This window comes from Chryseobacterium proteolyticum (assembly GCF_046591535.1).
Lineage (GTDB): Bacteria > Bacteroidota > Bacteroidia > Flavobacteriales > Weeksellaceae > Chryseobacterium > Chryseobacterium proteolyticum.
The window spans coordinates 115,344-230,686 of record NZ_JBJLWK010000004.1; the positions used below are offsets into that span (position 1 = coordinate 115,344).

Here is a 115,343-nt window from a genome sequence, read left to right on the forward strand (position 1 = left end):
ATGAAGATTACAAAACCGTTATCACAGCAGGAAAGCCTTACCTTCAGGAGAATAGAATCTCAAAAGAATATAAGGGATTCAGAAGCTTTATTTCTGAAAAGACAATTCGTACCAATGTTTCCAAAATTGAGGAAGCAAAAGCAGAAAGATTAAAAAACCAAAACAGGAACTGGGCTCAATTTCCAGGAGGGATCCGTTCTGCTTTCTATGTAGCCTGGGATCCTCAATCCCTCATGTCTCTGAAAAGGAATGTCAAGCACATCAATTTGGTCTTTCCGGAATGGTTTTTCCTTGATCCTAAAACAGGAGATCTTAAAACCAACATCGATCCCGAAGGATATAAGGTTATAAAAAGAACGGGAGTTGCAGCGATGCCGATTCTCAGTAATAACTCAGACAGAGAATTCCGTGCTGAGGGCTTGGCAAAAGTACTTAACGATCCGTTAAGAAGAACCAAACTGATCCGGAAGCTTGCGGAGGAATGCGTGAAGTTTCATTTCAAAGGAATCAATATTGACTTTGAGGACATGAATCTGGATTCTGATGAAAATCTTATCGCTTTTATGAAAGAGCTTTCAGATAATTTTAAACAGAATAAGCTACTGGTGACCATGGATATTATGACGGATAATGACGATTATAATATTCAGAAATTAAATCCTTACGTAGACTATTTTGTGTTGATGGCATACGATGAATATTCAGCTTCGGGGGATGCAGGACCTATCTCTTCTCAAAAATGGATTGAAGCGCAAACCGGGAAAATTTTAAAGAAAACAACGGCAAACAAGATTATTCTAGGTCTTGGGGCTTATGGATATGACTGGAGCTCAAATCCGGATGATAATATTTCGGTTTCCTATATGCAGGCTATTACTAAGGCCAGTGCAAGTAAATCGGTTATCAATTTTGATGACAATACTTTTAATCTCAACTATTCATACACAGATTTTAAGAATAATACCCATACGGTATTTTTTAATGATGCAGCATCGATTTTTAATACTATGCGCTTTTCTTCGGAATATCCTTTGGCGGGAACAGCACTTTGGAGATTGGGAAGCGAGGACAGCAGAATCTGGAATTTTTATGATAAAGATCTCACTTTTGCCGGCCTGCCTAAGCTTGATCTTAAAAAACTAGAGAATGTAAAAGGCCAGACCATGGTAGATTATATCGGGGATGGTGAAGTATTGGATGTCCTGAATATACCCCATGACGGGAAAATAGCTCTGGAAATAGATCCTAAAGAAAAAATTATTACGGATGAGAACTATATCACGTATCCAAGTTCTTATGAAGTGAAAAAATATGGTTGGGCACCACAGAAAGAACTGGTACTGACATTTGATGATGGTCCGGATGAAACGTATACTCCTCAGGTCCTTGATATCTTATCAAAATATCACGTTCCGGCTGCATTCTTTTTAATCGGCCTGAATGCTGAGAAAAATCTTCCTCTGGTAAAAAGAATCTACAGAGAGGGACATGAAATAGGAAACCATACTTTCACTCATGAAAATGTGGCCAAAGTAAGTCCGGAGAGGGCTTTATTAGAGATGAAACTGACGAGGCTCTTATTTGAATGCATAACCGGTCATAGCACGATCCTGTTCAGAGCACCTTATAATGCAGATTCCGAGCCTACAACCTCTGAAGAGATTATTCCCGTTGCCCTGGCCAGACAGCAGAATTATCTCGATATCGGTGAAAGTATAGATCCCGAAGACTGGCAACCTGGTATTAAAGCAGATGAGATCGTAAAACGTGTAATGCAGGGTATTAAGCAGGAGAGAGGAAATATTATTCTACTGCATGATGCTGGAGGAGACACAAGAGAAGAGACGATCAAAGCTCTGAAAATTTTAATTCCTACTTTGCAGAAGCAAGGTTATCATTTCACGAATCTGGCAAGCATTTTACATAAAAGTAAAAATGAGCTGATGCCTGCGGTTCCAAAAACCAAGTCGTATTACATTATGCAGCTGAATCTTGTATTAGCTACTGTAATTTATGGGATTAGTCATTTTCTGGTGGCTTTATTTACCATCTTCATTATTTTAGGAATTATCCGTTTGTTATTTATGGTGTACTGGGCAATTAAAGAAAAAGGAAAAGAGAAAAAGCTTTCAAATTTTCCCGTATTGGATACCTATCCTAAAGTATCTATTATTGTTCCTGCCTATAATGAGGAAGTTAATATTGTATCCTCTTTGCATAATTTATTAAAACAGTCCTATCCTAATTTTGATGTTATTCTTGTAGATGACGGAAGTAAAGATCTCACTTATACAAAGGCCAGGGAAGCATTTGCTGAACATCCAAAACTCAAGATTTTCACGAAAGCTAACGGAGGAAAGGCAACCGCTTTAAATTTTGGGATTTCACAAACTGATGCTGAATATGTTGTTTGTATCGATGCCGATACCAAACTGCAGCAAGATGCAGTAAAATATTTGATTGCAAGGTTTTTGAATGCCTCTGCTGAAGAGAAGATTGCAGCAGTTGCGGGAAATGTAAAAGTTGGAAATCAGGTCAACTGGCTTACAAAGTGGCAGGCGATAGAATATACAACCAGCCAGAATTTTGACAGGTTAGCTTATGCGAATATTAATGCAATTACAGTAATCCCGGGAGCAATCGGAGCATTTAGGAGATCCGTAATTGATGAGGTAGGTGGATATTCTTCAGATACACTGGCTGAAGATTGTGATATTACGGTAAAAATTCTTAGAGAAGGATATACTGTGGCTAATGAAAACAATGCTGTTGCCGTAACAGAAGCTCCGGAGACGGTAAAACAGTTTTTAAAACAACGTTTCCGATGGACCTATGGAATCATGCAGATGTTCTGGAAGCAAAAACAAACCTTCTTAAACCCTAAATATAAAGGACTGGGACTTTGGGCAATGCCAAATATTTTATTGTTTCAATATATTATTCCGTTCTTTTCACCTTTTGCAGATGTCATTATGTTTTTTGGGATCTTATTTGGAAACGGAGAAAAAATATTTATATACTATTTACTTTTTCTTTTGGTTGATGCTTCCCTTGCAATCATTGCATTTTTGATGCAAAAAGAAAAGCTGATCAATCTCGTGTATGTGATTCCGCAAAGATTCGGATACAGATGGCTGATGTATATTGTATTGTTCAGAAGCCTGAGAAGGGCCCTGAAAGGAGAAATGCAGTCCTGGGGATTCCTGAAAAGGACAGGGAATGTAAAGGAGATAACAACTTCTTAATATTTGTTTAAATTTGTTTTTGTAAACGTAACATATGTTACAATATAAAGACATATTATATAAATTGTTATTATAATGAAAAAACTAACGCTTTCTTTGTTTTTACTAGCGGGAATTTGCTCACAGAATACAGTGAATGCTCAGGCTAAAACAACTAAAACAGTAATGAGTACAACGGATAAAGGTTTAGACCTTAGTTTAATGGACAAATCTGTACGTCCACAGGATGATTTTTACAACTACGTGAGTGGAACGTGGATGAAAACGGCCAAAATTCCAGCTGATAAACCAACATGGGGAAGCTTCAATAAACTGGCAGATGATACTGACAATAATTCAATGACGATTTTGAATTCTCTTTTGAAGGATAAATTTGCAGAGGGAAGTGAAGGTAAAAAAATCCAGGATCTGTATGCTACTTATATGAACATGCAGAAGAGAAATGCTGATGGTATCAAACCTATCCAGGCTAACCTTAGTAAAATCGATGCTATTAAGAACCTTGCCGATCTGCAGAATTACCTGATCTCTGTAACTAAAGAAGGAGAGAATGTGTTATACGGATGGGGCGTAGATGCTGACCTTAAGGATTCTAAAATGAATGCGATCTATCTTGGCGATGCATCTCTTGGTTTAGGAAGAGATTATTATCAGAAAGTAAATGAAAAAAATACGGAAGCGATTGCTGAATACCAAAAGTATGTGGCTTCTATGTTAAAAGAATTAGGGTACAAAAATGCTGATGAAGCCGCAAAAGGAATTGTTGATTACGAAAAAAGCATTGCTAAAACTTATCTGACAAACGAGCAGATCCGTGATTCCAATCTTCAGTATAATCCGAAGACGATGTCTGAACTTTCTGCTTTAGTAAAAAATGTTGATCTACCGGCTTACCTTAAAAAAGTTGGAGTAAATTCAGATAAAGTAATCATCGGAGAACTGGGTTATTATAAAAACTTCGACCAATTGGTAAATGCTAATAATCTTCCGGTTATCAAGGATTATCTGAAATTCCACCTGATCAACGGAAGCGCATCTTATCTGAGTGAAAACCTTGGGAACATGAGATTTGCTTTCTATGGAAAATACCTTAGAGGTCAGCAGGAACAGAGAGCTTTAAACAAAAGAGGATATGAGCTGATCAACAGTTCTCTAGGCGAAGCTTTCGGTAAATTGTATGTTGAGAAATATTTCCCGGCTGAAGCTAAAGCTCAGATGGTTGAATTGATCGATTATTTAAAGAAAAGCTTTGTGGTTCACATCAACAATTTAACATGGATGTCTTCTACAACAAAAGAAAAAGCATTAAACAAGCTTAATAAATTCACTGTAAAAGTTGCTTATCCGGATAAATGGAAAGATTATTCCAAATTGGTTATCACTCCAGAATCAAAAGGAGGTACTTTATACCAAAACCTTCAGAATGTTTCAGAATGGCAGTATAATAAAGATTTAGCTAAAATTGGAAAACCGGTTGATAAAACTGAATGGGGAATGACTCCACAAACGGTAAATGCATATTATAATCCGGTAAATAACGAGATTGTATTCCCTGCAGCTATTCTTCAGCCGCCGTTCTTTAATCCTCAGGCTGATGCTGCTGTGAACTTCGGTGGAATCGGAGCTGTTATCGGTCATGAAATGAGCCACGGATTTGATGATTCAGGAGCTCAGTTTGATGCAGACGGAAACCTGGTAGACTGGTGGACGCCTGAAGATAAAACGAACTTTGAAAAAGCAACTAAAGCTCTTGCTGCCCAATATGATAAATATGAGCCGGTAAAAGGAACTTTCGTAAACGGAACCTTTACAAATGGTGAAAATATCGCAGATTTAGGAGGTGTAAATATCGCTTATGATGCATTACAAATGTATTTGAAAGATAAAGGAAATCCTGGAGTGATCAGCGGATACACACAGGATCAAAGATTCTTCTTAAGCTGGGCAACGGTGTGGAGAACATTATCAAGTGAAAAGTACATGATCAATCAGGTGAAAACAGACCCGCATTCTCCTGGATATTTCAGAAGCTTCGGTCCGTTAACGAACGTTGACGCATTCTATAAAGCATTTGATGTAAAACAGGGAGACAAACTGTATAAAGCTCCTCAGGACAGAATCAAAATCTGGTAATAATAAATGAAGCCGCTCAGAAATGAGCGGCTTTTATTTACTTGCTGAGCAAATCATGTACAGTAGTTGGTAAATCTCAATCGGAAGAAATGGTTCTATACTTTTATTTCTATAATCGGTATTTTTTCTCTAATTTCAAATCCTGAAGCTTATACTCTCTTAACCCGATTGCCATATTCCTCAACTTTTAACAATTTCTCAATACTACCATCTTACATAATGAAAATTCGTATATTTGGTAAGTTTGTGTAAAATCAAAAAACGATCTTTAATGAAAAAGCTAAATATTGGGATACTTGCCTTTTCGGGTATGGTATTTTTAAATTCTTGCGGGACAACAAAAACTGCAGAAAAAACTACTAAAACAGAAACTCCGGTGGCAACTACACAACCCGTAAAAGAAGAGGTGAAAGAAGAAGGGATTACCCTTTCTTATATGGATAAAAGTGTTCGTCCTCAGGATGATTTCTTTAATTACGTGAACGGAAATTGGGTGAAAAATACACAGATTCCGTCTGATAAAGCAAGCTGGGGTTCCTTCAATGCATTGAGGGAAAATGTGGATGATGCTTCCCTTGATATTTTGAATAAAATCTTATCTGAAAAATATTCTGATGGTTCGGAAGGGCAAAAAATACAGAATTTGTATGCATCTTTTATGGATGTAAATAAAAGAAATGCTGATGGATTAGCTCCTATAAAAGGTGATCTGGCTAAAATTGATGCCATTAAAAACCTTAATGATCTTCAGAAATACCTTTTGGATGCGACAAGATTAGGTGACAATTCGTTCTATGGATGGAGAGTAGGTGCAGATATGAAGAATTCTAAAATGAATGCTGTTTATCTTGGTGGACCGGATCTCGGATTAGGAAGAGATTATTATCAAAAAGTAAATGAGGCCAATACCAAAACTTTGGGTGAGTATACTACTTATGTAGGAAAGCTATTCGGAGTATTAGGATATAAAAACTCTACCCAGGCTGCAGAAAATGTGGTTGCCTTTGAAAAACAATTGGCAAACTACCTTTTAACCCTGGAGCAGAACAGGGATGCCAATTTAAGATATAATCCTAAAAATGTTTCTGAGCTATCAGGATTGGTTAAAAATGTAAACCTAGCTAAATATCTTGCAGATGCCGGAGTAAAAACAGATAAAGTTATTGTAGGTGAATTGAAATATTATCAGAATATGGATCAGTTCATCACACAGAAGAATCTTCCATTATTGAAAGACTATTTAAAATATCATGTCATTAATGGTAATGCAAGCAACCTCGATGATGGTCTGGAGCAAATCCGTTTTGATTTCTACTCCAAATATCTTCAGGGACAAAAAGAACAACGTCCGATGAACAAAAGGGGGCTAAGCCTGGTGAATGGTGTTCTTGGTGAAGCTTTTGGAAAATTATATGTTGAGAAATACTTTACTCCTGAAGCAAAAGAGCAGATGGAAACTTATATTGATTACATTCTGAAATCGTTCAAGACCCATATCAATGAAATGGATTGGATGTCTCCGGAAACAAAAGTTAAAGCGCAGGAAAAACTTTCTAAGTTCACCGTAAAAATTGCTTATCCGGATAAGTGGAAAGATTATTCTGCATTGAAAGTAGAAGCACCATCTAAGGGAGCAACGTTATATTCTAACTTACAGAATGTTGCCGCTTGGCAATACCAGAGAAGTCTGGAAAAAGTAGGCAAGCCTGTTGATAAAACTGAGTGGGGAATGACTCCACAAACGGTAAATGCGTATTATAGCGGTTCAAATAATGAGATTGTATTCCCTGCTGCTATTCTTCAGCCTCCTTTCTATAACCCTAAAGCGGATGCTGCCGTTAACTTTGGTGGAATAGGAGCTGTTATCGGCCACGAAATTTCTCATGGTTTTGATGATAGTGGTTCCCGATTCGATGGAGATGGAAATCTGAATAACTGGTGGACAGATGCCGACCGTAAAAACTTTGATGCAAAAGTAGGACAGCTTGCAGCTCAGTATAACGGATATGAGCCTGTAAAGGGAAGTTTTGTGAACGGTAAGTTTACAAGCGGTGAAAACATTGGCGATCTTGGTGGAGTGGCGGTAGCATATGATGCATTGCAGATGTACCTTAAAGATCATGGAAATCCGGGATTAATCAGTGGATTTACTCAAGATCAGAGATTCTTCATGAGCTGGGCAACAGTTTGGAGAACTAAGTCTACGGATCAGTATATGGTAAATCAGGTGAAGACCGATCCGCATTCCCCTGGATATTTCAGAGCCTTTGGCCCATTGGTGAATCAGGATGCATTTATCAAAGCATTCGACATAAAACCTGGAGATAAGCTGTACAAAGCACCTCAGGATCGTATAAAAATTTGGTAATTCAACCGAAAATTGTTAGAAAAGAAAAAATCCGTCTCTCACATTAGTGGGGACGGATTTTCTTTTAATATGCATTTTTATAATTCCGGATCACAAACTTTATTCCGGTTTCTATAATGTCTCCCATGGTTTTACAATATTTGAAATTTACATCGTAAGTGAGTTTTTGCAAAGCTGTCTTTAGTTCTGTAACATTGGCTTCCGGTGCGAGATCTTCTTTTTTCATAATAGAAATGAGTTCATCAAATCTGTTTTTACTGCTCGTTACCCTTTTTACAATTTGTGAACGTACTTCTTTACGGTACTGTTCTATGGAACTGGGTTTCAGTTTTTCCAGTACCATATTGACCATTTGACTGTTTTCTTTAAAATATTGGGGGAGGTATACCTTCAGATTTCCTTCATAAGTTTGTTGGTCAAAGTCAATGGGGCGGATTCTGTAAATAACCTGGTCAAAATCATGTATTGGAATAATGACATAGTTATAAGAGCGCATGTCACCAAGGAGTCCTATAAGACAGCGTTCATTGAATTTTACAAATTCCTTGGAGATCTGAGCTTTTTCGGGCTCCGTACAATTGGGTAAGTGCTTCTTAATAAAAACATCACCGGGAATTCCTAAAATATGCTCTTCTATTAAAGTGTTTTTGTAAATCAGAAAGTTAATTCGATTAGGAGAAAGCAGATCCTCAAGCTCCAGTCCATAAATACGGGAAGCATCTGCCTGCTTAATATAAAAGTTAGTGTAATTGTCGTTCAGAATATTTCTCACCCGGATTCGAAAAGGTTTAGAATTTCCGAAGGTGCAAAAGTCGATTGTATCCACTTTCAGGTAGGGTAAAGTAGCCTCATCTCCGTCAGAATGAAGAAGAGTATAGATCTTGTTTAGATTAGCTTCTATTTCTTTAAACTCATGTTCAGAATACAATACCCCAAGCCACAAAGTATCTTTACCATCATTATCCAGAATACTTACGCTGTCACTAAATCTCAGGAGGTCTTCATACAGAAAATGAATCTTGGTTATTCTGTTGTGTTTTTTCAGATATTGCTGTAATGCTTCTGAAACAGGAAATATTGGTTTTCTAAACGCTATCTTTACATCTTTCATAATTCTGTTTCTTTGTTTAAATATAAAGAATATTTTTTCAGTATTTTTTTCAGATATAAGAAGAATTTTTATTTTGTCCGGGATTTAACATCTTTGCATAAGGGCAAAGTACACCAGGATTTTATTTTACCTCTTTATAGCTTATTTTTATTTATTTTTCATAGTTTAGTGAGGTGAAAATGACATATTTAAGTGTCACAGACCAAATAGGATTAAATAATGTAAGAAAAATCTTAACAAAATTTTGTATGTTGGAGTTTTTTTTTTAAATTTAAACATTGGATTGGCGACTTATTCGATTCGTCGGGTAAAGCCGGTTCTAACCAAAATCAAAAATCTCAAAATAATAATAATATGGCAATGTTTAATTATGGTGTTGGCGGAAACGAGATAAAAGTAGACGCTAATGAAGCTATTCAGGAAATCCAAGAGAATAAGTCATTAATTGTAAGCCAGCTTACTACCGATGAATCTTATACCCCTGAAATTGTAACAGGATTAAAGACTGTGGATGACGTCTTCAAACATTTTCAACCTTCGATAAGTGTACAACATGAAACGGAAGATGGTAGTGTAATCAATGAAGAATTCCGTTTTCAAAATCTGGGAGACTTCACTCCTAAAAGCCTTACGCAAAAATCAGATTATTTACAGCAACTTAGTATGGAACAGGAACAATATAATAAAATTGTCCGCCAGCTAAAAACCAATAAGGTTCTGCGCAGTATGCTGGAAAATGAGCAGACAAGAGCTGCATTTGTGGAAGTGTTGAAAGAAGTGGCACAAGAACTTGAAAAATAACCTAAAGACTTTACATTAAATCATGGATAGTAAATTACAGGCAGCTGAAAGCCAACAACAAGGCCAGCAGCAACATTCGGGACAACCGAAAGGTAATCCCCTTTCCGAACTCAATAAAATTGGTGGTTTCGGTTTTGTAGAATCTGTTGTTGACGGCATCGCCAACATGAATCCTACCAGAAAAGCAAGAAAAGAAATATTCCTCACCGATAATAATAAAGGAGATGAAAGAAAAGAATTGCTACAGAAGATTAATCTTTGGGTAAGCCTTCTGGAAGGGAACGAATCTGCAGATAAAATGGCAGAAGTGTGCAAAAATAAAGCACAACAGGCAGAAAATAGTTTAAAAACAAATTTAAAGAACACTCTGGATACGGTTCGTCAGTTAGAAACCTCTTATCGTACAGTAGCCCAGTTCTATAAAAATACCGAACTTGATAAGGTTGATAATGTAAGTATTGTGAATGCAAGCTTAGATCAACTATCGGATCTTGATAATCCGCTTTTCATCGATGCTATTGCTGAAGAATTCAAGAGTTATTATGATCGTCTGGATCTTAGAGACAATTATTCCCTTTTAGCCATTCCTGGTTATTTAGGATCAAATAAAGTAGTCGAAAAATGGGCAAAGATCTGTAATGAGAACAAAGTAATGTTGGTTACCGATTTTGCTAATCTTGACAAACCGGATGACGTGGTGGATTTATTTCATTCTGCGAACCTTACCGGTGGAGAACTTCACAGAAGTAATGTAATCATGACCTGCAACTGGCTTGTAGGACGTGGAAGAGCTGAAGAAGTGGGTGAAGAAGAAAATGTGGAACTTCCACCTTCTACTTCATTGGCCGGTAAAATACACAAAACATTAATGTCTCAGGTAGCGGCCGGTAAGAAACATGGTAATATCAACGAAGTAGATGCCGTAAAATTCGAATTGAAGAAAAGTGAAATTTCTCAGTTGGAAAAAATGGGATTGGTCCCAATGGTTAATGAATATGGCAAGATCATGGCCTTCTCTGCAAAAACGTTGTTTACAGGAGATAATATCGGTCTTCAGACCTATTCCGTAGTTCGTGTATTCGATTACGTAACCAAAGTTTTGCTGGATTTCCTTAACAGAAGAGCATTTGAAAACTGGACCGCTAAAAATGAAGATGATCTGAGAAGACAGATTGTAACCTTCCTTGATGGTATCAAAGGTCCGGATAAACTGATTGAAAAATTCAAGATCGTTCGTTTCGAACAGGATAAAGTAAATAAAGACAGGGTATGGCTTGATATCCGTTTAACGCCTTATTTCCCAACAAAGAGTTTCGTTATTAAATTGGACGGACATAAAGGGGATGATGGTAACGAATGGGAGTCTCAATATACTCAGGACTAATATATCCTTACCAAATAATAAAAACCGATGCAATTTTACATCGGTTTTTTTCTACCAAATTTATATGAAAATTAATATGTTTACATCCAGGTTTGCCTATTGCATACCCGTTTTCCTGATGCTTTTTATAGGTTGTGAGAAGAAATATCAAAGCCCGAATTACTATAAAAAAGATCTTTTTGAAGATGAGAGACAGGAAGGGAAAGCTTATATTATGAATAAAGAAGAATGTATCGACGGCAGTGATATGGTTCTTGTCAGTTCAGATATAAAGCTCGTAGACAGCTCATCCGGTCGCGGGAGACCTATTTTTATTTACAGACTTACTTCCGGTGAAATAGAAAAAACGACAAGGGACTCTGTGGTCACCTATCCGTTCCAGTTTCTATCCAACCAGAGGCTAAAGCTTAAAAAAGATTCCATGTATGTTTTTCTGAAAAAACTTAACGGATACCGTTTTATTGCAGAAGAGAAAAAGCTTAAGTATCAATGGCTGAAATCCGCTCCGGTATATACCGTAGGTACAGAAAGTAAATAGTTCTATCTTTGCAATTGCTTTGATTGATTTCCTATCCTATTTGTGAAATGATGTAAAAGGCAGGTTGAATTATTTAAACAGAGTCACTTTTTGGAAAAGAATTTTAAGGGTTCGGACTTTCTTCACGTCGGAAACAAGCTGTTGGGATGGTACAAGGAAAATGCCAGAGATTTACCGTTCAGAAAAACAAAAGATCCATATAAAATATGGATCTGCGAAATTGTTTTTCAGCAAACCAGAATTGCTCAGGGGCTTAACCATTATAATAATTTTATAAGGCGATTTCCGGATGTGAAATCCCTGGCGTCAGCAGAAGAAGATGAGGTCTTGCTTCACTGGAAAGGCTTGGGGTATTATTCCAGAGCAATCAATATCCATAAGGCAGCTCAACAGATCATGACAGATTTTGATGGTGTTTTTCCTGCCCGGTATGAGGATATATTACAGCTAAAAGGAGTGGGGAAGTATACTGCAGCCGCAGTTTCGAGCATTTGTTTTAACGGACGCATGCCTGCCGTTGATGGGAATTTCTACAGGGTATTAAGTCGTGTTTTCGCAGATGATTTTGATATTTCCGGTTCAAAGGCCTTTGCTTATTTTTCTCAGTTGGCAACATTAGTTATGCCGGAGAATGTCGGAGATTTTAATCAGGCAATGATGGATCTGGGATCTGAAATCTGTAAGCCCAAAAATCCTCTGTGCGAAAAATGTCCGTTAAAAGATGATTGCCTGGCTTTTGCTGTGAACAAGGTTTCAGAGTTTCCGGTTAAAACAAAAAAAGTAAAAACAGAAGACCTTCATCTGCAGTATTATTTTATTCATTACAAAGGCCAATTTGTGATCCAACAAAGAAAAGATGATTTTATCTGGAAGAAACTTTTTGAATTTCCGTCCTCTCTTCCTGAGGATTTCAAGATATTTATAAAAACCCTTAAAACAGTTCAACATAAGCTCACCCATAAGAATCTTACCATAGATATTTATAATGTTGAAATCCCTTCAAAAGCTATCTGGGAGGATTTTACAGTAAATAATCAATATATGATAACGGACTACCGGGGATCACAGAATAAATCTTTTCCCAAGCCTCTGGAAAGCTATATCCAAAACTCGTTGAAAGACTGAAATTTGTCTTCCTAAATCTGAAATCTAATTTGTACTTTTGCAAAATGATTAAAAAAGTCATTTTTATATTTGCTTCATTGCTTTTAATTTCATGTGGAAAAGATCCAATCCCAAAACCATACGGAGAATTGCGTTTGGAATATCCCACACCAAAATATCAAAAATTTGATCCTAACTGTGCTTATAGTTTTGAATACTCGGATTTTGCAATGATCACAAATGCTAAAAGGCCTTGCTGGTACTATCTGAATTATCCTAAAATGAAGGCTAAGGTTTTTGTTACCTATTATCCGATTCAGAATGATTTTGCCGATCATATCAAAGAAGCTGAAAAGATGGTGTATGAGCACACCATTAAGGCCAGTGCCATTGACACTAAGTCTTTTGAATATCCCGAAAAGAAAGTCTACGGGAATTTTTACGAATTAAAGGGGCAGAGTGCTTCCAATCTTCAATTTTACATTACAGACAGTACAAAACACTTTGTAACTGCTTACCTATACTTTAATACAAGACCGAAACCGGATTCATTGGCTCCTGCAGTAAATTATATCAAAAATGATATGAAGCATCTGCTGGATACTTTCGAATGGAAAAAATAAATCAGTTTAAAATACATTGAAAAATATATGAAACTTTTAGTTGTTGGAAGTGTTGCATTTGATGCAATTGAAACACCGTTTGGTAAGACAGATAAAATTTTGGGAGGTGCCGCTACTTATATCGGGATCACTTCATCTATCTTAGGCGTAAAATCAGGGATTGTTTCTGTTGTTGGAGGGGATTTTCCACAAGAGCATCTTGATATGTTTACCGACAGGGATGTAAATATCGAAGGAATTGAGATCGTGAAAGAAGGAAAAACATTTTTCTGGTCAGGAAAGTATCATAATGATTTAAATACAAGAGATACCTTAGCTACAGAAGTAAATGTTCTGGAAAATTTTGATCCGAAAATTCCGGATTCTATGCAGGATGCAGAGATTTTGTTGTTAGGAAACCTTCATCCGGGGGTACAGCTGTCCGTTCTGGAAAAAATGAATGAACGTCCAAAGCTTGTTGTCCTGGATACCATGAATTTCTGGATGGATACTGCGATGGATATTTTAATGGATATGATCGCCAAAACAGATGTGATTACCATCAATGACGAAGAAGCCAGACAGCTTTCAGGAGAATACTCTTTAGTAAAAGCGGCAAAAAAGATCCTTAAAATGGGACCTAAATATGTGATCATTAAGAAAGGGGAACACGGAGCATTACTGTTCAATGAAACTCAGGTGTTCGCTATTCCGGCCCTTCCGTTAGAAGATGTTTTTGATCCGACCGGAGCGGGAGATACTTTTGCAGGTGGTTTTGCTGCATATTTAGCCAAGAAACAGAAGATCGATTTTGAAACGATGAAATCAGCATTGATCGTTGGTTCAGCAATGGCCTCATTTACTGTAGAGAAGTTCGGGACCGAAAGAATTGAAGAAGTAAGTGAATCGGATATGTTCAGCAGACTGAGACAATTCAAAGAATTAACAACATTTGACGTTGAACTACAATAAATAGATGTTTTTAAGAAATATTTATAATAAAAAATTTAGTGTAATTCGTTAAGAATTCTAAATTTGCAACTTGTTTAAAATACTAAAATGATAAATAAACTAAAGATCACTTTTCTTTTTGGAGTTTTTGTGATGCTGTTTGCTACTAACATGAAGGCCCAGTTAAAACAAGGGGACCTGGTGGATGGTATTGCTGCTGTAATCGGAGATGAAATTGTGTTAGAGTCTGACGTTAATGAACAGATGAATTATGCAAAACAGCAGGGCGCTTCCAACACAGATAAGTGTGAGTTTTTGGAGAATCTGATCAACAATAAACTTCTTGTATTCGAAGCAAAAAAGGATACCTTGATTGAAAACAGATCGGCTGCTATTAAAACTCAGGCTAATGCAAAGTACAGCCAGTTACTTTCCCAATTTCCTGATGAAAAAGCAATGTTAGCTGCCTACAAGTTCAGAACTGCTTACGAAATGAAGAATGCTATCGAAAAGATAGACACGGATACCTATTACGGGCAGGCAAAATATCAGAGAGTTACTGATAAGGCCGATGTTACGCCAAATGAAGTAACCGATTTTTATAATATGTATAAAGCTCAGTTACCTGAAATCAAAGATGAAGTAACTTTAGCGCAGATCATGATGTATCCTAAACTTACGGAAGCCCATAAAGATGAGCTGATCAATAAGTTAAAAAAAGATTAAACAGGATATTGCAGGTGGAGAATCATTTGAAAGTCAGGCGAGAATCTATTCTGAGGATCCGGGTTCTGCATCTACTGGAGGTTTAATGAAAAATATCTCTAAAGGACAGATGGTAAAACCATTCGAGGCGGCTGCACTAAACCTTCAGGAAGGGGAAATTTCAGACCCTGTAGAATCAGAATTTGGGTACCATATCATTCAATTGGTGAAAAAATCAGGAAAGATATATGATGCAAGACATATCCTTTTGATGGCTACTCCTACTGAAGACGAAATTAAAACAGCTAAAAAGAAATTAGACAGTATTAAAACCCTGATTACAGAAGGGAAAATTACATTTAAAGATGCTGCCTTTAAATATTCAGATGATAAAAGAACAAAATTCAATGGTGGGGTAATTTCCGGATCTGATGGTTCTAATAAGATCGAAAGAGAAACTATTCCGGGAACTATCAGCTATGAATTGGCAGGTCTTAATAAGGATGATATTACCAGTGCTTTTGATGATGAAGACGAGAGAAAAAGAAAAGTAGTGAAAATTGTGAAGATCGAAGATGTGATTCCTTCTCACCAGATCACTCTGGAAACCGATTATGACAGAATAAAGCAAATGGCACTTAATAAGAAGCGAAATGAAATGGTTGAAAAATTTGTGAATTCCAAATTACCAACAACATTTATATCGATAGACAGCCGTTATGATTCCTGCAAGTTTAAAGGAAACTGGAAAAAAGAGGCTTTAAAGAAATAATAGAAAAACCTTCAGATCATCTGAAGGTTTTTTTTTATAGATGGCATCCGGGATAATTAAAATTAAAAAGAAAATTTATCTGAATATTCTTCAAATAGAAAGGGATGAAATTTTTGTTTTTTAGTATTTTTACAGCATGAGTAATTTTATAGATTTTAGTGCGGCTAAAAAAATTTATGGGATGGAATCAGAACAAAACAGGATTACCAGACTTTTTGATATAAAATATCCGATCATTCAGGCAGGAATGATATGGCATTCCGGATGGAGACTTGCTTCAGCAGTTTCCAATTGCGGAGGGCTGGGATTAATCGGTGCAGGAAGTATGTACCCCGATATTTTAAGAGAGAATATTCAGAAATGCAAAGCAGCTACAGACAAGCCTTTTGGCGTAAATGTACCTATGCTTTATCCTAATATCGAGGAAATTATTCAAATCATTTTGGAAGAGGGAGTGAAGATTGTTTTTACCTCAGCAGGAAATCCTAAAACCTATACAGAAACTTTACAGAAAGAAGGTATTAAGGTGGCTCATGTTGTTTCGTCTACAAAATTTGCCATTAAATGTGAAGATGCGGGAGTAGATGCTGTGGTAGCGGAAGGCTTTGAAGCAGGAGGACATAACGGGAGGGATGAAACTACGACCTTCTGCCTTATCCCTAATGTAAAGCAACACATTTCTAAGCCCTTAATTGCAGCTGGAGGAATTGCTTTAGGTTCTCAGATAAAAGCGGCTATGATTTTGGGAGCAGATGGTGTACAAATAGGGTCCCGGTTTGCGGCAACCCATGAAGCCAGTGCCCACGAAAACTGGAAAAAGAAAATTACAGAGCTGAATGAAGGAGATACTCATCTTACCTTAAAAGAACTGGCTCCGGTAAGGATGGTTAAAAATAAATTCTTCAATGAGCTAGAAAATATTTATCAGTCCGGGAGAGATGCGGAAGCTTTAGCGGCGTCTTTGGGTAGGGCAAGAGCAAAAAAGGGGATGTTCGAAGGAGATCTGGAAGATGGAGAACTGGAAATAGGACAAGTGTCTGCATTGATCAATGACATCCTACCTGTTGAAACTGTTTTTGCTAACCTTCTGAACGAATTTGAAGAGGTAAAAATGCCTAAATTTTAATGAAGCAATAACTTGAATGTCGGTTAATTTAGCAAAACCCCAAATAAAAAATCTTTATATAGAATACGATAATTCACGGGGCAACAGGCCTACATTGGTTTTTCTTCACGACTCCCTTGGATGTACCCAATTATGGAGGGATTTTCCTCAAAAACTTTCCGAAGCTTCCCAATGTAATGTTCTGGTTTATGATCGTTTAGGATATGGTAAATCAGGTCCGATGCTTACATACGAAAGACCCGATAATTATATGGAGCTGGAAGCAGATCTTCTGAATGAGTTGTTGCAGGAGCTTAACATCAAAGATGCTATTTTATTCGGGCACAGTGACGGAGGAACCATAGCTCTGATCACTGCCGGTAAATATCCCGAAAGAATAAAAGCCGTTATTTGTGAAGCAGGACATATTTTCGTTGAAGATGTTACGCTGAAAGGAGTGTACGATGCATGGGAAGCTTATAAAACTACGAATCTTCCTGAGCGCCTGCAAAAATACCATGGAGATAAAGTAGAAATGCTTTTCAAGGCCTGGACAGAAACCTGGACTCGGGAGGGATACAGAAATTGGAACATCGAGTATATATTGAAAGATATTATATGTCCATTACTATTTATTCAGGGAGATGCTGATGAATATGGAACTTTAGATCAGGTAGAAAAAACAGTAGGACAGGTGAGCGGATTCTCAGAGAAATACATTATACAAGGAGTAGGACATACACCACACAAAGAAGTACCTGATATTATATTGGAGAAGGCGAAAGAGTTCATAGAGAAACACATTTAATAAGGTTGGTCTATAAATTTGTTAATTCATACTCTATATTTTTTCTGGCCTGATGTTCATATTTATTCTTAAAATAGTCAGTTTTAAAAATATAATCCGACTCCAGAAAATGCAGAAGTACTTTTCTTCTGCCAGGTTTATATAGAAAGTCAGGATAGATAGAGTATTCTCTTCTGATCATTTTAGTATATTCCAGATAGGTTTGAGGGTCTTGTCCTAAAATCGATAAGTCAGCGTCTAAAAGATAGTTGGTGTCATTATCTGGGGATTTTTGATGCAGTTGAGTCGCCAGAATCTGATGAAAGATATTATCTATGGACCTTTTATCTACCTTAATTTCACTAAGCCTTATTTTCGCCAATTCAGCACTTTTTTTCTCATTAGCTTTTGAGGAAGCATCATAAATAATATCGTGATAAAATACTGCAAAACTTATCACCTGAAAATCTGAAATATCACTTTTTACCTTTTCCAGCTCCGAAAATAAAGCAGTCAGATGTTCCAGATTGTGATAAAATCTTCCTTTTTGGGAGTATTGGATCTCTATTTCCTGCCACAATTTATTAATGAGATACTGGTCCTGTGTGTAAGGAAGGAGATTCTGAGCTAATCTTTCTTTCAGATTCATATTATTAAAAGGGATAAAAAAAGGAACTTAAAAAGTTCCTTGATTTGCTTCGATTGTTGCTTTCAGGTCTGCCCAGCCACCGCCGTTATAACCGTCCTTTAATCCCTGGGAATTTAAATATTCCAACGCTTTTCCGCTTCTGTTTCCACTTCTGCAGAAAATTACAACTGGTTTTTCTATCGATAGAATTTCTTCTTTTCTATCTTCAACTTCACCTAATGGAATATTTTGAGCTCCTTCTATATTACCATCCATTTCCAGTTCCATTGGTTCGCGAACATCTATTAATTGATAATTTCCGGATTTTAATACATCTGCTAATGACATAATTGTAAATATTTAGTGTTAAAAGTATAAAATGGCTGTCTGAAATATTTCACACACCCAAACTCCAACAAATTTATAAAATAATCTTAGTTTTGCAATGGGAAATCATGAATTCAACTGCTGAAAAATATTCTGAACTGATAAAGTCCAAGGCACAACGTTTTGGATTTCAGAATTGTGGTATCTCCAAAGCCGATTTCCTCGAAGAAGATGCCCGTCATCTGGAGAAATGGTTAAAGAATAACTTCCATGGGGAAATGAAATACATGGAAAACCATTTTGATAAAAGATTAGATCCCCGATTACTGGTAGAAGGCTCGAAGTCAGTGATTTCATTATCCTATAACTATTTCCCTGAAGAGAAGCTTTCCACGCTGGAAAACTACAAGATCTCAAAGTATGCATACGCCGAAGATTATCACGAGGTAATTAAGGAAATTCTTCGTGAAATGGTGACTGAGCTGCAGGAGGAGATCGGGGAATTCGGATTCAGGGTTTTTGTAGATTCTGCTCCCGTACTTGAAAGAAGCTGGGCTAGGAAATCCGGAATTGGATGGGTAGGGAAAAATGCCAATCTGATCACGAAACAAAACGGCTCCTTTTATTTTTTAGCGGAGATCATTTGCGATCTTGAGCTGATTGCAGATCACGAAACCACCAACCATTGCGGTACCTGCAGAAAATGTATCGATGCTTGTCCTACAGATGCTATCATCTCGGATAAAATCGTTGATGGAAGCAAATGTATTTCATATGCTACCATTGAATTGAAAAGTGAGATTCCCGATTATTTCAGGGATAAAATGCAGGATTGGATGTTTGGCTGTGATATCTGTCAGGATGTTTGCCCTTGGAACCGGTTTTCAGCTCCGAACATGCAGAGCAAATTCAAGCCTAACGATAGCCTGAAAAATTTTAAAAAAGGTGAATGGAAAGAGCTTACGCAGGAATTATTCTCTGAAATCTTCAGGAAATCGCCTGTAAAAAGAACAAAATATGCAGGCCTGAAAAGAAATATTGAGTTTTTGGAAAACGGTAGTGATCCTGAATCTTAAAAAAGAAGCCTACCTTTCGGTAAGCTTCCCTAAGAAAAAATTAAATTGGTATATATTATTTTTTAATAATATCGGGGGGTGCAACAGGATTCTGATCCCATCCGCCACCAAGTGCCCTGTAAATGGCAACACTTGCTTTTAACTGATTCATTTTCTTTTCAACAAGTTCAAACTTGGATTCAAGAGCATCCCGTTGGGTTAGGAGAACTTCCATATAATCTGCACGGGCATATTTAAAAAGATCATTGGAAATATCAATGGACTTTGTTAAGGCATTTACTTCCTGATTTTTAATATCAAAACTATTTTCCAGATTATGAATCTTTGATAATTGGTTGGCTACCTCAATATAAGCACCCAGTATAGTTTGCTCATAATGGTAAACAGCCTGCACCTGTTTTGCATTGGCATTATAATAAGCTGCCTTTATTGCATTTCTATTGATCAGTGGGGCAGTAAGCTCTCCTGCAAGAGAATACAGAAAGGACTGAGGCTTGACAATGTACAGAGGGTTAAAAGCCTGAAATCCTACTCCCGCAGCAATATCAAGAGAAGGATAAAACCTTGCTTTTGCTGATTTTATATCCAGCTTTGATGCAGCAAGCTCATATTCAGCCTGTTTAATGTCAGGTCTGTTTTCCAGTAGCTCTGAAGGAATCCCCGTATATACCGGTTGTGGAACGAGGGTATCAAAAGTATTGCGGGTTCTTTCCACAGGCTGTGGAAATCTTCCGACAAGGTAGTTGATCCTATTCTCTGTTTCCACAATTTTCTGCCTGATATCGTACTGCATTCCCTGGGTTTTTAAAACCTGAGCCTGAAAACGTTGTACGGCAAGTTCATTGGAACGGGCAAATTTTTTGAGATCTCTTACAACCTCTAAAGCATCATTCTGAATCTTTATATTCTGCTGTAGGATATCCAGTTCATTATCCAGAGCCAGCAGTTCATAGTAAGAATCAGCAATTTCAGCAATAAGATTCGTAGTCATAAAATTCTTTCCCTCTACACCGGCAAGGTACCTCTGTACCTGAGCTCTTGTGGCATTGTGCAGTTTCCCCCAGATATCGGTTTCCCATTTGGCCTGGGCTCCTACTGCAAAATCAAATAAAGGATCCGGCATTTCTCTGCCCGGTTCAATTTCAGTATTCGCTTCCATTGCTCCGATATTAGTGTATCTGCTTACTTTATCCATACCGGCTCCGGCTTTCAAACCTACTGATGGCAAATACTCTCCCTTACGGGCCTTGATCTCATTTTTGGAAATTTCTATTTCCTGGAGAACAATATTCAGCTCCTGGTTATTCTTAAGAGCTTCATTGATCAGTGCCTGGAGATTTGGATCACTGAAATATTCATTCCATTTGATCTTTCCTGTATTGGAAGAACTATTATCATCAGTCCCGTATTGTTCAGGAACTGTTTTATTTTCGGCACGCTGTTCTATTTCTATAGGTTTGCAGGCAGCAAGGCTTAATAGGACCAGTGCGATCCCTGCATATTGATATATTTTATTCTTATTCATAGTGTATCATATCTTCGCTTAGCGGTGATTCATCTTCGTCTTTGATCATTTTTTTGCCATCAGACCATTTGGCAAAAATGTAATAGAGGCCAGGAATAATGATGACTCCTAAAATAGTTCCCACGAGCATTCCTCCCAATGCAGAAGCTCCAATGGTGTGATTTCCGATCGCTCCGGCACCTCCTGCAAAAATTAAAGGAACAAGACCTGCAATAAATGCAAAAGAAGTCATCAGGATCGGACGGAACCTGATCCTTGCACCTTCCACGGCTGCTTCAAATATGGAATCCCCTGACTGTCGCCGCTGTACGGCAAACTCAACGATTAATACTGCATTTTTACCCAGAAGACCTATTACCATGATCAGTCCTACCTGAGCATAGATGTCATTTTCCAGACCCATTGCCTTAAGGAGAAGGAAAGATCCGAATACCCCCACAGGAAGCGAAAATAAGACAGCGAATGGAATGACAAAGCTTTCATACTGCGCCGCAAGTACGAGGTATACGAATACAAGAACAACCAGGAATACATAAATGGCTTCATTTCCGCGTTGTGCTTCATCATATGATAATCCTTCCCAGGCTACTTTGTATCCGTGAGGTAAAGTTTTAATTGCTGTTTCATTAATCGCATTAATTGCATCCGCAGTTGTGTACCCTGCAGCTGGTAACCCTCGGATCGCAGCAGAATTATACATGTTGTAGCGGGTAATTTCATTAGGCCCCTGTGTTTTTTTCAGCGTCATAAATGCTGAATAAGGAACCATTTCATCACGGTCATTCTTTACATAGAGCTTCATGATATCCGAAGGAAGTCTTCTGAATTCAGGAGAAGATTGTACATATACTTTAAAGAACTGCCCGAATCTGATAAATCCTTGCTCATAGGTACTTCCGATCAGGATATTCAGGTTGTCCATCGCCTTACCGATAGAAACTCCTTTCTGCATGGCGGCATTATTATCAAAAACAAGCTCATATTGCGGATAATTGGCTGCAAAAAAGGTGAATACTCCTGTTAATTCCTTGCGCTTTTTAAGGTTGGCAATAAATTCCTTGTTTACCTTATCGAAATCCTGATAATCTGTGGTTCTGTTCAGATCCAGCAGTCTCATGGAAAATCCTCCTGAAGATCCAAATCCGGGAACAGCCGGCGGTTCAAAAAACTCAATGGTTGCTCCGAGATCTTTTGATTTTTCTTCAAGTTCTTTCATGATTTCTTTTACAGAATGGTCACGGGCACTCCAGGTTTTAAGGTTAATCAGACAAGTTCCGGCGTTAGAACCACGCCCTTCCGTCATAATTTCGTAACCCGCCAGTGAGGATACGGATTCTACACCGTCCACACCCTGACAGATCTTCTGTAATGCTCTGGAAACCTTATTGGTCTGTTCCAATGTAGAACCCGGAGGTGTCTGAATAATGGCATAAATCGTCCCCTGGTCTTCATTGGGGATGAAGCCTCCCGGAAGTGTTTTGTTGATGATAAAAATTCCGGCTGAAAATAAAATCAGGATTCCCCAGGTTACCACTTTTCTGTTAACGATTTTTCTCAGAAGCAATGCATACTTACCGGTTACTTTATCAAAACCTTTATTAAATGCATCCAGTGATTTTGTAAAGAGATTGGCTTTTTTAGGTTTTCCATGATTGTTTTTCAGCAGCATTGCCGCTAAAACAGGCGTTAATGTAAGGGCAACTACAGCAGAAATCACGATGGAACTCGCCATGGTAATTGAAAACTGACGATAAAAGGTTCCTACCGGCCCTGTCATAAATGAAATAGGGACAAATACTGCAACCATTACAGCAGTAATTGCGATAATAGCGCCTGCAATTTCAGCCATTACTTCTTTCACAGCTTTATAAGGTGAAATGTTGCTTTCTTCCATCTTGGCGTGTACAGCCTCAATAACCACAATCGCATTATCCACAACGATACCGATAGCTAGAACAAGGGCAAATAAGGTTACCAGATTTATGGATAGGCCAAAAAGCTGAATAACAAAGAACGTTCCTACTAAAGAGACGGGAACGGCAATGATTGGGATCAATGTTGACCTCCAGTCTCCAAGGAAGATGAAAACTACAATGGCTACAAGAATAAAGGCATCCCTCAATGTGTGGACCACCTGTTCGATGGAAGCATCCAGAAACTGGGATACGTCATAGCTGATCTTGTAATCTACTCCTGGTGGGAAGCTACCTTTCATTTCCTCAAGCTTTGCTTTCACATCTTTTATTACGTCATTCGCGTTACTTCCATAATTCTGCTTCAGGACTATAGAAGCAGAAGGATGTCCGTCGAGATTGGAATAAATATCAAAGAATTCGCTTCCCAGTTCTACCTTAGCTACGTCTTTAAGCTTAATATTTTCCCCCTCAGCATTGGAACGGACAATGATGTTCTCATACTCTTCAGGTTTGTTATATTGTCCTTTATAGGTAAGAACATATTCAAGGGACTGCGCTGCAATTCCTGAGCTCTGACCGATTCTTCCGGGACGCCCGATGATGCTTTGCTCACCAATAGCCTTCATTACCTCATCCACAGAAATAGAATAAGCACGCATACGATCGGGATTCAGCCAGATTCGCATTGCATATCTTCGGCTTCCCAGGATCTGTGATTTTGCAATACCGTGAATACGGTTGATTTCAGGAATGATGTTTACGGTTGCATAGTTGTAAAGGAATTTTTCATCCATGCTCTTGTTGGTGCTGTATAAATTGACATACATCAACATACTGGGCTGAATGGGATTTACTACAACCCCCTCTTTCTGTACGAGTTCAGGTAAAAGGGGCATCACCTGGTCTACTCTCGTTTTTACAAGAACAACGGCAGCATTGGGATCTGTTCCGGGATCAAAAACAACGTTTACCGTAGCTTCTCCGGCACTGGTCGCATCGGTGGTGATGTAACGCATTCCCTGTACTCCATTGATGGCATTTTCAATGGTAATCAATGAGGATTTCACCAGTACATCGGCACTCGCACCCGGATAAGCAATGGATACGGCAACCGTAGTAGGTGCGATTTTTGGAAATTGTTCGGTAGGAAGCTGTTTAATGGCCAATCCACCGACAAAGAGGATGATGACCGATATTACGATTGCGAATACCGGCCGGTGTATTACTTTTTTAAACATAATTCTGCTTTTTAATTACTCAGCATAGAGATCCAGGTTCGACATCACTTTTTCAGGCTTCTGATAGCGGGTGGAAATTTTTTGATTTTCCTGTACCATTCGAAGCCCGTCCAAAAGAATTCTTTCATCTTTTCCAAGTCCTGACGCCACTACATAAATATGTGGTAATTCAGCAGCAATTTTTATTTCCCGTGCTTTTACTTTGTTGTCTTTGTTGATTACATATACATATTTCTTTTCCAGCTCTTCAAAAGTTGCTTTCTGAGGAATCAGCATAGCGTTGGCATAGGGAGCTGTAATCTGTATATTTCCGGTTTCCCCATATCTGAGAAGACCCTTAGGGTTAGAAAAAGTTGCTCTATATGCAATATTTCCTGTTTCATTATCAAAATCAGACTCGATGGTTTCCACAATACCATCCTGGCTGAATGTTTTTCCATTGGCCATTTTTAAACGGACATGCATAGGATCATTGTCCTTTCTGTCACTCATCTGATTCAGGTATTCAGCCTCCGGAACATTGAAGTATACCCACATCTTGCTGTTATCCGAAAGTTCTGTGATCAGCTCGCCTTCGTCTACCAGACTTCCTTTCCGTACATGCAGACGGCCTACAATTCCGTTAAAAGGAGCCCTGATCTCGGTAAATTTCAGGTGTGTATTCATTGACGAAAGCTCAGCCTGGGCTTTTTCATATTTCGCCTTAGCCATTGCCATTTCCTGTGGAGCTACAATATCTTTATCTGAAAGATTTTTAGTGTTCTGGTATTCTATCTGAGCATATTTTGCTTCTGCCTTTGCCCTGTTAACATCAGATTCATAAAGGTTGGGCATAATTTTAAATAGCAGTTGTCCCTTTTTTACATATTGACCTTCATCTACATATAAGGTCTGGATATAACCTTTTTCCTGAGCACGGAGTTCTATATGGTTAATGGATCGGATTTGCGCTACATAATCTTTATCGATTAAAGTATCTTTCACTAGCGGGCTTGTTACATTGAAAACCGCAGCTTCTGCTTTTTCTTTTTTCTCTGATTGACAGCTTATGCATAGCAAAATAATGCACAGGTTTATATACATGAGACTTTTCTTGACCATGATAATCATTTTATAGTAAATTTTTTTAATTGAAAAAATAAGGTTGCAGGCTCTCAGCATGAGAACCTATAAATTTTCCGTAAAAATATACTAAGATCACAGCCGGATGACCCTGTACTGGATGTACAGGTCATCATTGAAATATTTTAGATGTTCTGAATTAGCAAGTGAAAGAGCACTCTGTCTGTTATGGAATATCGTAACGAAATCAGATTTCAGATGTCCGATGTCTGTCCCTAAACAGATTGGAGGTCCCGTAAAACCGGATGTCTCTACATTATCATCGTTTTCATTATCGCTTTCGGAAAGGTTTGCTCTAAGCTTATGATAGGGCAGGTGTGAAACAACATATTGATCATGAAGTTCATGGTCTCTTAGAAAAGCATAAGAATGTTTTATATTGTTTTCCGAAGAATCATCACTTACGGATTTTGAATTGAAGTTGACATCAAAATCGGGATACTCCGGTATCTGACCAGAGTACAAACCTAAAACAGTGAGTAGTGCAAATAAAAAGGTAAACAAATATTGATGAAATCTTCCCCGCATCCAATGACAAAGGTAACTAAACTTGAAAATTGAAACAAAACGTGGGGATTAAAAATGTGTTAAAAAAATGATAAAAATGTAAAATATAATTACAATAAATGCCTGATTGCAAGTTCTTGATGAGAATGTATCCAAAAAAAAGGGAAGATTGAAGGGGATATGGTGGTGAGAAACTGAAAAATTGAGTTTCGTATGAGGAGTTAAGCGTTAAATTTTTGGTGATAAACCCTCGTTTGGAATTTCTGCTGTTCCAAATTAAAGAGGGTAGTCGACCATTCCTTAAATTTAGCGGTTTAAGGAGGCAAAGATTTTGTGAATAAAAATTCTCTGAAAAGCCTTTCCTAAAAAGAAAAATTGACTTTCAAAAAGATAAAATCTTTTAGAAAATCAACGTTTTTTTTGTATTCTTTTCGGAGCTGTTTTTACTCTTATTTTAAATCTTTTTTGGGATTTAGTGTTTTTACGCATATTTGTGACTATTTCATACTTAAATGTACTGATTTTTCCGATTAAAACAAATATTTTTGTTATAAATTAAAAATTAATTTTACGTAACCTTATAAGACATATCTGTGAAAAAAATACTTATTATCGTTTTAAAAGCTTTAGGAATCATCCTCGGGATCGTTGCTCTTTATGTTGTTCTTGCCCTGTTAGTCCCGTTTATCGGGGTTTCAGCGAAGGATGACGGTGAAAAGAAAGAGATTCCAATTTATATTTATACCAATGGAGTACACACGGATATTGTAATGCAGGTAAAAAACGATCTGCAGGACTGGAGTACAAAAGTTCCTTTCTCCAATACCACTTCAAAGAGAACTGATTATCAATATATAGGAATCGGATGGGGAGATAAAGGTTTCTACCTGGACACTCCGACATGGGCTGATTTAAAATTTTCAACAGCTTTCAAAGCTGCTTTCTGGTTAAGTGAATCTGCAATGCACTGTACTTATTATAGTACGATGAAAGAAGGAGAAGACTGTAAAATGATTATGATCAGCAGGTCCCAGTATAAAAAATTAGTTGAATTCGTAGAAGCCAAATTCGATAGAGATAAGAATGGTAATTTTATTCTCATCCCGACAAATGCTGTATATGCTGATAATGATGCCTTTTATGATGCTAAGGGAAGCTACAATTTCACGTATACCTGTAACACCTGGACAAATGATGCCCTAAAAGCTGCGGGACAAAAAGCAGCCCTGTGGACGGCTACAGATTTTGGAATATTCAGGCATTATAAATAATTAGAGTTATGTGTTTGATTGATCGGATTTTATCCAGAAATTGATGTTTAAGATTTTCTTGAAGACATTAATTTTTTGTTGTTAATGAAAAATATAATTTCTGAAATGCTGGAATTTTTACGAAAACATTACCTACTAATAATAATCCTTTTTTTAGGAGGGATTCTTTTTTATGATAATCATTTAAGAAAGGAATTTAAAAATACTTATAAAGAAAAAGGGATTTATACTATTGGAAAAATTAATGATATTAAGGGATATGGAAGAGGAACGGGCTTTAATTTTATTTATATTTTTAATGTTAGTGGCAAAAAATATAAATCATACTGTGATATTTATCCCCTAAAATATGGAGAAGCTGAAAAGAAATTACATAAAAGTTACTTAGTAATATATCTTAATGATAATGTATATAATAATAGGTTATATTCTAATATTTTGGTTAATGACAGTATGACTAGCAGCCAATTACAGAAATGGATTAATAGCAATCCAGAGATTAAATCTAAATTAGATACAATACCGCATCCCAGTTTCTTTTTTGAAAATTATTTTTAGCTTTTTTAGGCCTCAATAAAATAAAAATAATTTGAAAATTTACCTACACTAAATATTTATATTGGAGTTATTTCAGAACAGATAATAAAATTATATTCCAAAACAATGAATTTGAAGGGTTATGAAATAATGATATATTTTCTTTAATTAATTACATTTTTGTATGGAATAGCTTTTCAGATGCCTCATTGAACATTTTTCCACCATTCGTTAAACTTCTGATCTGTTTTGTCTAAATGAACTAATTCACCAATCATAGGGGTTGCTAATCGATAAGATTGGTTCTTTGAAAGAGCAGTGATTTTTTCCAAAGGTTCTTTCCAGGGGTGGTTGGCCAGGGTGAATTTAGAATTATGCACGGGTAATAAATTCTGGGCACCCAGCTCTTTTGTTCCCAAAGCAACTTCTTCCGGAAGCTCATGTACCGATTGCCATGCTTTATTATATTGCCCGCATTCCATAATGGCCCAATCAATTTTTCCGTATTTTGAGCCTATGGATTTGAATCTATCATCACGCCCTCCGTCTCCGCTGTAGTACACTTGCATAGAAGGTGTCTGAATCAGGAAAGAAAGCCATAATGCCTGTCCGCTTCTGAATCCTCTTCCGGAATCATGATGTGTAGATTCCGTAAATATGGTAAATCCTGGCTTTACGTTTACGGATTCGTACCAGTCTTTTTCTATAATCTGATCGGGTGTATATCCCCAGCGTTCAAAATGAGCTCCGTTCCCTAAACCACAGACTACATGTTTTGTCTTTTTTTGCAATTCTTTTATGGTTTCGTAATCCAGATGATCATAATGATCATGCGATAAAAGTAGATAGTCGATTTCAGGCAGGTCTGCTACCGTATAAATATCACTTCCTTTATAAGCCGTAACACTTCCAGGGATAGGGGAGGCTTTTCCACTGAATACAGGATCAACAAGGATCTTTACGCCATCGAGCTGAAGAAAAAATGAAGAATGCCCAAACCATACATACGCGTTATCATGAATATTCAGTGCTTTTAAATTAGTCTTTATGGATGGTAGCGAATCTACCGGGCTACGGTGAGGAAATTTTGTAAACAGGGTTTCGTATAATACACCCGGCATCGAATAGCCTTTAGTAAGCGTTGGCCTCTCCACAATATTCCTGAATCTGCCATCTTTATAATGGGAAGAAGCTTTTATCAGTTCAAGACGTTTACCCTCCGGCAGGGCTCCGAATTCCTCCCGCCTCATATAGAAAAAGGTAACGATACCAAGAACAGTGATAATGAGGAGCAGCAGGATCAATATTTTCCGGAATACTTTTACAATTCTTTTCAATGTGATTGATTTTTTACTTCAAAATGTTTTTAGATGTCCAGATCACCCGGAACATCAGTGATGTGTTTTTATTACATAAAGATAATACTTCCCAATAAAGTAATGATGGGTTTATTATTTATAGGACGATCGACTTTGGATTATACTTTATCTGGATTTATTTGAAATAAAAAAAGACCCCAAATGGGGTCTTCTGTGTGATTTGATATTATCTTATCGGAAAATATCTGGAAAACTATGCAAGTTTTACGTTTACTGCGTTTAATCCTTTTTCACTTTTTTGTACTTCAAAAGTTACTTTATCGTTTTCACGAATAATTCTTGTGCTTAACCCTGAAGCGTGTACAAAGATATCCTGTCCTCCGTCTGCTGGAGAAATAAATCCGAAACCTTTTGTTTCGTTAAAAAATTTTACTGTGCCTTCTTGCATTGTAATTGTTATTAAAAATTGTTGTTATTTATTATTTGATCAGTTGAATATCAATAGCAGAAAATCCTTTCGGAGATCTCTCTTTTTCAAATGATACTTTATTTCCTTTCTTTACGGGTTCCGCACAGTTGTTGGAATGGAAAAATACATTTTCCTTTGTTTTATCTTCTGTAATAAAACCATAACCTTTTTCACTGAAAAAAGTAATAATTCCTGATTTACGGATTTCCTCTTCAGGAATAGGAGCAGCTCCCAGCTGAATATCATCAAGGTTAATTTCTTGCGTCTCTTCAGGTGGAGTAGAAGTAAGTCTTCCGTATGAATCCACATACGTTAGCATTTCATCAAGTCCCTTTCCTTTATTGTTATTAGTTTTTCGTTCTTCACGGCGTAAAGCCTTTTCTTTTTGTTTTTGAATTTTTTTTCTTGAAATTTTCTTTTTTTAGAGAAAGAATCTGCCATAAATTAATTTTATTATTTAGTTATTATATTAAAGTACTGGAGCGGATCGGCGTTATAAAGCCTGTCCGTTTTTTCTTTTTTTCCTACGGGTATCACTGTATGATCTGCATTTTTTTCTATAGGTGTAGGTTTAATCTCCACCGGGTTGCTTAGCAATGGATCAGCAAATCTTTTAACCTTGTCTGATATGACCGAAGAAAAAAGTAAGGTTTGTCTTTTATGAGGAAGAAGTTTAATAACTTTCTTCACATCATTCACAAAATTCGTATCGAGCATTTTATCTGCTTCATCTAAAACCAGGATTTCAATCCTGGAAAGACTGATAGGTCTCTGATTGATTAATTCAAGTAAAGCAGCAGGGGTTGTTATAAGAACGTCCACTCTTACTCTTAAAGCGGCAAGCTGATTTCCTTGTGATGTTCCATCATGAATGGTCAACTGGGATAAAGGAAGATATTTACTGTAAATTCTGAAATCTTCTTCAATCTCCACCGCTATTTCTTGTGTCGGTGTTAATACCAGTGTCCGTATTTCTTTATGTTCCGGTGCGCTTTTCTTCAACAGCTGAATAACAGGCATGGTAAATGCTGCTGTTTTTCCAGGTTCCTTAGGTCCAAACCCCAAAATATCTCTACCCATCAAAATCTGCGGAATAACATCCGCCTGTATTTCTGTCGGTTTAGAATATCCTGTCTCTGTAGCGGCGCGGATAATGGGATTAATTAAATTTAAATTTTTGAAATTCATTGATAAGGTTTGCCGAATCTTCGACCTTTGACCAATTCTTTATCAGGAATTGAATATTTATTTTATTGTTGGTGTATCGGAAAAAAATAATTTTTCCCGTTGTTTCATTTGCTTTGTTCACCAATAATCTGAATAAATAAAGATCGTTGCTGAGTTTGCAATAGCGTGGCATGCCTCACATTAAATGAGCACCTCTATACGCCCGTAAACCCTGGAGCCTGCGTAATGGTCTTCTTTTGTAATTTCTACTGAGAGTAAATCTCCTAAAGGAGTAAAAGGATCTTCAAATTGTTTTTCTATTCTTTGTTTTTTAAAGTTGCCTGTATATATATTCATTCAAGAAATAAATAAGGGTTAATTTTTGGCAGCTGAAAAAGCAAAAACTGAAAGAAAAAAATAAGTATTCTAAACTGTAACAGATAGCAAAGGCAGAGGCCTGGTTATTTATTAAGTGCAAAGATACGAAAAAATAAGGGATAATCGATGTTTTAATTAATTGATTTTCAAAAAATTGTTTAAAAACAGCTTTTAGCCATAAAGAATCGGGCTTCTGTTTGTAAATATAAGGTCAAAATCTTTTGTAATGGGTTGTTTTTTTAATTAATGTATTACATGATCCTGTCAGCAACATTATATTTGCTAACAGGATCTGTTTGTTGAGGTTGCTTTTCCTCCTCTAAGCTAAGAAAATTAAAATATTGTCCACATCTGTTCCAAAAAATAACAATGTAAATATGAGAAAGGAATAGTCTTATTTACTTCAGCTTCAGTTCGTATATTTTTGCGGGGAGTGAAAATGCTTTCAGGGTGGTCGTTTTTATAAATTCAAATCCAACCGAATTGAAGAATGAGAGCATGGGATCATCTTCAGTTATGCTGATCCAGATACGATCTGTAAAAGTAATAGCTGATCTGCTTTTGTTCCATAATGATTGTCTTATTTCAGGCTGATCATATTCAGGAAGGATAGAAAAATCAATTATTTCCGTCATTCTCTCCCCTTCGGTTGCTTCCGGATATAATGATCCGCTTTTAAAAAGGCAATAACCGACGGGTTCATGATCTGCAAATACCATAATGAGCTGGGTGGATAAGTCATTCAGGATATTGATCATTTTCCTGTATTCTACATTTTCGGCAAGGTATTCTTCAATTTTTTTCCGATGAAACTTTTCCAGAATAGGTATTTCTGATATAAGGTCTCATGACAGCAAAAAGGTGATCGATTCCCTGGTCTGATCCTACGGTAAATTTGGATATAATTTCCATTATGATTCTTTTTTTACCCAAAGCTAATGGATTATTAAACTGTTGTATGAGTACAGTTGAGTACAATTGAATCAGTACAGTTGGTTTTTAATCATTTGTGCAAACACATTTGTACATTTGCTATGAAAAAGATGAAACGCCATGAAGACGTACAGATATGAGATTTTTACCACTGCTATTGAAGATAAAATAAAGACTGGAATGTTAAAGCCCGGCACCCGTCTACCGTCTGTGAGAGAGATTAAAGAAAATTATCATCTGAGTACAAGTTCGGTTCAAAGTGGTTATGATCATCTGGTGATGAAAGGATGGGTGAAAAATATTCCCCGTTCCGGTTATTTTGTAGCAGCTGATATTCCACAAATAAACAGTGAAATCTTACCACTTTACCCAGTCTCAAAAAATGAAGTTTTCAATAAAAACGTTGCTCTGATTTCATCAAGAAATAAGCCCTCCGAATATACCTCATTTAATTCGGCAGCACCTACGGATCTTTTGATTCCGCAAAAGCTCATTTTAAAAAAAAATGCAGGAAGTGATCCGCGAAAAAGGGACTTCACTTCTTCGCTACTATCCTGCTAACGGGTCATTAGAACTAAGAGATCTTATCGCTAAACGTGCTTCTCAATATGGATACACATTGCATCCTGAAAAATTAATCATTACAGATGGAGCATTGCAGGCACTTTACATTGCCCTGGCATCTGTGACAAATGCCGGTGATCTCATTGCTGTTGAAAGTCCGTGCGTTTTTTCTGTTTTGGAAGTAATTGCCAATCTGAAACTTAAAGCCATAGAAATTCCTGTCCGGGATAGAGATGGTTTTGATACGGGATATTTAAAAAAGATATGCGCGGATCATAATATCAGATCTCTTGTAGTTACACCTAATTTTCACAATCCTACCGGAATTCTGATGTCGGATATTGTAAAAAAAGAACTGCTTTCCATTGCGGAAGAATATGAGTTTCCGATTATCGAAAATGATATTTACGGAGACCTTTATTTTGGCAATGAGAGACCTTCGGGGATTGGGAGTTTTGATACCGGTGGCTGGGTAATAACTTTTTCTTCTTTTTCTAAAACATTGGCTCCCGGTATTCGCCTGGGATGGATGCATTCGGGAAAATTCCATGCGGAAGCAGAGAGAACCAGGTTTGCCTTAGGAAGATCTGTTGCTCCGGTATATCAGGAAATGGTCATTAAACTGCTTGAAGACCATAGCTATGATAAACATTTGCGTTCATTTCGTAAACAGCTATATAAGCAGGCTAAAGATGTGCTAGAGGTATTAAAAAGCCATTTTCCGGATGGGTCTTATTTTGAAGATCCTCAGGGTGGATACAGCATTTGGGGAAGTTTGCCTGAAGGAGTGGATATGGAGAAATTTTACGCTTATTGCGAACAGCAAAGAATATTATTTACTCCAGGAGAAATTTTTAGTCTTACCGATCAGTTCAGGTACCATTTCAGGATTATTTTTGCAGAACGTATCACATCCCATAGCCTGTTGGCTTTGCAAAATATAGGTGAGAATTTGAAACAGATATTGTGAGTGTTTTTCCGGCTTTTATCTGTTAATTCAGAATCATATTTTCATATTGAGAGCATATGCTTTTCTCAATAATCGTGTTTGTCGGATTTTTTTTGCAAGTGGCTTTTACATAATCAAGATCATTTTGATTATGATTTTGAAAATTGAAAATATATTTATAATGCCTATTTTCAAAGAATTACGAATTCCTAACTGTTGTTCGTAAATAATTATTTTCGTGTTTCAATAAAATACCTATATTTACCACCAAGGAGTTCATTTATACTTCTTTATCAACCGGAATTGGTTACACTTAGCTGTGAATTAAAAGGGAATCGTGTGTGAATCACGAACTGTCGCGCAACTGTAAGTAACACTCAAAAGGTTTTTATCAATCAGGGTTCACTGTTCTTTTTTTGAATGGGAAGGACGATAAAAATTGTTACAAGTCAGGAGACCTGCCTATTTCGAATTGACGATGCTTTCGCGATCTGAAGCTTATAGTCAGGTATGATACGATGTGATAACAGTGCCCGATATCTTTTTGTGTACATTATCATTTTTAAGAAATGGTTTACAGGTTTTGCTTTTCAGGGCTGTATCATTTCTACAGCTTGCTCGTATTAGTCCCTTTCCATAATTTTCTCTTTTACAAAGTATTGTGAAGTTTTATCAGCACCTTTTATATTGATTTATAAGCATTACAGGCTGATGGCAGCAATCTTTGACCGGATTGTTATTACATGAAAATGTAATGAGGCTGTTCAACCATTCATTAAGGTTTATAGGTCGTTTAATTATTTTAATCATTTAAAGAATAATCTTTCTTTAAATTGTTGGAAGAATGTGAGTTAAAATACATCAAAACGAACAATAATATTAAAGATGAGTAAAAATGTAAGTCTAGAGTCTGCCGGATTACGTTTCCGGGAGACGATGCAAAAAGAAAACCCTCTTCAGATTGTCGGGGCTATCAATGCCAATCATGCATTGCTGGCGCAACAGGCAGGATTCAATGCTATTTATCTTTCCGGAGGAGGAGTTGCTGCAGGATCGTTGGGAATTCCGGATCTGGGAATTACGACCCTTGAGGATGTTCTGATCGATATTCAACGAATAACCAATGTATGTGATTTACCTCTATTGGTGGATGTAGATACGGGGTTTGGTCCTTCGGCATTCAACGTAGCAAGAACTGTAAAATCATTAATTAAAGCCGGAGCAGGTGCTTTGCATATTGAAGACCAGGTGGGAGCGAAACGTTGTGGGCACCGTCCAGGTAAAGAAGTGGTAAGCAAAGAGGAAATGGTAGACCGTTTGAAGGCTGCTGTTGATGCTCGGACGGATGAAAATTTTGTGATCGGGGCACGTACTGATGCTTTTGCCAATGAAGGGCTTGAAAAAACATTGGAAAGGGCTGTTGCCTATAAAGAAGCCGGAGCAGATTTCATCTTTGCGGAGGCTGTTCCTGATTTAAGCTATTATCAAAAGTTTGTAGACGCTACAGGTATTCCTGTACTGGCCAATATTACAGAATTCGGAATGATTAAAATGTATACTGCTGATGAACTGAAAGATGCGGGAGTCGGTTTGATTTTATATCCCCTTTCTGCTTTCCGGGCGGCAAATAAGGCAGCACTGAATGTTTACGAGCATATCCGGAAAGATGGAACCCAGGCTCATGTAATTGATACCATGCAGACCCGGGAAGAGCTTTACAAAAGCATTGGATACCATGATTACGAACAAAAATTAGATAACCTATTTAAACAGAACAAGAATGTCAATGAATAACGAACCAACATTTAAGCCTAAGAAAAGTGTAGCGCTTTCCGGGGTTGCCGCAGGTAATACTGCACTTTGCAGTGTAGGAAAAAGTGGAAATGATCTCCATTACAGAGGTTATGACATTTTGGACCTCGCAGAAAAAGCAGAATTTGAGGAGGTAGCCTATCTTCTTATTTACGGACAGCTACCAACAGGAGCCCAGCTAAAAAACTATAAAGCCAAATTGAAATCACTGAGAGGATTACCACATTCTGTAAGAAATATCCTGAAAAGTATTCCTGCAGCTGCCCATCCGATGGATGTAATGCGCTCCATGGTTTCAGCAATTGGAAGTATTCAGCCTGAAAAAGACGATCATAATGTGGCGGGAGCAAGGGATATTGCAGACAAATTACTGGCATCATTCAGTTCCGGACTTTTGTATTGGTATCATTATACGCATAACGGAAAAGAGATTGATGTAGAAACTGATGATGATACTATTGGGGGCCATTTTCTTCACCTGTTGCATGGTAAAAAAGCACCTGATTCCTGGGTGAAGGCAATGGAAATCTCTCTTAATCTGTATGCAGAGCATGAATTTAACGCTTCTACTTTTACTGCGCGTGTTATTGCGGGAACCTCTTCAGATTTTTATTCCTGTATAACGGGAGCTATCGGTGCTTTAAGAGGTCCTAAACATGGTGGGGCGAATGAAGTGGCTTTCGAAATTCAGAGTCGTTATAATTCCCCGGATGAAGCGGAAGAGGATATCAGAAGGCGTATTGGTAACAAAGAAGTAATTATTGGATTTGGACATCCGGTGTACACCATATCGGATCCGCGAAACGTAGTGATAAAAAAAGTAGCGAAAGAACTTTCCGAAGAGGCCGGAGATATGTTGCTTTATCATATTGCTGAAAGGCTGGAAACCATAATGTGGGAAGAAAAGAAAATGTTCCCTAACCTGGATTGGTTCTCAGCGGTTTCGTATCATCTGATGGGAGTGCCAACCCTTATGTTCACTCCGTTATTTGTTATTTCAAGAGTCACCGGATGGAGTGCCCACATCATTGAACAAAGGCAGGATGGCAAAATTATCCGTCCAAGTGCCAATTACACCGGGCCTGAAAATAAAGAATTTGTTCCTATCACAAGCAGATAATACAATCGATTTAAAATATAAACTAATTAAACTTAAAACAAAAAGATGTCATCACACATTTCAAATGAAAGACCACAACCAGATCAGGTATTAACAGATATTGCAGATTACGTATTGAACTTCGAAATTAAAAACGACCTGGCCTGGAAAACGGCCCAATACTGCCTTTTAGATACTATTGGATGTGGATTGGAAGCTTTAACTTATCCTGCCTGTACGAAATTATTGGGACCTATTGTAAAAGGAACTGTTGTTCCGAATGGAGCAAAAGTGCCGGGAACTCAGTTTCAATTGGATCCGGTTCAGGCGGCTTTCAATATCGGAGCTATTATTCGTTGGCTGGATTTTAATGATACATGGCTAGCTGCAGAATGGGGACATCCTTCTGATAACTTAGGAGGAATTTTAGCAACCGCTGACTGGTTGTCCAGAACCCATATTGCAGAAGGAAAAGCTCCTTTGAAAATGAAGCAGGTGCTGGAAGCCATGATCATGGCGCATGAGATTCAGGGTGTAATTGCTCTTGAAAATTCATTCAACAGAGTAGGTTTAGATCACGTTTTATTAGTGAAGTTGGCTTCTACGGCCGTTGTAGGGAAATTAATTGGATTGACCCGTGATGAGCTGATCAATGCGATCTCATTGGCCTTTGTGGACGGACAATCTTTAAGAACATACCGTCATGCTCCTAACACAGGAAGTCGTAAGTCATGGGCAGCCGGAGATGCCACTTCCAGAGCTGTCCGTTTAGCATTAATTGCCAAAACCGGCGAAATGGGTTATCCTTCGGTACTTACGGCTAAAACATGGGGATTCTATGATGTTTCATTTAAAGGAAATGAATTCAAATTTCAGCGTGAATACGGTTCTTATGTAATGGAGAATGTATTGTTTAAGATCTCTTTCCCTGCTGAATTCCATTCACAAACAGCCGTGGAAGCAGCTATGACATTGCACCATCAATTAAAAGGGATGGGCAAAACAACTGACGATATTAAAAAAAATTACTATTCGTACGCATGAAGCGGCTATCAGGATTATCGATAAAAAAGGTCCCCTGAATAATCCTGCAGACAGAGATCATGCGATTCAATATATGGTAGCGGTACCTCTTATCTTCGGAAGGCTGACTGCTGCCGACTATGAAGATAATATTGCTTCAGATGCAAGGATTGATATTCTTCGTGATAAAATTGAATGTATCGAGGAGGTTCAGTTTACCACTGATTACCATGATCCTGAAAAACGTTCCATTGCCAATGCATTAACAGTAGAGTTAAATGACGGAACTGTTTTGGAAGAAGTAAAAGTAGAGTATCCTATAGGACATAAACGAAGAAGGGATGAAGGAATTCCTGAACTGATTAAAAAGTATAAAGTGAATCTCGCCCGTATATTCCCGGAAAAGCAGCAAAGACTTGTATTGGAAAATTCTCTGGAGTATGATAAGCTGGTTAACCTCAATGTTAATGAGTTTGTGGATCTTTTGGTTATTTAATTATCTGAAATTCAATAAATAATTTCAGAAAAATAAAATAAATACTGACTTACCAAACACCTTAAAACAGATATTTGATTTTTTTTTCAAAGCCTGAACAATCGTGAAGTTCAGGCTTTGATATGTAATAACTTTTTATTGAAAATAAAATTGAAATTGTATCGAAGAATACCTACGTTTTGATGACTCCTATCAAGCCTGCAAGGATAGCCATTCCGAATAAAAGATAGAACACTTTCGTTGGAACATTTTTCCCACTGTATATTCCGCAAAAAGTTGAAACTCCTAAAAACAAAAATGATTTTGGGATGATCTTATACAAATTGATGTGAGGGTATTTCAGGACGACAAGGAGAATTCCTGTTAATAAAATGGTAACTCCAATAAGAATGTTTTTTTTATGAAGAACCTTATTCTGTTGAGGAAATAATATGGCAAGCTGAATAATAAATACTAAGAATGCGATGAAATGTAAAATCAGAACGATATTAAATAAAATCATGATAGTATTAGTTTATGGTTTTGTAAATAATAAAATCCACACGACAGACAAATGATAACGGCGATCAGGTGGGAAACTAAATGACCGGCTGTGGAGCCAGGATGTGATAGTACGACGAAGAAGTCTGTAGCTGGAATGATAGTTCCTAAAACCAGGATAACACCTAATGCGAAGAACTGTTTTTTCCCTAAAAGAAGGATAATGATCAATCCAAAGAAAAAATCACGGATTCCTTTGATATACTGAAAAGAAAAATCCCCATTGGTAACAGTATGGATACCATAATCTATTTCAGCACCAACAGGATTAATAAAAAAGCGGATTCCAATGTAAAGTAAACCAATACCTGAAATGAGGCTAAGCCAGAATGATGTTTTTTGTTGTAAACGTTTCATAAGAACTTTATTTTGTTGATACAAAATTCTTCAACGTTTAATAGAAATTGATGCACCCAGGTTAATAAATCATAAAAGTGATATTCTTTTTCTGATTCTGCTCAATGATTGTGGCTTTACTCCCACATAGGAAGCAATATAATATTGAGATATCCTTTGTTGCAGATCAAAATGCTCCTTAATAAATTTTTCGTAGCGGGATTTTGGAGAATCCGTATAAAATGAATTCCTGTCTTTTAATGTTTTGATAAGAACATACTCAATAGATAGCCGTCCAAATCGCTCTCCATTTTTTACCTGTTCATACAGCTTCTGAAGATTTTCATAGCTGATGGTCCAGATCCGGGTATTTTCTAAAGCCTGAATGAGTTGCTTGGATGGTGTCTGCGGGCCAAAGCTTTCAAAATTACAGGTAAATTCATTTTCTTTTGAGAAGCCATAAGTTCTTTCTTCCCCATCATCATTGATGTAATAACGGACAAGACCATTTTCAATAAAGCCGACATATTTGCAGATTTCACCTTCCTTAAGGAAAAAATCTCCTTTTTTATATTCTTTCAATCTGAATAAGTTCTGAATTATTTTTTCTTCATCATAACTTATTTCTACTATCTTTTTTATAGCCACAAGTAAAGCATTATCCATTCTAAAACAATTTAGTTAGCGGTAAAACTTATATCAACAGTATAATTTTGATAATATGGAAAGTTACGGCTTTCAATTAAAGAATAATAAACTTTGCGCTCAGTATTTTATTGAGCAGATTACTGATATTGGTATTCGATATTACTCCACAAAACAACATCACCGGATTCGGTCATTTCTGCTGGTTTATTAAAAGCACTTTTACCGAAAATAGTTTCATATTGTGTAACACCAAAAGTGTTCGTTTGTGAAATAAACATGGGTCCGAAATCAGTTCTTGGTACTTTTTTTACATACCGGAGTGATCTCTTTAACGTAAATGAAGATTTTTCTCTGTTAAAATTACCGATATAGGTCAATTCGTTATGATCATTGATAAATACAGAATCCTTGTCCATTGTAATGGTATATTTTATGCCGGCTGATGTTTCGGAAATCAGCTGTAAAGAGCTGTTTTTTATGTCAAGACTTATTTTCCCCCATATTGGTTCCTGATAAGTTCCCCAATAAGCAGTCAGATAAGATTCGCCGGGATCAGATTCCTGGGCAATCGGTCCTTTATAAAGAGTAACATTTTTTACAAGATAATTTTTATATTCCAGGTTATATAATGTTTTTTCCGTTGGTTTTGGTTTTTCAGAAATATCATCATTTCCCGCACATGAAATGAGTAATGTCGAAACTAAAAGAATATTGAGAATAGGTTTCATTGCAATTTAAAATTGTATCGTCAGGATAGTTTTTACGTATGTTTAATTCACGGTAAAGATACTTATTATTGTATTAAATCTCCTCAAATACTTTATATATGGGCTTTTAATAATTGTTAAATTTGCAATGAGCTAGTTTTTAGTAATTTAATTTTTGACAGTATCCATTAAATTGCGTCAAAAATGTGATGACGGCAAAAAATACTTTCTTCAATTCTTATAGGGTTAATTTAATAAGCCCTTGCAATATTGATTTCTTCATAAGTGTCCCATATATCAGTAGTGATTTTCGTTACCGTTAGTTCATTGCCATTTATTGAAGCTTTGTAATTGACAAAATTAAGGGTCATATTTGAAGAGGAACTGTTATAATATCCCTTTTGTATTTCATATTTTTCGCAGTTTATGTACGATACAAAAGTTGCAGGAGTAGTATCGATAAGCTGATCGATCTGGTAGTATGATTTTGCAGCACAGGTACCATCATGCGATACGGTAAAGGTTACCACCCCATTTTTTTTTCTTAAACGACTGGTACAAATAGTATCTGGTAGATTTTTCAGATGGGGCAGGAGAAGTATAATCCGAATCACTTATGCAGGAAGTAAGAAAAAGAATTGATAAGACCAGCAGGAACACTTTCATAATTTGATGTTTTTGCAAAGATATACTTTGAGATTATATAATGCTATTACTTTCATTGATGGATATCTTAACATAGCTTTTGATATATACATTATAGAAAAAAGTGAAAATTTAAATATACAAGTCTGTCTATTTAATTTATATCTTTGTACCATGAAACAAAGAGGACAAGTTGTAACCGACAGGATATTGGATACCGCCGAACGTTTATTTTATACACAGGGTTATAGTAATACCGGTATCAATCAGATCATTGAAGAGGCTGATATTGCCAAGGCATCTTTGTATAAACATTTTGAAACAAAGACGGACCTGTTGATCGCTTATATTCGCCGTACGCATGAGCTATGGTTCAGCAGGCTGGAAAGCAGTGTCAACAAAGTTAAAGATCCTAAACAGAAACTACTGGCACTTTTTGATCATCACACCGAACGTCAGAAATTCAGGCAGTTCGGAGGCTGTCCGTTCATTAAAGCAAATGATGAAGCAGGGACAAGTGATCCGGAAGTTTTAGCCGAAATACAATCAGCTAAAGTGCACAGTAAAGAATTTATAAAAAACCTTGTTGAAAATTCCGGACATAAGAACATATTGTCTGATGAAGAGCTGGCAGAAACAATCTACGTTATGCTGGAAGGCGCTATTGTTACCGCTTCCGTCTTTAAAAAACCTGACGAAATCCAGTCTGCCAAAAAAATCATTGAAAAACTGATCTAGAATGAAAGATATAAAAAATAAGTGGCTGGAGCTGATCATTGTATTGGCCGCACCTTTACTTTCTGTAATTGATGTATTCATCATCAACGTGGCGATACCTACCATTAAAAAAGGAGTTCATGCGACTGATGGCGAAATGCAGTTCGTTATTGCGGGGTACCTGCTTGGTTATGCTGCTTTTCTTATTACCGGAGGTAGAGCGGGAGACCATTTTGGAAGAAAGAAAGTTTTCTTTTGGGGAATGTTTGCCTTTACAGTTGCTTCATGCTTATGTGGTCTTTCGCAATCTGCTTTTCAGCTGAATGCAACCAGGATACTCCAGGGGCTCAGTGCATCATTTATGGTTCCGCAAACCATAGCGTTTATACAAGTTCTTTTTACTGATACTAAAGAGCGGGCAAAAGCATTTGGCCTGTATGGTATAACACTTGGAACTGCTGCAGCCATCGGTCAAATGCTGGGAGGATACCTATCGGATACCCATTGGTTCATAGAAGGCTGGAGACTCGTGTTTTTTATCAATCTTCCTATCGGGATCGTTACACTTTGGGCAACTCATAAATACCTCACGGAAACCCCGAAACATGAGTCTACAAAATTCGACTATACAGGAATATTGATTTTAACGCTGGCATTATTTTCCCTTATTTACCCCCTGATCCAGGGTCGTGAAGCAGGGTGGCCGCTGTGGAGTTTTGCATTGCTTATTTTATCAGCCATTTTGTTTACATTTTTTATTTATAATCAGAAAATTAAACTTTCCAGAAATGGAAACCCTTTGATTGATGTAAGATTGTTTAGAATAAAAGATTTCAATATCGGTCTGGTTGCGGTATTATTTCATTTTATGCTGCATACGGCATATCTTTTACTCAGTGCAGTTTATTTACAAAATGGATTGGGTATCTCAGCAATGGATAGCGGATTGTACTTTGTTGTTCCCGGGATTTTATTTATCATATCATCTCTTATGGCGTCGAGGCTGATTGTTATATTTGGAAAAAGAGTATTACAAGTGGGAGTGGTTATTCTGTTTATCGCATTTTATCTCCAGATGACACTTTGGAAACCCGGGATCAGTACCTCGCTGATTATCGGTCTAATGGGAATGTGGGGACTCGGAAACGGATTGGTCCTTCCTTCATTATTAAATGTTGCTCTGAAAAATGTACCTTCACAGTATGCAGGTGCAGCTGCTGGAATCTATTCAACTTTTCAGCAAACAGCGTCGGCACTGGGAGTAAGTATCATTGGAGGTGTGTTCTTTTATTTTTCAAAAGACGGCTGGCAGGAGGCTTACCATTTCGGGGTTATCTGCCTGTTGATTTGCGTTGTAATCGTAGGGCTGATGTTACAGTTACTTCCCGGAGCAAAATCGGTAAACGAAACTAATGGAAAAGTACTTAAAACATGAATCATGGATGATAAAAGGCTAGTATACAAAGATGTTTCTTCTCCTGTCGGATTAATCAGGGTAATCGCTTCAGATGTGGGGCTTGTGGCTATAATCTGGGAAGGGGAAGGTTATAAAAGAACCCAACTTTCTATTCCGGAAAGGAAGAATCAGCACCCTATACTTTTACAGACGGAAAAAGAGTTAAAAGAATATTTTGAAAACAGCAGAAAAGTCTTTGATGTTCCTTTGGATCTGGAAGGAACGGAATTTCAGGTTAAAGTCTGGAAAGCTTTACTGAAAATTCCTTATGGTATGACAAAAACCTACGGGGAAATGGCGAAGATTCTGGGAGATACAAAAGCAGTACGTGCAGTAGGCGGTGCTCTAAATAAGAACCCCATCTCCATTATTGTCCCTTGTCATAGGGTAGTAGGAGTATCAGGAAAATTGGTAGGCTTTGCCGGAGGGTTGGAAAACAAATCAATTTTACTTGATCTCGAGAAAAGCTTCAGAATGCCGTCTTTATTTTAAATTTAATATAAAAAAAAACAGATTGTATGGAATCAACATCGGAGACCAGAGTTTTTAACCTTGAAAATTTCCATCAGCTATGTGAGCATTTAGCAGCTCATGATCAGGATTTAAAAGAAGTTTTAGAAAACCACGGTTACCCGCCGATGTGGACCCGTGAAAACACTTTTGAAACATTAGTCCATATTATTCTGGAACAACAGGTTTCATTGGCTTCTGCTTTAGCTGCCCTCAATAAACTAAAAGAAAAAATGCAGGAGATTACTCCTGAGCATATTCTCAAACTTACGGATGAAGAGTTAAGGAAATGCTATGTAAGCTGCCAGAAGATTGTATATATCAGAGGTCTTGCAGAAGCCATCATAAAAGGTGAAATAGATCTTGAAAAGCTATCGGAAATGTCGGATGACGAAGCACGTAAAACATTAGTAAGCCTAAAAGGAATAGGTAACTGGACAGTTGATGTTTATCTGATGTTTACCCTTCAGCGGGCAGATATATTCCCGATTGGGGACCTGGCTGCGGTCAATGCTTTAAAACGTTTGAAACAACTTCCGTCCAAAGTTGCCAGAGAAGAAATACTTGAAATCTGTGAACAGTGGAAACCCTTCAGGTCTGTCGCTTCTATGATGCTCTGGCACTATTATTTGTCTAATGCGAAAAAGAGGACCGGATGAAAACCGTTATTGAATCGTAGTTTTACGTAAAGATAATCTCAAAATTATTCTTCTTTCAGCTCTTCAAAATAAAGCATTACTTTTTTTTCAGTTTCATCTTGTAAGATTATGTTGTTGCCGAAGAGGACGTTCCTTAATTGCCGGTATAATAAAACTGAATGGCGGAGACATTCCAATAATGAGTGCCGATTGTATTGTGGCAGGGTAAGTTTTAAATCTTCAAGATCCTTAATCTCCAGATCTATTTCCACTTTTCTTACTCCTCTGGGTAAATTCTTGTTTTTGATATGGAGGAGTGGTCCAAAGACACTCATCCTCAAAAAACCTAAAAAGTCAAAGGCTTCAAAATACTCACCTCGACCTACCTTCAGTAAAGCGTAATGTATCCATATCCAAAACCGGTCTTCAATCCACTGATAGTCCGGATACGGAAAACTGGAGACGGAATGGTCGATAACTTTCTGAAGTCTGCCATTTTTGTCAAGAAGAATGGTAGGTGTTTCAACTCTTTCATGAAATTCCTCCAAAGTGACAAATTTTAGATCTACATGCAAAAGAGGGTTGTCATATAAACAAATTAAAAGCCTTGGTTCCCCAACATGCTCACCTGTAAATGCTGAAAGGAAATTACCCAAACGTTTTGCATAATCAATCATCACATTTTTATCTCCGGTAACTTTTTGTTCGGTTACAATAATCAAATCCAGATCAGAAAATTCATCCATCTGATCTGATATCCATGAGCCTCCGACAGCCAAACCGATGATGGTCTCATCAGTTTGCAGAATCTCTTTAGCCTTGTTTGCAAATTCAACCTGTATCATTTCGACGTTTTAATAACGGTATTGTTTTTATATGTCAAGAGGCCTAAATTATAAAAAATAACAAATAGGTGAGCTAATATATTTTAAAGCCATTACGTCTTCGAACCATTCAAGATATGGTAAGTAGGAGCTAAATGTTTCTTTGACTGTTAACCAGGAATCTTAAGAACTGGTGTTTGAGACCAGCATGTCTACCAATTCCGCCACCCGGGCTTGCAATTGGTGTGCATAAAACGGGTTAAAGAATTTGAATATTAAAAATTTTTGATTTTGTTAGTAAATTATACCAAAAATAAAAACCTCCGAAAATACTTTCAGAGGTTTTTTGTACCCAGGACCGGGATCGAACCGGTACTCCTAAGAACTGGTGTTTGAGACCAGCGCGTCTACCAATTCCGCCACCTGGGCTTGCTTTAAATTGGTGTGCAAATATAGAAACTTTTCTTACAATCTGAAAACTTTTTATCAACTTTTCTTTAAAAATTTAATTCGAGGCCATCGTAAGCCAGGTGCATTCCGGGCGGAAGTAATTTATCTTCAACATCATGCAATCCTAAATGATGACTGATATGGGTAAGGAATAATTGTTTGGGTTGAAGCTCTTCAAACAGTTTTATCGTGTCCGGAACTATAAAATGGGCAGGGTGGGGATCAAATTTTCTGATCGCATTTAAGATTAAAATATCAAGATCTTTCAGCTTTTCCTTTTCTACATCGGAAATAAAGCTTGCATCTGTGATATAGGCAAGCTTCTTGAATTTATATCCAAAAATAGCAATCTGATGATGCATGACTTCAATGGGAGTAATCAACGTATCAAGAATGGTAAAAGGCTGGTTTTTTATTTCGTGCAGATCAAAGGCCGGAGCTCCCGGATATCTTACATCCGCAAAGGCATAAGGAAAACGGTTTTTAATTTCGTTTCCCACTCTTTCATTGCAGTATATGGGCATATTCTGCCCGCTTTTGAAGATAAGGGGCCGCATATCATCAAGGCCGATGATATGGTCATTATGTTCGTGCGTAATTAAAGCGATATCTACCGTCGTTTCGTGGTTCACCAGCATCTGCTGCCTGAAATCCGGGCCGCAGTCGATGAGTATTTTTCGGTTTTCTTCTGTAGTGATCATTACGGAAGATCGTAAGCGGCTGTCTTTGGGATTATCCGAAGTGCAGACCTCACATGTGCAGCCAATAACGGGTACACCCTGGGAAGTACCTGTTCCTAAAAATTTCAACTTCATTTTGTTTTGAGGTTGGTATTAATTTTGGTAAATTTACAAAAAATTTAATGTCCTAATGTATCAGAAACTAACTCCTAAACAAAAAGCATTAACAATTAATCTAGATCCTACTATTTATGGTACTTTCGCGGAAATTGGAGCAGGGCAGGAGACTGTTCGGCATTTTTTTTAGAGCAGGAGGCGCTTCGGGTACAATCGCTAAGGCGATGTCCGCTTATGACAAAGATTTTAGTGATGCGATCTATGGAAAAGAAGCTAAAAACAGGTATGTTACTCAAAACAGACTTCGTAAAATGCTTCGCTATGAAGTTGCCTTGATCGAAGAAAGAATTTCAAGAGAAAACAGCCCGAACAGAAAATTCTTTTCCTATGCCAATACGGTAACAACCATCAATTTTGATAAAACGCTTAAAGGCCACGGTTGGGTAGGAATCCGTTTTCAGGTAAAAGAAAACGAAGGTTATAACGAAATCGTTATCCACGTAAAGTTTAAAGAGAATGATGCTACATTGCAGCAGGAGACTCTTGGAAATTTAGGGGTAAATCTGATCTTTGGAGCTTTTACATATTATGATAATCCACGAACCTTAATCGAGTCATTATATGACGACATAGCGACCGACAATCTGGAAATTGATATGATAGATTTCAGCGGACCGGCATTTGATTATGTGGATAACAGGTTGATGTCTTTACAGCTGGTGAAAAACAATATGACGGATGCCGTTATTTTTAATAGCCAGGGTAATAATATGCTTCCTGCAGATATTTTATACAAGAAGAATATCTTTGCGGTAAGAGGAAGTTTCAGGCCGGTGACCAAAGTGAATATCGATATGTTGCAAAACGGTATTGATCTATTTATGAAGGATGCTGCCTGTACAGAAGAACAAACGGAAATCCTGATTGAAATTACCATTTCCAACCTTCGTGCTGATGGTGATATCGATGAAAGAGACTTTATGGACAGGGTGGATATCCTCGGTAAATTAGGATATACCGTAATTGTATCGAACTTCTCCGAATATTACCGATTGATCGATTATTTTGCCTCATATACAAGCGGAAATATAGGAGTTGCGATGGGGGTAAATAATCTGTTAATGGTGTTTGACGAGAAATACTATAAGAATCTCTCTGGAGGAATCCTGGAAGCTTTTGGTAAATTTTTCCGTAACGGAATGAGGGTTTACCTATATCCGTATAAGGATCCTGAAACTCATGAGTTGTTAGATTCATCAACGCTAAAAGTAGAGGAAAACTTAAAAGAGCTCTATAAATATTTCAAACTCAATAACCGTATCGTAGATATTGAAAACTATAATCCGGAATTCCTGGAAATATACTCCAGAGAAATATTGAGAAAAATTGCCTGCAATATCAAAGGCTGGGAAACTCAGGTTCCGGAAGGAGTTGCAGAAATGATCAAAGAGCGTGGAATGTTCGGTTATAAAGAAGAACTTTCCTTCAAACAATTTTCTTAAAACAATAATATAATGTCAGAATTAAAGAAAAGACTTTCTTCTATTCTTGAAAGTCCAAAACATAATACAGAAGAAAAACTTCAGAAAGTTTGCCATCTGTTGGATCAGGAGATTACCTATTTCAACTGGACAGGTTTCTATTTTAAAAATGGAGACAAAGAAGAATTGATATTGGGTCCTTATGTAGGAGCAGAGACAGATCACACCATCATCCCTTATGGGAAAGGAATTTGCGGACAGGTTGCTGTTTCCAATGAAACGTTTGTGGTTCCTGACGTTCATCAGGAATCTAATTATTTAAGCTGTTCGATAGATACAAAGGCAGAAATTGTAGTTCCTATCTTTAAAAATGGTGAAAATGTAGGGCAGATCGATATCGATTCCCACACAATAGATCCGTTTACCAGTGAAGACCGCGAATTATTGGAATGGCTTTGTAATGAAGTTTCAAAGATCCTTTAATCGATCACATCTATAAAAATATAACTCCGGAATTCAAGCCGGAGTTTTTTATTTTATGTCTGAAATCATGGTTTAGGATAACTGTACTCTATGGCATTTTATAAATCAATTTCAGCTACCAGTTCCTTAAAGTAATTTCCACATTTTGCAATATGGGTCCCATACCAGGAGAAAGCTTCTCCATCTACGATGATTATTTTTTTATCAGGGTAATATTCCTTTAATTCTGCAATATGTTTTTCTTTAAAAGGGAAAGGTTCTGATGAAAGCATGATCAGGTCTGTATCCGCCAGGTCGTGAATGGTTACTTCCGGATAGCGGGTTTTATCTTTAAAACTGTTTTCAATACCTATTTCCGTCAAGATCCTGTGAATAAAAGTATCCGCACCCACTGTCATATAAGGGTTTTTCCAGATGAGATAGGCAGCCTTGATCTTAGAGCTGATTTTAGTCTGATTTAAAACCTCGTAGATCTTTAGATTATAGGCTTTAGCCCTTTCTTCTTTTTGAAAGATATTACCCAGAGTTTTCAGTAGATAATAATTGTCTTCAATAGTTTCAACGTTGGTTACAACCACTTTGAAATCTTCCATCAAAGCCTCTACCTGTTCTTTAATGTTTTCTTCTTTATTGGCAAGGATAAGGTCCGGTTGCAGGCCTTTAATCTTTTCGATATTCAGATTTTTTGTTCCACCGATAACGGGAACGTCTTTGATTTTATCTTTGGGATGAATACAGAATTTTGTTCTTCCGATAATCTCATTTTCAGTTAAACCCAAATCAAATAAAGCCTCCGTAATAGAGGGTACCAGAGAAATAACTTTCATTTTTAGACTTTGCCTAAAATTACAAAAGTTTACCGGTTAAGAAAAGTCCGGCTACGGAAAAGTAAATAATTAATCCTGTAACATCCACTAAGGTAGCTACAAAAGGAGCAGATGATGTTGCAGGGTCGAGTTTTAATTTCTTTAGAATAAAAGGAACCATCGAACCGGAAAGTGTTCCCCAAAGCACAATCAATACCAGGGAAACGGCTACGCTTAAACCTACATATACCCAGTGAGCACCATAGCTGAAGAACCCGGCTTCATGCCAGATCATGATCCTTAAAAATCCGATAAGGCCAAGTATTCCTCCGAGGAACAACCCGGTAAAGATTTCTTTCCTCATTACATACCACCAGTCTTTTAATCCGATTTCCTGAAGTGCCATCGCCCGGATGATAAGCGTTGCAGCCTGTGAGCCGGAGTTTCCACCACTGGAGATAATTAATGGGACAAATAATGCCAGTACAACGGCTTTTTGAATTTCATCCTCGAAATATCCCATTGCCGAGGCAGTAAGCATTTCGGAAAAGAATAATATGATCAGCCACATTCCTCTTTTTTTAACCATTTCGATGAGAGAAGTCTGGGTGTATGGTAAATCAAGGGCTTCAAGACCCCCGAATTTCTGGATATCTTCGGTGTTCTGCTGTTCGATCTGGTCAAGGATATCATCGATGGTTACAATCCCTACAAGGACTCCTGATTCCGTAATAATGGGAAGTGCGGTGCGGTCATATTTTTCGAAATAGGTAACTGCATCCTCTTTTGAGGTCATTGTGGTAATGGCAACAAAGTGGTTATCCGTTAATTCCGAAACAAGAGTATCTTCTTCTGCCAGTAATAGACTACCAAGCGCTAAATCGTCAATGAGGCGGTTTCTTTCATCTACTACATACAGATGGTTCATTGTTTCCACCCTTTTTCCTACTTTCTTGATCTGCTGTAAACATTTCTTCACAGTCCATTCCTTACGGATCTGGATGTAATACGGAGTCATCAGACGTGCAATGGAGTCGGAATGGTATCCTAAAAGCTTTAATGCAATCCTCCTTTCCTGTGGGTTAAGATGATTGATTGAATACTTAATAAGCTCATCAGGAAAATCTTCAAACAGGGCAGTCCTGTCATCCGGAGTCATCGCATTCAGGATCTCTGAAACTTCATCACTACCGATACTTCTGATCGTTTCCTCCTGGAAATCAGGATCAAGATGGGAGAAAACCTCTGCTTTGTATTCTTTAGGAACCTTTAAAAACGCCAGGAGCCTCTCATCAGCAGGAAGGTTGCTAAGAGTTTCGGCAATATCGGCAGGATTTAAGATAAGTTCGTCAGTATAATTCAAAGCGTGAGATTTTAGGATATGCAAAAATAATTCAATTTTTTAAAATTGACCAATGATGTGACAAAATTAAGGATTTATTAAAGTTTTACACCTGTATTGAATGGCTATGAAATTTTATCAATAAAAAAACATCCGCTTATTGCGGATGTCCGGTGAAATTTAAATTTCATACTCTGTATTTTATTCTATAGGTTCACAGTTCGGTATATCGGAAGCAATACACATTCCGCCGGAGCAGCACTCCCCGAAGCCACACTGTGATGAGTTCTTACATTTCGTTATCGGACCAGCGCCTTTTATTTCCTTTTGTTGATTCCGGTTTAGTTTTTTTAAGATTTTTCATAGCAGTTTTAATTTTAGTTTTGTTTCAGTTAAGCCTCAATGCATGCAGTTGGTACGCATATGTTATTGCAACACCATGCTCCAAAACATTGGGAATGGTCTGTACATCTTTTAAGAGCTCCTCCGTTAATTGCTTTTTGTTCCTGTCTGTTGAGTTTTTTAAGATTTTTCATGGTAAATAGTGTTTAAATTATACATTCTGTGGTTAATGATATTAAAATTCTAAGCATGCATCGATAACACATGTGCCATTGCAACACCATCCTCCAAAGCATTGCGAATGATCGCTGCATCTTATAAGGCCTCCACCTTTAATTGCCTTTTGTTCCTGTCGGTCTAATTTTTTTTAAATTTTTCATAGTATGTAGGTTTTAGTGAATGACTAATTTAATAAAAATTATTTATTATTCACATTATTGTAGAGTTATTTTTCTGTTGAATATTTTTTTTTATCTATTGAGGCAGAGTTTGTTAACGATAAAAAAACACCTGCGAATATCGCAGGTGTAATAATGAATTTAAAAAATGAAGAGATTTATTTTCTATAATTAAAATTTTATAAGATTAACAAGATGAAATGCTCGATAGATGAATAAGGCAATGTATTAAAACATATTTGCCCTCTTTATGTAGATTTATTGAAGTATTTCATGGTGTGTTAATTTTTAGTTTATGACTAAATTAACAAAAATATTTGAATTATTCACAAATAATTTTAAAAATTTTTATCAAAATTTATTAAAATTGTGATATGTAATGAATTATGAAAAAAAATAGAATTGTTAGAATCCTGCTTCTGAGGAAGGTTTTATTTTTCTTAGTTTCTTAAGAATCGCTTTTATAGCTCCGTTTGTTCCGATTTTTATAGAATTCTCTGCAGAACCCAGGAGACGCATATTTTTCCGGTAGGTATCATAGTCGGATTCTGTAATAAGGTTGCCGGTTGCGTCAAAAAGTTTCATACTCACAACAACCTGGTTGGAGAACACATACTTTCCAATTCCCACTTTAAAGTATTTAACTTTCGGAACGACGGCAAAATCAGCATCATTGTTGATGCAATAATCAGCAATCGTCTGTGCATCCACGCTGTCAAAGGGAATCTGGATTTCGGTACGCAGCATTTTATTCTTTTTATAGCCGCTTAAATTATCTGAAACAGCACTGAAAAATGCATGATTGGTAGGTTCTTTTATTTCATCAATATCAGGCTCTACCTCGGGATTGAAGTATAAAACCTTTTTTATCCTATCCTCAGAAGAAGCACCCTTTTGTGCTTTCACTGAAATACTGATCAATAAAAAAATGGAAACCGTGGTAAAAAGTAAAGTTTTTCTCATTTGTCTTCGTTTGCAAAATTACTCTCTTTTAATGGGATGGCATACATTTTATTAAGAAATTTTTAACATTTTTTTCTATCATTTTTGATATATGAAATCAATAATGTTTTGCCGGATTAAAAATTAGTCGTACTTTTGCACCCGTTACATAATAATCATTAAACAATATTGGAATGTACTTAACAACAGAAAAAAAGCAGGAAATTTTCTCAAAACACGGGAAATCTGCACAGGACACAGGAAGTGCTGAAGGGCAAGTAGCTCTTTTCACTTACAGAATCAATCACTTATCTCAACACTTAAAGGCGAACCGTCACGATTTTGCAACGGAAAGATCTTTGGTGAAATTAGTAGGTAAAAGAAAAAGTTTACTAGATTACCTTAAAAATAAAGATATCGAAAGATACAGAGCAATTATTGCTGAACTAGGTTTAAGAAAATAGTCTACAAGATTTTCAAAAAAATAAAAAAGCAACTTCTCACGAGGTTGCTTTTTTATTTTAACAATAAATTTAAATTTAGTTAATAATATTATTAATTTATACCAAATGAATACTTAGATTTGCCAATCTTAAACTAAACTGATGTTTTTAAGGCATTTCTACCTGATTGTATCCGGCCTTATTTCTGCTTGCTGCTATTCGCAGGAAAATGAAATACCAAGACCATCTTCATTCGTTCTGTCTGGCGGATTTGAATATGGTAATATTCTACGGACTAACGAACCGTTAAAAGGATACAAGAATACTAATTATACCGGCTATTCTGTTCAGATCCTTAAACAAACCGCAGGTAATAAACATTGGGAAAAACAATATAATTATCCCCAATATGGTATTGGATTCTTTGCTTTCGATTTTCTTGATAATAAAGAGATGGGATCACCATTTGGAATATATGGTGTCTACAATGCGAAACTCGGACAATGTGGAAAACTGAAGTGGTATCACCATGTAGATTTTGGAATTGCTTTTAATTCAAATCCATTCGATGAGGATCATGGATATTACAACACGTCTTTAGGATCCAGAACAAATATGTTCATCAGTTTGGGTACGGGAATGTATTATGAACTCGGTCGTCATTTTGACATCGGACTGAATCTGAAATTCAATCATCTTTCGAACGGATCATTAAAGTTTCCGAACAAAGGATTGAATACTTTTGCTCCACAGATCAGCCTTGTCTATTATCCCGAAAGAGCAGTTCCGCGAACCAATGATTCAATTTCATTTAACACAAAGAAATATAACACCCTTGAAGTTTCGGCTTTCGGAGGGCGGAAAAATATTTTTTACAGGGGCGGGCAACGCGAGGAATTGAAAAAACTTTATGAAGGTTTTAATTATTCCGTTTATGGGGTAGAAGCTTTTTATATGCGTCAATATTCTTCTAAGTCGGCGTATGGACTTGGAGTGGGCATTACTCATGACGAACAGTACAACCACACCATGTATGTGGCTGATAGTACACTTTACCAGCAAAAACGTTTTTCACATGATCAGTTATTGTTTAGTGTAATTCCTTCTTACAGGTTGATCATCGGTAAATTGAATGTGAATGTAGGAGCGGGTTATTATCTGTTTAAGAAAGAACGTAAATACGACAGCCCCGCTTTTTTTCAAAAAATAGGATTACAGTACCAGATCACAGATCGCCTCTTTGCTTCTTTTGGGATCAACGCGTATGACCTGCACATTGCAGACTATCTTGAATGGAGGATCGGATATACTTTTTCCAGAAGGGAAAGAAGATAGGGATCTGTATATATGCTCACAAAAAAAGCTTCATTTAAAATATTCCTTTACTGTGAAATGGATCATTTTAAATGAAGCCGTATTATTTTATTCTGTATTTTAATTAATGCCCTGACTTTGCTTCCGTGCTTTTCACATGTCCCAGATACCGGGTGCAGTAAGCTCCGAAAATAAGGATAACCAGATAACAGAATACAGGAATGATAAAGGAATGTTGTACTCCGAACTGATCAGCAAGGTATCCCTGGAAAATAGGAACAATAGCACCTCCCAGAATTGCCATAACTACTAAAGATGATCCCTGGCTTGTGTATTTTCCCAGCCCGGAAATAGCAAGCGTGTAAATATTGGAGAACATGATTGAATTGAAAATTCCTATTCCTAAAATACTGTACATCGCCAGTTCACCATGATTGACCATTGCTGAGATGAGCAATGCGACATTTACAGCGGCAAAAATAGATAGTGTCCTTGCAGGAGCAGCTTTGCCTACAAAGAATGCAACGAAGTTAAGTACAATAAATACAAGGAAAAAGCTGATCTGCGAAAATGTAAGATTAACGATACTGAAGATCACCAGGAAAACCAAGCTTGCGGCACCTGCCATATAAATGGCTTTTCTTCCCTGACTGATAGACTGGTTCAATGAAATAGCACCAAGAAAACGGCCGATCATAGCACCTCCCCAATACAGGGAAAGGTAATTCTTACTGATGATTTCATTAAAACCCATTACCTGGGGCTGTTCCAGGAAGCTGATGATAAAGCTGCCCACAGCAACTTCTCCTCCTACATAGCAGAACATTGCAAAAACGCCAAATTTAAGATGGCTGAATTCCAATGCTCCCCAACCTTTTACGATTTCTTCTTCTGCCGTCTGGAAAGAAGGTAGTTTTACTCTTGAAATCAGTAAGGCAACCAGTAACAGGATAGCTGCAAAAATAAGATAAGGAATCCTGGTGGCTACGGCACTGAATGATCCGTCCGGAGCCGAGAAGAATTCGAAAATAAGATGTCCGCCCAGCACCGGGGCTATGGTGGTTCCGAATGCGTTGAATGCCTGGGTCATGTTCAAACGGCTTGAGGCAGATTCTTCGCTTCCCAATAAAGAAACATATGCATTGGCCGTGATCTGTAATACGGTAAACCCTAATCCTAAAATAAACAAAGCTCCAAGAAATAAAGGATAATAAGAAAAAGTAGCCGCAGGATAAAATAAAATACATCCGAAAGCTGCCAGGAAAATACCGAAGATGATTCCTTTTTTATAGCCTACTTTATTAATGGGGTCTCCTTTGGAGATAGAAATAAAGAAGTAGATTAATGAGCCGATGAAATAGGCGCCGAAGAAGCAAAACTGAACGAGCATAGACTCAAAGAAAGTGAGGCTGAAAAGCTGTTTCAGATAAGGAATCAGGATATCATTCATACAGGTAATAAACCCCCACATAAAAAATAACAAGGTAATGGTGATCAAAGGAACCGTATAATTCCTGTTTTGCGACTTTACTTCTTTATTAATCATAAACATTTATTTAAAAGAAAGAGATGATAATACGCTCCTTCATTGGGTTATAAAAAGATGAATTTTTTAATATGTTTTTCCCGGAAGAAAATAGATTTAAAAAACAGGGCAAATATAGGGGAACAACTTTTTTTTCTGCAACTTTTAAGAGGCTTTTTATGTTAATTTTATCGTTAAATACAATTATTATCTCTAATTGAGACAAAAACAAGACTAAAATAAACTGATGTTGAAAAATAAAAGGCTGAAAAGTAGAGTTATAGGAGTAATAGATTCGTTGAGGAACATCCTTAAATTCTTTGTCGCTTTTTCTGATCAGGCAATTTTTTAGACGCTCAAATAAGTGATTGAAGGATAGTTGATTACTTCCCATGCCTCTTTTCTTTTTTATAGTGCCAGTTACCGGGAAAATAGTTTATCTTTGCAAACAAAATTTAGACGAATTTATATCAATCACACTCAATACGGAGTGTTTAAACAAAATTATTTATGAGTATACCTCAAGCGTTTACAGAAACGATTACTCTTGCAGACGGCAGAGAAATCACTATTGAAACAGGTAAATTAGCAAAACAGGCTGATGGTTCTGTAGTAGTAAAAATGGGTGGAACAATGCTTTTAGCAACTGTTGTAGCCAATAAAGAAGCTAATCCTGGTGTAGATTTCTTACCATTAACAGTAGATTACAGAGAAAAATTCTATGCAGGAGGAAAAATTCCTGGAAATTTTTTCCGTAGAGAAGCAAGACCTTCAGATCAGGAAATTTTAACCATGCGTTTGGTGGACAGAGTTCTTCGTCCGCTTTTCCCTGAAGATTTCCATGCGGAAGTTCAGGTAATGATTTCCCTGATTTCTTACGACGGACAATCTATTCCTGATGATTTGGCAGGTTTGGCGGCTTCTGCTGCAATTGCTATTACCGATATCCCTTTCAACGGACCGATGTCTGAAGTGAGAGTGGTAAGATTTGACGGAAAATTAGCGATCAATCCACGATATGAAGATCTTAAAGATTCTGAGCTGGATATTATGGTTGGAGCTACCAAAGACTCGATCGTAATGGTAGAAGGAGAGATGAAAGAAATTTCTGAGCAGGAAATGCTGGAAGCGATCATCTTTGCACATGCCGAAATTAAAAAGCAAATTGAAGCTCAGGAAAGACTTGCTGAAAAAGTAGGTAAAGCTTTCCCGAAAAGAGAATACAACCACGAAATTCATGACGAAGATATTCGTGAGAAAGTGTGGAAAGAAACATATGATAAAGTATACGAAGTTGCCAAGCAACCTTCAGGTAAAGAAGAAAGAGGAGAGAAATTCAAAGCTGTTCTTGAGGAGTTTTTAGCACAATATGTTGATAATCCTGAAGAACTGGAAAGAGTATCACCTTTCGCAAAAGTATATTATCATGATGTAGAAAAAGAGGCTATGCGTCAGATGATCCTTGAAGACAACATCCGTCTTGACGGTCGTGATCCTAAAACGATCCGTCCGATCTGGTCGGAAATTGATTATCTTCCTGGAGCGCACGGTTCCGCAATTTTCACAAGAGGAGAAACACAATCATTAACAGCTGTAACTTTAGGATCTGTAAAAGATGCGAATATGGTAGACAGCGTGATGGCGAATTATGACGAGAAATTCTTCCTTCATTATAACTTCCCTCCGTTCTCAACAGGTGAAGCCAGACCTTTAAGAGGAACTTCAAGAAGAGAAGTAGGACACGGAAATCTTGCTCAGAGAGCTTTACAGGCTGTAATTCCTGAAGAAAATCCATACACGATCAGAATTGTTTCCGATATCCTGGAATCTAACGGTTCTTCTTCTATGGCAACTGTTTGCGCAGGAACATTAGCATTAATGGATGCCGGAGTACAGATTACAAAACCGGTTTCCGGAATTGCGATGGGACTTATTACCGATACTAAATCCGGGAAATTCACGGTACTTTCCGATATCCTTGGGGATGAAGATCACCTGGGAGATATGGACTTTAAAGTAACGGGTACTGCAGAAGGAATCACGGCTTGTCAGATGGACATTAAAATCCAGGGGCTTTCTATGGATATCATGGAGCAGGCTTTAATGCAGGCTAAAGACGGAAGATTACATATCCTTAATAAAATTACGGAAACAATTGCTGAGCCTAGAGCTGATGTTAAGCCTCATGCACCGAAAATGGTGGTTATGGAGATTGCAAAAGACTTTATTGGTGCAGTGATCGGGCCTGGTGGAAAAATCATTCAACAATTACAAAAAGATACGGATACTGTTATTGCTATTGAAGAAATAGGCGAGATCGGACGTATTGAAATTGCAGGAACAGACAGAGAGAAAATCAATGCAGCTGTTGCGAAGATCAATGAAATTACTTTCGTACCGGTAGTTGGGGAAGTATACAAAGGGAAAGTAGTGAAAGTAATGGATTTCGGAGCTTTTGTAGCGATTGCAAAAGGTACGGAAGGTCTTCTTCACATTTCTGAGATCGAATGGTCACGTCTTGATAAAGTTCCTTACGCTGAAGGAGATGAAGTAGAAGTGAAGTTTATGGGTTACGATGACCGTAAGAAAATGAAATTATCCCGTAAAGTTTTATTACCAAGACCTCCAAAGCCGGAGCAAAAACCGAGACAGGAAAGACCTGAAGGTGGTAAACCTGCAGCGCAAGCGCCAAAGGAAAATGAAAAGCCTTCAACTGAAGCATAAGATATAGCTTTTAATAGCATAAAAAATCCCTCCACAAGAGGGATTTTTCTTTTGGGATAATCCTGATTCATTATATAGTTTTAAATAACCGGTCAACTTCTTTTTGAGAAAATGCATCGGGGCATACTTTGTAAAACTCTTTAAGAAGATCCGTACTTGCAGGCTTTTTAGGGTATTGATTATGTAAAAGAAAATTCTTGAGTGCCTGATTTACCCTTTCTTCACCAAGCAGCTCACTTAGTTGCACCATCGCTACTGCACCTTTGGAATAGGCGATATGAGGTTCCTCTCCGGTTGCTTTGTAAATGGGCTTGTTTTCTGATAATCCTTTTTCGTTATCATAGATCTGCTGATGCATTTCTATTCTGTCGAGCATTTTTTGTTTTCCATGCATCTTCTTATACAGCATCATTTCAGTATACATGGCTAAGGTTTCCGTAAGCATTACAGAACCTTCCCTGTCATCGGGATCAATCTGGCTGTTGCCCCACCATAAATGGGAAAGTTCATGTCCTGCCAGTTCATTAATTACATCCTGTTTTTTATCTGCATGAATATTCGCATGAAAGATCATGTCTTCAGGCATAAAGATCGCTGATGGATAGGCTGTGGCTGCAAAACCTTTTGTATAAGAAGAAATTTCAGCGAAGTTGACTGATTGGAACGGATATTTTCCAAAATTGCCTATACAATAATCTAAAGTCAGTTTCGCATTATTAATTAAATGAAAGACATTTTCACTATGATTTGCATGATAAAAGACATTGATCAAAATACCTCTATACCTGACACTTTTACGATTATAATCAGCAGAGGAAACGGCAAAACGAAATGGAATGCCTTTGGCTGCATATTGAAAATGTTTTCTTTTACCCTGTGTCCATTCTTTAATTAAATCTCCGGTTCCGACTGCTGTCTGATCCTTTTCAGTTGAGACGGTCATCGTAAGATTAATAAAATCATTCAGGAATATTTCGGGAGCTTCCGGTTTCTTAAGGCCAGTTGTTTTACCCAATTTATAATCCATTCTTTGTTTCTCATCCTGAAGTTCATAACTTTTTTGATAGCCAATACTTGGATAGTATCTGCTTATCCGCATAAACGAACCGTTTTTAATAACAGCATTGAATGAATCGTGTCCGTTTACTGCATACCATTGATAGGAGAGTGTGAAATTTAAGGTTGCAGTCTCATTGGGCTGTAATGGCCGGTTTAAATGTATTGCTGCAGTTCCTGTACGGATCTTTACAGACTCGGAAGAAGTAGTAAGAACAGCAGATTGGATTTTTAGATTCGGATGGAAGTTAAATAAAATTTTATCAATAGCTTTGGTTGTGGTGTTGGTAATAGTATATTTCCCTTCAATTATATAAGAAGATTCGGACGGGAAAAGCTTGATTTCTGTGCTGACATCTGTTATTACAGGCTGAGGGAGTTGTTCAAAGATCTTGAATTTTTTTTTCGTACAGAACAGCCTTAGTAATTGATTCTTCTTTATTCTGAGGAATGTATCCTTTCATAAAATGATATCCGCTAAAAATACCGGCTGCTAAAAGAATAGCGATACCCAACCATCGATTTTTATTCCATTTTTTTGTAGCAACAGATCTGTTAAGGATCCATAGAAACGCAACCAAACCTATTCCAAAGAAGAGTCTTTCAGCAAATGCTGTTGTATAGATTCCATAACCGTTAAAGTCGCTGTAAACCCCTTTAAAATCTGAAAATATCCTCAGCAAAGGGTATGGAATAATCTTTTTCGAAGCCGGGCCTGCAAAAATAAAAACGACAAGAACGGAAATTCCTAATGCTATAAACCTGTTTTTACTAAAGTCATTAATCAGCAATATAAAACCGGAAAATAACAGCAATGGTAACGTATTGAAAAGGATTGTGCCTGAATAGGCAATCCAGTCAATATGGAAATAATGGTAGCCAAGCTGGAAGGTCAGGCCTTCTATGATAAGGATACCTGTAAAAAAGAAAATGAGAATACTAGCGGAGAGAAGATGTCCGGATAATTTATTTTTTGAAAAGTGGGTGCTTTTTTCGATCAGGATAAATCCTGATGACTGACTTCTCCAATACAGGTCGTTAATGAAGTACGTCATGATCAACAATCCGAGTAGATGGAAATTTTCTGAAATGGTTGTTGCCATGAGACCTGAGCTTGCATACTTTTGTGGTAAACGGATTCCTTTTTCAATTTCAGCATACATTTCCATACCGACTGCAAACAATAGCAATATAGAAACCGCAATAATGCTAACACTTTTAAAAAGGTAAATCAGATCGATTTTGGCAAAGGAAAGAACAGATCTGAAGGAGGCCCTGAATCCAAAATCTGATTCGGCAGTAATATAATCCGACAACACAATATAAGGAGCGGAAAAAAGATCATTTTTCTTTCCTGATCCTTTATCTGAAGAGGTTGTAAAAGAAAATAAACGATAAGATAAAAATAAGAACAGTCCTGAAAATACAATAAAAATCAGCCTGTTCGTCAATAGATATCCTGAAAGAGGAGTGATAGAATGGTTCTTTTGGGCCACCGAAAATACCTTTGCCTCAAGGAAATAGGCAGATAATCCAAAGGGATCAGATAGTGCAGAGAGCTGCTGAGTCTCTATTGATTGAGGTAAGCTTCCCGCCATGAAAGGTGAATTGGAAAATAATAATACAACCATATACAGAACGTATAACAGCAGGCCGCCGGTTACTACCAGGAGCTTTCTTTTGGTACTGTAGGCAATGAAAAATAAAAAACTACAGACTAAGAGACAGTTGATGAATCCTAAAATCACTACCGGATATAGATAATACCAGAGATTGAAATAGGGCTGCATCTCACTTCCTGTCCTTGTATTTTGCCCGAGAATAAAGCCAATAATCAAAAACAGGAAGCTCAGGAAGGTTTGCAGGAAATAGTTCAGAAACTTTCCTTGCAGATATGTTCTTTTTGAAAGAGGTAAAGAAAACAGGATCATATCAAATTTCGAATCCCAATCCTTAAATAGCTGCTGACTTGCGTAGATAATCGCAAAAAATATAATAGAAAGGCTCAACATACCCACCATAAACCCGATGGAATAAGGTGAGTTCAGATAAATACCTTCTCCGACAGTCAGGTTGAACTGGCTTCCGCAAAATGTACCCAGAACGACTAAAGTGAAGGCAATAATATAACTGAGCCAGTGCTTTATGTTGCGTCTGGCTTCAAATAAAAGTAATGAGTTCATGATTATGGTTTTTGAGTGAGGCTATGAAAGTATACATGTTCCAAAAGAGGAGGAACAGCATTGAAATCTTTTGGTTGATGGGCTGCGAAAGTCGTGATATACAGTTCCCTTTCGATCAGCTGTTGGCTGATGATCTCATGAGTTGCCTGATAATCCTCCCATTCATTTCTGTTGATCCGTTTTGACCAGATTTTATGTTCTAATTCTGAAATAAGGTCACCGGGTTTCCCTTTTCGGATAAGCTTTCCTTTATTGATAATAGCCATCTCAGAACATAAATTCCGGACATCTTCTACAAGATGAGTAGAAAGGATCACAATAACATCCTTGCTGATATCATTGAGTAAAGAATTAAAACGGTTGCGTTCTTCGGGATCCAGTCCTGCCGTAGGTTCGTCCACAATAATGATTTTAGGGTTTCCTAATAAAGCCTGGGCAACTCCAAAACGCTGTTTCATTCCGCCTGAAAAAGTATGGACTTCTTTGTTCCGGAAATCTGACAGGTTTACTTTTTCCAGCAATCCGGAAATCTGTCTTTTTCGAAAGGCGTTGTCTTTTATTCCCTTTAAGATAGCAATGTGATGCAATAAGTCGTAAGCTGAAACTTTAGGATAAACTCCAAAATCCTGTGGTAAGAACCCGAGGTTTTGTCTTATAAAATCAGGCTCCCTGGAAATATCAATACCATTGAAAATAATATTTCCCGAACTCGGTTTCTGGAGGCCAACGATGGTTTTCATTAAAGAGGACTTTCCGGCTCCGTTCGGACCCAGTAAACCGAACATGCCATTTCCTATTTCCAGTGAAATGTCTTTAATTGCCTGGAAGCCATTTTTATAGGTAAGGCTCAGGTGGCTAATGGATAATGTATTCATGATTTTGAATTTGGATAATACAATAGCTGGCAACGTTTCCGTTGCTTTTTTTATGATGTTGAAAAATAAGTTGTTGTATCTAATTACTAATGAAAATGAGCTGACAGTTAAAGGGTGTGAGTTGATAGGTGAAAACTAAAGGCTAAGGTCATGGACAATTTCGCTTTCTTACCGATATCATGCATCTTTTATCTCGTTTCCACCACTATTCTCTATACTCTAAAATATCTCCCGGCTGGCATTCCAGAATTTTGCAGATAGCTTCGAGGGTATCAAAACGAACCCCTTTTGCCTTTCCCGTTTTCAGAATGGATAAATTGACAGGCGTGATTCCTAATTTTTCTGCCAATTCCTTACTCTGCATTTTTCGCTTGGCAAGCATGACATCTAAGTTGACTATAATTGGCATTTTATATAAATAGATCTTGTTCGTTTTGCAAATGTAGCCCTTGCCTGAAGATATTAGCAAGAAACAGGCAGAAAATTCCTAGCATGAAATGGATAAAAACCAATCCCCATATAATACTTTCGACCTCTGTAAAGAAACTTGCGATGATCACAAGCGGTAGTGGAAGGAAAATATTGTACAAGTAAAATCTCTTCAATTGTAAAATGTTAACCTCCGTAAATAGTTGCGGTTGAAAGAACACTTTAAAAACTTTTGCTGAAAACCAGAAAAAAATACCATATGTCACTAAAACGGCCATGAAAGAGAATATAATGTAAGGATAATTGTTTTCAATGTTGAGAAATGGCTGTTCAGTAAAAGGATAATTGATATGTAAATATTGATCCTCTTTATAAGGAGTTACCGCAAAACCTGTAGTCATACAGAAAAAGGAATAAAGTGCTGTAATAAGATATCCTCCTGATAATACCAGGCAGATATAGTATAAAATTTTTGCAATAGTTTTAGTTTGATTCATAGCATGATCATTAATTGATAATGCAAATGTATAATTAATTATCGTAAAACAATAATTAATTAAAAAAAAATATTTAAAAATAAAAAAGTCCTGATATATCAGGACTTGGAGTAATGTAATGTTAATGGGCCATTTTTACGAATGATCTCGATTAACATGTATTGAACCCAAAGTAAATAAAAACAGCATATGTGCTAAACAACTATTTTCTGAGCAGTTACTTTGGGTATAATAATTAAATAATCGTAACCCGCCAATAGTTTTTTTAGGGTGCCGGATTTTACGGAAGTCTTTTGTTTTTTTATTTCAGCATTGATCTTGGTAAGGTCAAAGAGGAGCCATTCATTTTCCTTATGAACCAGGCGATAGAAGGGTCTCAGAAAAAGAATGTATTCTGCATCATTATTTTCAGCAAAGAAAGATCCTGTTTTTCCATTTTTTTGAATAATGGCAATATGTAAGGACTTTTCGTGGTCTTTTTCGGCAAGATTAAATGCAACATTTCCTATATCAGGGCTATTTTGCAGTAGACTCTGATCTTTACCGGCATGACTGGCTCCAAACTTGAAAAGATTTCTTTTTCCTATTATTTTGTTCTGGTTTTCAAGAAGATTTTCCTTCATCGAAGCTATTTTCAGGAACTGAGATTCGTCTCCCTTTTGATTATTTTCCAAAGCATATATTGTATTGCTTTGTAGCAGCTTGTTTAAAGCCTTATGCTCATATTCAGACAAATCTAATTTTTGAATATCTGCAATACGGGTCCTGAAATCGTTGCAAAACAAATAGGGCTGGTTTTTGCTGTCATCAATAGTCCGATAACCCTGTCCGGATTTGAACGTGTTCCATCTCTCATTCGATTCTTTCAGTAAAGATTCATATTTTGCTTTTGCTATTTTATTGGATGTCCTTGCAATAAGCTCTCTGAAGATCACTGCATCAGAATTGTAATAAATCTGATCAAGGCCTATGACGTTTTTCTTATTTTGGAAAAAATAATCCAGAAGGTCATGGTCTTTGTTAAATGAGAAAAACGAAAATCTACCGTTAGAGCTGGAAACAATTGATTGGTATTCTTTATTTTTCTCGAAGTCTTTTTTAAGGATATCAATGGTAAGCTGATCTGCTTCCGTAATATAGTTGTCGAAGTTGATATTGTGAGTAAGATAAGAAGTAAAATCCAGGACCTCATTATTAAGATGGTCTTCACCGATCAGAACATATTTGTGTTTAGCAATCGTTTCAGTCAGGTTACGAATTCCTTCACCGGAAAAATGATTATTCTCGAAATTTATGATTTGATAATGTTGTGAAGCAATTTTAGTAACTAATGAATCTTGAGCCTGAATGGTACAGCCTAACAAGAAAACCGTTAAAAAATAGATTACTTTCATTATTTTTTTCACAAATTTAAATTTCTGTTTTACTCAAAAATTGTAAAAATGTAAAGGACCCGAAATGAATAGATAATCTCTTTAAATAAAGTTGCCTTAGAAAAAGGCAACCTTATTTTCTTTTTGGTGGTTTATGAGTCTATACAACTCCCGGATCTTTATTTTGAATGATATAGCTTTTTCCTGATTTCGATGAGGTTCTGAGTTGTCCTTTCCAGATCCGGTGTGTCTGGTAGGTTAGAACTGGGATAATAATGCTCTATAGAAAGGACCAGGTTTTCAGCTTTTTCCATTACGTGATCATAAGATCTTTTTCCTGCTTTTGTATCAAGTAACTCATCACGGTTCTCTACGCGGATCTGCATCGAACCTGTTTTTAGAATATGCTCGCAGGATTGCAGTAATCGGATGGTGTGCATCATGTTTTTGCTGTCATAGTTCTGCCCATGAATCTGGTTGACATTGTAACGGTCCTCATTGCGCTCAGCTACCCATTTCCAATATTCCCTATAGTCTTTACAGTAAACAGAGTAGGCATCCAGATTGCAGAACAGATAAGCAGTTGGTTTTTCATCCTTAGGAACAGATGATACAGAAACCTGATTTGCATCTTCATTCTGAATAATCCCCTTATATCCCAATGTTCCCGATTCATCGTAAAATAAAGCAAACATACCCTTAGTATGATCAATGCTTACCAATCCGCATTGTTCCTGTGAGAGACTATTCTGTCCTTCCGATATAGAAAACTCATGCAACCATTTTTTCAATGAAACGGAACCCTGTCCTGCAAGGATAAAACAGAAATCCAGGATGGATTTCTTTCTTTATCAATCGGATTTACAATCTTTTTATTAAGACCTTTTGCCTTTTTAATCTGTGAAACCGCGTAACCTGCAAAGGTATCTTTACAGAGTTTTGACAGGAAATCCTCCGTTTTCAGCAGATCCATCAACGGATGTTTGTACAGGATACAGTCTTCCGGACTTGCCAGAATTTCCAGGATATTGGGATTGTTCTTTTGCAGCAATTCTACAAATCTCCCGATTTCATAATAGGTAATATCATTGGTCTCATTGGAAATCTGGGGGATGTAGTTCAATCCAAAGAAATCCTCCTTGGGAAGGTAATAAACTCCTTTTATATCCGTGTCGGAACTCTCCGTTGCCAGCCCGATATCGGTAGTAAATTTGGGAATGAGGGAGTAGATTGAATTTATCAGATGGTTTCCAATAATGCATTGATGCAATTAGGAAAGTTAGAAATGAAAATAGTCTATTATTTAGAAAAGTTTCTTAGAAAGTTTATTTTCCAAAATAAAGAGAAAATTAAAAAGGAAGCAAGGCTAAAAAATAAAGTAATCTCAATTCTTGATTTTGTTATTGAACGTGGATCAATACATGGATATTTGCTTAGAGAAAGTATATTATAAACGTATATTTTCTTATATAATGTATTGTACTACAAAACAATAAATTAATGTATTAAATATACATATTTATTAAAGATGCTATAAAAGTACATTGGGATTAAAACTTTAATGATGTTCTAGTCCTTTTGTTCTTTTGAATCAAAGTTTGTAGCTTTTAGAATTATAGATTGGAGGTAACAGTAAAAAATCATGTTTCTTTTAGCGACAATTGCTTAATTGCTCTAATAGCTGCTTGTCCATAAACTTGATCTTCTGTTAGTTTTTTTAATACATCTAGATCAACAATACTTCCAATTCTTTCAATTATGTAAATGGCTTCAGTCTTAACATCTTTGCCAAGAAGGGTAACACTTTTTTGTTCATGAAGATCACTTAAGGCACTTCTACAAATATTAATTAAAGAATCAGGATACCAATTTTCTATGGTATTATCATAAATATTATCAAGATAGGAAACAATATTATCAAGATAGGAAACACAAGGTCGTTGAAAAAGATTATCTCTACTTTCGAATACAGAGCTAATGGCGTAGATGTTTTCTGAATCAAATAAGGCTTCTGCCGCATTTTTAGCATTTTGATTAATAGCCTCAATTGTTAAATCGGAACGATTGAACCAGTAATATATTTCTGCCACGGCAAAAAGAGATTTTGTTGGTGGATCTGCTTCTTTGGCAAACCTACTAATAATTGGATAATTGTATTTTGCTAAAATAATATGAGATAAGAGAAAAATCTGTAAAGAGTCTTGTGGCATAGATACTTGTGATATTGGAATCTCGGTCCATCTTACTATAAGAGGACATATTTTTGAACCTATGAATTTTGTAGCTTGAATTATCAAATATGAGCCAAGGAATACATCTGTCATTCCTCTGACTGCCATTTCATGAAAAATTTGTGATTTATTGTTATCTAAATTAGATATTGCTACGTTATATGCATAACTATAAGGATGATCATAACTGCAATTATATAATCCAAAAATAGTTTTACAATTCTCATCTAAATTCGGTTCACTTAAAAGTTCATTAATTTGATCAGTAACAAATGGAATATGTTCTTCGGCATCTGCTTCCAAAGCCCCTAATGCCTTAAGCGCATCAAAAACACTTGATGATAGCCAAACGTTATTAGTTTGTTGATGTATACAATGTAGAATATCAATTAATTTATCCTTTTCAAAATCATTCTTAGGAAAATATACTATTTGTAAAAGAATCTCTAATTTGAGATGGTAGGGTAAGCTCTTCCAGCTATTTTCTATTAAATTGCAGGTATATTCAAAAAAGTACTGAAGCTTTTCATTCCATCGCAATAGTACTAATATGAAATAAAACTGCCCATGGCTTAATGATCCCTTTGATATAAGTTCAGTAATTAAATCCTTAGAAATGGTTGTTTTTTTGTAAAATGTTAAAATGCCGGAATCTATACCTGAAATAACCTTTGTTATAGCACTTGTAACATTTGAAAACCCATTATAAACAGTAGCGAACATACTACTTCTTAACTTTGAATTATTTTCCTCTAACCTTTTATTTTCCAATCCAATTTTGGCATCCATTTTACCAATTAGCTCAAAAAACCTTATCAAGATTTTTTCATTGCTCAGCTGATAATAAATGAGATTAATAAAGCCCAATTGCTGTGGAGACCATTCTGTCAAACTAGATTTATCAATACCTAATCCCCATAGTTCATTTTCTGTCATTACAAAACGAAGACATTCAATCTCTTTTTCAATTTCATTTAATATCTCTGTAAGTTTTCTGTTACACCACTTTTGACTATAGCTTCCAGCCTCTCCTAATATTATAGACAATAATAAATTAACATCCTGTATATCCGACAAAACTATATCAAGTATATTAATATCATTGATAGCACCAACAATCAATAACTTTTTATCATAATTCTTAGGCGAATTAATTTCTTTAATAATAGACTCAGCGTTTTCCGAAAACCTTATTACACTTTCAGCTACAAAAAAATTAAAAAACATTTCATGACTAAAACTGACCTGACCTAAATTAATATCCAAAATTTTGGTTTGGAAACATTTATGATATGAACTTTGCGGAATTCTGTTTACTCTTATTATTTCTTCTATTTCCCTTTCTGATAAACTGAATGACAATTTTTTTGATAACAGTTCTGCTACTTTAGCCATAAGAAAAAAGCCATCACTCTTTTCAAGATCTAGCTTTTGTTTTATAAATGTTTCGAATAATGTAAATCTGCTAATACTATCAATATTTAAATTAGCAATTTCGCCGACCATTTTTGCTTCCAACGAAGTAGAAACGGCGTTTACAATTGACTCTAATCCGTTGTTGAGATCTTTATTATTATAGTTAGATGCAATTTCAATTTTAGTCTTTTCTGAAGGAAAAGTAATTTTAGTTTTAAGAAGTTTTAAAGTATATAAAAGCTCTTCATCCTCTTGGGTACTAACAATAATTTTAACCGACCAATCAGCTATCAATTTTTCTAATTCTGTTAATAATTTAGCTTTTTTAGTATTGTCACATTCATTATAGCCATCTACAATTAATAAAACTGAAAGTCCTAATTGTGATGATAATTCAAAAAATTCTAAATTATTTTTAAAACCTAAATTTGAGATTTTTTGCTCAAACAAAGTGGTCAAATCTGTTTCATAATATTTACATTCAAGAATTACACTAATTCCCTGCGCGAAAAAATCAAAAGCAATATTTATTGATAACATAGATTTTCCACATCCAGATGGGCCGACGAGTAAAAGTCCTGTATGATTATTTAATAAACCCACTAAGTTCTTAGTAGATCTTTGATCTCCATTAATTTCACAAGAAAAATGTACCAACTTATGATTAATATCTACATAGCTTCTGAAAAAAACTTTCTTATAGAAAGATATTTTTTCATCTGAAGATTCAAATGATATTAAATTTTTAATCTTTACCTCTGGCTGATTAGCACCAAATTCTTTCTGTAAAAGGATTTTAATTTGATTGAATCTCTCTCCATCTTGATAATAAAAATTCTTAATAAGGTGTATCAAATCTTCTGGATAAAGAATATCCGCTTTAGGATTAAATATATCCTTAAATTCTTCAAATGCCTTTATACTTCGTTTACTTTTCTTTTTATTATTAATTATTAAAAACCTAATTCCGTTAGGAAAGACTTCTATAAAGTTTTCTTTTCTAAAAGTTTTAAGACTGGATATTATTTTTGAACTGCTTGTCTGTGATGTTATCTGAAAAGCTACTTTAGAATTTTCGCTATCACCCAAATCAATTCCAGGATAATTCACCTTTTCCAAATTAAGATCAATTAAACTATGATTAAATATTAGGTTAAGTAATCTCAAAGAAAAACCTTCCGAAATTCGATTAATATCAAAATATCCTGAAGCATTTGATAAAACTACTTCTGTAACCCAATTTGAGAGATATCTTCTCACATGTAAAAAATCTTCTTCAGAGTTTGGCATAATTGAATTTATCAGTTTAAATTACTTGACAGTAAAATATATAAATATAAAATTATGAAAATACTATATATTGATGGACTAAACCTTTGTAAAAGTTGGATTTTCCTACTTTTTATTACTTACGATTTTCCATTCTCATTTAGTTTAAAAACTATCGCAGATATTCAATACGCTTAAAATTTAAAGTTCGAGAGGTATTATAAATGTCACAAAAATCTAAGCTGTGATATAATTTCTATTGACATTATGATGACAATTATTAGTTCTTCAAAAGAAAAATCATATCCAGAGTCACTCTGAGATTAAAATAGCATGGAAATGGCTGCTTTTTTATATTTTTGGGCTATACTTTTTCGGCAATTTGGAAATAGCTTTTCGGCTTTTTGGAATTGTTGATTGTACTTTTCCATTGCTGTTATTTTTTGATGATACAAAATAATAAAGTTTTTGCGCAGTCTTTTTGCGTAGCATTTTAGATGAGTATTTTTACTTACAATGGTAAAAAGTAAGATTAGTTTCTTTTAAAAAAAGATATCTCCTGCTTTTTTAAAAGCAGGAGATATTAGTTGATCAATACTCAATCAGAATTAAGCCTTATGCTTTTCTAAATTTTCTTTTCTTTTCCATGGTGCATTTTTCCCGACATCACCAGCCATGATACACCCGTAAGGCATCACTTCATCCAATACTTCACATAATCCGTATTCTTCAATCTGTGCTCTTACGTTTTTAGCACTCTTATATGCGGTCGGTAGTTCGGAAATATCAATTTCATTGGAAAAGAAGCGGATATCCAATCCTTCGGTTTCTTCGGCAAAAACTTCTTCAATGGTTTTATAGGCCAATGATCTCTTATGCTGACTTCTGCTGAAATTCCTTCCTGCTCCGTGAGGCGCAAAACCCAGGTTTCTTTCATTGGTATTTCCCTGGACAATTAACACCGGCTCCGCCATATTTAATGGAATCAGTCTTGGTCCTGTAATATCAGGCATGAATTTATCATCCAGTGGGGTTGCTCCTTTCGCATGGTAAAACAGATCTCCGTCTTTGAAGACAAAGTTGTGCTCATTCCAATACCTGTTCTCTTTTTCAATTTCCATTTTGTGTAAAACGGCATCATGGATGGAAGTATGGTTTTCTTTCGTCCATGTTCTGATCAGCTGCAGAGCTTCCCAGTAAGATTTTCCCTCTTCTGTATCATATGGGATCCAGGCATTCTCTTTCAGCGTTTCCGGTGAAATATCCTGTCTGAAACGATTGGCAACTTTCATCCCTTTATCGTAAAGAGCAGCTCCCGGAGCTCTTGAACCATGATGAGTAACCAACATTGTATTTCCTGTATTTTTAGAAATACCTACGAATAAGAAATGGTTCCCATCGCCCTGTGTTCCCATATGAGAGCGGGCAATGCTGATCAGCTTTTCATCATTAAGGAAATAATTTTCTCTGAACGCATCCATCAGTTCCTGAGACATCGGCATTTGTTCTCCTCGTGCTCTTCCTCCATATCCGAAATGAGTTACCGAATGAGCAGTATCCAAAACGGCTTTAGGATCAGCTTTTCCAAAATCAGTCAACATCACGGAACAGCAGATATCTGCGCTATGAAACCCAGGATGGATTGCATTTTTAGCAATAACCACACCACCCACCGGGATATGACCTTCTGGTCCTGTCGGACAGGCATCAGGCATTAAAGCTCCTCCAACCAATGTTGGGGTTTTCATTAAAACCTGCATGGTTTTGATTACCTTTTCCACGTTATCATTTTCACTTTCGTGCTCAGCTCTGATGTTGATGATGAAATCTTTTGGGGTTTCATGCAAAGGAATCTGGTCCGGTTGTTTATATTGCTCCAGATACGTTTTGATCTGAGCTTCATCCAGATTATTTTCGTTGATATATTCTATGGCTTCTTTAAACCATTTTGCGGGTCTGAACCCTAATTCAATTAGGTGATTTCCATTAAATTCCATGTGTTCTTTCAATTTGATGATGCAAAGTAAATATACAAGTATGCAATCTTTTTGCGTAGATGAATTTTTTTTTGATTATTTTTACAAAAGCGAAAAAGCAAAATAACGGAATTGCCACAAAGTCAATTGAAGCTATATTTTAATGATTTAGCCATTTTGTCAATTCGCTCTTTCGCCTAAAAAAAAATAAATATGCTATTAGAACAAGTAAAAAATTCTCCGGAAACCATTCAGTTTAAAGATGTCATTGCCTACATTGATGAAAATTATCATTTTACACCTACCAGATTCGCGAATGGGAATACAGTGAACGAAGCGGATCAGAATAACGGATCATGTAAGGTATTCAGTTTTGGAAAGCAGAATAATTTGTCAAAGGATGAGGTATTAAGTCTTTTCGGAGATTTTTACAGAGAAGATGTACTGAAAAATCCCGATGGAACAGATCATCAGAATATCAGGAATTTTATGGAGTTCGGATGGGATGGGGTTTCTTTTGATGGAGAGGCTTTGGCGAAGAAATGATTTTGATTATGATGTATTAATGTATTAATGTATTAATTTTTCAAATAAGTTATTAAGTCGTTGATTAGAGTTGAACGAGAAAGACTATCTGTGGTTTTTGATTTATTTACATTCAATTAGAATGGAAATAAGGAAAAGAAAAAATTCTGGCTGAAAAATCATGTTGCGGAATAAAAGACATTTCAATAAAATACAATTATGTCATCGAACAAAAATGCCCTGATCCGATATAAAACATTGGATAAATGCCTGAAAAACAAGTATAGAAAATATACGCTGGAGGATCTTATCGATGAGTGTTCGGAAGCCCTGTTTGAGTTTGAAGGCAAAGAATCATTTGTCAGCAAACGTACGGTCCAGCTTGACCTGCAGAATATGCGGAGTGAAAAATTTGGCTATGAGGCACCTATTGAAGTCTACGACAGAAAATACTACCGATATAGTGATCCGGATTATAGTATTCATAATATATCAGTAAATGAAAGTGACCTGAAGGCAATGAATAATGCCGTTCAGATCCTGAAGCAGTTCAAGGACTTTTCCATGTTTAAGGATATGAACGGAGTGATCCAGAAGCTGGAAGACTCCATCCATTCTACAAACCAGAAGTCGATTATCCACCTCGATAAGAATGAACAGCTGAAAGGGCTCGAACACATCGATATACTATATGAAAGCATTTTAAACAGGAAAGTACTGAAGATCCTTTATAAAAGCTTTAAAGCAAGAGAATCGGATTATTACACCGTACATCCGCAGCTCCTGAAGGAATACAATAACCGTTGGTTCCTTATATGCTGGTTTAAGAATAAAATGTATAATCTGGCCTTGGACCGGATGGAGGAGATTTCTGTTGATGAAAAGGTAAGCTATATTGATAAAGAATTTGATTCGGACCGTTACTTCGGGGAAGTGATCGGGGTTACGGTTTCGGATGGGCAACGTCCGCAGAATGTTATCTTTAAAATTAACCCAAAACATGCCCCCTATGTAAGAACCAAACCTTTTCACCATTCCCAGGAGATTATAAAAGAAGATAAAACCGGAACCACATTTAAAATATGTGTTCAGCTGAACTTTGAATTGGAGAGAATGATATTGGGACTCGGTGAATTTATAACGGTTTTAAGGCCTGAGAGGCTCAAAAAAAGAATTCAGGCCAGTTTGGAAGAAGCATGCCGGAATTACCAGCTTTTGAATACCAATGAATAAAGCGGATTAATAAATGGCTTAAAAATTGTAATGATAAACCAAAATTACTACATATGAAATCAAGAATTCTTAAGGCGGTTATTGCCATAGTTGCACCACTTGTTATAGAATATATCGTAAAAAAAGTGAGTGAAAAATTAGATAAAAAGGAAGAAGGAAAAAAACAGATTCCAGCATAAGTACAACGTAATCTGGAATGATAAAAAAAGACTGCCCTGAAAAGGCAGTCTTTTTTTAGGTAATAGCGGTTGGATAAAATCCATTGACAATCGCTCCTGAAAGCACTGAACTTAATATTTTAAACATTTTTCACTTTTTGGCTATTGCTTTTTCGAGACTTAATTAAACATTTATTTAAATTTTAACAAAAATTAACTGTTTAATTTTCAATGATTTGAGTCGTTTGCGGGTGTTAAAGGAGTGAAAAACGACCTGCTTGGCATGATTTTTACAGCATTCTGAATAGTAAAATTTAAAGATCAGAAATTATGAAAATGTTTAAACAAGCAGTTTTACTAGCTGGAATTTTAACAGCAGGTGTAGCAAGTGCACAGAGCGTACAGATGAACAATATGCTTAAAGTAGGAGCGAATGTAGGATTGGCTGTTCCTTCTGATAATCTTTCTGCTGCTGTGGGTGTGGATGTGGCTTACCAGAATCTGATTACTCCGGGAGTTGGATTAGGTATCGCAACTGGTTATTCCCATTATTTCGGAAAAGAAAACAACGGATATAAAAATAATGATGTAGGGGTAATTCCTGTAGCAGCATTATTGAGAATTTATCCAAAGCAAACAGGTTTCTATTTTGGGACTGACTTGGGTTATGGATTCCTTGTAGGGGATGATAAAGTAGCTTCCAATACTTCGGTTGACAGACCAAGCGGAGGTTTTTATATCAAACCTGAAATCGGGTACCATAATCAGGACTGGAATTTCTTCGTACAATATCAGAAGGTATTTACAGGAAGTAAAGGTGATTTAGTAAATCAGGACTACAATGTGGGTAACATTGGTGTCGGATTTTCTTACAATATTCCATTAGGAAAGTAGTTAGATTTATATATAAACAATTATTAGCCAAAACCTTTTCATCTTTTTGAAAAGGTTTTTTATTACCGTACACGATTTCCGAAAACTATTATTATATTTGATAAAATTTGTGATTATGAACTTAAATCCAAAATTTCCCCTTTATTTACCGGGTGTAAAAGACAGCAATAATAATGATGTTTCCATCATTGGAGCCAACTTACGTGAGGATGTTACCACTTTAGGATACTATGTGTCTGGTAATGGAGGGCTTGATATAAAATTACAGACAAGCTATCCGACAAAAGAACATGCTTCTTTTTCGGAAATCCTGAAAAAATTTATTCAGGAAAATCAGCTGAGCAATGTGAAGCGTTTAGGAATAGCGGTTCCGGGACCGGTTCTTAACGGGAAGAGTAACCCTGCCAGATTAGGCTGGAGTTTTGACGTAGACGAATTTAAAAATGAATTCGGATTCGAAAAAGTGGATATGCTTAATGATCTTGAGGCATCTGCTTATGGAATGGGACTTCTTGAGGACAGCGACCTGGAAGCTATCTACACAAGCGGACACCTTGAAAAAGGAAATGTTGCGATCCTGGCACCTGGAAATGGTCTTGGGGAAGCGGGGTATTTCTTTGATGGAAAATACTTAAGACCTTTTGCTACAGAAGGCGGACATTCCGAGTTTTCACCAAGAACCAATGTTGAAGTGGAATTTTATCAGTTCCTGAACAACATCTATGGGATTGTTAGCTGGGAGAATGTTCTTTCCAAAACAGGGCTTTTTAATATCTACCGGTTTTTAAGAGACGTGAAAAGACATCCTGAGCCTGAATGGCTGGCGGATCGACTTGCCAACGGTAATTTTTCACAGGAGATATACAAGGCAGCCGTTGAAGATGATGTGTTGATTTGTAAAATTGCATTAGATACCTTCCTGGAATTTCTTGCGAGAGAGGCTAATAACCTTACCTTAAAGCTTAAGGCTACCGGAGGATTGCTGATTTCCGGCGATATTCCGCAGATGCTGAATGAGTATATGGATAAGGCAAAATTCTATGAGAAATTTAAAATAAGCGATAAAATGGAAGACATGTTGAGGAATATTCCGATCTATCTGATCAGGAATAATCTCACGGGTTTACATGGTGTCGCACTGTATACAGCGTATTACGAATAACAAATAAGAAAATAAGAACTCCGGAAACTCCGGAGTTTTTTATGCCTGATATTATTCATGAAAATAATTGGTTTTATTGATGTACATCAATAAAATCTATCAAATAAGATAGCTACATTTGTATCGTTAAATAACAATTAAATAAATTTATTCAATGAAAAAAATATTATTATTAGCGGTTTTAGCTAGTGGATTGGTTTTCGGGCAATCAAAAAAAAGTGGTAGCATCTGATGTTCACTGGTGGGGTTATAAAGTAGCAAAATCTGAGGCAAGTTCTCATGACGGTACAGTAAAAGTGAAGTCAGGAAACCTTGTTATGAAAGGAAATGATGTTGTAGGTGGATCTTTCGTTTTAGATATGACTTCTATTACGTCTACAGACCTTTCCGGAGAATACCAGACTAAGCTGAACGGACATTTAAAGAACGGAGATTTCTTTGAAGTTGAAAAATATCCTACAGCTGCTTTTAAGATTACTTCCGTAAAGAAAAACAATGATAAAATATACAACTCTTTAGTAACAGGAGATCTTACAGTAAAAGGAAAAACAAACAGTATTTCTTTCCCTGCGAAGATTGCTTACAGCAAAGGAGTAGCAAGTCTTGTATCAGATAAATTTTCTTTCGACAGACAAAAATTCGACGTTGCGTACAAATCAACAATGCAGGATGTTTTTGTGAAAGATGATATCGATATGCTTGTAAAAGTAACTGCTAAATAATTTAATCAAAAAAAGATTGTTAAAAGTGTAGAAGTTCTACACTTTTTTTTATTTTTGTTGAATTGTAAATAAAAAAGAATGAAAAGACTACTATTGTTTGCTATGATGTGCGTAGGTATATCATTTGTTTCTGCTCAGAGAAAATTTGATAAGGTTTCGAAGGTGACCTCTTCTGAGATCAGATGGTGGGGATATAAGGTTGTAAAAACTGTACCTACATCGCATTCCGGAACAGTAAAACTGAAAAGCGGAAAATTCAATTTTGATAAAACGGTTTTGGTAGACGGTGAATTTATAATTGATATGAGAAGTCTGATGGCGGGGGACGTTTCTGATGAAGATCAGATCAAGCTGACCAACGACCTTAAAAGTACCAATTTCTTTGAAGTTAAAAAGTTTCCGATTGCGAAATTCCACTTAACTAAAATTATTCCTCTGGCAAACAGTGAGTACAATTCAACGGTGTATGGGGATGTTACGATAAAAGGAGTGAGAAAGACCATTACTTTCCCTGCTAACGTATATGTTACCCAGTTTACCGTAGTGGTTGAGTCTGCTAAATTCTCATTGAACAGAAGGGATTTCAAAGTATTCTATCAGTCTTCTTTAAAAGATTATTTCATTAAGGATGAAATGGATATCCAATTCAAAGTTTCTACAGAAAAGCTGGATAATGATAACAGGGTTCCTGTAAAGAAAAAATAAAAGGTTTTACTTTAACAATAAATTAAATATGGGTAGCTTTCAATAGTTACCCATATTTTTTATTTTAGCAGTATGAAAATCTATGTAATAAGCGGACTTGGTGCAGATTTTAAAGTGCTGGAAAAATTGCAGTTTCCTGCGCATCTGGAAGTGGTGTTTATAGACTGGCTCATTCCGGGGCTGAACGAAAGTTTTCCTCAATACGTTGAGAGAATGGCGTCAAAGATTGATGATTCGGAACCATTTTATCTGTTGGGGTATTCTTTTGGAGGAATTATGGTGCAGGAGATCAATAAAATAAAACCGGCTGAAAAAGTAGTGATTTTAGGAAGTATTAAATCTGATAAAGAAAAATCGAGGTTAATAAGAGCCGGACAGATTACCAGGATCCCTAAAATTTTACCTACCCGTTTTTTTAACGAAAAAAATACAGCGGCATATTCTGTGCTCAGGAAGTTCTTTGATCCAAGAAATCCTAAGGTTTTACAGTATTTCAGGGTGAAAGATCCTTATTATCTGAAATGGTCCATAGAAAAGATTTCAGATTGGAGGTTTGATGAAAACCCTGAAGTGATCCAGATATTAGGAGACAGGGATATTGTATTTCCTGTGAAAAATTCAAAACCGAACTATATTATACGGGGTGGAACCCATCTTTTTCCCGCTACTAAATCAAAAGAAGTATCTAAAATTTTAAATGAAATATTTCCTGTGAAATAGATTTTAAATTATTACATGTTAAAATTTAAGGGTTGTTTTGTTTTTAAATGTGTTTTTATGAAATTTATCCCTATTTTTGATAGGGTTAAAATAGAATTTTATGAAAATTGGTTTGAAATGGATCGTATCCTTTGCGGTGATATCAATGGTTGCTATCGGTGGTTTGTTTTGGTCACCGGTAACGGACCTGCCGGATTCAGGTGAGTTTTTAAGCGAAGATAAGATCGTAGGGGCTGATGTGGCGTGGATTTTAGCAGCAGCAGGACTGGTATTGCTGATGACACCGGGGTTATCCTTCTTTTATGGAGGAATGGTGGGTAAAAAGAATGTGATCTCCACCATGTTGCAAAGTTTTATTGCTTTAGGAGTCATTTCTATTCTGTGGGTTGTAGTTGGATTTTCTTTGTCATTCGGTGATTCTATAGGGTTTGAAATGAACGGAGAGCACTATGGACTGATCGGTAATCCCTTGAGTTACCCGTTTTTTAACCATGTAGGTGTCTTGCCGCACAAGGCGATGGCTTCTACCATTCCGTTTATTTTATTCGCTCTTTTTCAGATGAAGTTTGCGGTGATAACTCCCGCACTGATCACCGGTTCTTTTGCCGAACGGGTGCGCTTTATTTCCTATCTGCTGTTCATGGTTCTTTTCAGTATATTCATTTATACGCCCCTTTGCCATATGGTATGGCATCCGGACGGTTTGTTGAATAAATATTTTGGTGTCAAAGATTTTGCAGGCGGAACCGTAGTGCATATGAGCGCAGGATTTGCTGCTTTGGCAGGAGCAATGGTTGTAGGAAACAGGAAAAACCCTCACCATGAACCTTCGAATATCCCGTTTGTACTTTTGGGAACAGGAATGCTTTGGTTCGGCTGGTTTGGTTTCAATGCCGGATCTGCACTAGGAGCTAATGCAACTGCTGCCACAGCTTTCGGAACCACAACTATAGCTTCGGCATCAGCGATGATGACATGGATCCTTTTTGACAGGATCAACGGAAGGAGTGTTTCTGCATTAGGAGCATGCATCGGTGCTGTAGTAGGTCTTGTTGCCATTACCCCGGGATGTGGCTTTGTATCTGTTCCGGAAAGCTTATTTATCGGATTTATTTCAGCTATTGTTTCCAATCTGATGATGAACTGGAAGAAACTCAAAAAAATAGACGATACCCTGGATGTTTTTGCATGCCATGGAGTAGGGGGAATCATGGGAATGATCCTGACCGCTATTTTTGCGCATGGTGAAAATGCAAGCCTTCTGCATGGAGGGATTGAAGTATTTGCCCACCATATGATGGCGCTGGTTCTGGTTTCTGTGTTTGCATTTTTCGGCTCTCTGATTTTATACCGGCTGACAAACAGAATGATTACCCTTCGGGTATCCGAAGAGTCGGAAAATATGGGGCTGGACATGTCTCAGCATGAAGAAAGCCTCAAATGGTAGCGGGCACTTAAATAATTATTTTAATCCTTGTGTGAAGGGAAGCATAATAACGATTTATCATGTATCTTTGTGATGAGGAAAAATGATGAATCTTTTATGGAATCAATATCAGTATTTGAGATTATTAAAGTTGGTATAGGCCCGTCCAGTTCGCATACGATGGGACCATGGAATGCAGCTTCTGCATTTATCAGAATTATAAAAAGAGAAAGATCGATCGCAGAGGTGAAAGAGGTCTTTCTTGAATTTTTCGGTTCTTTAGCAAAAACCGGGATAGGACATGGTACAGATATCGCGGGAATGCTGGGATTAAATGGTGAGGATTACAAGACTATCAATACTTCAAAAATTGATGAGAAAATTGAGAAAATAAAAAGAGATGAGATCATCAATCTGGGTGGAGAAAAAGAAATTCCTTTTGTCTACGGCTATCATCTGGTTCTCAATATGCAAAAATCCCTCGATTTCCATCCGAACGGGATGATTTTCAGAGCCGTTTTCGAAGATGGAACCGAACTGGTTCAGGACTTCTATTCCGTAGGAGGAGGATTCATTGCAAGCCAGGAAAAAAAATTCGATCCAAAAGCATTGTGTCCGCACATTATACCCTTGTCATCACGGTTCAGATGTTATAAAATATTGTGATAAGTTAGGGCTTGAGAAGTTTTCAGACCTGATCATGATCAATGAAGAAAGCTGGAGAACCCAGGAAGAAACCAGACAGGAAGCATTGAATATCTGGACACAGATCAAAGAATGCATCTACAAAGGAGTCAACAAAGAAGGAATTTTGCCTGGTGGGTTAAATGTAACCAGAAGGGCAGCCGGAATCAACAGAAAACTTTTAGGGGATAAAATATATAAGAATATTGACGAATGGTTTCAGCTGGTAGTAGATGCCGAAGAAAATTTCACCAATATCAATAAATGGATTGCCTGCTTCGCTTTGGCTGTCAATGAAGAGAATGCAAGCTTCGGAAGGATCATCACAGCACCTACAAACGGGGCGAGTGGCGTTATTCCTGCCGTTTTAATGTACGCTCAGGCTTTCACTCCATTTACGAGTGAGGATGATATTGTAAGATTCTTACTGGTTGCCGGAGAAATCGGAACCCTGTTTAAAAAGAATGCGACGATCTCCGCGGCTATGGGAGGATGTCAGGCTGAGGTTGGAGTATCTTCTGCTATGGCGGCAGCGGGACTTACTGAAATTTTAGGCGGAAGTGTAGGACAGGTGCTGATGGCGGCTGAAATAGCTATGGAACATCATTTAGGTCTTACCTGTGATCCGATCAAAGGATTGGTTCAGATTCCGTGTATTGAAAGAAATACGATGGGAGCGATGAAAGCGATCACCGCAGCAAATATCGCTCTTGAAAGCGATCCTGCAAAAGCCAGGGTAACTTTGGATGAAGTTATTCAGACGATGTGGGAAACAGCCCAATCGATGAGTGACCGTTTTAAAGAAACTTCGGAAGGAGGGTTGGCTATTGCAGTCAATGTTCCGGAGTGCTAGAAATATTTGTCACAAAAGTAATTTTTCTTTTAAACAGGCAGTTTTAAAGCTCTATAAGTTAAAAAGATGTACTTTTCATTAGTGACCTAGGAAACGTAGGCGTTAAGAAAATGAATGCTGTGAACGTTAAAAAAATTCTACTGTCTGAGTGCGGAGAGAAAAAGTTAATAATAAACATACTTCAAATCCGCACGAGTTATAGAATTTTTAGAGAACAGGATTCATTTTTAGCCGCAGTTTCCAGTCTTGAATTTTTGTTTCTTTTGTTTCAAGACAAAAGAAAAGATACAGTCAATTACTAAAGTTACGATGGATGATTCTCCTTCATCGAAATAATAAAGAAAAATATTCAAAGAGGATTACTTATCCAGTATTCCTCTTATTTTATTAGCATTGGAGATCAGCTCCGTTAAATATTCGTAATTCTCTTTTTCCAGAGCTGCTTTAAACTTGCGTAGCTGCGAAATATGTTCATTAAGGACATCCAGAACATTTTCTTTATTTTGTTTAAAGATCGGAACCCACATTTCCGGATGGGATTTGGCTAGTCTTACCGTACTCGAGAAACCCGAACTTGCCAGCTGAAAGATGGTGTCTTCCTCTTTTTCTTTTTCCAATACAGTGTTGGCTAAGGCGTAGGATGTAATGTGAGAGATATGAGAGATGTACGCGGTATGGACATCGTGGTCTTCAGCATTCATATAAATGAGGTGCATATCCAGGCCTTCTACAATTTTCTGAACAAGGGCAAGAGCGTCTTCTGCGGATTCTTCTTTGTTGCATATCACCCCGGCTTTTCCTGAGAAGCTCTCTGCAACGGCTGATTTCGGTCCGCTGTTTTCCGTACCCCACATCGGGTGGAAAGCTACAAACCTCGACCTGTTCGGGTGATCTTTTACGCCGTTTACAATTCCTGCTTTGGTGGATCCTGCATCCATTACCGTTTGGGTGCATGATACCAGATCTAAAACTGTAGGTAAAAGCTTTCTCGCGGAATCAACCGGAATAGCAATAATCACAAGATCGGAATTCCTGATTCCATATTCCAGGTCTACCTTGGCATCGATGATATGTAAGCTTAATGCTTCATCAAGGTGCCTGCTGCTGTTGTCTATTCCGTAGATAAAATCGGCAATTCCTTTTTCTCTCAACTTTAAAGCGATAGAGCCTCCAATGAGACCTACACCGACAATACTTATTTTCATGTTCTTTTCATTTTAAAATAAAAAACCCCGTCCTAGGACGAGGTTGTATATCATATATAAGAATCTCTATCCCAGATCTGAGTTAAATATTCTGTAGTAATATGTTCCGTTATTTGTAATCACGAAGCGAAGGTATAAAATATTTTTGAAATGATAAATATGATTTCGATAGAAAGTTTTGCTAGTGGGGAAAGACTTTTGGTTTTATAATGCGACGAGTTTTATTACTATTGCAAATCACGACATTTTATATCTTTAGAATAAGAAGGTTATAGATCAAAAAATTACCTGGAACTTTTGGATAAGATTGTAGTTTTATGATGTTTAATCACGCGAAATGACCTGTGCGGTGGCAAGGAATATAAAGAAGAGTTTGAAAAACAAATATTTTTCTGCAAATTCATTACTTTAGAGACTTAAAAATTACTAATGAAAATACTGTATGGCCTTGTTGTTTTACTATTCTTGACGGGAAACCTTTATTCACAGGAAATAATCAATCAATTCAAAAATAGGATAGACTTCAATATGTTAGATAATATTGTCAAATTGACTTCTGATGACAGCATTTTTGTGAGTAACTCCAAACACTATGATATTAACAACTATACTGATACTAAAGATTTTTATTTCTATGACAGTAAAACAAAAAATAAAATGTTTTCCAATGGATACCAGGTTGCTTATCCTTTTGTTGGAAAAACGGCAGTAGTAAAATATAAGGGACATTGGGGCTTGATTGACAGAGCCGGAAAATTTATCCATTATACTGATTTTGAAGGGGAGGTTAAGCTTTCATCTTATGAGAAATATGTAATGTTTGGAGACGCAATGTATGACATGCGTAATGGAATCTCACATGAAAATTTTATTTATTGTGCTGAACCTGAAACGCCGCATTATTTTATAGCCAAAACAAAAAATGGAACTTATATTCTTACTAAGAAAGCAGGAGACCAATCAATTTTTAAAGCTGAAATGGATTCTATAATTCCCCAAAATCATTTGATATATAGAGGGAATACGATATGTAATTTATTGATTTTAAAAAAGAAAAATAAATACGGTTTATATTTACCGGATGGAACCGAGATTCTTAAAGTACAGTATGAAAAAGCTAAATTTTTAGGAGATTATTTTATGCTATATCATAATAAACGTTGGAATTATTATACGTATACAGATAATAAATTGAACTTAATTACTTCAACAACATTTGAATGTAATACGGCTGCTTATCAAAAGAATATTATTGGAGTATTTAAAAAAGATAATAAGTATAATCTCTTACATATTAATGGAGAGATATTGCCTTCAGGTTTTGATTATATTAGTGATAATGCAACCTACGGAGTAGACAGGAATTCAATTGTTATATTCGATATAAATGGACGATACCATAAGTACATAGATGCAAATTAACTCTGTTAATTGTATTAGTTTTTTAGGATATATTCCAGATTCGGCTAACATACTGATAGAAAGAATAGGTTTAAAAATTTATTTAATTATAAAAATAAGAACAAAAAAGACCGGCTCTACAGCCGGTCTTTTTTATGGGTACGAACCATACAAGTGCTAACCGAACCTGTTATGGATTGGATATAATAAGAGCAGAAGGGATATCGGATAGCCAGATACTTTTGGTATCAATTAATCCTTTCCAGCTTTTACTGCTGATGAGCATAAGATCCTGGGAGCTTAAAAACTCCTTTTCGATCTTTTTCTCGTTATATAGAGTGATGTGATTAGGGGCAACCTGTTCAATGCTTCTGATGAGTTCTTTCACCTCGATATTATTCCTGATCTGTCCTGCGACATCCAGAATGATGATCTGCGAATTATTATTGTTGATCAGCCTCTTGGCGTATTCCAGTAAGTAGAAATCGCTGAGGTTGAAGATCGGAACAAATACTTTATCAGCACTTTTGAAATCTTTTTCTACCAGAACTCCTACCGGGATATTGGTTTTATCAAGGATTTGTAAAGTGAAATCGTCAAAAGGGGAGTTGTTGAAAATATATCCTTTTCCTTTTACGGTATTCAGGAGTTTTTCCGGGTTGATGATCTTCGTGGTGAAACCCAGCAGCCTGCCTAGTAGACTTCCTTCATACATCGATTTTCCAAGCATGATTAAAAGGAGGTCGTAATTTCCTTTGTTTGAAATGCTGGTGAGATCGTTTTCAATATCCGTAGATGCTTTGAAAAGGGTCGTGACTTCAAGTTTCAGGTCGTGGGAGGTTTCGATTACATTTTTAAACTGCTCATTCTCGTATTCATTGATGTCATAGGCATGCATTTCCTCGACAGGAGCAATATTCATGGCAGTAATGCTTTTGTTGCCATTCATTTTATTGGTAAAATCATGGGCGAGTTTTAATAACGTACTTCCCGATTCAGGATTGTCAAATGAAAGCAAAACACGGTATTTCGAATCATGATGCCCATTTGGGATATTTTCATCCTTTTTAGATTTAAAAAGATAATTGAAAAAATCCAGTGCCGGTCCGGTCATAAAGGTGGTGAACAAAGCCATGATCACCAGCATGGCGAAAATTTCGGGACCCAGAACACCGAGGTCATATCCGATATTCAGAACGATAAGTTCCATTAATCCCCGGGTATTCATCAAAGCACCGATCGTTAAGCTGTCTTTCCAGTTGATCCCGAGGAATCGTGCAGCTAAAGCACTTCCTGCAAATTTTCCGGCTACAGCAATCAGAATTATAAATCCGGCTGTCATCCAAAGGTGTCCGTCATTGAGCAGTCCGATCTGTGTCCGGAGTCCTGTAAATACAAAGAATAAAGGAAGTAAAAGAACCAGGGCCACATCTTCGATTTTATCGATGAACATCGTACGGAATTTGGCGTTCTCAGGCATAATAGCTCCTGCCATAAAGGCTCCGAACAAAGCATGGATTCCGATCACTTCCGTTACATATGCAGAAAGAATAAGCGTTAAAAAAAAAGATGGCGACCATCGGTTTGTTGATGGTGTTTTTACCCGCCTGCAGATCACCGATCCTCTTGAGGAACGGCCTTACGATCTTGATCATAAAAAAGACATAACCTATGGCCATTAAGATCACGTAAATCGAACTGGCAAAAGATCCGGCTTTTACAATAGCGATCACGGCTGCAAGGATACACCATGCGGTAATATCATCTGCTGCGGCACAGGTAATAACGATGGTTCCCAGTTTGGTTTTCTGCAGATTTCTCTCCTGGACGATCCTTGCCAGTACCGGAAAGGCGGTAATGCTCATTGAAATAGCAATAAATAAGGCAAAAGAAGTAAACTGGATACCATCCGGTGCAAATTCTTGATAGATGAAATAGGAGAGTCCGATACCCAGTGCAAAAGGAATAATGATACTGGCGTGGCTGATCACTACGGCATCATGCGCCTTTTTTCTTAAGACGCTAAGGTCAAGTTCCATACCAACGATATACATGAACAGGATCAGCCCGATTTGGCTTAAAAACTGTAAATTCCCAAGGGATTCTTTTGGAAAAAGAAAGGATGAAAACTCCGGAAAGTACATTCCCAGTAATGAAGGTCCCAGAACAATACCGGCAATCATTTCTCCGATCACCGTCGGCTGTTTTATTTTCATGCAAATCCATCCGAATAACCGGGCGACCAGGATGATGGTAACGATTTGTGCCAGCAGTAAAGTCAATGGATGATGAAGGTTGGCTTTAAATGATTCTATAAAGTTATCCCAGGTAGATCCTGAAATTGTTTTTACAACAAGATTTTCTTTTACCTCCAATGTCTGTCCTTCAATAATGAAGAAGTACATCAGGCAAGAGAAAACAGCGATCGTAACTGCATAAAAAATAATATTTCTGTATTTCCCCAAATTCATAATCCGTTATTTTAGTGTAAATTTCTAAAGAATATATGGATGACAGATATTATTTTTTGTAAAATGTAATAAATGCCATAAATAATGTAATGAAAAATCTATTTTAAAGAATATCCAAGCCCAATTCCTACTTTCCAGCTGCCATTTTGTGTTGAAGTCTTGGTATTATAGTACACCGGAACCTGAAGGGCTATCTTTTTGTAGACAAAAGTAAGGCCTGCCCCCAGGTTAGGAGTTACAGCATTGTTTTTCGTCCCTTCTGACCGGTCTTCTTTGATCCGTAGGGAAGGAAGCATTCCTACAATAAATTTTGTATGGCGCCAGGTGATGTTGATATTCGGTCCCGTAAAATTGATGAAAGCCCCATGATCCACATATCCGGCTGCTGCCACTCCGTCAAAAAATGCGGCTTTCACTTGAGAAGTAGATTCCTGGGAAAAACAACATCCGGATATGAGAATTCCACATGCATAAAAAAATCTTTTCATGATCAAGCATTTAATCAGATGTAAAAGTACACGGACTGATCATTGTAAAAAGGAGCCTGTAATGAAAGACCTGAATTCTGCAGCGAAAACCGGATCATTTGAAGGATCTATTTTCCGAACATTTCCATCAGAGCGCTTTTATAGGTATCTCCGATCTGAAGTTTCAGGAAATTGTCATCTTCCGCAGGAATTGTGGTAATGATCTCGTTGGTTGAAAATACTTTGATGGAAGACAATGCGATGATCTCTTTTTTATTGACCTGGGCGAAATCTTTAGCAGGAAGCATGTCCAGAAGATTCTTAAAATTGAGGTTTTTAAGGACGATATTGGTTCCGTCGTTGAGAATAATATCTTTATCGCGGCTGTCGATCTCCGAGGTTTTAATATAAGCAATCTGCTCTGTGAAAATGATGGTTTTCCCGATATTCGTATTCCATTCGATAAAGTCTTTCTTCTGTGGGCTGTTGACCAGTTCCTTCGCCTTTTCAAAAGCCTGAATGAGTCTTTCTTTTTTAATAGGTTTACGCACATAATCCACCACATTAAGATCGAACGCTTCGGCGGCATATTCTTTATATGCTGTCGTGAAGATGATCTTTTTAGAATCTGAAATCAATTCTGCTACCTGAAGGCCCGTCATTCCCGGCATTTCAATGTCCAGGATGCATACGTTACAGTCGATGGAATGAATTTCGCTGAGGAAAATTTTAGGATCGTTAAAAGCCTTTACCACCTCTACATGATCAATCTGTTCACATAGAAGCTTTAAATAGCTTATCGCCAGCAATTCATCATCAAGAATAACGCACTTTATCATAGAACTCTCCTAAATTAATTTGTAATTCTGCTGTGAAGATCCCGTTTTTGGAACTTTTTTGAAGCTGATAATGCGTGTTATAGATCATCTTCAGCCTTTGATCCAGGGATTGGCTTCCGAATCCGCTTTTTTCTTTTTCCAGAACGTTTTTCAGAGAAGCCTTGTTGATTACCTTCATGGTGTAGATCCCGTTTTCCAGCTCCAGATATATGGATATAAAAGAATCCTGGGCTAAAAAATCTGTATGTTTAAAAGCATTTTCTATCAGGTCCACAGAAATCAGCGGGGCAAATACTTTCTCTTCAAAGATACGGTCGGATTTATCGATTTTGGATTTGATCCTGAAATCAAAAAGAGGGTTGATCTTGATCTTATTGATTTCAATAAGGCTTAAGGCAAAAGTGAGTTCTTCCTTCGGGCTTACGAATTTATTATTGCTTTCGTATAAGATATAATCCAGCACGTTCGCCAGCTTATCCAGGGACATATAGGTCTGGTAAGCGTGAGACTGAACGGAATTGAGGATATTTTTAAACAGATGCGGATTCAGCTTGGTACCAATGTGTTCCAGCTGAACTTCATTCAGTCGCTGCTCAATCAGCTTATTCGTTTCCGACAGCTTGGTATTTCGTTGTTTGAATTTTTTATTCTGGCCAAACAGGTAGATGCTTACCGTAAGAAAAAAGAAAATAGCAAAGACTCCAATGAATATCAGATAATCATGAATCATGTAATAATTGCCATCCATGGTTGTTTTCTTTAAATAATACCTGCTTATTTCAGTTTTTTAAGGCTGTTCAGCGTTACCGTTTCCTCACATTTTTCATATCCGATCTCGTAGGTCGGATGGGTTTCCGGATAGATCAGTATATATTCCGGACATGGTTTTTTCTGAGCATGGCTGCGGTCGAAATCTACTCTTCCTTTGGTGATAATACTGTCTTTCAGAAATTTTTCATCAATCTTTAAGGTTTTCATTTCATTACTGAATGTCTCTGAATACTTAAAATCCTTGGAAAGCGTTTCAGCAATAACACGGCTGTTGGGCAAATACCCCGAGCAGCTTGCCCCTTTTTTGTTTAATATAAAAAATACGATAATAAGCCCCGGAATAAGGCCGATTAAATAAAACTTCAGTTTTTTCATTAGAAAATTAAAAGATTGATATCATGATAAGTAAGCCCGAAACGGTCGCAGATGATCTTTTTCGTATGTCTTCCTTTATACATATAAAGACTTTGCTTCATTTCATTTTTGCGGATCAGCATATTTTCAAAGCCACCTTCCTCATCGTAATTTAAAATGTAGGATAAAAAGAAATTAGAAATAGCCTTTGTTGTCGTTCTCGGCATTTTTGACGTAAGATTCGGAAGACCGCAATGGATCACTCCGTGTCTGATAATATAAGGCTCATCCATGGTAGTAAGTTCCGAAGTTTCGATCACTTTACCATTGTCGATGGTGATATCTATGATTACACTTCCTTTTTTCATTTTCATTACCATATCTTCCGTAACGATCGGCTGCATATTCAATCTCGGAAGGGCTCCGATCACAACATCTGCACGTCTTAAAGCTTTACCCAGCTCTTTAGGATCGATAATAGAAGTAGGAACACGGCTGTCTACGATGGTATGAAGTCGGCGTAGTTTCGATAGGGAATTATCAAAAACCCTTACACTGGCCCCTAAACCGATAGCTGCTTTAGTGGCAAATTCGCCCACGATTCCTGCTCCAAGGATCAGGACTTCCGAAGGTCTCACACCTGTAATTCCACCCAGCATAAGGCCATTGGATAAAGCCAGCAATTCCGATGCATACAGGATGGAAACGGTTCCGGCAATTTCACCTACCAGTCTTACCAGGGCAAGCTGCTTGTATTCGTCGATAATAAATTCGAAAGCGATTGCATTGATTTTTTTCTCAGCAAGCTTCAGGAAATATTCTTTCTCTCTTAAATTGATCTGAAGGGCAGAAACCAGATACGTATTTGGCTTCATATAATCAATTTCTTCCTCAGTAGGAGGGTTGATCTTTAAAATCAAATCCTGTCCGAAAGCTTCTTTGGGATCTGTAGTGATCTTCGCTCCTGATTCGGAGTACTGTAAATCTGTAAAAAAAGATCCTACTCCGGCTCCCGATTCGATAATGATTTCGTGGCCGTGATCTACCAATACCTGCACTGCATCAGGAGTGATACAGGTTCTTCTTTCGTGAAGACACGTTTCTTTGGGAACACCAATACTAAATTGTTTACCCTTCTTTATAACTTCCAGTTTTTCCTCTTTCGGCATCAATTCTTCTTCAGTAAAAGGAGTGAAAATATTTGTAGTACTCATTCTTTACATTAATTATGTCTTACAGATAAATGTTTTTATAATCAAATTTAGTAAGCAAAGATACATAATATTTACTCGAAAGTGATTTCTCTGCTTTCACCGGTATTTAAAATGCTCATTGAGTGATATTCCAGGCCGTACAGGTCTTCTTCATACACTTCCGGCCATTCGATAATGCATAGATAAGCATTGTCCAGATATTCCTCAATACCGATATCATACACCTCGTCAATATTTTTCAGACGGTAAAGATCAAAGTGAAAAATTTTTCCTTTGGGACTGCTGTACTCATTGACAATAGAATAGGTTGGGGAGCTTACCTCATCCTCACTTCCCAGGTTTTTAAGCAAAAACTGTGTAAATGTTGTTTTTCCTGCTCCCAGGTTTCCTTTTAGCAAAAGAATAGGGTGCTGCAATTGAGGAATAATTTTTTCCACTACAGCCTGCCAGTCTTCGATTTTATTGATTTTCAATTCCATTTATGATGTATAGTTTAATATATTGTTTCGGGCTTCCTTGGTCATTAAACCCTGTTCTACGTAAAAGTTAAGCTGATTGGATATTTGTAAAAGTTCTCCTGGTTGTTTTATCTGAAACAGAACTTTCCTTTCCTCATTATCCAAAAGTCTGATTTTTAAATAATTATTGCAGCCTTGGGAAAAAGCACCGTCAGCACCGTTCCTGATAATGAACCTTCCCCTATGATCATTTTGTACAATTTCGACATACTTTAGATTTTGCGTCAAAAAAACCTCATTGTCGATGGTAATTTTTTCTTTTTCAAAAATAAGTTTTCCTTCCATTCGACCTTTTAGCTGTTCCGGAAACCAGACATTAATAAAACCTCCGATGAAGGCAATAAACATAGGTATTCCTATGATCCATGCGAACCAGCCCGGAATTTCCTTTTCCGGAACTTTGAGTATATAAAGCACAAAAGCAACAGTCAGGAAAGGGATACCTATTAAAATATAAATTAATCTTTCCCTTGTCCATACAAAACCGTTGGCAGGTTTGTAGATATTAAAAGCTTTATAATCTTCAGCCATACATGAAACTTTTATTGAGAATGCGTTCAACCAGGCATCCTGTCATTCATCCGGGTGTCATTTTTCATTTGTCAAATTTAGCCTAATTATTTTATTTAGATCGAACACGAATTTTATCAATTTTAGGAATTTCACGAAGGGGGATTTTTTTGTTTTACAATAGAAATATTATACTTTTACACCATGATTTCCAAACAGACCATTGATAAGATATTCTCCACGATCCGGGTAGAAGAGATTGTGGGTGAATATGTGCAGCTGAAACGGGCAGGGTCTAATTATAAAGGACTCAGTCCCTTCCACGAAGAAAAATCTCCCAGTTTTGTCGTTTCTCCGAGTAAGCAGATCTGGAAGGATTTCTCTACAGGAAAAGGAGGAACTGCGATTTCCTTCCTCATGGAAATTGAAAACTTCACCTATCCCGAAGCGCTTCGCCATGCTGCCAAAAAATACGGAATTGAAATTGAAGAAGATCAGCGCGAGTTTTCTGAAGAAGCTAAAAATGCCCAGTCTGAAAGGGATTTATTATATAAAATTCATGAAGTGGCCAATGATTATTTTCAGAATTTCCTTTGGGAGGCTGAAGAAGGAAAATCCATTGGACTCGCTTATTTCAGGGAGCGTGAGCTGAAAGATGATATCATAAAAAAAATTCCAGCTGGGGTATTCTCCTGAAAAGAAAAATGCCTTTACGGCGTATGCTTTAGAGAAAGGATATTCTAAAGAAATTCTGGAGAAATCAGGACTCTCTATTTTTCCTGAAAATGCACCGAATGGAATTGACCGTTTTCGTGAAAGGGTCATCTTTCCGATCCATAGCTTCTCGGGAAGGGTACTGGGTTTTGGTGCCAGGATCCTTAAGAATAATGTAAAAACAGCAAAATACCTCAATTCCCCGGAAACGGAGATCTACCATAAATCGAATGTCCTTTATGGATTAAACCAAAGTAAGCAGGCTATTTCCAGGAAAAACGTCTGTCTTTTGGTGGAAGGATATATGGACGTGATTTCCCTTCATCTTTCCGGAATTGAAAATGTGGTGGCAAGCTCAGGAACTTCCCTGACGACAGAACAGATCAAACTGATCAAAAGACTTACGGAAAATGTAACCATTCTCTTTGATGGAGATAATGCCGGAATTAAAGCCAGTTTCCGGAGTATTGATATGTTGCTGACAGAAGGAATGAATATCCGAGTTCTTTTATTTCCTGAAGGAGATGACCCGGATTCCTTTGCCAGAAAACATCCGCAGGACTACGTGGAAAAATTCATCGAAAATGAGGCGATGGATTTTATTGATTTTAAAGCTGAAATTCTTTTAAAAGAAGCAGGAGGTGATCCTATTAAAAAAGCCGAGGCGATCAGGAACATCGTTAAATCCGTAGGGTTTGTTCAGAATGCCTTGAAAAGAGAGGTTTACTTAAAAGAAGTTTCCAATAAATTCGGACTTTCCGAACAGAGTTTGTTTAATGAACTGGATGTCCAGAGGCAGATTACTCAAAATCAGAACCAGCATGTTCAGCAGCAGAAAGAAAATATTCCTGTTAAAATGGATATTGTTCCTCCGGATGAGGATAAAGGGGATCCTTTTCTGTATGATGTCTTGTTTATGGAGAGTAAGCTTGTGGATCATATGCTAATGTTTGGAGATGTTGTTTTAAAAAGAACGGACGCTAATAATGAGGAGTATCAGATCACGGTCATTGAAGAAATTCTGCACCATTTTGAGGAAGAGCAATATCAATTTTTGGTAAAAGGAAATGAGATCATCATTAATCAGGTTAAAGAAGGCATCCAGCAGGATGAACTGAGAAGCGGGAATTTTTTCGTATCTTTTATGGACGAGCAGATCACCTCGAAGGTAGTAGATGCGTTAATTCCATTGGATGAGCTTGAAAACTGGGCTTCCCGGAATATTTATCCTCCCAATTACGGGGATAAAGTGGCAGAGCAGATAAAAGGTGACGTCTTGCTGCATAAATACCGGTATATCGACTACCTGATCAAAGAAACGGCTAAAGAGCTGGATCAATACAGCGGAAAAGATGAAGGAAAATATTTTGAACTGATCAAAAAGATCACCTTATTGAAACAGGCGTCAATGAAACTCAATGATATTATCGAATACTCACCCATTAAAGGGATTTATAGAGACAGCAAAAGATAATTTTCAGACAAACTGTTGGCGGGGCATTAATCATTTCTGACAAAAAGTCCTATAAAATTTTAGGAATAAAAGTTGTAATTTAAACTTCAGAAAAATTTAAAATAATACCAATAGAAATATGGACATTAAAAAAGAATTCAGAGATTTCTCTGTAAAGCATTTAGGAAACAGCGGTTTGGTTACCGATCAGTATATGGGAATGTATGGTCCAACGAATCTTACGCCTTACATTATGGAGGAAAGAAGATTGAACGTTGCTCAGATGGACGTTTTCTCCCGTTTGATGATGGACAGGATTATTTTCCTTGGAACCGGAATCGATGACCAGGTAGCTAATATCGTAACAGCACAGCTTTTATTCCTTGAAAGTGCTGACCCTTCAAAAGATATTCAGATCTATATCAACTCTCCTGGTGGTAGTGTATATGCAGGTTTAGGTATCTATGATACCATGCAGATCATCAAACCGGATGTAGCGACAATCTGTACAGGTATTGCTGCTTCAATGGGAGCTGTATTGTTAGTTGCCGGAGAAAAAGGAAAACGTTCCGCACTTAAGCATTCAAGGGTAATGATCCACCAGCCTTCAGGAGGTGCACAAGGTGTTGCTTCTGATATGGAGATCAACCTGAGAGAGATGTTGAAATTAAAGCAGGAGCTTTACGATATCATTGCAGAGCATTCAGGACAAACTTATGAGTGGGTTGAAAAATCTTCTGACAGGGATTACTGGATGACTTCTGAAGAAGCTAAAAACTACGGAATGGTAGATGAGGTTTTACAGAGATCCAAAGAGAAAAAATAAGTTTCTTTAAATACTAATGAAAGCGCACCGATAGGTGCGCTTTTCTTTTTTTATAATAATCCTATGTCATTAACTACGTCTGATCTTCGACTTGAGAACGGAGCGCATATGAAGTGAAGGAATCTAACACTATATGTCTTTTTTTTAACCACAAAAGTCACAAAAGTTTTTAAACACGTTAGCTGTTTTTAAGGACCAGAATGCTGTATAGAAAATACACTTAAGTTTTAAAAAATCTTTGATTTTTTGACAGCGACCTGGGAACCGGAAACGTTAAAAAAATGAATCCTATAAACGTTAAAAAAATTCTACTGTCTGAGGGAGAAGTAAATATTAAATCTTGAACCTTTGTTTCAAGATAAAGAAATTAAGTCATATTTAAAATACAATTATTATTCAATTCAACATTAGTTCACAATCGCTGTTTACATTCGCAACCATAAAAAGTAATCATGAAAAAACTTCTTCTTTCATCTCTTATCCTAGGAACTTTATGGTCATGCAACAACGATGATACGGTAAATAACCAGGACATCAATTATAATAAACTACCACAGGAATTTCCTTTTACAACGGTTGCTACGATGAATGGAGTCGCTGTAATTAATGGTGGTTTCGGTTCCGGAGCAACAGCCCATCCTACCCGTAAAGGAGAATTTTATGTGATCACGGACCGTGGTCCCAATACCGCTTATCAGAATGGAATTAAATTCCTCATTCCCAACTATACACCCACGATCATGCATTTTAAGATCAATGCTGATGGAAATATTGAAGTACTGAAGTATATCAAGCTTAAAAATCCTTCGGGACAACCTATTACAGGACTTCCAAACCCTCAGGGAATGGGAAGTACGGGTGAAATTGCTTATGGTGTCAATGGAAATGTATTGGGGACTGATAATTACGGATTGGACAGTGAGAGTATTGTAGCTGCTGCTGACGGCACGTTTTGGGTGTCTGATGAATATGGACCTCACATCGTTCATTATAATGCGGATGGGGTGGAGATGGAAAGAATCAGTCCTATTGGAGTGAATACAGGAAACAGGAAATTGCCTGCCGTTTTCGCAAAAAGAAGACCTAACCGGGGAATGGAAGGAATGTGTATGACTCCTGACGGAAAGATGCTGGTGGGAACGATGCAGTCGACCATGTATGTTCCTACCAAAGCTCTCGCTACCAATACTACTTTAACAAGGATTGTAACGTTTGACCTTGCAACCGGGCAGACAAAACAATATTTGTATAAGCAGGATGGGGGAGCATCCGATTCCGTTTGTGATATCACAGCGATCAGTAATACTGAGTTTTTAGTTATTGAAAGGGACGGGAAATTCGGTTCTCAGGGCGGACTGAAGAAAGTGTACAGAATTAATCTTTCCGGCGCATCAGATGTTACCGGTCCCGATCTGGCGGCTGTTGATGGGTTAAAGATTAATGATAAAGCTTTGGAACAATCCACATGGGCTGAGATTGATGCTGCCGGGCTAAAGCCGGTTTCCAAGACTTTAGCTGTGGATCTGGTTGCTAAATTGGGATATGAACACGACAAATTCGAAGGAATTGTTTATCTGGGAGGAAATAAACTGGCTGTTTTCAATGACGATGATTTTGGCGTTACCGATGATGGAAACGGAAACCCGAAAGCGAAGATTCTTCCTAAGACAGGAAAAGTAGATAAAGGAACAATGTATGTAGTCGATATTCAGTAATCATATTTTTAAAAGAAAAGCGGCGGAATACAATTCCGCCACTTTTTATTTTTATGATATTGATTCAGTAGAGCATCTAACCTCTAATATCTAAAATCTAACTAATTAAAGGCCTCAATAATTTTAGAGAAATCCTCCAGTTTTAAAGCAGCTCCGCCAATCAGTCCACCATCGATATCCGGTTGGGAAAAAATCTCTTTAGCATTATCCGGCTTCACTGAACCTCCGTAAAGGATCGAAACTTCATCTGCAACTTCTTGCCCATACTTTGCAGCAATGATACTTCTGATATGTGCATGGATTTCCTGAGCCTGCTCAGGTGTAGCCGTTTCACCGGTTCCGATTGCCCAAACGGGTTCGTAAGCAATTACTACTTTTTTGATTTCCTCTGCGGAAAGGGTAAATAAAGCCACTTCAGTCTGGTTTTTTACCACTTCAAAGTGCTGGCCTGCTTTTCTCTGTTCAAGTGTTTCCCCATTGCAGTATACAGGAATTAAACCTTTATCAAGTGCTAACTTAACCTTTCTGTTGCAATGTGAATCTGTTTCACCGTGGTATTGTCTTCTTTCAGAGTGTCCGATAAGTGATCCGGTCACATCAATGGATTCCAGCATATCTGCAGAAAGCTCTCCTGTATAGGCTCCGCTTTCATGCTCGCTCATATCCTGGGAAAAAACTCCGATCTCATCCTTTTCAAAGATGTCTTTTGCCATCATCAGATACAATGAAGGAGGAGCGATCCAAACCTCACAATTCGTCGGGTTATTGTTTTTATAGCTAAGTAATTGAATCATTAATTGCTGAGCATCAATTACATTTTTGTTCATTTTCCAGTTTCCTGCAACGATCTTTCTTCTCATAATTATTTTACTATTTAATCTTCTTTTATTTTAGTGTCTATAAATGTGTAGGTGTTATCTTTTTTACCCATTAATTCAATTGATTGGAACTTTACATTACCGTTATCCAGTACTTCATAATTGTACACATCAATCACCTTATCATAGTTATGAAGTTCATAATATTTTCCGGATTCTGTCCACCAGCTGCCATTTTCAGTTTCCTGTTGTACGTTACCGTCCTGATCAATAGCAACAAATAAAAGCATGCTTTTTCCGTTTTCCATCCTGCATGAAACCCAGTACTTTGAGAAACCTTCGATCTGTTGGTTTTGTTCAGAACCCTTATAACACCCTACCATCTTTGGATCGTAGGTTTTTTGTTGTGCTGTTAATCCTATTCCAATACAAAATAAGGATATGGCAAATAGTTTTTTCATAAAATTATTGATTAATTCCTTCTAATTTAAACATAAAGGCGTACACCAAAGCAGTATCCTTCAGGTAGTCGAATCTTCCAGAAGCACCTCCGTGACCATAAGCCATATCAGTTTTTAAAAACAATACATTTTTATCTGTTTTCATATCCCGTAATTTTGCGACCCATTTTGCAGGCTCGAAATACTGTACCTGTGAGTCATGCAATCCTGTTGTTACCAAAAGATTGGGATAATTTTTCTTTTCTACATTTTCATAAGGCGAATAGGATTTCATATAGAAATATTCCTCTTTATTATTGGGATTTCCCCATTCATCATATTCATTGGTGGTTAATGGGATGCTTTCATCAAGCATGGTATTCACCACATCTACAAACGGAACGTGAGCAATAACTCCATTCCAAAGATTCGGGCTCATATTGGCAATCGCTCCCATTAATAAGCCTCCGGCGCTTCCGCCCTGAGCATACATATGATTTGGAGAAGTGAATTTTTCCTTTACAAGATATTCTCCAGCATCGATGAAATCCGTAAATGTGTTCTTCTTTTTCATCATTTTACCATCTTCATACCACTGCCGTCCCATCTCCTGACCTCCACGGATGTGAGCCATCACAAAGACAAATCCTCTGTCTAAAAGGCTTAATCGGGTAATGCTGAAAGAAGCATTGGATGAATTTCCGTAAGAACCATAGGCATAGAGCAACAGCGGATTTTTTCCGTCCTTTGTTAATCCTTTTTTGTACACAACAGAAAGAGGTATTTTTGTGCCGTCTTTAGCGGTAGCGAAAAGTCTTTCTGTTATATAATTATCCTTATTGTAGCCTCCTAAGACCTCCTGCTGCTTTAAAAGAGTTCTTTTCCCTGTTTTCAGATCTTGTTCAAACTGGGAAAGCGGCGTAATCATAGACGTGTATCCGAAACGGAAATTGTCCGTATTGTATTCCGGGTTTCCTGCCGGAGAAACGGTATAAGTAGGTTCATCGAATTTTACAAACTCTTTTTTTCCGGTTTTCCTGTCATAAATGACCAACTGGGAAAGCCCATTTTGCCTTTCGCTAAAAACCAGGTAATTTTTAAATTCCGTAATGCCCTGCATTAAAACATCTTTTCTGTGGGGAATGAAATCTTTCCAGTTTTCAACTCCTGTTTTGGTTAAGGGAGTTTCTACGACTTTAAAATTAAGGGCATCTTTGTTCGTGGTGATCAGGAATTTATCCTCTAATGGTGTTACATCGTATAAAACATCCTTCATACGTGGCTGAAATACTTTAAATGTACCATTAGGATCATCTGCATTCAGGTATCTTGTCTCAGAAGAAGTAGTGGCAGCAGAATAAATCATAATGAATTTATCATTTTTAGATTTTCCTACCCCGATGTAATTGGACTTATCCTTTTCTTCATAAACCACCACATCTTTACCAGGATCTGTTCCGAGTGTATGCCTTTTGATTTTTTCAGACAAAAGTGTTACGGGATTATTCTCAGTATAATAAATGGTTTTATTATCATTAGCCCATATTGCTTCACCTTCGGTATTTTTAATGCCCAGATCGGTTGTTTTTCCTGTAGAAAGGTCCTTTAAAAACAATTTATACTGCCGTCTCGAAACATCATCCACACCATACACCAGTTTTGTATTATCCGGGCTTATGTTGAATCCTGCCGCTGAATAATAAGGGTGTCCTTCAGCAAGCTGGTCCACATCCAGGAGTATTTCTTCAGGTGCCTCAAGACTACCTTTCTTTCTGCAATATTTAAAATACTGTTTTCCCGTTTCAGTCCGTGTATAATAGTAATATCCGTTTTTGAACGAGGGAACCGATTCATCTTTTTCTTTGATCCTGAATTTCATTTCCTGGAAAAGTTTTTCCCTGAAAGGTTCCGTATCCTTCATCATTCCTTCCCAATAGGAATTTTCCGCCTTCAGGTAATCAACAACTTTTGTGGAGTCTTTTCCTTTTTTGAAGTAATCGATCATCCAGTAATACGGATCATTTACCTTATCACCATGTATCGTTCTGATGTGTTCCTGTTTCTCTGCAACAGGAGCCTTAAGATCAGGGAATTTTTGAGATTGGAGGGTAGAAGCACTCATGATTAATAATCCTAGATATAAATTTTTCATACTCATATTGGTTTTTTGTGCAGGTGTCTAGTTCAGATGCCACATATTCTTTAAAAGCTTATAGAAGGTATGTTCTTCATCCGTTACTTTGTTATCAGCTTTTATAAGTGTTTTGGCAAATTCTGCAAATTTTACGCGCTCTTCTTCCGTAGAGTCGTCATAAAAACAACGGGCATGAAATTCAAAATGATCTTTCCATTCTTCAGGCTGAAGCAGGGCGATGGTTTCCAGTTCATTATCCAAATTCATTTTGAACGGAAATTCATCAGCTAAATATTGCTGTACAAGCATTCCTTCTTCAGGAGCAAATTCTCCGTCTACGGAAGAAAGAATCATTAATAAATGGTAACCGGCAATTGGCTTATTTGACTTTTGCATGAGTTGATTAAAAGTTTAGTGTTTAAAGTGGGTCAATTGACTCCTATTATGTATACGTTATTATTTAATATAATCTTTTGCAGGCTGTTTGTCTACAATTTTTCCGTTCTGTAATATCAGTACAAACGGGTTGCTTCTGGCAATGGTTTTAATGGCGGTTCCGTCCATCATTGCATTTTTAATGGTTTTAAATGTGTTCGGATCCGTAGAGACACCATAGATAACTGCACCTTTCTGGGCATTTACCTTAGCTTCAACTTTTTGGATCAACTCCTGAGAAAGCACTTTAGGGTGATAAGAAAATACCAAAACAGCCTTTGGAGCTTTAATAATCTCATCAGTAACCTCAAGGCCGGCAGGATCTTCAATTTTAAATTTTACAATCTCAGACTTGTAGCCTTCTTTTACGATGACAGATTCGTTTTTTCCTTCTTCAATCTTCCACGGAGAGCCGTCAGCCCAATATTTTGTTTCTTTGATGTAATCATCCTGATTTACTTTTAAAACCTCCCCGGTTTTTTGATTTTTAAGGGAGTAGAAGGTTTTATATTCCGATGGGTTTTTACTGATTTTATCTTTTTCTGCTTTAATATCCGTACCGATCTTATAATCGCGGAAATCGATGAGAGGCTCGTGCATAATTCCCTGTGCCATTATGTAAACCATTACAAGACCAAAAGCTCCCAAAAGGAAATATTTGTACTTGGCCGTAGGTGTTTTCGTTGTGCTGCTGTATTCGTCTTTCCGGACGAATTCTTTTCTGTACAGAACAAATAAAATAATCAGTCCAATCAGCAGAACAACGTCTTTAAAGAAACTCTGCCATGGCGTAAATTTTATTGCATCTCCAAAGCATCCACAATCGGTTACAACATTGAAATAAGCTGAATAAAAAGTAAGGAACCCAAAGAAAACACAAAGGGCAATGAGCATGGATAAGGTGAATTTCAGTCTTAATTTTATTAAAAGCATAAACCCAAGGAAAAGCTCCAGTACAACCACAATAACTGAAAACAGCAAAGCAAATTTTTCGAAAAATGGCATGTTGAAAACTGCGGGGGAAAAGTATTCTTCCATTTTAAAGGAAAAACCTACCAGATCCACAGCTTTTACAAACCCGGACAGGATAAAAATAACTGCAATAATAAAACGAAGTACACCTTTGATCATTTTAAATAGTTTTAGGTTCGAAATTGTTTTCTTTTTCAGAGAATTTGATCAGACAGAAAACAGCATAATTCAGCATATCAAAATAGTTGGCATCCAGGCCTTCGGAAACGATCGTTTTTCCCTGGTTATCTTCGATCTGTTTTGTTCTCAGGACCTTCTGGTAAATAAGATCTGTTATGGAAGAAATTCTCATATCTCTCCATGCTTCGCCATAATCATGATTTTTTCTTTCCATCAGAGCCTGAGCTTCAGATGCATATTTGTCATAGAGGCTTAAAATCACATCATTATTTTCATTGAAATCGTTGGAAAGACCTTTTTCAAGCTGAATAAGTCCGATGATCGAATAGTTGACGATCGCAATAAATTCGTCTTCTTCACTTTCCTCAACCATTTTTTTATCCGTCATCTGCAGGGTCCGGATTCTGTTCACTTTAATGTAGATCTGATCTGTAATTGAACTTGGTCTTAAAACCCTCCATGCTGCGCCGTAATCCTGTAATTTTTTACTGAAAAGATCACGACATTGATTGATAACTTTCCCGAACTGTACTGAAGTTTTTAACATAAATTCTCTTAATAGCCCAAATATACAAAAATACGTATTAGGTTGTGGGAATTGGAGTGTGATTTTGAGCAGAAATGCTTTTAGGTTTGAGGATGGGAGAGTAGAGGTTTTGAGGGTAGGAGGGTTTGAGGGTTTGAGTGTAAAAGGGTGGTGGTTGGAGGGTTGGAGAGTTGGGGATGAAAAGATTGTAAATACTAAGTGGAGAATACATTGTCAAATTGCTTATGATCTGGTGCCCATTGCTTATCAAATAACCTTGCTCATATTACTTTTACTCCTTAGCTTTGCATTATTAAAATTCACCAGTACATCATAACCTTTATCACTCACAAACCCTCATACTCAAACGCTCACACGCTCAAACCCTCCAACTCGCCAACCTTAAAAACCCTCCAACTCTCATGCTCTCAAACTCCCCAACTCAGAAACCTTTTCACTCTATCAACTGCAATGGAAGAATAGTAGATTTAACGATTCCAAAAATTATGGGAATTTTAAATCTTACGCCGGATTCTTTCTCTGATGGAGGGAAGTTTAACGATGAAAAGACCGCACTGGAGCACACGGAGAAATTACTGAAAGAAGGAGCGGAAATCATTGATATCGGTCCCCAGTCTACGCGCCCTCACGCTGAATTTCTTACGAGCAAAGAAGAGATCCTAAGGATCGGAAAGCTGATTTCTCAGATCAAAAAAGAATTCCCTGAGGCATTGATCTCATTGGATACCTTCTATTCGGAAACGGTGAAGTTTGGTTTTGATGAAGGAATTGACCTCATTAACGATATTTCAGGAGGACAATTTGATCATAATATGTTCGATATTGTTTCAGCAACAGGACTTCCTTATATTCTGATGCATATAAATCCTTCCTATGAGAGGATGCATGACAAAACAAAATTTGATGATATTACATTAGAGGTGAACCGGTATTTTAGTGAAAAGACCCGTGAGCTTTTACAGAAAGGAGTGAGGGATATTATTCTGGATCCCGGTTTTGGTTTTGGAAAAACGGTGGAAGATCAGATGAAATTAATAGGAGAAGTGGAGTATCTGGAATTTGGACGATTTCCTCTGTTGATTGGTATTTCCAGAAAATCTTTTATTTACAAACCTCTAGGTAAAACCCCATTGGATATTAATGAAGAAACCCAAAAACTTCACATGAAAGTTTTAAAACAAGGGGCAAAAATTCTCAGGGTGCACGATGTTGCCGAAGCTAAAAAAACAGTGGAGATCTTTTTGCAAGAAAAATGATAAATAGGCTAAAAAAAAACTATGCGCTAAAAAGAATCAACGCATAGTTTTAAATGGTAAACCAATCATATTTTATCTCTCTAATGTAAAGTTCGGGATCACTTTCGGACGATCACTTTCATTAGCTACTTTCCATGAAGTTCTGTACATCCATTCCGTCATTTTGTATAACTTTTTGTAATTGATATTCTCAGACTCATCCTGTGGAGTATGGTACTGCTCATGTAAAACACTGGTAAAAAATATAGCAGGGATTCCTAGTTTTGCGTACGGTAAATGATCACTTCTGAAGTAAAAATATTCAGCATGATTAGGAGAATCCCAGTCTTTAAGGTATCTGAATTTCGTACTTTCGTTATTGGCTTCTTCAGCCATTTTTACCAGTTCTTCAGAATTTTTATGCGGAGCATTTCCTCCTAACAGAGCTGCTTCTTCATTGCTGTTTCTGCCGATCATATCGCCATTCAATACTGCAACGATCTGTTCTTTAGGAACTACAGGATGGGCTGCATGCCATCTTGACCCCAAAAGTCCTCTTTCTTCGGCACCATGAAAAACAAAAAGAATACTTCTTTTTCCGGGTTGTTTTTTGTAAGCTCTTGCCATAGCAAGCATAGCTACACAGGTACTCGCGTTATCATCTGCACCGTTGTAAATGGTATCATTTTTAACCGGATGTCTTATCCCGTCATGATCCTGATGTCCGCTGATCAGAACATATTCATTTTTTAACCTGGGATCTGTTCCTTCAATTTTTCCGATAACATTTACAGATGGGTACTTATAGGTTTCTGTGATCAGGTTGATAGATACTTTGGGGTTGTTTTTTACCCAGCCGGCATTTTCTCTTTTGATCCACAAAACAGGGATATTGTTTGTAATGCTTTCTCTTAATCCTTCTACACCATACGATCCTCTTGTCATTTGCGGAAGAACTTCTACCCAACTTTTTTCAGAAGTATCATCTGTGATGAAAATAATGGCTTTAGCGCCAAGATTTAGTGCCGTATTATAGTATTTTGTTCTTACAAATCCGGGATATCTTCTTACAAAAAGGGTCATTTCCTTTTCGATATTTTTATCGGAAGCGTTTACGGCCAGTACTTTTCCTTTAAGATTCAATTTAGATAGATCCTCAGGTTCGGTATTTCCGGCATACACAATATCAGTTTCCAGATGAGCATTTACAGGTTCTGCAACAAGAAAATCTTTCCATAATCTTAATGTATTTTCACCCAGTTTTACGCTGCTTTGCGGAATTACCTGATGCCTGTACATATCAAAATACTGAAAAAAAAGTGCCGTTATCTCCTGCCGGAGACATCTCGGACTCTTTCGCCTTATCTGCCAGCCACATCGAGACTTTTAACTCATTTAACGTTCCTGCTTCACGCCCGCAGAACTGATCAGCAGCCATTTCATACATATCTTTTTTAAGATCTGATTCTTTGATTGCAGATACTAAAGGCTTTTTATAGCTTTGGGCATGGGCTAAAAAGATAGCAAATACGCCGATAATTGATAGAAAATAATTTTTATTCATAGGGTGAACAAATTAATTAAGATAGGACAGCTTTTCCGAGAACTGTTTGGAAAACTCTTTCCGGTCTTTTTCCAGTTTTTCTTTGTCAGCAGGTAAAATATAATTGAAGAGAATCTTTTCTTCGCGATCGATGAAAATAATTTCCTTCTCTTCACCATCAATCATCTGCAGGAATATTTCCCACATGGAAACGTCTTTTAACCGTAAAAGATCAAAAAAATCGTCCGCTTTTATTTCTATTTTTTTCATGTTCTGATTGTTAAAATTCCAATAATTTTAATTTAAACTGTATGGCAAAATTTTGCTTAAAATTAGAGGTGGTATAATATCCTACTCTATAAAATACCCCAAGATTAAAATAACTTGAAAGGAAGTTATTCCATTCCACACCTACTTCCTGATACAAATGATCCAGCTTTCTGAATTTGAAATCATGATATTCCGGATGTTTCATATCTCCAATGGTTCCTCTAAGAACAAAATCAAAACTTGATACATTTTGTCCGATACTCTTCAGGTATAGCGGAAGCTTATGGGTGAAATAATAGGCAATAAATTTATCATTATAATACTTTCCTCCCTCTAATGTTGCAAATCCAAGGTAGGAGGTAAGGTTAAAATTAATATCTCTTCCCGGAGAAGCCAGTCCGTTCATCGTGAAATTTTTCCAGATCGGAGCTTCACCCAGAACGATCCCTCCATAGAGCCTTACACCGGTAGTTCCTAAAACCGTTTTAAAATTATGAACAAAAAGTGCATCAAAACGGGTATAATTAAAATCACCACCCAATACTTTGTAGCTCTGTTCATAATTGAAATAAAGTTCAGGGTACTTCTGATCAATAAGAGACTTGCCCTGTGGGGTCATAATATTTGTGGAATTAGGTGAGAACTTCAAAGTAAACAATGTATTGAAGTTTTCAAACGAAGGACCACTGTTTCTGAACTGGTAATCAAACATAGCCTGCTCAAAATTTCTCCTTGCCGCAAAAACCAGGGTAAGTCCGTTGGTGATATCATTAAGATAAGACAAAGAAGCCCCGCGGAAATGGTAATACCTGTCATTATTAAGGTTATTTCCATAGTTCATCATTCTCATCTTAAAGTTCCAGAGTCTTCTGTAAAATTCCCCAGATGCAGTTACATCATTATAATATTCTATTCTGAAAAACGAATTCTTTTCCAGGGTTGTTTTCATGTCCAGGCCGATTCCGTACTTCCATTTATCATCTTTGAACCCATAGGCAAAATAATAATCCGGAGAAAAATAAGGATTAAAAGTTTCATTCAGTTTAGCTTTTAAGCCAAGCCTGAATCCCTCATAGAGGTTGTAGTTCACAATTTCATCTACCGCAAAGTCAACGATACCAACCCTTATCTGCCCATTGATAAGCCCTGTCAGTATTTTAGCTTTATTATCAATGTTGTAGATCTTTCCAAGGCTGTCTATAGTTGTATAGGTATTTCTTTCCCTTTCCGTTAGCGGATCCGTTCTGTACTGGTCAAGAGATGTTCCATCCGCATTTTTTACAGAAAAGGTATAACCCTTAAAATCTTTGGAGTTTTCTTCAATAGGGGACTTGAAATCAAAATACCTTGAGGTAAGGAAAGCGTAGGTACCAAAACTGTTTCTCCCTTTTTTTTCAGCGGTATCTTCAGAATGGTCTTTACTGTCGTCCTTAACGGCCATTTTACTCATTCGTAGTTTTACCTTTTCATGAGCAAGGAACCATTTGTTATTATAAAACACCCAGGTGCTGGTAATAATTCCGTCGTTTTTATTTTTACTGATGTTTTCGATCTTTTTAATACCATAGGTCTCGGTATCTATATAGATCGTTCCGTTGAACTTTCTTTTTTTTATCGGACTTTTTATAATTCACTTCACGGAAACGGATCACAAAGTTTTTCCGTCCGTCCAGCTCTAGGGTATCGGTAAGAAAATAACGGTATAAACCTCTGTTTTCCTGTTTAACCTGATTCGGAATTCGGTCCCTGTTACTTTGCTGGAGAGCAATCATTTCATAGATAGGTTGCTTAAGACCCGAAATCCTGTTATCTAAAATATTGATCTTTTCTCCATATTTTTTTGAATACAAAAACTCCTGAGCTCTTTCCCAAAGAAAAAGTTTGCTTTTTGAAAAGATTTTTTTTAGCGGAAATATTGTTTAAAGAATCCTTCTCTCTTTTCTTTTTGAAGAAATTAGTATCGTTAAAAAACTGATTAAACTGAGTTATACTATCTTCGTCAATGTCTAAAGATACTTTTTCATACGATTTGTACGTGTATGAGCTCAGACTTTTGGGAGAGTTTTCTTTAAAATATTTATTAACCTTATTCAGAATCTCCAGGGCGCTCGGATCACTTTTATCCTGCAGGATGACGGTCTCAATAGCAGTGGTTTTTGAAGAAGTTTTAAGGAGCGATACCTCCATATTTTCTTCTACCAACGCAATTTCATTCTGATAATAATCTGCCCGGATTTCTATGCTGTTGCATTTGGTTTTGAATTCAAAAATTCCCCGGGAGTCTGTTTGCCCAAGGAGTTTATCATTACAGAAGATTTTAGCATTGAGGACAGGGGTTTTGTCTATCTCATCGATGACTTTGATTTTTGATTGCGAATAACCAAAAATACAAGTCCAGAAAAATATAATAAATAAAACCCTTTTCATGAAATAAATGTGAATCAAAATTAGTGATATTTCTTATCATGAAAAACTTTTATAAGCGTTATTGATATAATTTTCAATCTGTTGTTGCTTGGTTGTTTTAATAGAAATGCAAGTAAATTTGCTTATATAGATCAAGGCAAAATAAAAACTTCCAAAATTTTTGGAAGTTTTTATTGTTATTGTTAAAATATTGTTATTTAAATATTTAAGGCTTTCTGATAAGCATTTTCTAAACCGGCGAGGTTTTTTCCACCCGCAGTAGCAAAGCCCGGGTTTCCACCGCCGCCACCTTGGATCTCTTTTGCCAGTTCCTTTACAATAGCTCCAGCCTGATAGCTAGAAGCCAGATCGTCAGAAACTCCTACGGTAATCATCGGTTTGTCATCAGCATTGGAAAGTACAATGGTTATCGATGTTGGGATTTCTTTTTTTTAGCTGGAAGACAATGTCTTTTACAGAGCCTGCATCCAATGAGGTCTTCTTAACCAATAGCTGCTTATCTCCTTTTTGCTCGTAAGCATTCTTCCAGTCTCCGATTTCTCCTTTTGCTTTTTCCTTTTTCAATGCTTCCACCTCAGATTTCAATGAGGCATTTTCTTCAATCAGCTTTTCAATAGATCGTACCACATCTTTTGATTTCAGCAGCTGAGAAAGCTCGGTGATCTGCTGTTCTATATTTTTGAAGTATTCGGCAGATTTATCTCCTGAAATTGCTTCAATTCTTCTGATCCCTGCAGCAGCAGAGTTTTCCGAAGTGATTTTAAAATGACCGATTTCGCTGGTGTTCTTAACATGGGTTCCACCACATAATTCCTTTGAGCTTCCAAACTGGATCATTCTTACATTATCTCCGTACTTTTCACCAAACAAAGCCATAGCTCCTTTGTCTATAGCCTCCTGGATCGGAATGTTTCTGAATTCCTGCAGAGCAATGCTGTCTTTGATCTTTTGGTTTACCTTTTCTTCGATCAAAGCAAGTTCTTCTTCCGTCATCTTATTGAAATGAGAGAAGTCGAAACGCAAATAATCAGGTCCTACATAAGAACCTTTTTGCTCCACATGAGTTCCCAGAACTTCTCTTAGTGCTTCATGCAGAAGGTGGGTAACCGAGTGATTGGCCTGAGAATTCTTCCTTTCCGTAGCATTTACTTTAGCATAGAAAACAGCTCCTGCATCTTTTGGAAGACCATTGATCAATGAAATAATCAAACCGTTTTCCTTTTTCGTTTCCAATACTTCAAAGCTTTCCGCAGCATTTTCCAGGACTCCTTTATCGCCAACCTGTCCACCTCCTTCAGGGTAGAAAGGAGAGTTGCTAAGAACCACCTGATAGAATTCCCCGTCTTTATTTTCTACCTTTCTGTATCGGGTAATATAGGTTTCAGCTTCAAGCTGGTCATAGCCTACAAAAGTTTCCGGCTTTTCTTCCAGAACCACCCAGTCATATACTTTAGAAGCAGAGTCTTTCTTAGAACGCTGTTTTTGTTTCTCCATTTCTGCCTGGAAACCCACCTCATCGATGGTCAATCCCTTTTCTTCCGCAATAATTCTTGTCAGATCATCCGGGAAACCATAAGTATCATACAGTTCAAAAACTTCTACAGAAGGCAGCACCTTCGAACCATCCGAAATGGTTTGCTGAATCAGTCTTTCAACGCGTACAAGACCGCTTTCAATAGTTTTTAAAAATGATTCTTCTTCGCTTTTGATAACCTCTGTAACAAGATTCCCCTGCTTTTCAAGCTCGGGGAAGAATGGTCCCATCTGATCTTTAAGAACAGCAACCAATTCGAAAAGGAAAGGTTCTTTCATTCCTAAAAAACGGTAAGAGTAAGAAATTGCTCTTCTTAAAATTCTTCTGATCACATACCCGGCTCCTCCGTTAGAAGGAAGCTGTCCGTCTGCAATAGCAAAAGAAACCGCTCTGATATGGTCTACCACCACGCGGATGGCAATATCTTTTTCATCTTCTAAAATTCCTGTGTATTTCTTGCCTGAAAGTTCCTCAACTTTAGCAATAAGCGGAGTGAAAACATCGGTGTCGTAGTTCGAAGATTTACCTTGTAACGCCATACAAAGACGCTCAAATCCCATTCCGGTGTCTACATGCTGCTGCGGAAGTTTTTCCAAGCTTTTATCAGCCTTTCTGTTGAATTCCATGAAAACCAGGTTCCAGACCTCAACAACCTGCGGGTGATCATTATTCACCAGTTCAAGTCCGGAAATTTTTGCTTTTTCTTCAGGAGTTCTAAGGTCGATATGAATTTCAGAACAAGGTCCGCAAGGTCCGCTTTCCCCCATTTCCCAGAAATTATCTTTTTTATTTCCGTTAATGATCCTGTCTTCAGAAATATGGGTCTTCCAGAAGTCGTACGCATCCTGGTCCCTTTCCAGATTTTCAGAAGCATCTCCCTCAAAAATGGTTACGTATAAATTTTCTTTCGGAATTCCGTATACTCCGGTTAACAATTCCCAGGCAAAAGCAATAGCATCTTTTTTAAAATAATCACCAAAAGACCAGTTTCCCAACATCTCGAACATCGTATGGTGGTAAGTATCTCTACCTACATCATCCAGGTCATTATGTTTTCCGGAAACCCTTAAACACTTTTGTGTGTCGGCAATCCTTGGAGCAGTAGGTGTTTTATAACCTAAGAAAAAATCTTTAAACTGCGTCATTCCTGAGTTGGAAAACATCAGGGTAGGATCGTCTTTCAGCACAATCGGTGCAGAAGGAACGATAAGGTGGTCTTTACTTTTAAAATAATCTAAAAATTTTTGACGTATCTCTTGTGATGTCATAAGTAATGTATTGCTTTGCTTTTTATGATAAGATGCAAATTTAATGTTTTTAGGTGATTTAGTTTCAATTTATTGATACTTTTGGAAACATTTGTGTCGATAATCTGAAACAGTTTTTAGAAGCTGTTTCCCGCTTTCCGTACTCGCTATTTTTCTTTGATAAGAAAAATGAGCTCAGACAAATACTACAATCGGGGCTAGAAAAAAGTACCTTAAAATAATTATACCAAAAACTAAGGAATTGTATGCTCTCTGCGGAACGGGAATTTTAGGCAGTATATTTTTTTGTGCTTTTCCGCTTAACTTACTATCTTCGTTATGATCTGAAATGATAAAAGCGTAATATGACGAAAAATGAAGTGCTGAAAAGCTGGGTAGAAATGTATTCCGGAGCCCTTTTAAAGAGAGCAATGTATCTTCTTTCAGATAAGGATGATGCTAGAGATATCGTTCAGGAAGTTTTTCTTTCAGCATTGTCATCTTATGATTCTTTTGAGGGAAAAAGCCAGCCCCTTACCTGGCTGATGACGATTCTCAACCGGAAGGTTGCCGATTTCTACCGTGGAAAGTACAAGTCTGAACCTCAGATCAGGCTGGATCATTTTTTTGATGAAACAGGATCCTGGAAAAGTAGCCAGGTTCTTAATGACTGGGATATTTCTAATAAAGAACCTGAACTTCTGGATGACCAGCAATTCAATAAAACTTTAGAAGATTGTATTGAAGAATTGCCCGTCCGATGGAAGATTCCTGTGAAAATGTACTACCTCCAGGAAAAAAAAAGCTCCGGATGTGAGTCAGGAATTGGATATTTCTACGACTAATCTATGGAAGATTTTACAAAGAAGCAGAATGCAGTTGCGGGAGTGCCTGGATTTTAATTGGTTTGCAAAATCATAAATGTTGAACATGTTGAAAAAATTGATTCATTTGATATTTCTTCCATGCAGTGTAGCCACACTCCTTATGGAAAAGAAAAATGCAGGGTCTATTTCTCCGGAAGAAGACCGTAAGCTTACTATGCATCTGAAAATTTGCAAATGGTGCAGGGCTTATCAGAAAAAGCTCTCCATCCTTGATGAAATCATGAAGAAAACTTTTATAAAAAAGGAAAGTGATGAAATTAATGATTCTGATATTCAAGGTTTTAAAGATGATATGATTAAAAAGATAGATTTTTGATAAAAATTCTGTCAGGATTTTGAAGCCGTTCCGACTATACTTCTGAAAATAATAAAAGTAGTCATTCAAAATCTTAAAAAAAATGAACGGAACAGCACAACTTACTAAAGAATCTATAACGTATAAGCTGGGATATTACATCTCATTATACGGAGCGGCACTTATCTTACTCTGGATTGGAATTTTCAAATTTACTCCAACCGAAGCACAAGGAATAAAAAGCCTGGTTGAAAACCATTTTCTCACCTTTTTCGTATATAATATAGCAAGCGTTCAAACGGTGTCAAATGCTATCGGAACGATAGAAATTATCATTGCACTACTGCTGATATTTAGTCCGAAATTTGTAGCTCTGAAGAAGTATGCGGGAATCGGAATGACAGTGACTTTCCTTGTTACTTTAAGCTATTTATTTACAACTCCAGGAATCTGGAAAATAGTGGATGGAGTTCCGGTAACAGATTTCTTTATTCTCAAAGATCTCATGCTTTTAGGATTTGGATTGATGATATATCAAAAAAAATAATAATGAATAAAAAGATAAAAATGAAAAGTATATTAATATTACTGGCAGTTGTTTTAGGTATTGCCGTATTTGCAAGAAGCTGTGGCGATTCAAAGAAATCGTCAGAAATAAAAAAAAGAAAATGAGACCATTATGGACAGTAAAAATGTAAAAGAAGTTTATTTTGCAGGCGGATGTTTTTGGGGAACAGAGCACTTTTTCCAACAGATTCGCGGGGTTGTGGGAACTGAAGTAGGATACGCTAACGGAAACAAGACAAATCCTACCTATGAAGAAGTTGTAAGCCATACAACCGGCTTTGCAGAAACCGTAAAAGTGAAATATGATCCTGAGCAAGTTGATTTGAAATTATTGATCGATCTGTATTTCAAAACCATTGATCCTACAAGTCTGAATCAGCAGGGAAATGATAGGGGAGACCAGTACAGAACCGGAATTTACTCTACAGATAAGGCTACAGAAGCCATTGTGAAAGAAGAAGTACAAAAACTGGCTAAAAATTACAGTAAGCCTGTGGTGGTAGAAACTATTCCACTGAAAAATTTCTACAGGGCGGAAGATTATCATCAGGATTATCTGGATAAAAATCCTGGAGGATACTGCCACATCGAACCGGGACTTTTTGAAATGGCTAAAAATGCCAATCCGCTTCCAAAAGCTAAGTACCAGAAACAGGATAAAAAGGTTTTAAAAGAAAAACTTACGGCTGAACAATACCGTGTAACGCAGGAAAATGCTACAGAAATGCCTTACCAGAATGAGTATGATAAAGAGTTTCGTGAAGGGATCTATGTAGATATTACAACAGGGGAGCCATTATTTGTGTCAACAGATAAATTCGAATCCGGTTGTGGATGGCCAAGTTTTTCCAAGCCGATTACTAAAAATGTTATCGATGAAAAATTAGACAGGTCTGCGGGAATGACCAGAGTGGAAGTTCGTAGTAAGACAGGTGACGCTCATTTGGGACACGTCTTTACAGATGGCCCTAAAGATAAAGGAGGTTTACGTTACTGTATCAATAGTGCCTCTCTAAAGTTTATACCGAAGGCTGAAATGGAGAAGAAAGGATATGCTGAGTATCTTCCATTACTCGAGAAAAAATAATGTGTAAAGGTTGCTGAAAAGCAACCTTTTTTTATGAATATTTACTTTTTCTCCATGCTTGATCTTAGCAGGTAATCCAACATCAAGAACATTGAGGTTGATCTCCTCAAACTTCCGGCTCCCATAATACCAAAACAATAATGGAATAATAATAGCGCTTATAAGCCCAGGGAAGTAGTATATCCTTTTCATATTATTGTCTTTTATTAAATTGAACGGTATCTTTAATGCTAAACATGGAGATATTTAAAAATAGTAAAAATCCAAAAATGATGTAGTACGCTTGTTGAGGTAATTGTTTAAGCTGATATTCAAATTTTTGGTATCCTGTATAATAATATTTCATGCTGTAAATAGGAGCGCCAACAGTGCCTCCACAAATTGGGCGGGTATTTTTGTTGGGATCTTTATAAAAATGTACAGCAAAAAAATGACCCGTTTTTCCCACATCAATTCCAAAGGTTTCCTGTTTTGCTATTGTCATAGCATCCATCAGAACTATGAAATCCTGTAGATTATTTTTATCACCGATAACGAATTCAATACCTGTTTCTCTTTCATTTCTTTTCTGAAGTTGCTGAAGTTCTGAAACATAGTACTGTTGATTTTGTAATGCGGTATTAGGTTTGACAAAGATTTTTTTATAATTCCAGTTTCTGAAAGATTCAAATGTATTATCTACGCTGTCATTCAATTTATGTTTTGAAGGAAGTCCTAAATCCAAAATAGTATAAGGAGTATGAATTCTCTGATGGACATAATACCACAATAACAAAGGAATAATAACAGCGCTTATAAGCCCAGGGAAATAATATATTTTTTTCAAGCCTCGCATTTTTATAAAATTAAAAAAATATCCTGTACAAATAAAAAAAAGTGATCCTCAATGAATCACTTTTTAATATTTTAATTTTCAAATCTTTTAATCATTCAATTAAAAAGACTACCAATCCCTTTTTCTCAAGATCCAGTATGATCCGAAAATAAAAAGTCCACTCCAAACAATACAGGCGATTAAACTTTCTGTAGGGTAGGTGAATTCATATTTCAATCCCATCATTTTAGCCATATTTAATCTCAGCATAGGATTGGGAATCAGGTTAGACATGCTTTCCAAAGGAAGAAGATGGGTGATGAAGAAATCTTCTTTCATAATCTTGATTCTCTCCAGTTCCTGTGTTCCACGGACTTTTTGGAATACTTCGATGGCGGTTAAGATTCCTTCACCGATCCAATACACAAAGAATCCTAGAAATACAAACATGGATTTTCTGAGGAGTACCGAAAGAAACATTAAAAAACAGAAGAAAGTAAAAAGTTTTACAAAATAATTTCCGATAAAGAACATTTCTTTGAAGACCGATGCGGAGTCTGTTACCTTGGAATAATTATATCCTAAGAAAAGGGTAATGACAAATACAATAAGGGTAGATACAACAGAAAAAATAGTTATCGTCAGTAGCTTAGATCCGATGAATTCTTTTCTGCTCAACCCATCAATGGTATTCTGCTTAAACATTCTGTTGCTGAACTCCTGTGAGATCGAAAAAACAATAATCAATCCAAGGAATATCTTTAGCAAGGCTACAATCCAGGTAGTAAAGTTCCAGATTTCCGGAAAATTATAAATCCCCTGTTCCTTTAGATTAATTGTTGCACCAAAGACATCCAGATCGACCAATCCGATGAAAAGAAGCGCCACTAAAATAGTAAAATACAATATGGTGAAAATCCTAAACGGTCTGTAATTCAGATTTTTGTGGTATTCGAGTTTTAATAATTTAAGCATTGGTATTCGTGTTTTTTACAAGTTCAAGGAATTGAGTTTCAAGCGATAATTTTTTCTTAGACAAGTGGGATAAGAAAATACCTTTTTCTGCCAGCTTCTGATTGAGTGCCGAAGCAGAAATGGAAGCGTCTTCACGAATCTGAGCCTTAATGATATCATTTTCGGTATTTATAGAGCTGAACCATTGCAGTTCTTCAAGGGCATTTAAAAGTGCCGTATTGTTATCTGCCTTTAATTCAAAAAAACCTTTGTTGCTTGTAATTTCATCAACCCGCCCGCTGTAAATGGAATTCCCCTCCTTTAAAACAATAACATGGCTGCATATTTTTTCAATTTCGTCCAGAAGATGGCTGGCAATAATGATCGTAATTCCTTGTTTGGCAATATTGGAAATGATTTCCCTGATCTGGATAATGCCTTCAGGATCCAGCCCGTTTGTAGGTTCGTCCAGTATCATGACCTCAGGATTGTTCAGCATAGCGGAGGCGATCGCCAGTCGCTGTTTCATTCCAAGTGAGAACGTTTTAAATGGATCTTTCTTCCTGTCCAGAAGATTTACCGTCTTCAGAACTTCATCAATACGCTGGTAGGAAGCTCCTTTAATTTCGGCAACAATCTTTAAGTTGGTTTCGGCGCTCAGATATGGATAGAAGTTCGGTTGCTCAATAATAGCCCCGATTTTTTTTTAAAGTATCGGGATCTGTGCCCTTTTTTCCGAACCAGTACCAGTCGCCACTGGTGGGATTTATGGTGGAAAGCAACATTCCGAATGTAGTGGATTTCCCACTTCCATTAGGGCCAAGAAGTCCGTAAACGTTCCCTTTTTCTACATCAAAAGAGATATTGTTTACAACGGTTCGTTTGAATTTTTTTGTTAAATTCTTTACTGACAAAACTTTTTCCATGTAATTTGTTTTACATAGTAGTAGTCTTTGTTTTTAACAGAATGTTACAATATTTACTTAAATTGTCTGATCTTGTATGAGATTAAAATATTAAATTTGGTAGTATAATTCGTGAATATGAAGTTAATTGAGCTTGCAAAAGAATTAAATATTTCCGTAGAGGCAATCAAGCAATTTATCCAGGATTTTGACCTGGAACTTGGGGTATGTATGAGTACCAATTTTGAGATCAAAGATGATTTTGAAAAGTTTGCCCGCGAGAATGTAGATTTTTTAAGGACCTACGAAAAAGATCTTGATCAGAATAAAACCCTTGAACAAATTGCGGAGACGATCAATCAGCCTAAAGAAAAGATAGAAAAAGCAATTCAGGACAGCACTCCTAATATTTTTGATAACGGAATATTCCGTTCTTCAATTTCCAGTTACGGAATAGATAATAAGCTGGGTGGAAATTATCAGTTTGTTTACAACTATTTTGGACATAAGACCAGTCTTCAACACCGGGATTTCATAGGTTACCGGGATCTGTTCTTTTATATTTCCAGTGTCTTGGAGCCATTTTTAAATAAGCAACAGATAAAAGACTGGGGAATCAATAAGCCTGCGGGGATCATTCTTTACGGACCTCCGGGAAGTGGTAAGATTTTCTGGGCCAACAAAATTGCAGAGATCATCAATTATCAGTTTAAGGAAGTTAAAAAACATTATCTGGGAACATCATTAATCGATGGGAATAAAACAAATTTTAATGATTTTCTCATAAAGATGATGACGGAGGATAAGGTGCTTCTTTTTATGGATGATTTTGATGAAATCATGATGGAAAGAAGTGCAGAGAACAATGTGGCATCCTGCAATCTTGAAACGCAGGAGATCATTCTTCATTACATCGGAAAATTTGCAAAAGAAGACGTAGTGATGGTGGGGTCTGCCAAGTCCGTATCGGAGATTGATGAGGAGATTCTGGCGCCGGGAAGATTCGATGTAATGATTCCTGTTTTTCCTCCTAATGCTGCTGAGCGTTCGGAAATTATCCTGTACGGAATGACGAAAGGGCTGGAAAGCGATTCTTTGCTCTATAAGATCCTTAAAAATAACAAAGCAGATAAAGTACCTTTCTGGAATGGAAGTGCATCCAAAATGAAGGCTTTCA

The 115,343-nt window shown here is 36.9% G+C and carries 96 protein-coding genes, 1 tRNA gene, 13 pseudogenes and 1 riboswitch (2 of these 111 cut by a window edge); of the genes and pseudogenes, 50 read left to right on the forward strand and 60 right to left on the reverse strand.

What is annotated here, in order from left to right:
• From ACJ5H0_RS16310 to ACJ5H0_RS16320, 3 genes are all read left to right on the forward strand, one after another.
• A protein-coding gene (locus ACJ5H0_RS16310) for a polysaccharide deacetylase family protein (protein WP_411250566.1) crosses the window boundary here: on the forward strand, positions 1–3,245 show its 3' portion. It extends 154 nt beyond the left edge of the window; only the last 3,245 of its 3,399 coding nucleotides appear in the window; its start codon lies off the left edge, out of view; the stop codon is at positions 3,243–3,245.
• A 75-nt stretch (positions 3,246–3,320) separates the two neighbouring features.
• Positions 3,321–5,378, forward strand: a complete 2,058-nt coding sequence (locus tag ACJ5H0_RS16315) for a M13 family metallopeptidase (protein ID WP_172276769.1) — start codon at positions 3,321–3,323, stop codon at positions 5,376–5,378.
• Positions 5,379–5,649: 271 nt separating this feature from the next.
• Positions 5,650–7,746, forward strand: a complete 2,097-nt coding sequence (locus ACJ5H0_RS16320) for a M13 family metallopeptidase (protein ID WP_172276772.1) — start codon at positions 5,650–5,652, stop codon at positions 7,744–7,746.
• Between the two features lie 64 nt (positions 7,747–7,810).
• Here ACJ5H0_RS16320 and ACJ5H0_RS16325 read toward each other — a convergent pair whose 3' ends face one another.
• Positions 7,811–8,857: a hypothetical protein gene (locus tag ACJ5H0_RS16325; protein ID WP_172276775.1), complete on the reverse strand. Its 1,047-nt coding sequence runs from the start codon at positions 8,855–8,857 to the stop codon at positions 7,811–7,813.
• Positions 8,858–9,211: 354 nt separating this feature from the next.
• Here ACJ5H0_RS16325 and ACJ5H0_RS16330 point away from each other — a divergent pair, with 354 nt between their 5' ends.
• The 9 genes and pseudogenes from ACJ5H0_RS16330 (at position 9,212) to ACJ5H0_RS16370 (ending at position 17,627) form a co-directional block, all read left to right on the forward strand.
• Complete coding sequence (locus tag ACJ5H0_RS16330) at positions 9,212–9,658, forward strand: type VI secretion system contractile sheath small subunit (protein WP_228456922.1); 447 nt, start codon at positions 9,212–9,214, stop codon at positions 9,656–9,658.
• 22 nt (positions 9,659–9,680) lie between these two features.
• Positions 9,681–11,042: a DUF5458 family protein gene (locus tag ACJ5H0_RS16335; RefSeq protein WP_411250572.1), complete on the forward strand. Its 1,362-nt coding sequence runs from the start codon at positions 9,681–9,683 to the stop codon at positions 11,040–11,042.
• 64 nt (positions 11,043–11,106) lie between these two features.
• Positions 11,107–11,580, forward strand: a complete 474-nt coding sequence (locus ACJ5H0_RS16340) for a hypothetical protein (RefSeq protein ID WP_273650945.1) — start codon at positions 11,107–11,109, stop codon at positions 11,578–11,580.
• Positions 11,581–11,670: 90 nt separating this feature from the next.
• The gene (gene mutY, locus ACJ5H0_RS16345; RefSeq protein ID WP_411250577.1) at positions 11,671–12,705 is read left to right on the forward strand and encodes an A/G-specific adenine glycosylase; all 1,035 of its coding nucleotides are present in this window, start codon (positions 11,671–11,673) and stop codon (positions 12,703–12,705) included.
• A 44-nt stretch (positions 12,706–12,749) separates the two neighbouring features.
• Entirely contained in the window at positions 12,750–13,307 is a 558-nt protein-coding gene (gene gldD / locus ACJ5H0_RS16350) for a gliding motility lipoprotein GldD (RefSeq protein WP_172276787.1), read from the forward strand.
• A 27-nt stretch (positions 13,308–13,334) separates the two neighbouring features.
• Positions 13,335–14,258, forward strand: a complete 924-nt coding sequence (locus ACJ5H0_RS16355) for a PfkB family carbohydrate kinase (protein ID WP_273650948.1) — start codon at positions 13,335–13,337, stop codon at positions 14,256–14,258.
• Between the two features lie 87 nt (positions 14,259–14,345).
• Positions 14,346–15,714 (forward strand): annotated as a pseudogene (locus tag ACJ5H0_RS16360) (peptidylprolyl isomerase).
• A 181-nt stretch (positions 15,715–15,895) separates the two neighbouring features.
• Positions 15,896–16,840, forward strand: a complete 945-nt coding sequence (locus ACJ5H0_RS16365) for an NAD(P)H-dependent flavin oxidoreductase (RefSeq protein ID WP_172276796.1) — start codon at positions 15,896–15,898, stop codon at positions 16,838–16,840.
• Positions 16,841–16,856: 16 nt separating this feature from the next.
• Positions 16,857–17,627, forward strand: a complete 771-nt coding sequence (locus ACJ5H0_RS16370) for an alpha/beta fold hydrolase (protein WP_411250582.1) — start codon at positions 16,857–16,859, stop codon at positions 17,625–17,627.
• A 10-nt stretch (positions 17,628–17,637) separates the two neighbouring features.
• Here ACJ5H0_RS16370 and ACJ5H0_RS16375 read toward each other — a convergent pair whose 3' ends face one another.
• Together ACJ5H0_RS16375 and ACJ5H0_RS16380 are read right to left on the reverse strand one after the other, a co-directional pair.
• Positions 17,638–18,255 (reverse strand): HD domain-containing protein, encoded by a 618-nt coding sequence (locus tag ACJ5H0_RS16375; protein WP_411250585.1) that lies wholly within the window; start codon positions 18,253–18,255, stop codon positions 17,638–17,640.
• Positions 18,256–18,282: 27 nt separating this feature from the next.
• Positions 18,283–18,582 (reverse strand): rhodanese-like domain-containing protein, encoded by a 300-nt coding sequence (locus tag ACJ5H0_RS16380; RefSeq protein ID WP_172276805.1) that lies wholly within the window; start codon positions 18,580–18,582, stop codon positions 18,283–18,285.
• A gap of 107 nt (positions 18,583–18,689) precedes the next feature.
• Here ACJ5H0_RS16380 and queG point away from each other — a divergent pair, with 107 nt between their 5' ends.
• Positions 18,690–19,637 (forward strand): tRNA epoxyqueuosine(34) reductase QueG, encoded by a 948-nt coding sequence (queG, locus tag ACJ5H0_RS16385; RefSeq protein WP_306611210.1) that lies wholly within the window; start codon positions 18,690–18,692, stop codon positions 19,635–19,637.
• 55 nt (positions 19,638–19,692) lie between these two features.
• Here queG and ACJ5H0_RS16390 read toward each other — a convergent pair whose 3' ends face one another.
• From ACJ5H0_RS16390 to ACJ5H0_RS16405, 4 genes are all read right to left on the reverse strand, one after another.
• On the reverse strand, positions 19,693–21,162 hold the full coding sequence (locus tag ACJ5H0_RS16390; RefSeq protein WP_411250590.1) for a TolC family protein: 1,470 nt from the start codon (positions 21,160–21,162) through the stop codon (positions 19,693–19,695).
• Positions 21,155–24,316: an efflux RND transporter permease subunit gene (locus ACJ5H0_RS16395; protein WP_172276814.1), complete on the reverse strand. Its 3,162-nt coding sequence runs from the start codon at positions 24,314–24,316 to the stop codon at positions 21,155–21,157. The genes ACJ5H0_RS16390 and ACJ5H0_RS16395 overlap by 8 nt, the downstream gene beginning before the upstream one ends.
• 15 nt (positions 24,317–24,331) lie before the next feature.
• Positions 24,332–25,417 carry an efflux RND transporter periplasmic adaptor subunit gene (locus ACJ5H0_RS16400; RefSeq protein WP_172276817.1) on the reverse strand — a complete coding sequence of 362 codons (1,086 nt, stop codon included), beginning with the start codon at positions 25,415–25,417 and terminating at the stop codon, positions 24,332–24,334.
• A 96-nt stretch (positions 25,418–25,513) separates the two neighbouring features.
• Positions 25,514–25,942 carry a hypothetical protein gene (locus ACJ5H0_RS16405; protein WP_411250595.1) on the reverse strand — a complete coding sequence of 143 codons (429 nt, stop codon included), beginning with the start codon at positions 25,940–25,942 and terminating at the stop codon, positions 25,514–25,516.
• Positions 25,943–26,538: 596 nt separating this feature from the next.
• Between ACJ5H0_RS16405 and ACJ5H0_RS16410 the strand changes: the two genes are divergently transcribed.
• Both ACJ5H0_RS16410 and ACJ5H0_RS16415 read left to right on the forward strand, forming a co-directional pair.
• Positions 26,539–27,216: a TIGR02117 family protein gene (locus ACJ5H0_RS16410; RefSeq protein ID WP_273650954.1), complete on the forward strand. Its 678-nt coding sequence runs from the start codon at positions 26,539–26,541 to the stop codon at positions 27,214–27,216.
• An 84-nt stretch (positions 27,217–27,300) separates the two neighbouring features.
• Entirely contained in the window at positions 27,301–27,774 is a 474-nt protein-coding gene (locus tag ACJ5H0_RS16415; protein WP_411250598.1) for a hypothetical protein, read from the forward strand.
• A 185-nt stretch (positions 27,775–27,959) separates the two neighbouring features.
• Here the strand turns inward: ACJ5H0_RS16415 and ACJ5H0_RS16420 are convergent, their stop codons facing one another.
• The 6 genes and pseudogenes from ACJ5H0_RS16420 to ACJ5H0_RS16445 all read right to left on the reverse strand — a co-directional run bounded on the left by ACJ5H0_RS16420 (position 27,960) and on the right by ACJ5H0_RS16445 (position 31,844).
• Positions 27,960–29,090 (reverse strand): MBL fold metallo-hydrolase, encoded by a 1,131-nt coding sequence (locus tag ACJ5H0_RS16420; RefSeq protein WP_411250601.1) that lies wholly within the window; start codon positions 29,088–29,090, stop codon positions 27,960–27,962.
• Positions 29,091–29,325: 235 nt separating this feature from the next.
• On the reverse strand, positions 29,326–29,520 hold the full coding sequence (locus ACJ5H0_RS16425; RefSeq protein ID WP_089029390.1) for a cold-shock protein: 195 nt from the start codon (positions 29,518–29,520) through the stop codon (positions 29,326–29,328).
• 31 nt (positions 29,521–29,551) lie between these two features.
• A pseudogene (locus ACJ5H0_RS16430) lies at positions 29,552–29,982 on the reverse strand (cold shock domain-containing protein).
• Positions 29,983–29,994: 12 nt separating this feature from the next.
• Entirely contained in the window at positions 29,995–30,729 is a 735-nt protein-coding gene (locus ACJ5H0_RS16435; RefSeq protein ID WP_273650957.1) for a DEAD/DEAH box helicase, read from the reverse strand.
• A gap of 180 nt (positions 30,730–30,909) precedes the next feature.
• Positions 30,910–31,065, reverse strand: coding sequence for a hypothetical protein (locus ACJ5H0_RS16440; RefSeq protein ID WP_273650958.1), 156 nt, complete (start codon positions 31,063–31,065; stop codon positions 30,910–30,912).
• 419 nt (positions 31,066–31,484) lie between these two features.
• Positions 31,485–31,844 (reverse strand): hypothetical protein, encoded by a 360-nt coding sequence (locus ACJ5H0_RS16445; RefSeq protein WP_411250606.1) that lies wholly within the window; start codon positions 31,842–31,844, stop codon positions 31,485–31,487.
• Between the two features lie 295 nt (positions 31,845–32,139).
• Here ACJ5H0_RS16445 and ACJ5H0_RS16450 point away from each other — a divergent pair, with 295 nt between their 5' ends.
• The 5 genes and pseudogenes from ACJ5H0_RS16450 (at position 32,140) to ACJ5H0_RS16470 (ending at position 37,962) form a co-directional block, all read left to right on the forward strand.
• Positions 32,140–32,580: a GntR family transcriptional regulator gene (locus ACJ5H0_RS16450; RefSeq protein WP_411250609.1), complete on the forward strand. Its 441-nt coding sequence runs from the start codon at positions 32,140–32,142 to the stop codon at positions 32,578–32,580.
• Complete coding sequence (locus ACJ5H0_RS16455; RefSeq protein WP_411250612.1) at positions 32,525–33,553, forward strand: aminotransferase-like domain-containing protein; 1,029 nt, start codon at positions 32,525–32,527, stop codon at positions 33,551–33,553. The genes ACJ5H0_RS16450 and ACJ5H0_RS16455 overlap by 56 nt, the downstream gene beginning before the upstream one ends.
• Before the next feature lie 266 nt (positions 33,554–33,819).
• Positions 33,820–34,012, forward strand: a riboswitch (cobalamin riboswitch).
• 405 nt (positions 34,013–34,417) lie between these two features.
• Positions 34,418–35,326 (forward strand): methylisocitrate lyase, encoded by a 909-nt coding sequence (prpB, locus tag ACJ5H0_RS16460; RefSeq protein ID WP_273650960.1) that lies wholly within the window; start codon positions 34,418–34,420, stop codon positions 35,324–35,326.
• Complete coding sequence (gene prpC / locus ACJ5H0_RS16465) at positions 35,319–36,464, forward strand: bifunctional 2-methylcitrate synthase/citrate synthase (RefSeq protein ID WP_273650961.1); 1,146 nt, start codon at positions 35,319–35,321, stop codon at positions 36,462–36,464. Before prpB ends, prpC begins: the two co-directional genes overlap by 8 nt.
• 45 nt (positions 36,465–36,509) lie before the next feature.
• Positions 36,510–37,962: pseudogene (locus ACJ5H0_RS16470) on the forward strand (bifunctional 2-methylcitrate dehydratase/aconitate hydratase).
• A 172-nt stretch (positions 37,963–38,134) separates the two neighbouring features.
• On the opposite strand, the gene ACJ5H0_RS16475 reads toward ACJ5H0_RS16470, so the two are convergent.
• The 5 genes from ACJ5H0_RS16475 to ACJ5H0_RS16495 form a co-directional block, all read right to left on the reverse strand.
• Positions 38,135–38,464 (reverse strand): hypothetical protein, encoded by a 330-nt coding sequence (locus ACJ5H0_RS16475; RefSeq protein ID WP_411250616.1) that lies wholly within the window; start codon positions 38,462–38,464, stop codon positions 38,135–38,137.
• Positions 38,461–38,859 carry a DUF4267 domain-containing protein gene (locus tag ACJ5H0_RS16480; RefSeq protein WP_411250619.1) on the reverse strand — a complete coding sequence of 133 codons (399 nt, stop codon included), beginning with the start codon at positions 38,857–38,859 and terminating at the stop codon, positions 38,461–38,463. Before ACJ5H0_RS16480 ends, ACJ5H0_RS16475 begins: the two co-directional genes overlap by 4 nt.
• Positions 38,860–38,928: 69 nt before the next feature.
• Entirely contained in the window at positions 38,929–39,504 is a 576-nt protein-coding gene (locus ACJ5H0_RS16485) for a Crp/Fnr family transcriptional regulator (RefSeq protein WP_172276859.1), read from the reverse strand.
• Positions 39,505–39,623: 119 nt separating this feature from the next.
• Positions 39,624–40,214 carry a hypothetical protein gene (locus tag ACJ5H0_RS16490; RefSeq protein ID WP_411250623.1) on the reverse strand — a complete coding sequence of 197 codons (591 nt, stop codon included), beginning with the start codon at positions 40,212–40,214 and terminating at the stop codon, positions 39,624–39,626.
• A gap of 230 nt (positions 40,215–40,444) precedes the next feature.
• On the reverse strand, positions 40,445–40,723 hold the full coding sequence (locus ACJ5H0_RS16495; RefSeq protein ID WP_411250626.1) for a hypothetical protein: 279 nt from the start codon (positions 40,721–40,723) through the stop codon (positions 40,445–40,447).
• Between the two features lie 289 nt (positions 40,724–41,012).
• Between ACJ5H0_RS16495 and ACJ5H0_RS16500 the strand changes: the two genes are divergently transcribed.
• Genes ACJ5H0_RS16500 through ACJ5H0_RS16515 form a run of 4 tightly spaced genes read left to right on the forward strand, consistent with a single transcriptional unit; the run spans position 41,013 to position 44,180 of the window.
• Positions 41,013–41,576 (forward strand): TetR/AcrR family transcriptional regulator, encoded by a 564-nt coding sequence (locus ACJ5H0_RS16500; RefSeq protein ID WP_411250628.1) that lies wholly within the window; start codon positions 41,013–41,015, stop codon positions 41,574–41,576.
• 1 nt (position 41,577) lies between these two features.
• Positions 41,578–42,990, forward strand: a complete 1,413-nt coding sequence (locus tag ACJ5H0_RS16505; protein ID WP_411250632.1) for an MFS transporter — start codon at positions 41,578–41,580, stop codon at positions 42,988–42,990.
• 3 nt (positions 42,991–42,993) lie between these two features.
• Entirely contained in the window at positions 42,994–43,503 is a 510-nt protein-coding gene (locus ACJ5H0_RS16510; RefSeq protein WP_411250635.1) for a methylated-DNA--[protein]-cysteine S-methyltransferase, read from the forward strand.
• 26 nt (positions 43,504–43,529) lie between these two features.
• On the forward strand, positions 43,530–44,180 hold the full coding sequence (locus ACJ5H0_RS16515) for a DNA-3-methyladenine glycosylase family protein (protein ID WP_411250638.1): 651 nt from the start codon (positions 43,530–43,532) through the stop codon (positions 44,178–44,180).
• Between the two features lie 44 nt (positions 44,181–44,224).
• Here ACJ5H0_RS16515 and ACJ5H0_RS16520 read toward each other — a convergent pair whose 3' ends face one another.
• From ACJ5H0_RS16520 to ACJ5H0_RS16530, 3 genes are all read right to left on the reverse strand, one after another.
• Positions 44,225–45,004, reverse strand: coding sequence for a hypothetical protein (locus tag ACJ5H0_RS16520; protein ID WP_411250640.1), 780 nt, complete (start codon positions 45,002–45,004; stop codon positions 44,225–44,227).
• A gap of 328 nt (positions 45,005–45,332) precedes the next feature.
• A tRNA-Leu gene (locus tag ACJ5H0_RS16525) sits at positions 45,333–45,412 on the reverse strand.
• Between the two features lie 68 nt (positions 45,413–45,480).
• The gene (locus ACJ5H0_RS16530; protein ID WP_411250644.1) at positions 45,481–46,248 is read right to left on the reverse strand and encodes an MBL fold metallo-hydrolase; all 768 of its coding nucleotides are present in this window, start codon (positions 46,246–46,248) and stop codon (positions 45,481–45,483) included.
• A 55-nt stretch (positions 46,249–46,303) separates the two neighbouring features.
• Here ACJ5H0_RS16530 and ACJ5H0_RS16535 point away from each other — a divergent pair.
• Positions 46,304–47,732, forward strand: a pseudogene (locus tag ACJ5H0_RS16535) (TonB-dependent receptor).
• Between the two features lie 12 nt (positions 47,733–47,744).
• Positions 47,745–48,194 carry a GAF domain-containing protein gene (locus tag ACJ5H0_RS16540; RefSeq protein ID WP_411250647.1) on the forward strand — a complete coding sequence of 150 codons (450 nt, stop codon included), beginning with the start codon at positions 47,745–47,747 and terminating at the stop codon, positions 48,192–48,194.
• Between the two features lie 98 nt (positions 48,195–48,292).
• Here the strand turns inward: ACJ5H0_RS16540 and ACJ5H0_RS16545 are convergent, their stop codons facing one another.
• The 4 genes from ACJ5H0_RS16545 to ACJ5H0_RS16560 form a co-directional block, all read right to left on the reverse strand.
• Positions 48,293–49,021 (reverse strand): ABC transporter substrate-binding protein, encoded by a 729-nt coding sequence (locus tag ACJ5H0_RS16545; RefSeq protein WP_411250652.1) that lies wholly within the window; start codon positions 49,019–49,021, stop codon positions 48,293–48,295.
• Positions 49,022–49,040: 19 nt separating this feature from the next.
• Positions 49,041–50,363, reverse strand: a complete 1,323-nt coding sequence (gene mgtE / locus ACJ5H0_RS16550; protein ID WP_172276892.1) for a magnesium transporter — start codon at positions 50,361–50,363, stop codon at positions 49,041–49,043.
• 371 nt (positions 50,364–50,734) lie between these two features.
• Entirely contained in the window at positions 50,735–50,878 is a 144-nt protein-coding gene (locus tag ACJ5H0_RS16555) for a bacteriocin-like protein (RefSeq protein ID WP_172276895.1), read from the reverse strand.
• Between the two features lie 609 nt (positions 50,879–51,487).
• Entirely contained in the window at positions 51,488–52,045 is a 558-nt protein-coding gene (locus ACJ5H0_RS16560) for a pyruvate decarboxylase (protein ID WP_345989897.1), read from the reverse strand.
• 173 nt (positions 52,046–52,218) lie between these two features.
• Here ACJ5H0_RS16560 and rpsO point away from each other — a divergent pair, with 173 nt between their 5' ends.
• Positions 52,219–52,488 (forward strand): 30S ribosomal protein S15, encoded by a 270-nt coding sequence (gene rpsO / locus ACJ5H0_RS16565; RefSeq protein ID WP_172276901.1) that lies wholly within the window; start codon positions 52,219–52,221, stop codon positions 52,486–52,488.
• 141 nt (positions 52,489–52,629) lie between these two features.
• Positions 52,630–53,802: an acyloxyacyl hydrolase gene (locus ACJ5H0_RS16570; protein WP_411250659.1), complete on the forward strand. Its 1,173-nt coding sequence runs from the start codon at positions 52,630–52,632 to the stop codon at positions 53,800–53,802.
• A gap of 103 nt (positions 53,803–53,905) precedes the next feature.
• Here the strand turns inward: ACJ5H0_RS16570 and ACJ5H0_RS16575 are convergent, their stop codons facing one another.
• On the reverse strand, positions 53,906–55,327 hold the full coding sequence (locus ACJ5H0_RS16575; RefSeq protein WP_172276907.1) for a sugar MFS transporter: 1,422 nt from the start codon (positions 55,325–55,327) through the stop codon (positions 53,906–53,908).
• Positions 55,328–55,816: 489 nt separating this feature from the next.
• On the opposite strand from ACJ5H0_RS16575, the gene ACJ5H0_RS16580 reads away from it, so the two are divergent.
• A complete protein-coding gene (locus ACJ5H0_RS16580) occupies positions 55,817–58,030 on the forward strand; it encodes a polyribonucleotide nucleotidyltransferase (protein WP_345989892.1) in 2,214 nt (737 codons plus the stop codon).
• A gap of 70 nt (positions 58,031–58,100) precedes the next feature.
• Here the strand turns inward: ACJ5H0_RS16580 and ACJ5H0_RS16585 are convergent, their stop codons facing one another.
• The 9 genes and pseudogenes from ACJ5H0_RS16585 to ACJ5H0_RS16625 form a co-directional block, all read right to left on the reverse strand.
• Entirely contained in the window at positions 58,101–59,129 is a 1,029-nt protein-coding gene (locus ACJ5H0_RS16585) for a M1 family aminopeptidase (RefSeq protein ID WP_411250663.1), read from the reverse strand.
• Positions 59,130–59,469: 340 nt separating this feature from the next.
• Complete coding sequence (locus ACJ5H0_RS16590; protein ID WP_411250666.1) at positions 59,470–61,269, reverse strand: ABC-2 transporter permease; 1,800 nt, start codon at positions 61,267–61,269, stop codon at positions 59,470–59,472.
• A gap of 2 nt (positions 61,270–61,271) precedes the next feature.
• Entirely contained in the window at positions 61,272–62,144 is an 873-nt protein-coding gene (locus ACJ5H0_RS16595; RefSeq protein WP_411250669.1) for an ABC transporter ATP-binding protein, read from the reverse strand.
• A gap of 205 nt (positions 62,145–62,349) precedes the next feature.
• Positions 62,350–62,553, reverse strand: coding sequence for a helix-turn-helix domain-containing protein (locus tag ACJ5H0_RS16600; protein WP_040995723.1), 204 nt, complete (start codon positions 62,551–62,553; stop codon positions 62,350–62,352).
• A gap of 1 nt (position 62,554) precedes the next feature.
• The gene (locus ACJ5H0_RS16605) at positions 62,555–63,070 is read right to left on the reverse strand and encodes a DUF2975 domain-containing protein (RefSeq protein ID WP_273647279.1); all 516 of its coding nucleotides are present in this window, start codon (positions 63,068–63,070) and stop codon (positions 62,555–62,557) included.
• Positions 63,071–63,264: 194 nt separating this feature from the next.
• Positions 63,265–64,464: a hypothetical protein gene (locus ACJ5H0_RS16610; RefSeq protein WP_411250672.1), complete on the reverse strand. Its 1,200-nt coding sequence runs from the start codon at positions 64,462–64,464 to the stop codon at positions 63,265–63,267.
• 158 nt (positions 64,465–64,622) lie between these two features.
• A pseudogene (locus ACJ5H0_RS16615) lies at positions 64,623–65,698 on the reverse strand (DNA polymerase beta superfamily protein).
• Between the two features lie 385 nt (positions 65,699–66,083).
• Complete coding sequence (locus tag ACJ5H0_RS16620) at positions 66,084–69,380, reverse strand: SMEK domain-containing protein (protein ID WP_411250675.1); 3,297 nt, start codon at positions 69,378–69,380, stop codon at positions 66,084–66,086.
• A 587-nt stretch (positions 69,381–69,967) separates the two neighbouring features.
• Positions 69,968–71,356 (reverse strand): RtcB family protein, encoded by a 1,389-nt coding sequence (locus ACJ5H0_RS16625; protein ID WP_411250678.1) that lies wholly within the window; start codon positions 71,354–71,356, stop codon positions 69,968–69,970.
• Positions 71,357–71,548: 192 nt separating this feature from the next.
• On the opposite strand from ACJ5H0_RS16625, the gene ACJ5H0_RS16630 reads away from it, so the two are divergent.
• The 10 genes and pseudogenes from ACJ5H0_RS16630 to ACJ5H0_RS16675 all read left to right on the forward strand — a co-directional run bounded on the left by ACJ5H0_RS16630 (position 71,549) and on the right by ACJ5H0_RS16675 (position 80,417).
• A complete protein-coding gene (locus tag ACJ5H0_RS16630) occupies positions 71,549–71,881 on the forward strand; it encodes a HopJ type III effector protein (RefSeq protein WP_273647289.1) in 333 nt (110 codons plus the stop codon).
• Between the two features lie 198 nt (positions 71,882–72,079).
• Positions 72,080–73,093, forward strand: a complete 1,014-nt coding sequence (locus ACJ5H0_RS16635) for a helix-turn-helix transcriptional regulator (RefSeq protein WP_172276952.1) — start codon at positions 72,080–72,082, stop codon at positions 73,091–73,093.
• A 53-nt stretch (positions 73,094–73,146) separates the two neighbouring features.
• Positions 73,147–73,272: a hypothetical protein gene (locus ACJ5H0_RS16640; protein ID WP_262888793.1), complete on the forward strand. Its 126-nt coding sequence runs from the start codon at positions 73,147–73,149 to the stop codon at positions 73,270–73,272.
• Positions 73,273–73,581: 309 nt separating this feature from the next.
• Positions 73,582–74,145, forward strand: coding sequence for a hypothetical protein (locus ACJ5H0_RS16645; RefSeq protein ID WP_273647291.1), 564 nt, complete (start codon positions 73,582–73,584; stop codon positions 74,143–74,145).
• A gap of 115 nt (positions 74,146–74,260) precedes the next feature.
• A complete protein-coding gene (locus ACJ5H0_RS16650; protein ID WP_172276958.1) occupies positions 74,261–75,307 on the forward strand; it encodes a glucokinase in 1,047 nt (348 codons plus the stop codon).
• Positions 75,308–75,461: 154 nt separating this feature from the next.
• Positions 75,462–76,029 (forward strand): annotated as a pseudogene (locus tag ACJ5H0_RS16655) (YceI family protein).
• Between the two features lie 78 nt (positions 76,030–76,107).
• Positions 76,108–76,734, forward strand: coding sequence for a YceI family protein (locus ACJ5H0_RS16660; protein ID WP_411250682.1), 627 nt, complete (start codon positions 76,108–76,110; stop codon positions 76,732–76,734).
• Between the two features lie 72 nt (positions 76,735–76,806).
• Positions 76,807–77,454 carry an alpha/beta hydrolase gene (locus tag ACJ5H0_RS16665; protein WP_411250684.1) on the forward strand — a complete coding sequence of 216 codons (648 nt, stop codon included), beginning with the start codon at positions 76,807–76,809 and terminating at the stop codon, positions 77,452–77,454.
• Between the two features lie 100 nt (positions 77,455–77,554).
• A complete protein-coding gene (locus ACJ5H0_RS16670; protein WP_172276970.1) occupies positions 77,555–78,901 on the forward strand; it encodes an ammonium transporter in 1,347 nt (448 codons plus the stop codon).
• Between the two features lie 96 nt (positions 78,902–78,997).
• Positions 78,998–80,417: pseudogene (locus ACJ5H0_RS16675) on the forward strand (L-serine ammonia-lyase).
• A gap of 359 nt (positions 80,418–80,776) precedes the next feature.
• Here the strand turns inward: ACJ5H0_RS16675 and ACJ5H0_RS16680 are convergent.
• Positions 80,777–81,622 (reverse strand): prephenate dehydrogenase, encoded by an 846-nt coding sequence (locus tag ACJ5H0_RS16680; RefSeq protein WP_411250686.1) that lies wholly within the window; start codon positions 81,620–81,622, stop codon positions 80,777–80,779.
• 429 nt (positions 81,623–82,051) lie between these two features.
• On the opposite strand from ACJ5H0_RS16680, the gene ACJ5H0_RS16685 reads away from it, so the two are divergent.
• On the forward strand, positions 82,052–83,044 hold the full coding sequence (locus ACJ5H0_RS16685) for a hypothetical protein (RefSeq protein ID WP_411250688.1): 993 nt from the start codon (positions 82,052–82,054) through the stop codon (positions 83,042–83,044).
• Between the two features lie 169 nt (positions 83,045–83,213).
• On the opposite strand, the pseudogene ACJ5H0_RS16690 reads toward ACJ5H0_RS16685, so the two are convergent.
• From ACJ5H0_RS16690 to ACJ5H0_RS16725, 8 genes and pseudogenes are all read right to left on the reverse strand, one after another.
• Positions 83,214–85,488: pseudogene (locus ACJ5H0_RS16690) on the reverse strand (cation:proton antiporter).
• Between the two features lie 104 nt (positions 85,489–85,592).
• Entirely contained in the window at positions 85,593–85,982 is a 390-nt protein-coding gene (locus ACJ5H0_RS16695) for a hypothetical protein (protein WP_172277016.1), read from the reverse strand.
• Between the two features lie 107 nt (positions 85,983–86,089).
• Positions 86,090–86,800 carry a LytR/AlgR family response regulator transcription factor gene (locus ACJ5H0_RS16700; RefSeq protein WP_273647309.1) on the reverse strand — a complete coding sequence of 237 codons (711 nt, stop codon included), beginning with the start codon at positions 86,798–86,800 and terminating at the stop codon, positions 86,090–86,092.
• The gene (locus ACJ5H0_RS16705) at positions 86,778–87,548 is read right to left on the reverse strand and encodes a histidine kinase (RefSeq protein ID WP_172277022.1); all 771 of its coding nucleotides are present in this window, start codon (positions 87,546–87,548) and stop codon (positions 86,778–86,780) included. The genes ACJ5H0_RS16700 and ACJ5H0_RS16705 overlap by 23 nt, the downstream gene beginning before the upstream one ends.
• A 26-nt stretch (positions 87,549–87,574) precedes the next feature.
• Positions 87,575–87,946, reverse strand: coding sequence for a hypothetical protein (locus ACJ5H0_RS16710; RefSeq protein WP_411250692.1), 372 nt, complete (start codon positions 87,944–87,946; stop codon positions 87,575–87,577).
• Positions 87,946–89,139 carry an alanine dehydrogenase gene (locus ACJ5H0_RS16715; RefSeq protein WP_411250694.1) on the reverse strand — a complete coding sequence of 398 codons (1,194 nt, stop codon included), beginning with the start codon at positions 89,137–89,139 and terminating at the stop codon, positions 87,946–87,948. Before ACJ5H0_RS16715 ends, ACJ5H0_RS16710 begins: the two co-directional genes overlap by 1 nt.
• A 71-nt stretch (positions 89,140–89,210) precedes the next feature.
• Entirely contained in the window at positions 89,211–89,618 is a 408-nt protein-coding gene (tsaE, locus tag ACJ5H0_RS16720) for a tRNA (adenosine(37)-N6)-threonylcarbamoyltransferase complex ATPase subunit type 1 TsaE (protein WP_345989845.1), read from the reverse strand.
• On the reverse strand, positions 89,619–90,188 hold the full coding sequence (locus ACJ5H0_RS16725; RefSeq protein WP_411250696.1) for a hypothetical protein: 570 nt from the start codon (positions 90,186–90,188) through the stop codon (positions 89,619–89,621).
• A gap of 183 nt (positions 90,189–90,371) precedes the next feature.
• Between ACJ5H0_RS16725 and dnaG the strand changes: the two are divergent.
• The 3 genes and pseudogenes from dnaG to ACJ5H0_RS16740 all read left to right on the forward strand — a co-directional run bounded on the left by dnaG (position 90,372) and on the right by ACJ5H0_RS16740 (position 94,875).
• A pseudogene (dnaG, locus tag ACJ5H0_RS16730) lies at positions 90,372–92,355 on the forward strand (DNA primase).
• A 118-nt stretch (positions 92,356–92,473) separates the two neighbouring features.
• Positions 92,474–93,160, forward strand: a complete 687-nt coding sequence (gene clpP / locus ACJ5H0_RS16735; protein WP_007842699.1) for an ATP-dependent Clp endopeptidase proteolytic subunit ClpP — start codon at positions 92,474–92,476, stop codon at positions 93,158–93,160.
• A gap of 452 nt (positions 93,161–93,612) precedes the next feature.
• Positions 93,613–94,875, forward strand: a complete 1,263-nt coding sequence (locus tag ACJ5H0_RS16740) for an esterase-like activity of phytase family protein (RefSeq protein WP_411250698.1) — start codon at positions 93,613–93,615, stop codon at positions 94,873–94,875.
• Positions 94,876–94,976: 101 nt separating this feature from the next.
• Here ACJ5H0_RS16740 and tpiA read toward each other — a convergent pair whose 3' ends face one another.
• The 6 genes from tpiA to ACJ5H0_RS16770 are packed head-to-tail and all read right to left on the reverse strand — an operon-like array spanning position 94,977 to position 100,401.
• Positions 94,977–95,735: a triose-phosphate isomerase gene (gene tpiA, locus ACJ5H0_RS16745; RefSeq protein WP_172277043.1), complete on the reverse strand. Its 759-nt coding sequence runs from the start codon at positions 95,733–95,735 to the stop codon at positions 94,977–94,979.
• A 14-nt stretch (positions 95,736–95,749) separates the two neighbouring features.
• A complete protein-coding gene (locus ACJ5H0_RS16750) occupies positions 95,750–96,154 on the reverse strand; it encodes a hypothetical protein (RefSeq protein WP_172277046.1) in 405 nt (134 codons plus the stop codon).
• Positions 96,155–96,158: 4 nt separating this feature from the next.
• Positions 96,159–98,285 carry a S9 family peptidase gene (locus ACJ5H0_RS16755; protein ID WP_411250701.1) on the reverse strand — a complete coding sequence of 709 codons (2,127 nt, stop codon included), beginning with the start codon at positions 98,283–98,285 and terminating at the stop codon, positions 96,159–96,161.
• A 27-nt stretch (positions 98,286–98,312) separates the two neighbouring features.
• Positions 98,313–98,663, reverse strand: coding sequence for a TerB family tellurite resistance protein (locus ACJ5H0_RS16760; protein WP_172277052.1), 351 nt, complete (start codon positions 98,661–98,663; stop codon positions 98,313–98,315).
• A gap of 60 nt (positions 98,664–98,723) precedes the next feature.
• Positions 98,724–99,833 carry a BT_3928 family protein gene (locus ACJ5H0_RS16765; protein WP_411250705.1) on the reverse strand — a complete coding sequence of 370 codons (1,110 nt, stop codon included), beginning with the start codon at positions 99,831–99,833 and terminating at the stop codon, positions 98,724–98,726.
• Between the two features lies 1 nt (position 99,834).
• Positions 99,835–100,401: a DUF1599 domain-containing protein gene (locus tag ACJ5H0_RS16770; RefSeq protein ID WP_411250708.1), complete on the reverse strand. Its 567-nt coding sequence runs from the start codon at positions 100,399–100,401 to the stop codon at positions 99,835–99,837.
• Between the two features lie 401 nt (positions 100,402–100,802).
• On the opposite strand from ACJ5H0_RS16770, the gene folP reads away from it, so the two are divergent.
• Positions 100,803–101,657, forward strand: a complete 855-nt coding sequence (gene folP, locus ACJ5H0_RS16775; protein ID WP_458796244.1) for a dihydropteroate synthase — start codon at positions 100,803–100,805, stop codon at positions 101,655–101,657.
• Between the two features lie 72 nt (positions 101,658–101,729).
• Here folP and ACJ5H0_RS16780 read toward each other — a convergent pair.
• The 6 genes and pseudogenes from ACJ5H0_RS16780 to alaS form a co-directional block, all read right to left on the reverse strand.
• Positions 101,730–103,200, reverse strand: a pseudogene (locus tag ACJ5H0_RS16780) (M20/M25/M40 family metallo-hydrolase).
• Positions 103,201–103,212: 12 nt separating this feature from the next.
• The gene (locus ACJ5H0_RS16785; RefSeq protein WP_411250712.1) at positions 103,213–103,449 is read right to left on the reverse strand and encodes a hypothetical protein; all 237 of its coding nucleotides are present in this window, start codon (positions 103,447–103,449) and stop codon (positions 103,213–103,215) included.
• 10 nt (positions 103,450–103,459) lie between these two features.
• Complete coding sequence (locus ACJ5H0_RS16790; protein WP_411250715.1) at positions 103,460–104,899, reverse strand: hypothetical protein; 1,440 nt, start codon at positions 104,897–104,899, stop codon at positions 103,460–103,462.
• A 106-nt stretch (positions 104,900–105,005) separates the two neighbouring features.
• Entirely contained in the window at positions 105,006–105,299 is a 294-nt protein-coding gene (locus ACJ5H0_RS16795; RefSeq protein WP_411250718.1) for a hypothetical protein, read from the reverse strand.
• On the reverse strand, positions 105,256–105,876 hold the full coding sequence (locus ACJ5H0_RS16800) for a hypothetical protein (protein ID WP_411250720.1): 621 nt from the start codon (positions 105,874–105,876) through the stop codon (positions 105,256–105,258). Before ACJ5H0_RS16800 ends, ACJ5H0_RS16795 begins: the two co-directional genes overlap by 44 nt.
• Before the next feature lie 197 nt (positions 105,877–106,073).
• A pseudogene (alaS, locus tag ACJ5H0_RS16805) lies at positions 106,074–108,678 on the reverse strand (alanine--tRNA ligase).
• 344 nt (positions 108,679–109,022) lie between these two features.
• On the opposite strand from alaS, the pseudogene ACJ5H0_RS16810 reads away from it, so the two are divergent.
• The 5 genes and pseudogenes from ACJ5H0_RS16810 to msrB all read left to right on the forward strand — a co-directional run bounded on the left by ACJ5H0_RS16810 (position 109,023) and on the right by msrB (position 111,493).
• Positions 109,023–109,578: pseudogene (locus ACJ5H0_RS16810) on the forward strand (sigma-70 family RNA polymerase sigma factor).
• Positions 109,579–109,587: 9 nt separating this feature from the next.
• The gene (locus tag ACJ5H0_RS16815; protein WP_411250723.1) at positions 109,588–109,860 is read left to right on the forward strand and encodes a hypothetical protein; all 273 of its coding nucleotides are present in this window, start codon (positions 109,588–109,590) and stop codon (positions 109,858–109,860) included.
• An 82-nt stretch (positions 109,861–109,942) separates the two neighbouring features.
• Complete coding sequence (locus ACJ5H0_RS16820) at positions 109,943–110,386, forward strand: DUF417 family protein (RefSeq protein WP_172277079.1); 444 nt, start codon at positions 109,943–109,945, stop codon at positions 110,384–110,386.
• A gap of 2 nt (positions 110,387–110,388) precedes the next feature.
• Entirely contained in the window at positions 110,389–110,511 is a 123-nt protein-coding gene (locus ACJ5H0_RS16825; protein ID WP_411250726.1) for a hypothetical protein, read from the forward strand.
• Positions 110,512–110,518: 7 nt separating this feature from the next.
• On the forward strand, positions 110,519–111,493 hold the full coding sequence (gene msrB / locus ACJ5H0_RS16830; protein WP_411250730.1) for a peptide-methionine (R)-S-oxide reductase MsrB: 975 nt from the start codon (positions 110,519–110,521) through the stop codon (positions 111,491–111,493).
• Here the strand turns inward: msrB and ACJ5H0_RS16835 are convergent.
• From ACJ5H0_RS16835 to ACJ5H0_RS16850, 4 genes and pseudogenes are all read right to left on the reverse strand, one after another.
• Positions 111,476–111,685 carry a hypothetical protein gene (locus ACJ5H0_RS16835; protein WP_411250733.1) on the reverse strand — a complete coding sequence of 70 codons (210 nt, stop codon included), beginning with the start codon at positions 111,683–111,685 and terminating at the stop codon, positions 111,476–111,478. The two genes, msrB and ACJ5H0_RS16835, sit on opposite strands and share 18 nt — an antisense overlap.
• A 1-nt stretch (position 111,686) precedes the next feature.
• A complete protein-coding gene (locus ACJ5H0_RS16840) occupies positions 111,687–112,319 on the reverse strand; it encodes a hypothetical protein (protein ID WP_411250736.1) in 633 nt (210 codons plus the stop codon).
• 117 nt (positions 112,320–112,436) lie between these two features.
• Entirely contained in the window at positions 112,437–113,282 is an 846-nt protein-coding gene (locus tag ACJ5H0_RS16845) for an ABC transporter permease (protein ID WP_411250738.1), read from the reverse strand.
• Positions 113,275–114,187 (reverse strand): annotated as a pseudogene (locus ACJ5H0_RS16850) (ABC transporter ATP-binding protein). The gene ACJ5H0_RS16845 and the pseudogene ACJ5H0_RS16850 overlap by 8 nt, the downstream one beginning before the upstream one ends.
• A 117-nt stretch (positions 114,188–114,304) precedes the next feature.
• On the opposite strand from ACJ5H0_RS16850, the gene ACJ5H0_RS16855 reads away from it, so the two are divergent.
• Positions 114,305–115,343, forward strand: partial view of an AAA family ATPase gene (locus ACJ5H0_RS16855; protein ID WP_411250743.1) — the 5' portion only. It continues 326 nt past the right edge of the window; only the first 1,039 of its 1,365 coding nucleotides appear in the window; its start codon is at positions 114,305–114,307; its stop codon lies beyond the right edge, outside the window.

Coding starts and splice junctions, on each gene's coding strand:
- ACJ5H0_RS16315 (WP_172276769.1), top strand. CDS start 3,321: ATGAAAAAACTAACGCTTTCTTTGTTTTTACTAGCGGGAATTTGCTCA.
- ACJ5H0_RS16320 (WP_172276772.1), top strand. CDS start 5,650: ATGAAAAAGCTAAATATTGGGATACTTGCCTTTTCGGGTATGGTATTT.
- ACJ5H0_RS16325 (WP_172276775.1), bottom strand. CDS start 8,857: ATGAAAGATGTAAAGATAGCGTTTAGAAAACCAATATTTCCTGTTTCA.
- ACJ5H0_RS16330 (WP_228456922.1), top strand. CDS start 9,212: ATGGCAATGTTTAATTATGGTGTTGGCGGAAACGAGATAAAAGTAGAC.
- ACJ5H0_RS16335 (WP_411250572.1), top strand. CDS start 9,681: ATGGATAGTAAATTACAGGCAGCTGAAAGCCAACAACAAGGCCAGCAG.
- ACJ5H0_RS16340 (WP_273650945.1), top strand. CDS start 11,107: ATGAAAATTAATATGTTTACATCCAGGTTTGCCTATTGCATACCCGTT.
- gldD (WP_172276787.1), top strand. CDS start 12,750: ATGATTAAAAAAGTCATTTTTATATTTGCTTCATTGCTTTTAATTTCA.
- ACJ5H0_RS16355 (WP_273650948.1), top strand. CDS start 13,335: ATGAAACTTTTAGTTGTTGGAAGTGTTGCATTTGATGCAATTGAAACA.
- ACJ5H0_RS16365 (WP_172276796.1), top strand. CDS start 15,896: ATGGAATCAGAACAAAACAGGATTACCAGACTTTTTGATATAAAATAT.
- ACJ5H0_RS16370 (WP_411250582.1), top strand. CDS start 16,857: ATGTCGGTTAATTTAGCAAAACCCCAAATAAAAAATCTTTATATAGAA.
- ACJ5H0_RS16375 (WP_411250585.1), bottom strand. CDS start 18,255: ATGAATCTGAAAGAAAGATTAGCTCAGAATCTCCTTCCTTACACACAG.
- ACJ5H0_RS16380 (WP_172276805.1), bottom strand. CDS start 18,582: ATGTCATTAGCAGATGTATTAAAATCCGGAAATTATCAATTAATAGAT.
- queG (WP_306611210.1), top strand. CDS start 18,690: ATGAATTCAACTGCTGAAAAATATTCTGAACTGATAAAGTCCAAGGCA.
- ACJ5H0_RS16390 (WP_411250590.1), bottom strand. CDS start 21,162: ATGAATAAGAATAAAATATATCAATATGCAGGGATCGCACTGGTCCTA.
- ACJ5H0_RS16395 (WP_172276814.1), bottom strand. CDS start 24,316: ATGTTTAAAAAAGTAATACACCGGCCGGTATTCGCAATCGTAATATCG.
- ACJ5H0_RS16400 (WP_172276817.1), bottom strand. CDS start 25,417: ATGGTCAAGAAAAGTCTCATGTATATAAACCTGTGCATTATTTTGCTA.
- ACJ5H0_RS16415 (WP_411250598.1), top strand. CDS start 27,301: ATGAAAAATATAATTTCTGAAATGCTGGAATTTTTACGAAAACATTAC.
- ACJ5H0_RS16425 (WP_089029390.1), bottom strand. CDS start 29,520: ATGCAAGAAGGCACAGTAAAATTTTTTAACGAAACAAAAGGTTTCGGA.
- ACJ5H0_RS16435 (WP_273650957.1), bottom strand. CDS start 30,729: ATGAATTTCAAAAATTTAAATTTAATTAATCCCATTATCCGCGCCGCT.
- ACJ5H0_RS16440 (WP_273650958.1), bottom strand. CDS start 31,065: ATGAATATATATACAGGCAACTTTAAAAAACAAAGAATAGAAAAACAA.
- ACJ5H0_RS16445 (WP_411250606.1), bottom strand. CDS start 31,844: ATGATCAATATCCTGAATGACTTATCCACCCAGCTCATTATGGTATTT.
- ACJ5H0_RS16450 (WP_411250609.1), top strand. CDS start 32,140: ATGAAGACGTACAGATATGAGATTTTTACCACTGCTATTGAAGATAAA.
- ACJ5H0_RS16455 (WP_411250612.1), top strand. CDS start 32,525: ATGCAGGAAGTGATCCGCGAAAAAGGGACTTCACTTCTTCGCTACTAT.
- prpB (WP_273650960.1), top strand. CDS start 34,418: ATGAGTAAAAATGTAAGTCTAGAGTCTGCCGGATTACGTTTCCGGGAG.
- prpC (WP_273650961.1), top strand. CDS start 35,319: ATGAATAACGAACCAACATTTAAGCCTAAGAAAAGTGTAGCGCTTTCC.
- ACJ5H0_RS16475 (WP_411250616.1), bottom strand. CDS start 38,464: ATGATTTTATTTAATATCGTTCTGATTTTACATTTCATCGCATTCTTA.
- ACJ5H0_RS16480 (WP_411250619.1), bottom strand. CDS start 38,859: ATGAAACGTTTACAACAAAAAACATCATTCTGGCTTAGCCTCATTTCA.
- ACJ5H0_RS16485 (WP_172276859.1), bottom strand. CDS start 39,504: ATGGATAATGCTTTACTTGTGGCTATAAAAAAGATAGTAGAAATAAGT.
- ACJ5H0_RS16490 (WP_411250623.1), bottom strand. CDS start 40,214: ATGAAACCTATTCTCAATATTCTTTTAGTTTCGACATTACTCATTTCA.
- ACJ5H0_RS16500 (WP_411250628.1), top strand. CDS start 41,013: ATGAAACAAAGAGGACAAGTTGTAACCGACAGGATATTGGATACCGCC.
- ACJ5H0_RS16505 (WP_411250632.1), top strand. CDS start 41,578: ATGAAAGATATAAAAAATAAGTGGCTGGAGCTGATCATTGTATTGGCC.
- ACJ5H0_RS16510 (WP_411250635.1), top strand. CDS start 42,994: ATGGATGATAAAAGGCTAGTATACAAAGATGTTTCTTCTCCTGTCGGA.
- ACJ5H0_RS16515 (WP_411250638.1), top strand. CDS start 43,530: ATGGAATCAACATCGGAGACCAGAGTTTTTAACCTTGAAAATTTCCAT.
- ACJ5H0_RS16520 (WP_411250640.1), bottom strand. CDS start 45,004: ATGATACAGGTTGAATTTGCAAACAAGGCTAAAGAGATTCTGCAAACT.
- ACJ5H0_RS16530 (WP_411250644.1), bottom strand. CDS start 46,248: ATGAAGTTGAAATTTTTAGGAACAGGTACTTCCCAGGGTGTACCCGTT.
- ACJ5H0_RS16540 (WP_411250647.1), top strand. CDS start 47,745: ATGTCAGAATTAAAGAAAAGACTTTCTTCTATTCTTGAAAGTCCAAAA.
- ACJ5H0_RS16545 (WP_411250652.1), bottom strand. CDS start 49,021: ATGAAAGTTATTTCTCTGGTACCCTCTATTACGGAGGCTTTATTTGAT.
- ACJ5H0_RS16555 (WP_172276895.1), bottom strand. CDS start 50,878: ATGAAAAATCTTAAAAAACTCAACAGACAGGAACAAAAAGCAATTAAC.
- ACJ5H0_RS16560 (WP_345989897.1), bottom strand. CDS start 52,045: ATGAGAAAAACTTTACTTTTTACCACGGTTTCCATTTTTTTATTGATC.
- rpsO (WP_172276901.1), top strand. CDS start 52,219: ATGTACTTAACAACAGAAAAAAAGCAGGAAATTTTCTCAAAACACGGG.
- ACJ5H0_RS16570 (WP_411250659.1), top strand. CDS start 52,630: ATGTTTTTAAGGCATTTCTACCTGATTGTATCCGGCCTTATTTCTGCT.
- ACJ5H0_RS16575 (WP_172276907.1), bottom strand. CDS start 55,327: ATGATTAATAAAGAAGTAAAGTCGCAAAACAGGAATTATACGGTTCCT.
- ACJ5H0_RS16580 (WP_345989892.1), top strand. CDS start 55,817: ATGAGTATACCTCAAGCGTTTACAGAAACGATTACTCTTGCAGACGGC.
- ACJ5H0_RS16585 (WP_411250663.1), bottom strand. CDS start 59,129: ATGCGGATAAGCAGATACTATCCAAGTATTGGCTATCAAAAAAGTTAT.
- ACJ5H0_RS16590 (WP_411250666.1), bottom strand. CDS start 61,269: ATGAACTCATTACTTTTATTTGAAGCCAGACGCAACATAAAGCACTGG.
- ACJ5H0_RS16595 (WP_411250669.1), bottom strand. CDS start 62,144: ATGAATACATTATCCATTAGCCACCTGAGCCTTACCTATAAAAATGGC.
- ACJ5H0_RS16600 (WP_040995723.1), bottom strand. CDS start 62,553: ATGCCAATTATAGTCAACTTAGATGTCATGCTTGCCAAGCGAAAAATG.
- ACJ5H0_RS16605 (WP_273647279.1), bottom strand. CDS start 63,070: ATGAATCAAACTAAAACTATTGCAAAAATTTTATACTATATCTGCCTG.
- ACJ5H0_RS16610 (WP_411250672.1), bottom strand. CDS start 64,464: ATGAAAGTAATCTATTTTTTAACGGTTTTCTTGTTAGGCTGTACCATT.
- ACJ5H0_RS16620 (WP_411250675.1), bottom strand. CDS start 69,380: ATGCCAAACTCTGAAGAAGATTTTTTACATGTGAGAAGATATCTCTCA.
- ACJ5H0_RS16625 (WP_411250678.1), bottom strand. CDS start 71,356: ATGGAATTTAATGGAAATCACCTAATTGAATTAGGGTTCAGACCCGCA.
- ACJ5H0_RS16630 (WP_273647289.1), top strand. CDS start 71,549: ATGCTATTAGAACAAGTAAAAAATTCTCCGGAAACCATTCAGTTTAAA.
- ACJ5H0_RS16635 (WP_172276952.1), top strand. CDS start 72,080: ATGTCATCGAACAAAAATGCCCTGATCCGATATAAAACATTGGATAAA.
- ACJ5H0_RS16640 (WP_262888793.1), top strand. CDS start 73,147: ATGAAATCAAGAATTCTTAAGGCGGTTATTGCCATAGTTGCACCACTT.
- ACJ5H0_RS16645 (WP_273647291.1), top strand. CDS start 73,582: ATGAAAATGTTTAAACAAGCAGTTTTACTAGCTGGAATTTTAACAGCA.
- ACJ5H0_RS16650 (WP_172276958.1), top strand. CDS start 74,261: ATGAACTTAAATCCAAAATTTCCCCTTTATTTACCGGGTGTAAAAGAC.
- ACJ5H0_RS16660 (WP_411250682.1), top strand. CDS start 76,108: ATGAAAAGACTACTATTGTTTGCTATGATGTGCGTAGGTATATCATTT.
- ACJ5H0_RS16665 (WP_411250684.1), top strand. CDS start 76,807: ATGAAAATCTATGTAATAAGCGGACTTGGTGCAGATTTTAAAGTGCTG.
- ACJ5H0_RS16670 (WP_172276970.1), top strand. CDS start 77,555: ATGAAAATTGGTTTGAAATGGATCGTATCCTTTGCGGTGATATCAATG.
- ACJ5H0_RS16680 (WP_411250686.1), bottom strand. CDS start 81,622: ATGAAAATAAGTATTGTCGGTGTAGGTCTCATTGGAGGCTCTATCGCT.
- ACJ5H0_RS16685 (WP_411250688.1), top strand. CDS start 82,052: ATGAAAATACTGTATGGCCTTGTTGTTTTACTATTCTTGACGGGAAAC.
- ACJ5H0_RS16695 (WP_172277016.1), bottom strand. CDS start 85,982: ATGAAAAGATTTTTTTATGCATGTGGAATTCTCATATCCGGATGTTGT.
- ACJ5H0_RS16700 (WP_273647309.1), bottom strand. CDS start 86,800: ATGATAAAGTGCGTTATTCTTGATGATGAATTGCTGGCGATAAGCTAT.
- ACJ5H0_RS16705 (WP_172277022.1), bottom strand. CDS start 87,548: ATGGATGGCAATTATTACATGATTCATGATTATCTGATATTCATTGGA.
- ACJ5H0_RS16710 (WP_411250692.1), bottom strand. CDS start 87,946: ATGAAAAAACTGAAGTTTTATTTAATCGGCCTTATTCCGGGGCTTATT.
- ACJ5H0_RS16715 (WP_411250694.1), bottom strand. CDS start 89,139: ATGAGTACTACAAATATTTTCACTCCTTTTACTGAAGAAGAATTGATG.
- tsaE (WP_345989845.1), bottom strand. CDS start 89,618: ATGGAATTGAAAATCAATAAAATCGAAGACTGGCAGGCTGTAGTGGAA.
- ACJ5H0_RS16725 (WP_411250696.1), bottom strand. CDS start 90,188: ATGGCTGAAGATTATAAAGCTTTTAATATCTACAAACCTGCCAACGGT.
- clpP (WP_007842699.1), top strand. CDS start 92,474: ATGGACATTAAAAAAGAATTCAGAGATTTCTCTGTAAAGCATTTAGGA.
- ACJ5H0_RS16740 (WP_411250698.1), top strand. CDS start 93,613: ATGAAAAAACTTCTTCTTTCATCTCTTATCCTAGGAACTTTATGGTCA.
- tpiA (WP_172277043.1), bottom strand. CDS start 95,735: ATGAGAAGAAAGATCGTTGCAGGAAACTGGAAAATGAACAAAAATGTA.
- ACJ5H0_RS16750 (WP_172277046.1), bottom strand. CDS start 96,154: ATGAAAAAACTATTTGCCATATCCTTATTTTGTATTGGAATAGGATTA.
- ACJ5H0_RS16755 (WP_411250701.1), bottom strand. CDS start 98,285: ATGAAAAATTTATATCTAGGATTATTAATCATGAGTGCTTCTACCCTC.
- ACJ5H0_RS16760 (WP_172277052.1), bottom strand. CDS start 98,663: ATGCAAAAGTCAAATAAGCCAATTGCCGGTTACCATTTATTAATGATT.
- ACJ5H0_RS16765 (WP_411250705.1), bottom strand. CDS start 99,833: ATGATCAAAGGTGTACTTCGTTTTATTATTGCAGTTATTTTTATCCTG.
- ACJ5H0_RS16770 (WP_411250708.1), bottom strand. CDS start 100,401: ATGTTAAAAACTTCAGTACAGTTCGGGAAAGTTATCAATCAATGTCGT.
- folP (WP_458796244.1), top strand. CDS start 100,803: ATGCTCTCAAACTCCCCAACTCAGAAACCTTTTCACTCTATCAACTGC.
- ACJ5H0_RS16785 (WP_411250712.1), bottom strand. CDS start 103,449: ATGAAAAAAATAGAAATAAAAGCGGACGATTTTTTTGATCTTTTACGG.
- ACJ5H0_RS16790 (WP_411250715.1), bottom strand. CDS start 104,899: ATGAGTAAAATGGCCGTTAAGGACGACAGTAAAGACCATTCTGAAGAT.
- ACJ5H0_RS16800 (WP_411250720.1), bottom strand. CDS start 105,876: ATGAAAAGGGTTTTATTTATTATATTTTTCTGGACTTGTATTTTTGGT.
- ACJ5H0_RS16815 (WP_411250723.1), top strand. CDS start 109,588: ATGTTGAAAAAATTGATTCATTTGATATTTCTTCCATGCAGTGTAGCC.
- ACJ5H0_RS16820 (WP_172277079.1), top strand. CDS start 109,943: ATGAACGGAACAGCACAACTTACTAAAGAATCTATAACGTATAAGCTG.
- ACJ5H0_RS16825 (WP_411250726.1), top strand. CDS start 110,389: ATGAATAAAAAGATAAAAATGAAAAGTATATTAATATTACTGGCAGTT.
- msrB (WP_411250730.1), top strand. CDS start 110,519: ATGGACAGTAAAAATGTAAAAGAAGTTTATTTTGCAGGCGGATGTTTT.
- ACJ5H0_RS16835 (WP_411250733.1), bottom strand. CDS start 111,685: ATGAAAAGGATATACTACTTCCCTGGGCTTATAAGCGCTATTATTATT.
- ACJ5H0_RS16845 (WP_411250738.1), bottom strand. CDS start 113,282: ATGCTTAAATTATTAAAACTCGAATACCACAAAAATCTGAATTACAGA.